81 protein-coding genes and 1 pseudogene (1 of these 82 running past the window's edge) are annotated in these 115,343 nt (G+C 43.3%); 26 read left to right on the forward strand and 56 right to left on the reverse strand.

Annotation, left to right across the window (positions count from 1 at the left end; genetic code table 11):
- Window positions 1–107: 107 nt before the first annotated feature.
- From KTR07_RS02090 to KTR07_RS02130, 9 genes are all read right to left on the reverse strand, one after another.
- The gene (locus KTR07_RS02090; protein WP_008764472.1) at window positions 108–941 is read right to left on the reverse strand and encodes an FkbM family methyltransferase; all 834 of its coding nucleotides are present in this window, start codon (window positions 939–941) and stop codon (window positions 108–110) included.
- 55 nt (window positions 942–996) lie between these two features.
- Entirely contained in the window at window positions 997–2,730 is a 1,734-nt protein-coding gene (locus KTR07_RS02095) for a glycosyltransferase (protein WP_008764473.1), read from the reverse strand.
- Between the two features lie 49 nt (window positions 2,731–2,779).
- A complete protein-coding gene (locus KTR07_RS02100) occupies window positions 2,780–3,613 on the reverse strand; it encodes a glycosyltransferase family 2 protein (protein WP_011109186.1) in 834 nt (277 codons plus the stop codon).
- A complete protein-coding gene (locus KTR07_RS02105; protein ID WP_008759957.1) occupies window positions 3,606–4,832 on the reverse strand; it encodes a glycosyltransferase family 4 protein in 1,227 nt (408 codons plus the stop codon). The genes KTR07_RS02100 and KTR07_RS02105 overlap by 8 nt, the downstream gene beginning before the upstream one ends.
- Window positions 4,829–5,818: a hypothetical protein gene (locus tag KTR07_RS02110; protein WP_008759958.1), complete on the reverse strand. Its 990-nt coding sequence runs from the start codon at window positions 5,816–5,818 to the stop codon at window positions 4,829–4,831. Before KTR07_RS02110 ends, KTR07_RS02105 begins: the two co-directional genes overlap by 4 nt.
- 143 nt (window positions 5,819–5,961) lie before the next feature.
- Entirely contained in the window at window positions 5,962–6,912 is a 951-nt protein-coding gene (locus KTR07_RS02115; protein WP_011109187.1) for a DUF5030 domain-containing protein, read from the reverse strand.
- A gap of 11 nt (window positions 6,913–6,923) precedes the next feature.
- Window positions 6,924–7,469 (reverse strand): JAB-like toxin 1 domain-containing protein, encoded by a 546-nt coding sequence (locus KTR07_RS02120; protein WP_008759960.1) that lies wholly within the window; start codon window positions 7,467–7,469, stop codon window positions 6,924–6,926.
- A 72-nt stretch (window positions 7,470–7,541) separates the two neighbouring features.
- Window positions 7,542–8,321, reverse strand: a complete 780-nt coding sequence (locus KTR07_RS02125) for a hypothetical protein (RefSeq protein WP_011109188.1) — start codon at window positions 8,319–8,321, stop codon at window positions 7,542–7,544.
- Between the two features lie 21 nt (window positions 8,322–8,342).
- Window positions 8,343–9,011 (reverse strand): hypothetical protein, encoded by a 669-nt coding sequence (locus KTR07_RS02130; protein ID WP_008759962.1) that lies wholly within the window; start codon window positions 9,009–9,011, stop codon window positions 8,343–8,345.
- An 80-nt stretch (window positions 9,012–9,091) separates the two neighbouring features.
- Between KTR07_RS02130 and KTR07_RS02135 the strand changes: the two genes are divergently transcribed.
- From KTR07_RS02135 to KTR07_RS02145, 3 genes are all read left to right on the forward strand, one after another.
- Window positions 9,092–11,317 (forward strand): peptidase domain-containing ABC transporter, encoded by a 2,226-nt coding sequence (locus KTR07_RS02135; RefSeq protein ID WP_008759963.1) that lies wholly within the window; start codon window positions 9,092–9,094, stop codon window positions 11,315–11,317.
- Complete coding sequence (locus tag KTR07_RS02140; RefSeq protein ID WP_165938063.1) at window positions 11,271–12,611, forward strand: HlyD family secretion protein; 1,341 nt, start codon at window positions 11,271–11,273, stop codon at window positions 12,609–12,611. The genes KTR07_RS02135 and KTR07_RS02140 overlap by 47 nt, the downstream gene beginning before the upstream one ends.
- A 711-nt stretch (window positions 12,612–13,322) precedes the next feature.
- Entirely contained in the window at window positions 13,323–15,416 is a 2,094-nt protein-coding gene (locus KTR07_RS02145; protein WP_008764484.1) for a BT4734/BF3469 family protein, read from the forward strand.
- A gap of 121 nt (window positions 15,417–15,537) precedes the next feature.
- On the opposite strand, the gene KTR07_RS02150 is transcribed toward KTR07_RS02145, so the two are convergent.
- From KTR07_RS02150 to KTR07_RS02185, 8 genes are all read right to left on the reverse strand, one after another.
- The gene (locus tag KTR07_RS02150; protein ID WP_008764485.1) at window positions 15,538–17,283 is read right to left on the reverse strand and encodes an ATP-binding protein; all 1,746 of its coding nucleotides are present in this window, start codon (window positions 17,281–17,283) and stop codon (window positions 15,538–15,540) included.
- A 93-nt stretch (window positions 17,284–17,376) separates the two neighbouring features.
- Window positions 17,377–18,078: a M48 family metallopeptidase gene (locus KTR07_RS02155; protein ID WP_008764486.1), complete on the reverse strand. Its 702-nt coding sequence runs from the start codon at window positions 18,076–18,078 to the stop codon at window positions 17,377–17,379.
- Between the two features lie 115 nt (window positions 18,079–18,193).
- The gene (locus KTR07_RS02160) at window positions 18,194–20,038 is read right to left on the reverse strand and encodes a BACON domain-containing protein (RefSeq protein ID WP_011109190.1); all 1,845 of its coding nucleotides are present in this window, start codon (window positions 20,036–20,038) and stop codon (window positions 18,194–18,196) included.
- Window positions 20,039–20,047: 9 nt separating this feature from the next.
- Window positions 20,048–21,067: a BT_3044 domain-containing protein gene (locus tag KTR07_RS02165; protein WP_070750183.1), complete on the reverse strand. Its 1,020-nt coding sequence runs from the start codon at window positions 21,065–21,067 to the stop codon at window positions 20,048–20,050.
- Between the two features lie 27 nt (window positions 21,068–21,094).
- Window positions 21,095–23,146: a RagB/SusD family nutrient uptake outer membrane protein gene (locus tag KTR07_RS02170; RefSeq protein WP_008764489.1), complete on the reverse strand. Its 2,052-nt coding sequence runs from the start codon at window positions 23,144–23,146 to the stop codon at window positions 21,095–21,097.
- A gap of 18 nt (window positions 23,147–23,164) precedes the next feature.
- A complete protein-coding gene (locus KTR07_RS02175) occupies window positions 23,165–26,254 on the reverse strand; it encodes a TonB-dependent receptor (protein WP_016268367.1) in 3,090 nt (1,029 codons plus the stop codon).
- A gap of 18 nt (window positions 26,255–26,272) precedes the next feature.
- Window positions 26,273–27,760, reverse strand: a complete 1,488-nt coding sequence (locus KTR07_RS02180) for a hypothetical protein (RefSeq protein WP_008759970.1) — start codon at window positions 27,758–27,760, stop codon at window positions 26,273–26,275.
- Window positions 27,761–28,588: 828 nt separating this feature from the next.
- Window positions 28,589–29,251, reverse strand: a complete 663-nt coding sequence (locus tag KTR07_RS02185) for a Crp/Fnr family transcriptional regulator (RefSeq protein WP_054959787.1) — start codon at window positions 29,249–29,251, stop codon at window positions 28,589–28,591.
- A 135-nt stretch (window positions 29,252–29,386) separates the two neighbouring features.
- Here KTR07_RS02185 and KTR07_RS02190 point away from each other — a divergent pair, with 135 nt between their 5' ends.
- Window positions 29,387–29,986, forward strand: coding sequence for a MarC family protein (locus tag KTR07_RS02190; protein WP_008759972.1), 600 nt, complete (start codon window positions 29,387–29,389; stop codon window positions 29,984–29,986).
- A 7-nt stretch (window positions 29,987–29,993) separates the two neighbouring features.
- On the opposite strand, the gene KTR07_RS02195 is transcribed toward KTR07_RS02190, so the two are convergent.
- Entirely contained in the window at window positions 29,994–30,662 is a 669-nt protein-coding gene (locus KTR07_RS02195) for a rhomboid family intramembrane serine protease (RefSeq protein WP_113748935.1), read from the reverse strand.
- 215 nt (window positions 30,663–30,877) lie between these two features.
- Between KTR07_RS02195 and KTR07_RS02200 the strand changes: the two genes are divergently transcribed.
- From KTR07_RS02200 to KTR07_RS02210, 3 genes are read left to right on the forward strand one after another with little or no spacing between them, the layout of a single operon-like run.
- Window positions 30,878–32,815 carry a glycogen debranching enzyme N-terminal domain-containing protein gene (locus KTR07_RS02200; RefSeq protein ID WP_217315032.1) on the forward strand — a complete coding sequence of 646 codons (1,938 nt, stop codon included), beginning with the start codon at window positions 30,878–30,880 and terminating at the stop codon, window positions 32,813–32,815.
- Window positions 32,816–32,832: 17 nt separating this feature from the next.
- On the forward strand, window positions 32,833–34,107 hold the full coding sequence (locus KTR07_RS02205; RefSeq protein WP_008759975.1) for a glycosyltransferase family 4 protein: 1,275 nt from the start codon (window positions 32,833–32,835) through the stop codon (window positions 34,105–34,107).
- A gap of 13 nt (window positions 34,108–34,120) precedes the next feature.
- Window positions 34,121–35,503: a glycoside hydrolase family 57 protein gene (locus KTR07_RS02210; RefSeq protein ID WP_022471536.1), complete on the forward strand. Its 1,383-nt coding sequence runs from the start codon at window positions 34,121–34,123 to the stop codon at window positions 35,501–35,503.
- 208 nt (window positions 35,504–35,711) lie between these two features.
- On the opposite strand, the gene KTR07_RS02215 is transcribed toward KTR07_RS02210, so the two are convergent.
- Together KTR07_RS02215 and KTR07_RS02220 are read right to left on the reverse strand one after the other, a co-directional pair.
- A complete protein-coding gene (locus tag KTR07_RS02215) occupies window positions 35,712–37,331 on the reverse strand; it encodes a DUF4270 domain-containing protein (RefSeq protein ID WP_055216873.1) in 1,620 nt (539 codons plus the stop codon).
- 19 nt (window positions 37,332–37,350) lie between these two features.
- Entirely contained in the window at window positions 37,351–38,187 is an 837-nt protein-coding gene (locus KTR07_RS02220; RefSeq protein WP_008759978.1) for a glycogen/starch synthase, read from the reverse strand.
- A gap of 142 nt (window positions 38,188–38,329) precedes the next feature.
- On the opposite strand from KTR07_RS02220, the gene panC reads away from it, so the two are divergent.
- Both panC and panD read left to right on the forward strand, forming a co-directional pair.
- Window positions 38,330–39,178, forward strand: a complete 849-nt coding sequence (panC, locus tag KTR07_RS02225; RefSeq protein ID WP_055216874.1) for a pantoate--beta-alanine ligase — start codon at window positions 38,330–38,332, stop codon at window positions 39,176–39,178.
- A 21-nt stretch (window positions 39,179–39,199) separates the two neighbouring features.
- Entirely contained in the window at window positions 39,200–39,553 is a 354-nt protein-coding gene (gene panD, locus KTR07_RS02230) for an aspartate 1-decarboxylase (protein WP_113748732.1), read from the forward strand.
- Window positions 39,554–39,627: 74 nt separating this feature from the next.
- On the opposite strand, the gene KTR07_RS02235 is transcribed toward panD, so the two are convergent.
- From KTR07_RS02235 to KTR07_RS02350, 24 genes are all read right to left on the reverse strand, one after another.
- The gene (locus KTR07_RS02235) at window positions 39,628–41,919 is read right to left on the reverse strand and encodes a bifunctional dihydroorotate dehydrogenase B NAD binding subunit/NADPH-dependent glutamate synthase (protein WP_055216876.1); all 2,292 of its coding nucleotides are present in this window, start codon (window positions 41,917–41,919) and stop codon (window positions 39,628–39,630) included.
- 144 nt (window positions 41,920–42,063) lie between these two features.
- A complete protein-coding gene (gene gluP / locus KTR07_RS02240; RefSeq protein ID WP_055216878.1) occupies window positions 42,064–43,275 on the reverse strand; it encodes a glucose/galactose MFS transporter in 1,212 nt (403 codons plus the stop codon).
- An 82-nt stretch (window positions 43,276–43,357) separates the two neighbouring features.
- Entirely contained in the window at window positions 43,358–44,632 is a 1,275-nt protein-coding gene (gene serS, locus KTR07_RS02245; RefSeq protein ID WP_055216881.1) for a serine--tRNA ligase, read from the reverse strand.
- Window positions 44,633–44,781: 149 nt separating this feature from the next.
- Window positions 44,782–45,051: a 50S ribosomal protein L27 gene (gene rpmA, locus KTR07_RS02250; RefSeq protein ID WP_055216883.1), complete on the reverse strand. Its 270-nt coding sequence runs from the start codon at window positions 45,049–45,051 to the stop codon at window positions 44,782–44,784.
- 21 nt (window positions 45,052–45,072) lie between these two features.
- Window positions 45,073–45,390 (reverse strand): 50S ribosomal protein L21, encoded by a 318-nt coding sequence (gene rplU, locus KTR07_RS02255; protein ID WP_008759984.1) that lies wholly within the window; start codon window positions 45,388–45,390, stop codon window positions 45,073–45,075.
- A 159-nt stretch (window positions 45,391–45,549) separates the two neighbouring features.
- Window positions 45,550–46,191, reverse strand: coding sequence for an HAD-IA family hydrolase (locus tag KTR07_RS02260; RefSeq protein ID WP_113748934.1), 642 nt, complete (start codon window positions 46,189–46,191; stop codon window positions 45,550–45,552).
- Complete coding sequence (locus tag KTR07_RS02265) at window positions 46,191–47,075, reverse strand: TraB/GumN family protein (RefSeq protein WP_113748731.1); 885 nt, start codon at window positions 47,073–47,075, stop codon at window positions 46,191–46,193. Before KTR07_RS02265 ends, KTR07_RS02260 begins: the two co-directional genes overlap by 1 nt.
- Window positions 47,076–47,101: 26 nt before the next feature.
- Entirely contained in the window at window positions 47,102–47,614 is a 513-nt protein-coding gene (locus KTR07_RS02270; RefSeq protein WP_054958844.1) for a C40 family peptidase, read from the reverse strand.
- A gap of 42 nt (window positions 47,615–47,656) precedes the next feature.
- Window positions 47,657–48,361, reverse strand: coding sequence for an ABC transporter ATP-binding protein (locus KTR07_RS02275; protein ID WP_055216889.1), 705 nt, complete (start codon window positions 48,359–48,361; stop codon window positions 47,657–47,659).
- A 50-nt stretch (window positions 48,362–48,411) separates the two neighbouring features.
- Entirely contained in the window at window positions 48,412–49,905 is a 1,494-nt protein-coding gene (locus KTR07_RS02280) for a DUF5687 family protein (protein ID WP_165938062.1), read from the reverse strand.
- Window positions 49,906–49,927: 22 nt separating this feature from the next.
- Complete coding sequence (locus KTR07_RS02285) at window positions 49,928–52,768, reverse strand: pitrilysin family protein (protein WP_113748730.1); 2,841 nt, start codon at window positions 52,766–52,768, stop codon at window positions 49,928–49,930.
- An 82-nt stretch (window positions 52,769–52,850) separates the two neighbouring features.
- Window positions 52,851–53,651, reverse strand: a complete 801-nt coding sequence (gene kdsA / locus KTR07_RS02290; protein WP_113748729.1) for a 3-deoxy-8-phosphooctulonate synthase — start codon at window positions 53,649–53,651, stop codon at window positions 52,851–52,853.
- Window positions 53,652–53,734: 83 nt separating this feature from the next.
- The gene (locus KTR07_RS02295; RefSeq protein ID WP_008759992.1) at window positions 53,735–54,661 is read right to left on the reverse strand and encodes a diacylglycerol kinase family protein; all 927 of its coding nucleotides are present in this window, start codon (window positions 54,659–54,661) and stop codon (window positions 53,735–53,737) included.
- A gap of 80 nt (window positions 54,662–54,741) precedes the next feature.
- Complete coding sequence (miaA, locus tag KTR07_RS02300; RefSeq protein ID WP_008759993.1) at window positions 54,742–55,662, reverse strand: tRNA (adenosine(37)-N6)-dimethylallyltransferase MiaA; 921 nt, start codon at window positions 55,660–55,662, stop codon at window positions 54,742–54,744.
- 139 nt (window positions 55,663–55,801) lie between these two features.
- Window positions 55,802–58,444 (reverse strand): TonB-dependent receptor plug domain-containing protein, encoded by a 2,643-nt coding sequence (locus KTR07_RS02305; protein WP_113748728.1) that lies wholly within the window; start codon window positions 58,442–58,444, stop codon window positions 55,802–55,804.
- An 11-nt stretch (window positions 58,445–58,455) separates the two neighbouring features.
- Window positions 58,456–59,661, reverse strand: coding sequence for an ABC transporter permease (locus KTR07_RS02310; protein ID WP_113748727.1), 1,206 nt, complete (start codon window positions 59,659–59,661; stop codon window positions 58,456–58,458).
- Window positions 59,662–59,706: 45 nt separating this feature from the next.
- Complete coding sequence (locus tag KTR07_RS02315) at window positions 59,707–60,351, reverse strand: ATP-binding cassette domain-containing protein (RefSeq protein ID WP_165938061.1); 645 nt, start codon at window positions 60,349–60,351, stop codon at window positions 59,707–59,709.
- A gap of 16 nt (window positions 60,352–60,367) precedes the next feature.
- Window positions 60,368–61,915 (reverse strand): DUF4836 family protein, encoded by a 1,548-nt coding sequence (locus KTR07_RS02320; RefSeq protein ID WP_113748932.1) that lies wholly within the window; start codon window positions 61,913–61,915, stop codon window positions 60,368–60,370.
- Window positions 61,916–61,936: 21 nt separating this feature from the next.
- On the reverse strand, window positions 61,937–62,635 hold the full coding sequence (locus KTR07_RS02325; RefSeq protein ID WP_113748725.1) for a 16S rRNA (uracil(1498)-N(3))-methyltransferase: 699 nt from the start codon (window positions 62,633–62,635) through the stop codon (window positions 61,937–61,939).
- A gap of 6 nt (window positions 62,636–62,641) precedes the next feature.
- A complete protein-coding gene (locus KTR07_RS02330) occupies window positions 62,642–63,238 on the reverse strand; it encodes a bifunctional nuclease family protein (RefSeq protein WP_113748724.1) in 597 nt (198 codons plus the stop codon).
- A gap of 13 nt (window positions 63,239–63,251) precedes the next feature.
- Window positions 63,252–64,502 carry a nucleoside permease gene (locus KTR07_RS02335; RefSeq protein ID WP_008760003.1) on the reverse strand — a complete coding sequence of 417 codons (1,251 nt, stop codon included), beginning with the start codon at window positions 64,500–64,502 and terminating at the stop codon, window positions 63,252–63,254.
- A gap of 376 nt (window positions 64,503–64,878) precedes the next feature.
- The gene (locus KTR07_RS02340; protein WP_008760004.1) at window positions 64,879–66,057 is read right to left on the reverse strand and encodes a class I SAM-dependent rRNA methyltransferase; all 1,179 of its coding nucleotides are present in this window, start codon (window positions 66,055–66,057) and stop codon (window positions 64,879–64,881) included.
- A 54-nt stretch (window positions 66,058–66,111) separates the two neighbouring features.
- Complete coding sequence (locus KTR07_RS02345; RefSeq protein WP_008760005.1) at window positions 66,112–66,762, reverse strand: 3'-5' exonuclease; 651 nt, start codon at window positions 66,760–66,762, stop codon at window positions 66,112–66,114.
- 6 nt (window positions 66,763–66,768) lie between these two features.
- Entirely contained in the window at window positions 66,769–67,428 is a 660-nt protein-coding gene (locus tag KTR07_RS02350; protein ID WP_008764503.1) for a DUF5063 domain-containing protein, read from the reverse strand.
- Between the two features lie 122 nt (window positions 67,429–67,550).
- On the opposite strand from KTR07_RS02350, the gene KTR07_RS02355 reads away from it, so the two are divergent.
- The 3 genes from KTR07_RS02355 to trxB are packed head-to-tail and all read left to right on the forward strand — an operon-like array spanning window position 67,551 to window position 71,724.
- Complete coding sequence (locus KTR07_RS02355) at window positions 67,551–70,046, forward strand: DNA translocase FtsK (protein WP_048696857.1); 2,496 nt, start codon at window positions 67,551–67,553, stop codon at window positions 70,044–70,046.
- A 19-nt stretch (window positions 70,047–70,065) separates the two neighbouring features.
- Window positions 70,066–70,713, forward strand: a complete 648-nt coding sequence (locus KTR07_RS02360) for a LolA-like putative outer membrane lipoprotein chaperone (protein WP_048696855.1) — start codon at window positions 70,066–70,068, stop codon at window positions 70,711–70,713.
- A 60-nt stretch (window positions 70,714–70,773) separates the two neighbouring features.
- Entirely contained in the window at window positions 70,774–71,724 is a 951-nt protein-coding gene (gene trxB / locus KTR07_RS02365) for a thioredoxin-disulfide reductase (protein ID WP_008760009.1), read from the forward strand.
- 114 nt (window positions 71,725–71,838) lie between these two features.
- On the opposite strand, the gene KTR07_RS02370 is transcribed toward trxB, so the two are convergent.
- The 4 genes and pseudogenes from KTR07_RS02370 to KTR07_RS02385 form a co-directional block, all read right to left on the reverse strand.
- A complete protein-coding gene (locus tag KTR07_RS02370) occupies window positions 71,839–74,268 on the reverse strand; it encodes a beta-N-acetylhexosaminidase (RefSeq protein WP_048696852.1) in 2,430 nt (809 codons plus the stop codon).
- A gap of 157 nt (window positions 74,269–74,425) precedes the next feature.
- Window positions 74,426–75,127: a Crp/Fnr family transcriptional regulator gene (locus KTR07_RS02375; RefSeq protein WP_008760011.1), complete on the reverse strand. Its 702-nt coding sequence runs from the start codon at window positions 75,125–75,127 to the stop codon at window positions 74,426–74,428.
- A gap of 117 nt (window positions 75,128–75,244) precedes the next feature.
- On the reverse strand, window positions 75,245–77,434 hold the full coding sequence (locus KTR07_RS02380) for a glutamine synthetase III (protein WP_022471551.1): 2,190 nt from the start codon (window positions 77,432–77,434) through the stop codon (window positions 75,245–75,247).
- Window positions 77,435–77,616: 182 nt separating this feature from the next.
- Window positions 77,617–77,829: pseudogene (locus KTR07_RS02385) on the reverse strand (hypothetical protein); the annotation flags it as partial.
- 416 nt (window positions 77,830–78,245) lie between these two features.
- On the opposite strand from KTR07_RS02385, the gene KTR07_RS02390 reads away from it, so the two are divergent.
- Both KTR07_RS02390 and KTR07_RS02395 read left to right on the forward strand, forming a co-directional pair.
- Window positions 78,246–80,405: a DUF5686 family protein gene (locus tag KTR07_RS02390; RefSeq protein ID WP_217315191.1), complete on the forward strand. Its 2,160-nt coding sequence runs from the start codon at window positions 78,246–78,248 to the stop codon at window positions 80,403–80,405.
- A gap of 204 nt (window positions 80,406–80,609) precedes the next feature.
- Window positions 80,610–81,743 carry a retron St85 family RNA-directed DNA polymerase gene (locus KTR07_RS02395; protein WP_008764510.1) on the forward strand — a complete coding sequence of 378 codons (1,134 nt, stop codon included), beginning with the start codon at window positions 80,610–80,612 and terminating at the stop codon, window positions 81,741–81,743.
- Between the two features lie 33 nt (window positions 81,744–81,776).
- Here the strand turns inward: KTR07_RS02395 and KTR07_RS02400 are convergent, their stop codons facing one another.
- A complete protein-coding gene (locus tag KTR07_RS02400; protein ID WP_117981135.1) occupies window positions 81,777–87,605 on the reverse strand; it encodes a DUF3320 domain-containing protein in 5,829 nt (1,942 codons plus the stop codon).
- Between the two features lie 168 nt (window positions 87,606–87,773).
- On the opposite strand from KTR07_RS02400, the gene rpsA reads away from it, so the two are divergent.
- The 5 genes from rpsA to KTR07_RS02425 all read left to right on the forward strand — a co-directional run bounded on the left by rpsA (window position 87,774) and on the right by KTR07_RS02425 (window position 92,093).
- On the forward strand, window positions 87,774–89,573 hold the full coding sequence (gene rpsA / locus KTR07_RS02405; RefSeq protein WP_008764512.1) for a 30S ribosomal protein S1: 1,800 nt from the start codon (window positions 87,774–87,776) through the stop codon (window positions 89,571–89,573).
- 104 nt (window positions 89,574–89,677) lie between these two features.
- Window positions 89,678–90,628 (forward strand): ribonuclease Z, encoded by a 951-nt coding sequence (locus KTR07_RS02410; RefSeq protein ID WP_070750176.1) that lies wholly within the window; start codon window positions 89,678–89,680, stop codon window positions 90,626–90,628.
- On the forward strand, window positions 90,615–91,166 hold the full coding sequence (locus KTR07_RS02415) for an RNA polymerase sigma factor (protein ID WP_008760019.1): 552 nt from the start codon (window positions 90,615–90,617) through the stop codon (window positions 91,164–91,166). Before KTR07_RS02410 ends, KTR07_RS02415 begins: the two co-directional genes overlap by 14 nt.
- A gap of 47 nt (window positions 91,167–91,213) precedes the next feature.
- Window positions 91,214–91,600, forward strand: coding sequence for a hypothetical protein (locus tag KTR07_RS02420; protein WP_008764514.1), 387 nt, complete (start codon window positions 91,214–91,216; stop codon window positions 91,598–91,600).
- A 25-nt stretch (window positions 91,601–91,625) separates the two neighbouring features.
- Window positions 91,626–92,093: a hypothetical protein gene (locus tag KTR07_RS02425; RefSeq protein ID WP_008760021.1), complete on the forward strand. Its 468-nt coding sequence runs from the start codon at window positions 91,626–91,628 to the stop codon at window positions 92,091–92,093.
- Window positions 92,094–92,244: 151 nt separating this feature from the next.
- On the opposite strand, the gene mazG is transcribed toward KTR07_RS02425, so the two are convergent.
- Together mazG and KTR07_RS02435 are read right to left on the reverse strand one after the other, a co-directional pair.
- On the reverse strand, window positions 92,245–93,033 hold the full coding sequence (gene mazG / locus KTR07_RS02430; protein ID WP_008764515.1) for a nucleoside triphosphate pyrophosphohydrolase: 789 nt from the start codon (window positions 93,031–93,033) through the stop codon (window positions 92,245–92,247).
- Between the two features lie 104 nt (window positions 93,034–93,137).
- Window positions 93,138–94,205, reverse strand: a complete 1,068-nt coding sequence (locus KTR07_RS02435) for a DUF3810 domain-containing protein (protein WP_117981136.1) — start codon at window positions 94,203–94,205, stop codon at window positions 93,138–93,140.
- 91 nt (window positions 94,206–94,296) lie between these two features.
- Here KTR07_RS02435 and KTR07_RS02440 point away from each other — a divergent pair, with 91 nt between their 5' ends.
- From KTR07_RS02440 to KTR07_RS02450, 3 genes are all read left to right on the forward strand, one after another.
- Window positions 94,297–94,935, forward strand: a complete 639-nt coding sequence (locus KTR07_RS02440) for a hypothetical protein (RefSeq protein WP_008764517.1) — start codon at window positions 94,297–94,299, stop codon at window positions 94,933–94,935.
- A 64-nt stretch (window positions 94,936–94,999) separates the two neighbouring features.
- On the forward strand, window positions 95,000–97,639 hold the full coding sequence (locus KTR07_RS02445) for a valine--tRNA ligase (RefSeq protein WP_008764518.1): 2,640 nt from the start codon (window positions 95,000–95,002) through the stop codon (window positions 97,637–97,639).
- Window positions 97,640–97,755: 116 nt separating this feature from the next.
- Entirely contained in the window at window positions 97,756–99,651 is a 1,896-nt protein-coding gene (locus KTR07_RS02450) for an ATP-binding protein (RefSeq protein ID WP_054958729.1), read from the forward strand.
- A gap of 389 nt (window positions 99,652–100,040) precedes the next feature.
- Here the strand turns inward: KTR07_RS02450 and KTR07_RS02455 are convergent, their stop codons facing one another.
- Entirely contained in the window at window positions 100,041–100,616 is a 576-nt protein-coding gene (locus KTR07_RS02455) for an RNA polymerase sigma-70 factor (protein WP_008760027.1), read from the reverse strand.
- A gap of 129 nt (window positions 100,617–100,745) precedes the next feature.
- Here KTR07_RS02455 and KTR07_RS02460 point away from each other — a divergent pair, with 129 nt between their 5' ends.
- The 4 genes from KTR07_RS02460 to KTR07_RS02475 all read left to right on the forward strand — a co-directional run bounded on the left by KTR07_RS02460 (window position 100,746) and on the right by KTR07_RS02475 (window position 109,831).
- Window positions 100,746–101,774: a FecR family protein gene (locus KTR07_RS02460; RefSeq protein WP_016268342.1), complete on the forward strand. Its 1,029-nt coding sequence runs from the start codon at window positions 100,746–100,748 to the stop codon at window positions 101,772–101,774.
- A gap of 237 nt (window positions 101,775–102,011) precedes the next feature.
- Window positions 102,012–105,470 (forward strand): TonB-dependent receptor, encoded by a 3,459-nt coding sequence (locus KTR07_RS02465; RefSeq protein WP_048696835.1) that lies wholly within the window; start codon window positions 102,012–102,014, stop codon window positions 105,468–105,470.
- Between the two features lie 13 nt (window positions 105,471–105,483).
- Window positions 105,484–107,391, forward strand: coding sequence for a RagB/SusD family nutrient uptake outer membrane protein (locus KTR07_RS02470; protein ID WP_048696882.1), 1,908 nt, complete (start codon window positions 105,484–105,486; stop codon window positions 107,389–107,391).
- A 229-nt stretch (window positions 107,392–107,620) separates the two neighbouring features.
- A complete protein-coding gene (locus KTR07_RS02475) occupies window positions 107,621–109,831 on the forward strand; it encodes an alpha-N-acetylglucosaminidase (RefSeq protein ID WP_055229317.1) in 2,211 nt (736 codons plus the stop codon).
- Window positions 109,832–110,014: 183 nt separating this feature from the next.
- On the opposite strand, the gene KTR07_RS02480 is transcribed toward KTR07_RS02475, so the two are convergent.
- From KTR07_RS02480 to KTR07_RS02495, 4 genes are all read right to left on the reverse strand, one after another.
- Window positions 110,015–110,461: a hypothetical protein gene (locus tag KTR07_RS02480; RefSeq protein WP_008760031.1), complete on the reverse strand. Its 447-nt coding sequence runs from the start codon at window positions 110,459–110,461 to the stop codon at window positions 110,015–110,017.
- Between the two features lie 61 nt (window positions 110,462–110,522).
- Window positions 110,523–111,632, reverse strand: coding sequence for a DUF6340 family protein (locus KTR07_RS02485; protein WP_022471562.1), 1,110 nt, complete (start codon window positions 111,630–111,632; stop codon window positions 110,523–110,525).
- 121 nt (window positions 111,633–111,753) lie between these two features.
- Window positions 111,754–115,074, reverse strand: coding sequence for a preprotein translocase subunit SecA (gene secA / locus KTR07_RS02490; RefSeq protein ID WP_008760033.1), 3,321 nt, complete (start codon window positions 115,072–115,074; stop codon window positions 111,754–111,756).
- Between the two features lie 130 nt (window positions 115,075–115,204).
- On the reverse strand, window positions 115,205–115,343 hold the final stretch of the coding sequence (locus KTR07_RS02495; RefSeq protein WP_008764529.1) for an alkaline phosphatase family protein. 1,436 nt of this gene lie beyond the right edge of the window; only the last 139 of its 1,575 coding nucleotides appear in the window; its start codon lies beyond the right edge, outside the window; it ends in the stop codon at window positions 115,205–115,207.

Below are 115,343 nucleotides of genomic sequence, written 5' to 3' on the forward strand. Positions count from 1 at the left end.
TGTTCGATTTGCTATAGCGATTCTTTTTTATACGGGTACTTTATCGGGGGCTTACATTGCTTGTAGTATTTTCATAGTTCTATTGTTTTTATGTGTAACTATATTTGTTAAAACGTTGCATGCCAATCGCACCAAAAGGTCCATGCCGGTTCGTTCAGTCTCATTTTGTCTTCTCTATGCTTTTTAAGCATTTCCTTTGCTTGAGGGTAATCATACCATTTGCCGGCTAGTTCTTCTCCAAATGGTCCTGAAGAACCGGGGAAGAAATCGGTAAATTTCACTCGTTGATCAGTATCGGAGAGAACTATCAGTTCTTCGGCATACTTACAATTGGTTTCTATTTGTTCGAACCAATTATGTTCAGAATTATTCTTATAAAAACAATTATAGTCGAGTACGGTAAGTGTTCTTTGATCAACTAACTTGAATTTTCTATATCCTAGCTGATATAAAGCATTCAAAGTGTCCAATTCGTGTCCTGCTATATCTTCATCTTCTCCTATGCATTCAGTTTCTACTGATATATATAGAGGTTTCTCACTCACTTTTTCCATCGTTTGCAGTGCAATGATGTCATTTCCTTCTATATCTATTTTACAATAAAAAGGAGTACCGTATTCATGAAACAAATGGTCCAGCCGTTTTGATTTAATCTTCTTTTTAATAGCCTTGCAGCACATTCTTGAAGAAATAGAAACTTTAGTTGAACTCCAAATGGTATTTGGACCGATATAAAAATCGGTGTCTACGTCATTTGTGTCAGAAATCACATAGTTTAGCAACAATAGCTTTCCATTCTCTATGTATTTCTTAAAAATATTCTGCCATTCATTTATTAAATCAGGGTCAGCATCCACAGCAATTACCCGATACCCTTTCAAAAGATAAAAAAGGGTATCTTCTCCTTTATGAAAACCTATATCAAAAATGAGATTTTCCATTAGACTATTTTATTTTGTATAAATAATAAGTTTATCATTGTCATCAATCTTTCTTTTATTTCAGACTTATTGATTTCATGTGTTTATTCGCTCTTGCAAAATGCTCTCTTATTTTACCCTGCTGTTCCATATTACTCTGAGTAACATCCGAGTACCCAAAATCCTTTTGTTCTGAGATAAAAGGATAGATAACCATTATGTTTGTGGCTAGTTTGGATATTACTCCATCGGCTGTGTCAGTATTCTGAAACGAATAATCCAGCATCTTATCAAAAAAACGATTATAAATAACAATGAACTGTGTGCACCAAAACCAGTCAACTTTATAACGATGATATCCTGCAGGGATCGCTTGTCCAAATCCTCCAATACCACCGGAAAGTACTTCCGCTCCTTGTATATAAGCTTCTGTAACTTCTTTGAACAGTAATTTGGGAGAATAATTTTCCGTGAAATAATGGTCGTCTTCGCAAATGACAATGATGTCATCTCCTTTCTCTTTTGCCATTTTTATGATTTTGATCATACTATTCCATAAACCTACTGCACCGATAGGATGGGCCGAAGCCTCTACCCAATTTAACTCGAATTCTTCCTTGTTGTCGAACTCCTTAGTAATATGTTGTTTACGTTCCACTCTTTCTCTCATATTGATAACATAAACCGGAAGATAAAAATCCGGTTGATGCTCGGATGCAAGCTGTTCTATAATCTTATTGCTTTTATCGAGCCATATATCCCAGTTTAAACGTTCTTCAAAATCCTTTCGTGCAGTTTTCCTTAGTTTGGAATATGTTATATGGTTATTGAATATCTCTTCTATTTTATCAGCATATTCCAGCGAAGAAGCATCGATGTTGAACAGAAATCCATTTTCTCGTTCTTTGATAACCTGTGATACACCTCCTACATTAGTGCCTAACGATGGAATACCATAGGCGCATGCTTCGCAGAAAACTATTCCAAAACAATCAAAGCGAGTGGGCAGAATCAGAAAATGCGATCGTGTCAGGATCTCATGGAATTTTAACCTGTCATTGGAGTTTGTTTTGTCGATAAAAGGGTATATTTCAATATTCGGATCATTTGGTAAGGACATTGGAGGTTCACTTCCTACAATAGTAAGCGTACATTGAAATCCCCTTCCTTTTAGATTATGATAAATTTCAAGTACTTTATTTCCACCTTTCATATTCCAATTTCTTCCGATAAATAAGAGGTTACATGGTGCATTTATCGGCGATACGTTATCTGGAATCGGGATGTTCTCTGTGATATTCGCTCCAAATTCAACCACTTCTATGTTCTCGGCATCAGCATTGTAATCCTGCATTGCGCTCTGTTTTGCCCATTCCGAACAATAAATAATTTTATCCACCTTTTGTATAGCGAGTGATTCCAGTTGTTCGGCTAGTTTGGTAAGACTTTTGTCCTGCCAGTTCATGTATTGATTAAACAGATGAAATGTAGTATCTCCAATATAAATAAGTGGTATATCCGAAACGAGATATGCGGCAAAGAAATAATCTCGGCATATAATTACATCATAACATTCCTTTTTCAATAGGTCAGAAAACAATTTACCAAAAAGCAACGCATAATTTTCAGGAAAGAATGTTTCATTGTTTTTGAAATTGGCTTTGTGGAATTCCCAAACCTCAGCAAACACAGTTTCGCCTACCCATATCACCCTATGTTTCTTTTGAAGTGAAGTGTATAGAGAGTAAAGAGTACCTGACCAGTTATTTTGATCATTAGGGTTTGATGAAGATAAAAAAGCGATATTCATGGTTGTTCTAATTCTATCTAAAATAATTTATTAATTTTCAATTGAAAGATTAAACCATTGTATCGCGTTGTATTCTATTAAATAGATTCACAAAAAAACGAAAAATGTCTTCATTAGACATCCATTTATTCTTTTCTAAATTTTCAAAGTCGGATAATAGGCTATTTAATGTTTTATTATTATATATAGAGAGAAGATAGAGAAGAATTTCCTTTCTCAAACGGATAGAACCTAAAGACATTTCCTTTTTCTTCGTTACGGTGACCTGCGTATCACTTCTTCTAAACATTAATAGTTCTTGTGGTTCTACAAATAATATTCCTCCAGCTTTCGCTATATCAAACCACAATTTATAATCTTCCACACAGGGGTAATTTTGATATTCAATATGGTGATTAAGCAGAAACTCTTTTTTAATCATCACACTAGGATGAAGTAGCATGTTGTATTTTAGTAATTCCAACACAGGTTCGTGTATGATTCCATATCCAAGGTGGGAAACATTTCTTTCGTTGCCCTTATCGCTGAAAATCTTAGCCCATGTTCCACAAACTGTAATATCCGGATTTTTTTTCATACGTTTTAATTGAATTCTTAATCGTTCTGTATGCATTATATCATCGGCATCCATGCGTGCAATATAAGAGCCGGAAGCCAACTCTAATCCTTCATTTAAGTTTTGAATAAATTGATGCTCCTTTCTGACTAAACGTATTCTTTTGTCTGTATATCCTTGAATGATTTCTACTGTCCGGTCTGTTGAACCATCATCTATAATAAGAAACTCAAAGTCGGTCAGTGTTTGATTCAAAACACTATCAATAGATTCTTTTATATATCTCTCACCATTTCTGACGGGCATTAGAACTGTTATTTCAGGCATTGTCTTGTTCTATTAATTGTTCATATACATTAATCGTATTCTCTATCATCTTTTCCAGAGTGAATCTTTCTTGGTAGTTCTTGATTGCATTTGTGCTCAGTTTTAGCCTTAAGGCTTCATCATCTATCAAGCGGATGATGGCGTCTGCTAATTTCTCTTCATCTAGCTCTAAACCAAAATCTTCATCAAACACTAAAGGGATTCTCAAAGCGTTTACTTCATCTTCGAACATTTCGGAAAGTGCATCTACATCTGATACGATCATTGGCATACCAAACATGGACATTTCAATAGCCACATAGCTACATTGTTCATGTAAAGAAGGAATGACTCCTATAGTATTTGTTGTATATAGTTCTTTCAGCTCATTAAAAGAAACAGTCCCTAATATGTCAATCTTTAGTTGTTTGTATGCTTTGCGGATATGAGATGACATATATCCGGTACATTGCCCAACTAATTTCAGTTTGCAAAAATACCCTCTACTGGCTACTTTATTTAATGCATTAAGTAAACAAATCACTCCTTTTTCACGACTGATTCTGCCTACGAAAAGGATCTCTGGTGTTCTAGATTTTCTTTCCTGCAAGGTGATTCCCGTATCATCCATACCATTATATATAACAGATATTTTGTCTGGATGGATACCATATGCTGAAATAATGTGTTTCATTGCGGAATAAGAAACACATATAATTCTATCAGATAAAGGATATGCAATCTTTTCTAGTTGATTTTCATTTATTAAATTGAATGTGTTATTCAACCATTGAGAGTACTGTTTCTTAAACAGACTTTCATTATATTCAAGACTTAGTTTCCAAGGAATGATATGTAAATGGGTTAAAATATGTCCGCCTAAAGATAACTTTAAAATATCCGCTAATTTTACTAGTAATAATTCTTGCACATGCCAAATTAATTGTTTCCTGTTTTTAAAATAGGGAGATATTAAGTCGGATACGACGTTAAAATACTTAGTAAGCCAATATATTTCATTTCTCAGAGGCTTGGATTTAGAAGGATATGGGATATTAGCAATTATCCTATCCTCTGTCACTTCAAATTTGGGAAAGATCAGACTGGTATTTAAACAAATAATATGAACTTTAATGCCGTTCATATGTTTCATACCTTCTGTTAACATTTGAATATAGCGTACAACACCGGATGGATTGCCAGTTTCTATTCTGAGGATTACAACATTTTTTTCTATCATTTCAGCATTATATAGTGTCCGGTGGATTTTATATCTTGGAAATTAAGACATTCCATAAGTAACAATTGGGGAATTCCTCCTTTTAGTCTACTTAATGTCAGCCGATTTTCTTTATATAAATAAGATTCTTTATTAAACAAGAGGCTTGACAATTGTTTCTTTAAAGATGTCCATTCACTTTCTTTATTAAGAAGTTGTAATTTATTCAGATTGTAAATAGCATCAATTGATTCTTTTAAGTTTAGGGTTTCCAAAACCATATTTGAAAAGTAGCATTTTATAATCGCATTTGCCAGCTTTATGATATCTTTGCGTTTATGGCACAAACCATATTGCAAAAGATTGACTCCAAATGATATATTAGTACAAACATGTTTATCACTGATTAATTTTTTATGTGTTTGTACTATTATGTCAATTAATGTTTCTCCTCGAATACTTAATTCTTCATAAAGATTATAGAGACAGAGCATTTTCGTAGCATGGTAATAGAACAAATTACGTTCAAACAAACTTTTAGGAATTTGTTTTAGGTAATCATAGAGGTTCTCTATTAAATTGGGAAGTATTTCATCAAAATCAGATTCCTGAATATATGATTTAGAAGCTATTAAAAACGATATAGCGTCGTTTTTAGATACAATATTGTTCATATCTGTTTTTAATTGTTTTATGAATGCTACTATTTCTTTATGTTCTTGACCATATAATTCCAGATAATCAGCTTCAATATATTCTTTTTCAATAAGATGAATAAGAGACCATGCTATTCCCATTTTTCCTTCATTAAATGTATTGCTTTTCATAGGAGAAGCTAGTACCTCTTGCAATAACTCAAAAGCATGTTTTTCAGCTAAAGCATCCTTAAAATAGTGAGAATATTCGAAAAGAATTAAAGAATACCCCATTTTACCAAACATCAGACTAGAGTTGTCTAATGAATATCCATGTAATAATATAAAGTTCACCAAAAAATTATTTTTCATACTTCGTTTATATTAACTCGCTTTAATAGGGAAATCTTCAATATTGAATTGTACTATGGCAGAATGGTTGTAGTCCTTCTTTGTGGCAATTTCAATAAGCAGTGTTCGAAATCAGTGACTTAGTATTGTTTCTTGACTTAATATCAATATTCAAGGTAGTCTTCAATCTTAAACTTTTCATCTTTTACAATAAATTTTAAATATCGACCATATAACATTTTCTTGTCAATGGTTATCAGGGGGCCAAAACTGTTTTCAGGAAACTTCCTTATTTGTTTTTCTAAATAAGATACAATCATTTTCTCGTCGGTAGATAATGTTTTCGGCAATAAGAGGTGTGGAATAATTTGTCCTGTTTTAGGGACTACTTCCAATAGAAATGAATATTCCCTCCCAACATGTTTGCTAAATTCTGTAGGAAAATTTTCATTAATTAGGGGAGAGATTAAAAAATCTATATTCCTTTTAATGTCATCATACCAACATCCGTCTTCGCGTATTAATATCATGCCTCCTTTTTGTGGAAAACAAGAAGATTCAAACTTACCCTCATCTGGAGTTATTTGTTTTTCGTCAGATATCCTACCTTTATGAATGGATATGAGTGAAGCTTTCTTTGATACAACTGTATTAAATAGCTTTCTTGGGCAATGCAAAACGAATAATCTACCAGTGAACCATTTGGCAATTATACCATTATAACCTGCGGGCACATCTTGATACATAGCTGATTCTCTCATTCCATATTTCTCTTTTATTTTTTGTAATTCAAGAGAAGCTTGTTTTAAGGAATCTTTGTTTTGCGGAAATATATCTTCTAAAAATAGATACTTACAGTTTCTGTTTGGGATTCTCCATTGAGCTACACAACAAAATTCTTTCTTTAAAGGTGAAGGATACATAAAAGAAGGCTCATAGAAGTAACCGGGAACATATATTTCGTCATAATCTTGAGGAACACTATTTTTACTATCTTTGAAAAGACTAAACATGTCAGTTAGAGACAGAATCTCATATTTGTCGTCTGCATTATTTTGAGCATAGATTAAACTAGGCAATAAATATATGAAAAGTGATATAATTCTATTTTTCATAATTGTTGTTCTCAATATGGAATATAGGTATCAGTTGGCTCATGATAAATATAAAATTCTTTATATCCAATTTCTTGTAATTTACTCTTTGTTTCATAGTCTGCATCACTTGGATAGTTAGCATATTCACTCTGATGGTTATGATATTTTATATCACATCCACTATACGCCATTGACACTTCTTTTTCTTGATGATTGGTACCTGCGAAAAAATGATAAGTTGAACTATCCACGCACATAGACCATTCTACAGAAGTATTTTGAGTTAAAAAACTATAGATATCTCGATTCTGTTCACTAGTACCTTCAATAACCAATTGACCAGAAGATATTTGAAAAGATGTACCTTTAGGCAATTCCATTGTTGGAGCCCCATCCCATGATCCCATTGATACAAGAACCTCATCTGTATTTGTTTCGTTAGAGTAAAGTACACGCCCATCCACTCCAATTACATATAAAGTACCTCCGATTACTCCTTTTTCTTCATTTTGACTCAATACAGGCATTTCTTTTCGAATTTCATCAATAAGTGCCCTTGTTAATTTTTGTTTCATAAGTGTTTGATTTTAGTTTTGTGATTTCACAAATATAGAAACGATGGGATAAATCCCCATCTTATTTGCATCTTAATTATCAGCGGACTTTTCTTTAGCTTTTAAATGAGGTATTTCGTATTCTTCTATGATTGGTGGATCTATTACTTCAATATAATCTTTAGGCTCTCTATACCAAAATACCTTTTTTAATGATCTTATATATTGACTTAATTTTCTAGCACCTTTGTCATTATAAAAGCAATACAGAGCAATACATCCGCGACGTTTTTTTTGAATAATCATTACTTGGCAATGATTATACTTATTTTCTAAATTTTCCCACATTCTTAAAGGATATGTAATTACAGTATCCGCATTATATGCTTTACGAGCATATTTTAAAGATTTATAAGTGAGAGGAAGGTCGCATAAAGAGGTCACTCTTTCCCCTGTATTTACAAAAAAATCTCCTTTGATTATTTCTAAATGATAAGTATTCACTTCAATCATAAATCCTGTTTTAAAACTAAAGTCAGCATAAATGGAATCTTTATCCCCGCAAAATATGGGAGGCACAGATACGTATGCAATAAAATTACTGTCTTTTGATAGTATACAATTATAATGTCGATTGTAGTCTCTAACTTGTTTTGAAGTAATGCATGTTAATCGATCACCGCCGGGAATATAATGGAATACAAAATCGCTGGACTGATTAAATCGTACTTGGTTTCTATCCAATGCATATCCATCAGATATATATCCACCAGAATTGAATAATTCTTTAGTTTTTTTATCTTCTTGAGAATATACTTTTGATATACTCAAAAGTAATAATGATAACAAGACTAAATCTTGCAGAACTCGCATAGCTTTTTATTAATTGTAGTATTAATTATAGTAACTGTAATCACTGTTAGCAGTACCATTGTAGTCACTAATATTTTCATAATTATAATTCCCGTAATAACTATTACCATAGCCATAACTATCTTCGTAATTACCATAACCAAAATAACCATAGGCATAGCCGTAGCTTTCCTCATGAGCACCAATGGTAGTATCAATGTCGGCTTTTTTTATTCGATATATTGTGGATATATCCGAAATGTCTACTTTTCTTACCTTTTTCCCATCTTCCCCCTCTAGGGTTGGGTCAAAATAAGAGATTTTTCCGTTTTCATCTGGTACTGCAAAGACTATAATAGTATGTCCTGTGCCATCAGGATTTACCATAGTTGCAACTTGATAATAGTCTCTGTTAGAAGTCATTGAACCTGGAACTGTATTACCAAATCCCATAACGCTAAGGACATTTCCAATTAATTCATTGGGAACTCCTCCCATTGCTGTAGGATCAAGACCATAAATATCTTTATAATCATTAGCATAATCTTGCGCAGATCGGGAGGGATCCATATGGTGCATGCAATTGAATAAACAATCCCAACTTGTAGTTCCACCATCTCCACCGTTGCAACATCTCATTTCCATTTCTGTCAGTACTGGCATCTCTTTCCGAATCTCATCAATGAGTGCTCTTGTTAATTTTTGCTTCATAAGTATTAAATTTTATTTGTGTGATTCTGCAAATATAGAAATAAATTTCGCATCTTTGCAAGAAATATAAATCTTTTTTTATGCAAACAAGACAATTCCCCTGGGAGTACCAAATGGATGCAAAAGACTGTGGCCCAGCATGTATCAAAATGATAGCAAAATACTACGGCAAATACTATTCGTTGCAATATTTGAGGGATTTATGTGGGATAACCAGAGAAGGAGTTTCCTTTTTGGATATTAGCTATGCTGCCGAAAAAATAGGGCTAAGAACTGTAGCGGTTAAGGCGACTATGGAGAATCTGACCAACAGGATTCCACTGCCATGTATCATACACTGGGACCAGCACCACTTCATAGTTGTGTATAAAACAAAAAAAGGGAAGATATATGTGTCCGATCCTGCCAAAGGCTTGCTTTCCTATCCGGAAGAGGATTTCAAAGACAGATGGTATAAGGAAGGGGAAGAATTCGGGATGCTGATGGTACTGGAGCCTATGGCAAACTTCAAGCAAATAGAAGCTCATGAACGGATCGAAAGATTCAAAAGTTTCGAAAACCTTCTCAACTATTTTACGCCATATAAAAAAGCATTCGGCATATTGTTCGCTATCATGTTGATAGCCACCGGACTGCAAGCAGTACTTCCGTTTATCTCAAAATCTGTAATAGATATAGGTATATATACTCAGGATATATCTTTCATCTACATGATGCTAATCGGCAATATTGTTCTTTTACTTAGTATAACGCTGTCAAATGTATTAAGAGACTGGGTCTTGCTGCACGTTTCTACCCGTGTCAATATCTCCCTCATATCGGACTATCTGATCAAATTAATGAAATTACCGGTGACTTTCTTCGAAAACAAACTGGTCGGTGATATCCTTCAACGGGCGGGCGATCATGAAAGAATACGCAGCTTTGTGATGAACAACTCCTTGGGGATGTTCTTCTCTATCATTACATTCGTTGTATTCAGCATTATACTGTTGATTTATAATCCTATGATCTTTTTTATTTTTATAGCGGGCAGTGGGATTTATGTAGCATGGATTTTCACCTTTTTGAGCATACGTAAAAAGCTCGACTGGGAGTATTTCGAACTGAATGCCAAGAACCAAAGTTACTGGGTGGAAACCATCGAAAATGTTCAGGAGATTAAAATAAACAATTACGAAGACCTTAAACGCTGGAAATGGGAAGCTATACAGGCAAGGATATACCGGTTGAATCTGAAAGTGCTGAAAATCAATAATGCACAGTCGCTTGGGGCGCAATTTATCAATAGTATGATGAATATTGCCGTCACGTTCTACTGTGCCATCGCCGTTATCAATGGAGATATCACTTTCGGAGTCATGATCTCAACGCAATTTATTATAGGGATGCTGAACGGACCTGTGGCACAGTTAGTCAGTTTTATACAATCTGCCCAGTATGCTAAAATCAGCTTTATGCGTATCAATGAAATTCATCAGCTGAAAGATGAAGACGATTCTTCGCCTGTGATAAGCAACAGTCTGAGTTTGCCTGTAGACAAAAGTTTATATCTGAAGAACGTATCATTTCAGTATTCGAGAAATGCTCCGCTGGTTTTGAAAAACATCACCTTGCAGATTCCTAAAGGAAAAGTGACCGCTATTGTCGGAGACAGCGGATGCGGCAAATCTACTTTACTCAAACTGTTGTTGCGTCTATACATGCCTTCTTACGGAGAAATCTGTATGGGAGATATGAACGTGAATAATATCAGTCTTCGCAATTGGCGTGCTAAATGCGGCTGCGTGATGCAGGACGGGAAATTGTTTAATGACACCATACAGAACAATATTGTACTGGATGATGCCAATATTGATTATGAGGCATTGCAGAAGGCTGTTGAAGTAGCCAATATCAGCCACGAGATAGAAGCTATGCCGCAGGGATACCAGACAATGATCGGAGAAATGGGCAGAGGTTTGAGTGGAGGGCAACGGCAGCGTGTACTGATAGCAAGAGCGCTCTACAAGGATCCGGACTATCTGTTTCTGGACGAAGCTACCAATGCACTTGATACGATTAATGAGCAAAAGATAGTAAGGGCATTAAATAACGTTTTCAAAAACAGGACAGTCATTGTGGTAGCTCATCGGCTAAGTACGATTCGCAGGGCAGACCAAATCATCGTATTAAAAGCGGGAATGATCATAGAGACAGGCAATCATCAAAGCCTGATGACAAACAAACAGTATTATTACAACTTAATTCAAAGCCAATATGAACCGGAAACAAACACCTTCTCCACAGAAGAAAGCGCAGACTAAATCATCCGGAAGAAGCGAAGAACTGGATGAGATTATTGACCGGATGCCCATGGCTTTCGGAAAATGGGTGGCACTGGCGGTCATTGTATTTGCAGCATTATTTCTATTGTTCGGATGGATTATCAAATACCCGGATATGGTGACCGGGCAAATTAAAATTAATGCGCAGAACCCGACCGTAAGGCTTGTTGCCAACAGTACGGGTAACTTGCTGCTTCTTTCGCACAAAGCACAGGAGGAAGTGAAGAAGGGGGAATATATAGCTGTCGTGCAAAATCCTGCTTCTACAGAGGATGTACGGAAGATTGCAGATTTAATAGATCGGGTAGATTTCGAAGGTACTCATCTGCTCATCCTCAAAGATACATTTCCCGACAAAGTGTATTTGGGAGAAATCAACCCCCAATACTATGCCTTTCTTGCAGCTCTGAAAGCTCAATGTGACTATCTGCAGCAGAATGTCTACGAAAAACAAAGGGAGAATATCACAACGGGCATTGAATGGAAAAAGAAGATTGTCCAAGAAGCGGAGGACTCGCGGAAAGCTGCAAAAGACAGAATGGAGGTAGCCCGGAAATGGCTTAAACGCTATGTCTCTCTTGATCAGCAGGAAATAGCGACTTATGAATATGAGACCGATCAGATTAAAAATAATTACCTGACAACGGTACAGGAGGTACAAAACATAAATAGGGAGATTGCCTCGACCCGTATGCAAATCACAGAAGCATACCATCGGCTGGAGCAACTGGAAGTGGAACAACTAGAAAAAGAACGGGAACTGAAAGTGGAACTTTTGTCCACTCATCAGAACCTGATAGCAAATATGGCCGCATGGGAACAGAAATATGTTTTCAAAGCTCCTTTTGATGGAAAAGTAGAGTTCCTGAAATTTATTTCAGATGGTCAATTCGTGCAGGCAGGAGAAGCGGTATTTGGAGTGATACCCAAGGAAAACCATATATATGGTCAGGTGTTGCTTCCGGCCAATGGAGCCGGAAAGGTAAAAGAAAACAGTAAAGTCGTTATTAAGTTAGAGAACTATCCCTACATGGAGTATGGATATATAGAAGGATATGTATCTTCTATCTCTTTGGTCACCCAAACACAGAAAACAGGAGAAAAGACCATTGAAACATATTTGATTAACGTTGAATTGCCCAATGGATTAACAACTAATTATGAAGAGACTCTCGACTTTAAATATGAGTTGGGAGGAACCGCCGATATTATTGTAAAAGACAGACGGTTGATAGAACGCCTGTTTGATAATTTAAGATATCGGACTAAATAAACTCCATACCCAAATTTACGCTCCATAGGAATTCAACACGACTTTTGCCCTCACGCTCTAACAGTCTGTCTGTATCCCTTTATTCATCGTGGTTTCGGGTGTGGTAGCAAGTGTGGTGGCAAGTATGAGAGCAAACGGTTGCTCTCACTCAGTTTCGTCGAATTATATGTTGTTTTTTGCTGCTATTATTTGATTTACAGAGTATTAATGTCTGAAGTGTCAACTATTAACGATTGGCATTTCAGCCATTAATAACTGAGAAATCAGGTGTTAATAGCTGATAACTCACGCATTATTGACCGATATATGATTGAATGCTTCCTGAAAGATCAGGTTGATTGAAACATTTCATGCGGTCAAATCAATCCAATCATATAAGTCAAGCGCCAGTTTCCTGCTTGGGAAACTGGCATTCCCTTATAAGGGAACGGCAGTTCCAAGGCAGGAAACGAGCGTCTCCGATATAGGGAACGCTCGTTTCCAAAATAAGAAATTAAAGGAAACTGTAAGCCATTCAGATACAATGATATAGGGAAATCTTGGTAAGAAATGAAACATATACGTGTGATTGATGTCGTATTTTATTATAAGGTTAATGCAAGCAAAAAGTCTGTTTTAAACATTGGAAAAGTTTGTATGCCGTAATATAATATCGTACCTTTACAGGAATTAAGCGATAAACAATATTGGTAGATAAACAGACAAAAAAGAATGAAAATAACTTTAATCAGACAAGACAGCGGGAGTGGAAAAGAAGCTCTAAGCATATGCGAAGCAGGTACATTATTCAACAAAATGAAAACGGAGACAAAATCGGGACACATTACGGCTTTGCGAAACCTGATACCGATGCTGGAAGGTACGTACAGCCAGTACGAACATATAGACAAACTGCCATATATCTATTCTGCCGTAGAATGTACCCGCACTAAAGAAGGCGAACGAAAAATGAAACAATATAACGGACTGGTGCAGTTGGAAGTGAACCGGCTGGCAGGCCCGTCCGAAATGGAATATGTGAAACGGCAGGCGGCACTCTTGCCTCAGACTTTCGCCGCATTCTGTGGTTCCAGTGGCCGTAGCGTGAAGATATGGGTGCGTTTTGCCCTGCCGGATGACAGAGGACTGCCCGAAAAAGAAGCGGAAGCGGAATTATTTCATGCTCATGCCTACTGGCTGGCGGTAAAGTGCTACCAGCCGATGCTTCCTTATGATATTAATCTGCAAGCACCGGTGCTGACACAGAAGTGTCGCATGACACTGGACGAATCTCCATATTACAATCCCGATGCAGTGCCGTTCTGTCTGGAACAACCGCTCGCTATGCCCGGTGAAGAAACTTTCCGGCAGCGCAAGCAGGGTGAAAAGAATCTGTTGTTGCGATTGAAACCGGGATATGAGTCTGCAAAAACTTTCACGAAGATTTATGAAGCGGCGTTGAACAGGGCATTTCAGGAAATGGAAGACTGGAAGCGTGGAGATGATTTGCAACCTTTGCTTGTACACCTTGCCGAGCATTGTTTCAAAGCGGGTATCCCCGAAGAAGAAGCGGTCCGGCAGACACTCATTCATTACTATCGGGAAGAGGATGAGCGAATCATACGCTCGACGATTCATAATCTTTATCAGGAATGTAAGGGTTTTGGCAAGAAAAACAGTATCGGAAGGGAGCAGGAGACGGCTTTTCTGCTGGAAGAATTTATGAACCGTCGTTATGAATTTCGTTATAACACCGTGTTAGATGATCTGGAATACCGCCAGCGTGATTCCATCCACTTTTACTTTAAGCCCGTGGACAAACGTGTGCGCAACAGTATCTCTATCTGTGCCTTGAAAGAAGGCATCAATGCCTGGGATCGTGATGTAGACCGTTTTCTGAATTCGGAATATGTTCCTTTGCACAATCCTGTAGAAGAATATCTTTATGATGTCGGCCGTTGGGACGGGAAAGACCGTATCCGTGCATTGGCAGGATTGGTTCCTTGTACGAATCCGTACTGGCAGGAGTTGTTTTATCGTTGGTTTCTGAGCATGGTGGCGCATTGGAGAGGGGTGGATCGGCAGCATGGAAACAGTACGTCACCTTTGCTTGTCGGTCCGCAAGGGTATCGTAAGTCAACGTTTTGCCGGATTATTCTGCCGCCTGAGTTGCGTTTCGGCTATACGGACAGTATCGATTTCAAGAGTAAGCAGGAAGCGGAGCGTTATTTAGGACGTTTTTTTCTGATCAACATTGATGAGTTTGATCAGATCAATGTCAGCCAGCAGGGGTTTCTGAAGCATTTGTTGCAAAAGCCTGTTGCTAACTTGCGCAAGCCTCATGGCAATACTATTCGTGAAATGCGTCGTTATGCTTCCTTTATCGGCACCAGCAATCAGAAAGATTTGCTTGCCGATCCCAGTGGCAGCCGTCGTTTTATCTGTATTGAGGTGATAGCTCCTATCAAAACCAATGCTACCATCAATTACAAACAGCTTTATGCTCAGGCGATGGAAGCCATTTATAAGGGTGAGCGTTACTGGCTGGATGATGAGGATGAAAAGATTTTGAAGCAGACGAACCGTGAATTTGAGCAGGCGAGCCCGTTGGAACAGTTGTTCCATTGTTATCTCCGTCCGGCGGAAGAAGAGGAGGGAGGCGAATGGATGACGTCCATGCAGATTCTGAATTATTTGCAGACGAAGACACGGGACAGGTTGGCTATCAATAAGGTAGCTGTGTTCGGCCGTGCGCTTCAGAAGCTGAATATTCCCTGCCGGAAGTCCGGTAAGGGGACACTTTATCATTTGCTGAAAATAGAATAATTGGTAGTAACGTGAGGGCAAACGGTTGCTCTCACGCTGCTACCATTGGATCTCTAATCGCTGTAACTCCGATGAATAGGGGGATTGAGGCGAAAATGAGAGCGTGAGGGCAAAAGTGCTGTCATTTTATATGTGGTTGAATTACTTCTTCCATTCGTTGGAGTTCCCAGCCACGGAATTGCATCACAATGCAATGTAACTTTGTATTCTGTATCAATTGGCGAACTTTCGGTGCGGCTGCATATCCCTTTATCTGCTCAACGGCTTCTTCCCATTGGATTTCGGCTTTCGCATCGGAATCTTTTTCTGAAAGGTATTTTAGCTCTATGATGTAGCTATGATTCACTTCATAATGCAGTAGGTCCGGCATAAGGAACAGGTCACAGTAACCGTGATTCAGTTCCACTTCCGGGGCAGTCAGGTAATAAGCATTTACGCTCAGGTAGGCAGTAAAGAATCCTTGAATATTCCGTTCGCCTTCAATCGCACTACGTACTGAGGAGTTTTCCTTGTAGGCATGAGCGATGAACTCTAAAGATTTTTGCCAGTGACCGTCGAATGCCATGTCATCAAATAAATCTCTTAAGCCATTCAAGTCAATATGCCGTTTCTCTTGATATTCCTCTAACAGAAAATCGTAATACTGCTTGCGTACATTATTGTTGGGAATACCCAGTATCAGGCGGACTCCTCGTGTACCGGTAATGGTCAGCATGCCATAATAAAAGAGCAGGCTGGGAAAGATTTCCGGATTGGCTATTTCGCTGGCGGGGAAGGTTGTCACTAAGTTGGTGATGACTTCTCCTTCTTCGGTGATTTTGCGCAACACACCTTTACGATTTCCGTCGAGCTTGTCCAATCGGATCAGTTTTTTCATTTTATTGTAATCCGTGCGGGTATTAGGGTCAATCATTTGTTCGGGAGATTTCCCCAACGTTATGTAATGACGCAGATAATAAAGTACCATGTCGCAGTTGAACATCTTCGGATCACGTTCCAGACTTTCTTTGGCAAAGCAATAATTGTCATACCACGGTTTTATTTCCCGAATCAGTGCATCTATGTCTGTATCTGCCGGCAGTTGTCCGGCGTCTTTATAGTACTGAAACATGGTCCGCACATCTGTCTCACTGAATCCCAGCATCATATTGAATTGGAAATCGGTGCTGATGTTCCAGCCGATATTGAATCCGCTGGTGAGATCATCCAATGTAACGGGGCTGACACCTGTCATGAAGATGCGTTCGAACATTCCTTTAAACTTTTTGAAAATCTCCCGGTAGAATCCGCTGGCGTGAGTCAGGGCATGATAGATTTCATTACCTTGTTCGTTCAGAACCACGTTGGTGAAGTTGTCATATTCGTCAATAATCAGATAGAGATGGGAACCATTGTTGCGGGCTTTTCGATCCAGAAAATTCAGCTTATTGGTGGAACCTTCCAGTTGCTTCATTTCTAATGCAAATCCCGGATAATAGTATGGTTCATAAATGGATGCGAAGTCATCCAATCCACCGCAGCAATAATCGTCAAAGTTCTGTGCCAATGTACCGTCGATTCCGCCTATGCGTGAGAAATCAAGAAAAAGTATCTGAAAAGTTCCCTGTAGGGGAGTTGGCTGACTGCCTATCCACAAATTACCAAAGCGTTTCTGAAACTTTTCTTTTTGCGAAATATCATAATAGGTGCGAAGCATGCTCAGGAAGATACTTTTGCCGAAACGCCGGGGGCGGATAAAGAATAGACTGTTGGGCTGCTGTTCCAGCAGAGGCAGATACATGGTCTTATCTACATAATATTGATTCTGCTCTACCACTTCCACGAAATTGGAAACTCCATATGGGATTCTTTTCACATCTTCTATCATATTTCCTGTTATTTTAGTTCATTGCTCACGGAATAAGACAAAAGTAATCTATTCCGGCTGAAAGAACAAAGAAAAGGGGAGGAAAGTTGGAACTTAGTCTTTATTCACAGTCGCCTCAACCAGACTATCCATATCAAAATCAATATTATAATCCTTTTCTATTTTAATCCTTCTTATTTGATTGACCAATGAATGCGGTTTCACCCTTCGGGTCATCTCTATTTCCAGCAACCTTTCGGGAAAGCGTTTACGGATTTCATCTATATTTCTCATGAAAAGTGAATCTTTATTTTCGTAGAGAGAATTGGCAGCTTCTGCCAGAATAAAAGCTCCCAAGCTGTCGGGATATTGTTTTAGTACTGCTTGAAGGAAGACCTTGCTTTTTCCAAAACTTTCGTGAGCTTCAGCGTGCATATCTTTGGCAGCTTGAAGTAGTCCCAGTTGGAACAGATACTCACCGGTAATTGCGTTTTTCTCCATAGCAAGTGTTTGTATGTATAGGGCGGAGTCCAGTTCTCCCATTTCAGATAAAAGTTTGGCTTTCATGCCGTAATAGTCGGGATTTAAACTGTCGATTGCCAAAGCTTTGTCCAGAAAGCGGATGCATTTTCGGGTGGAGTCTACATCGCAAGAAGATTCCATTAATGTCATTGCTTGCCGGTAGAGGCTGTCTGCCTGAAGATTGATACAATGAGGAGTGATGTCTACTTTAGACTCTTGCTGGGAATGGCAACCTGTAGCTGCAATAATCATTGGCAAGATAGTTAATAAGAGGCTTAATTTCTTGGGTTTCATATTCATAATTCTTATCATCCAATTTTATAAAAAAGTAAGACTGGCGAAGAACTCGATAAGAAAATGTGTCTAATCTGATCTTATTTTGTTCTTCGTCAGTCTTTTCTTGTTTTACTTAAATGCCTAGCTGTTCTCTTGCCCAGGCTTCATCATGTCTTATTCTGTAAAGGTATATTTCGGACATATTCCACCATGCACTGCCTGCGACAGTATAATCCAATGGATCTTTGTCACGGCGAGCCGTAGGAGTAAATCGGATATAGTTGTAAGCTTGCTTTCCACTCACATTGTTTTTAGCTGTGGCATGGCCACCGTTTGTTGTCGGCAGATTGAATTCTTCATTACCCATACTTTCAAAGAACTCACCGTTCATACTTCCATATATTGTTGCGGCTTTTACGTCACCTCCGTTATTCACTCCGCTTTGACGTGCATCATATTCAAAACAAAGGTCCTTTAATGGCTTGTTCAGTTTGATCTGGACATAATGTGCTTCTGTTGTAACAGGAGCATTCCACTTGGTATGATAATAAGTATTCACCTTCCCGTCAATCAATGCCGGTAAACCGCCTCCGTCTCCGACATGATTAGCATTGTCGGAAAGCATATCGATAGTAAGAGTAACACGTTCCATTTCGGAAGCTTCGCCGGAAATGCCTGTTATTGTTACCGGACTATCTGTCTCCATACCAGTCGGACCATAGGTGTTGATAGTAAATGAGTATTCACCTGCACATTGGTAAGTATCATCTATGATATAGGATGTTGTCTTATAGTCATTTATTAAGATCTCTTTATTTTCTTTCGTGACTTTATCGTAATAGGTAATCTTTATCTTGTTGAAGTCTACATCTTCAGGTATCTCCCATTGCAGCTGAATACTTCCGGCTCCCGGAGTAGCAGTAGCATTGATCACATTTAAAGGAGGTGTCGCGATAAATCCGGCCTGTTTTACTGTGACTACGAACTGACTTGGTACTTTGTCGGTGCTATTGGTACTCTTGAAGGTTATCTTTCCTTCACGAGGTTGATTCTCAACTTCAGTGTTGGCTTTAATGATAAAGCTTTCGGAGACATCACGCAGTGCTCTTGAAGCGGGTAATGATACTGGAGTGATCCAGGATTGGGCGGATTCTTCGACTTCATAGGTATATGACACTTCACCGGCAGGAGAATTTACTTTGAAAGGAATAGTGATTGTTTCTCCCATTGCTTTCACTTCATAGATCTTCTTGTCTTCATCGATTTCGACTATATAACCTCTGGGTTGTTGCTTTATCAGGAAAGAAGCTGTATAGCTGTAATTCTGGGAAGACTGGAGGATAATCGTACAATAACGTACGTCAGTCTCGGTGCTTTTATCCAGCGTAAATTTCAGTTCCTGTTTGTTTACGTCTTCCGCTGCACGCGTCTTTGCATCAAATGTGGCAGGTTGCTCTGCCAGACGTATCCAGTTGCAAGTGTCTGGTATAATGATATTATCCAGATTCAGGTTGGTCGCTACAGGAATTGTCAATGTTTCTCTTTCTGCATCTATTATTTCTACATATCCTTCCTGTTGTAGCTTGTCACCTATAAGGATGGCCGGTTCTTTACCAAACTGCGAGACAGTGATGGAATAGCTTTGATGACCATAGGCTACAGTGATTTCTGCCCGGCGTTGTTTGTATATATTGTTTGCACTGGCAGATACGACTACTTTGCCCTCGTGTTGTACTACCTTGCACCATTCTGCATTGGACTGGGCACTCCATCTGTCGAGTGGTACATTGGTCTGCACTTCAATTTCATGTTCTCCTCCCAGAAGTGGGAAAGTGATAGGTGCCTGACTTTTATCAGGAACTACGAGCGTTTCTACTTTAAACTCGGTTTCGTAATCGGGCGAACAAGAGATAAGTCCGGAAGCAATTCCGAATATGCTTGCGAGCCCGATGATTAATATATTTTTTTTCATACTCATTTGATTTGATTACAAGTTATCTACTCTTGGGTTAAATTCATATCGTAGTTTGGCTTTCACTTCCCGGTAAGGGGCGGTGGATTCCAGGCGATATTTATAATGCAGACGGAACTCTTTGTAATAAGTGGCACGTCCGTCGGGAGTACGGATAGCGTTTAACAGGAATGTGTTGTCGTAATCATCGATTGGGGTAAGTTGTACTACATCGACCGGATCCACTTCCACATCATTAACTCTGTCATGCGCTCTGATGGTAAGTTCTCTGGCCTGAGGATTCTCCGGTTGCTGCTCGCCAATTTCCAGAATGATACTCTTAGATACAATTCTGCTTCTTGCTGTCTTATAATCGCCAAGATCTTCATCACCTGCCATCATGCGTACCGAATTGGCACCGATCGGGAATACTTGATTGGCATTTGTCGGTCTACGGACTTCGGGACTACCACTGGGGTTAGGAATTACAATCGTACTGCTTGTATAATTGTAGTAGGTAGAAGTCTTTGTCGTTGCGTAATAGTTTTCTTTATAGATACGCAATAATACATGACTTTTATCCGGATTATAATTAGGTGTTTTTTTCGGATCTATCTTGTAATCCAGAAAATAAATAGAATCCGGTGAAATCCTTTCCAGATTTTTCAGATAGATCGGAAACATTACTTTGGAAGTGCCTGCCTGAATATCCAGTTCCTTATTGGGAAAATCATAGCATTCATCGGGAAGCAGTTTGGCAAATTTTTCTTTTTCTATATCAAAGTTGGATTTGTTGTATGCTTTCAGCAAAGAGTCCGATTCCAGAAGAGCTACATGGTGTGTGTTAGGGCTTATTTGTGAGCCGCTAACCGTGGCAACCAGATAGATCGTATCTTTTTCTTGTCCTACATTAGCCACCTGCCGGTCGTAGATCAGACTCGAATTACTGAGTAAGCCTACTTCGTTCCGGTATTGTTCCTGGTCGAAATCGTATTCATTGCAAGCACTCAATACACCTATAAGGGTGCAGAGCATTATATTAAATTTCTTTTTCATATTCAGTCTGTTATTCATGTTTTGATATTATCTGTCCCATCCGAAATTCTGGTCGGCATTGGGAACCTTCAGCAATTCATCATGGCGGATCGGTAAGAATACCATTTTAGGCAGTGCAATGCGGTCTCGCACATTTTGTGTATTGATCGTCACAATATTCCAGAATCCTTCATTACCGTTGGCATTTGTACGGTCTTTTGTCACATCCAGTCCCCGCCAGTTGGAGCTGTTGGCATCTTCGTCCAGATAGGTTCCCCACCTGCGCGTATCGAAATATCGGTATCCTTCGTTAAAGAGCTCTACCTGACGTTCATTACGGATGATTTTTTCAAAATTGTCTGCTTCTGCCATGTCGTTGGCATCTACTCCCGGCAAGCCGACGCGATAACGTATCATGTTGAAATATTTAGCCATTTCTGCCGGATCACGGCTAACGGTTTCCTCAATAAGTGTACCTGTATTGTCGGATACTTCTACGGTCACTGTACCTTCTACACGGTTCAATGCTTCTACATATTCCAGTAGCACTTCACCATAACGAATGATAGGGAACGGTTTAGGGCTGGTGACGAATGCGCCTTTTACACTCCCTTTGCCGTTAGCCCATGAGTCGTCCGGATGAATGTATTTGACGGGAACATAACCGCTGACACTGTAGTCGTTTACGTTATTTCCGGCACCGGCAATTCCGGCATTGGTATCATCGTGAGAATACCAGAATTGCTGATTGACGTAGGAGGCGTCGGTAGAAGCTGAACTCATCGGCCAGTAGCGACCCGGAAAACCTATCGAGGCATAGAAGCGTGCCGAACGATTGGCGTACATCATAGGTACGTTTTCCCTTAGTAGGTATGTCCCCAGTTTTTTGGATTCGCCGGTGAGTCTGCTGAAGTCCGGTTCATATGGATATTCTGCCGATGAATTATGAATAGTCCGCCCATCTGCCATCAGATAGCAATCAATTACCCTCTGCGGCACAGACATTGAACCCCATCCGCCAAACTTGACAGGGAATGAGTGATGGGTATAGTTAGTGACGTTACTGGATTCCATCGCCCAGATGAATTCTTTATTAGTCTGTATGATACCTTCTCCTGTGAACATGTCGGAGTAAGAGTGATAAGGATCGATATTGCCTGCTCCGTCAGGGAAGTTAGCAGTAGGGACATTGGAGGCCAGAGGATATGGGTTCTGGGCATCTGCTTCCACTGTATGTAGCTCGTATCCCATTTTGGTCAGCTGTTTGGCGGCAGCTGCTGCAACGGCCCAGCGTCTCGGGTTATACTCTTGATTGACATAGTAGGCTCCGTCGCTTTTACGTTTCCAGGTCCCGAAACATTTACGGGCTGCAGCTCCGCCATTGAAAAGCGGTGAAGCCTGGAAGAGGCGCAAACGGGCGATGAGTGCCATGGCTGCTCCTTTGGTCGGACGTTGATAATAGTTGACGCTTTGCTCATCCGCTGAATAGATGCCTTGAGTTGCCAGTCGGAATTCATCGCATATATAATCTACAGACTCATCATAGGTAGCCCGTTCGCGATTATAATATTCGGCAGGTTCGGAGGTGCTCAGTTCTTCATCGCCCACGATAATCAACGGTCCCCAGTTCATCAAAAGATGATAATAAGCGTACCCACGCATAAAGTGAACATATCCGATATAACGTCTTCTGTCCATTTCGTTCATATCAGGTACATTGTAGACTTCTTTGAGCATTTTGTTACATCTTGCTACAATGACATACATGTCGTACCATTGGTTTTGGATAGGCAGATTTCTGCTGTTGATGGTACCTACGGAAAATTGTAGTCCCCAAAATTCATTTGTCTGATATTTAAGTGTTATTTCGTCCGAAGCAGATTCCCCCGGATTCCAGGAATTTCCCCAGATAGCCCCTGCGTCGGGAAAACCTTTCGGAGTGTTCCAGAGATAACCTTCAGCATTTTTCTTGCTGTGAAAGATGGAGTCTTCTTTGAAAGTAGCTTCGAAGTATGGGTCTACATCCAGAAAATTGCAGGAACTGAGTAGTAGTGTACTTCCTACTGTTGCTCCCAATATTATTTTGAATAACTTTTTCATGAGTGTTCTATATTATTTTTAGAATTTAAGATAAACCTGGAACGTGTAAGTTGCCGGTATCGGATAAGCGGCCCCGTTTGCAGATGCCTGTTCCGGATCAAAATACTTCACTTTGTCGATAGTAAAAAGGTTGTTGGCAACAAACTCCAGATCGACAGAAGATAGTCCTGTCTTTTTTATCCATGGAGTCTTCAGGTTGTACTTCAGACTGAGTTCCTGAAAGCGCAGGAAAGAACCGTTCCGTTTCCAGAAAGAGGAAAGCTGGGAGTTGTTCGTATTACCTCCGTAGGAGAGACGTGGGAATTCTGCATGGGGATTTTCCGTAGCGGTGGTGCCTGAATACCATGCGGGCGTCCATCTGTTCTTGGGATTGTTGGCCAGCTTGATAACGTTGCCGAGTTCTCCGTTATAGAAGGGAATCCATCCTGCGTCATTACCGAGTCCCGAACGGTAGTAGTCTACTTTTGCCGAACCTTTGAAAAGGAAGCTGAGGGTTAAGTCTTTCCAATGAAAATCGGCTCCGAACCCATACATTACCCGGGGGAGTTGGTTGGAATAGGACAAAGGTACTTTGTCATCGTCATTGATAATACCGTCTCCATTTACGTCACGATATTTGATATCTCCCGGACGAATGCGGCCGAATCCGCTTTGGTCGGCACTTGTGTTGATTTCTTCTTTACTGGAGAAGAGACCTTCTGCAATATATCCGCGAAGGATGTTAAAGGGTTTTCCGGTTACACTCAGATAATCATAAGGTAACTTGTTTTCTTCATAGTAATCAATAATATTCTGAGAGAAAGTGTAATTGCCGCGTACAGTGAAGCTCATGTCTTTATTGATCTGGTGGAAGAATTCGAAGTTTCCGTCAGAACCATAGCTATGCATTTTTCCTACATTTGATTTCGGGACGGTAACCATACCTACAAACTTAGGCAGCGTCACACGATCCTGGAAGATGTGATCACGTGTATCGCGGAAAAAGTCAACAGTGACAGAGAGCTTGTCGTGGAAGAACTTGGCATCGATACCAAAGTTGAGTTTCTTTGCTACTTCCCATTGAAGGTTGTCGGCTCCTTTCACAGTTTCTGTAATACCCCGTTCACGATATCCCCAGTAAGAGGCGGCATTGTCATTGATTAATGTCAAATAAGGGAACCGGTCACCACTGATCTGGTCATTACCTACCTGACCGTAGGAGCCGCGGAACTTGAGGAAGCTTAACCAGGGAATGGCCTCATTGACCCAGTTATAGGATGTCGGTACCCAGCCTACAGCAATGGAAGGGAAGAAACCGAATCTTTTTCCTTTTTCGAATTGCGCAGAACCTGTATAACCGAAGTTTGCATCAATGAAATAGCAATTGTTATAGCCATAGGAAACACGTCCTGATAAGTTTTGACGTCGTTGAGGAATGGCATTAATACCCATTGCGTCATAGTCCCATTGGGTGTTATGAACATCTTCCATGTAATATAAAGCCAATGCTCCTAGTGAGTGCAAACCAAATGTACGGTCCCAGTTGGCTTTGGCTTCCATGTAGTATTTTCTGTATCTGTTGTTATTTTGTGTATATTTCATGTTCTCTTTGGCAGTACGCAATGTTTTGATGAGTACCCCTTGTGAACTTCTTCCTGTAGCGCGGTAGAGGTCAGGCCATATGTAACGTCCTTCATTGAAATAATTGATATTTTCGCTCATCGCTTGTACCGACGCTGTCATTCCTTTCAGGAATCCTCCGAATTCCTGTTCAAGTTTGAGTGTAAGCATATTACGCTGAGTTTCATCTTGCGTGTATCCGGTGTTATTTAGCATGACATACGGAGAAGCAAGGTCATGTTTTCCATAAGAAGGGAAGGTACCGTCTGAATAGGTTTTAGGAAACATCAGTGGAGTTAGCTGACGGACTGCTGACCATACCGTATTCGTGTTTTGTCCACCCGGGCTGGTATAGTTGGAAATATATCCGTCCAGACCAAAATAAACTTTGGTTGTTTTGGTCAGATTCATGTCAATATTGGCACGATAGGTTATTTTTTTATATGACAAAGGCTTTTTGAACAGGTTGTCTTCCTGCCGGTAGGCCGCTCCTTCATCCTGATACCCTAATGAAAGATAATATCTGGCTATGTCGCCTCCTCCTTGTGCATTGATGTAATAATTCTGCTGGATAGATGTGCGTTTCATTATTTCATCTATCCAGTTAACATCCGGGTAGAGGTCTTTATCCAAATTGTATTTTATCAGATCCAGTTCCAGACGGGAGTAAAGGTCGTCTTCACCCGACATGGCACGTGCCTCATTGGCAAGGAGAGCGTAGTCATAAGCTCCCAGGTATTCGGGCAGACGTTTGATGTGCGATACTTTTAATGTTGCTCGTCCTGTGATGGTAAGTTTGCCTGTTTCTCCACGTTTAGTGGTAACCAAGACCACGCCATTGGCACCTCGGGTACCATACACTGCGGTGGCGGAGGCGTCTTTCAGGATACTGAACGATTTTACATCATCAGGATCAATGTCTTCAAGGCGGCCTTCGATACCGTCAATCAGCACTAATGCACCGGAGCTGGCTCCGAAAGTACTGATACCACGAATCCAGAAGTTGGAGATGTTTTTTCCCGGTTCGCCCGAACTCTGCATGGTGATGACACCAGCCAACCGTCCGCCGATCATGTTGTTGAGGGAAGTACCGGGAGTACTGAGCTGGGCTACATCAATGGTACTGATTGCACCTACTACTGATATCTTTTTTTGTGAAGTCATACCTGTGACCACTACTTCGTCAAGCTTGGTGTCATCTTCTTCCAATGTAACTTTGAGTGTCATTTCATCTTTAGTCACCAGTTTCTCGATAGATTTCATTCCAATAGCCTGAATGACTAATATTTGGTTGGCATCTACTTTGATACTGAATTTACCATCCATATCTGCTGAGGTTCCCACTCCCGGTGCATTCTTAACATAAATGGTAGTACCCGGTAGCGGTTCACCGGTTTTGTCTATTACAACCCCCGCTACAGTAAACTGTTTTTTCTTATTGTCTTGACTGTAACTCGTCAGCGGTATAAGCGCCATGATCAGTACAATCAGTAGAAAATTATTTCTCATATTGTATTTTGTATAAGGTTATTCAATGGATAATTTACGAATCACTTTGTTCTGTGTGTCGGCTACATATACAATAGTTCCATCACTGTTGACTGCTACTCCGCAAGGGAAGTGGAATTTGGCAATTTCCGGACCTCCATCCTTATAACCTTCCGCTCCCGGCAGACCGATAGGTGTGGTTACGGCTGCTCTTTCTTTCGGCATAGTAGTATCTATTACGCGGATGCAGGAATTACCACTGTCAGCAATGTACATTTTTCCGTCGTCGGTGAAACAAATCTGGCGCGGGTGTCTGAATTTGGCGTTCTTCAGCAAGCCGTCTTCCCAGCCCTTCCCGTTCATAACTCCTTCGTAGATTGCTTTTCCTGCGTATGATTCTCCGTTATAAGTGTCTTTATCTTCCGGAGTGATCTTGGATACGTCCACTCTCCAAATCTGGTGAAAATCTGCAAGAGATACATAGAGTACGTTTTCTTCTCCTTTAATAGGGCTGAATGCGATATAGGAGTCACTTCCTGCTTTGCCGCCGTCGCCTGTTGCTACATTAGATATTTTTTTTAGCAAAATTTCTGCTGTACGGTTTTTAGGATTGATTCGAACCAATTGCCCTTTCCACATGACCGTATAGATCATATGATCCAGCTTGTTGATTACAAAGCAATGCTTCCAGTTGTTTTCGTCTACGGTGCTGAGTTCTTCTGATTTCAAGACTGTTCTATATCGGGGAACATAATTTAGAAGTTTTTGCATATCATAATATTTCATGCCGGCATCATCCGGAATGTAAACAGCTTCAGCATCTTTTTCATCAGAATAAGCCGGTGCATTAATATATGCAGTTCCATATTTTAATACAATGGAAGAATTGCTGGCGATGGAAATCATTGAAATGTTTCCGTTTACGCCTTCACCTTTTTCATTACGGCAGGTTGTGTTTGGTTGTTTGTCTTTTCCACTGTCTCCTTTACGGTCTACCACAAATATATTGTCTTCACCGTCTATACAGAGATAGAAAGGAGAGGAGAAAGTACATGTGGCAAGGTCACCACCAACGGTGTTTATATTATTGTCCGGTGATGCAAGTCCTGCTACCGTACTAACACTGGTTTGTGTCTTGTATAGGAATTGGTCTGGTGCTTTGCCTATGTATTCTTGACCGTCGGGTGTTCTTCTTTCTACAAGAATATTCATCTCTCTTTTGAAGGTGAGTCCTTTGGGAACAAATGCATAGATTCTGCTACCGTTACTGCTGACTAATCCGGCAGGATGTCTGATCCCGTCTACATCTTCAAAATAGACTTTCATGCCAGTGGTGTCTGTACCGAAGTTGCGGCCTTCGATGATCATCGGAGTGGCTATACCTCCGGAATCAGGATAAAATTCTGTAATCTCAATAGGCTGGTTTGGGTTGAACCCGCTGCTTCCATTGATGTCGTCATCTGAACAGGAAGCTAACCACGCGAAAGCTGTAATGAACAGCGTCCAATAAACTCTTCTTTTTCGCATTGTTTTTCTGTGATAAAAGGTTAATAATTAGATTGGTTAAAAAAAAGTGATAGGGAAACCTACTCTTGTGTGTCTACTATGTGGGTAGAACTAGGGTATGCATACAAGGGGTATACGTTTGTTTTTGTATGTATGAGTAAGTTTGAAAATATATGGGTGTGTTTGACTGCTATTATTCATCTTCTTAAATTGGGGGTATTGAAGTTGATAATGAACTCAGAATACATATCATACCTATTCTGATCTGTGCTGAAATAAAAGTAAAAAATGAGATCAAATTCTCCGGTTTTGAAAGGCGGAGGGCTGTTGCTAAGAGTTTTCATAAATGTTAATTTAAGGTTATAATCATATTGATTAATTGGGGCTAAGTCGTAATAGGACTTGGTATGTATGTGTATAAGTGTCTTATATATAATTGATTAATTGGTTGATGGATGCTTGGGATGACAATTTATGAACTATATAGTAGAATTGAGATTCTAAAAAAAAGGTGTTTGTTGATAATTAAAATAAAAAAGATATTGTATTTTTCGATTTTATTAATAACTTTACACCGTCTTAGAATAGTACATGTACTTAATAACCTTTGAATAGCCTATGGAAACAGTAGAAAATATACTTTGGGGTATAAAAATACCAAGTCCTATTACGACTTCTTCAAAATTATTCAATTTGGCATAAGGTCTCTATTGCTCTCCAGAATGAAAAGTAATGCAATTAATTTAAATAATTAGGTCGATTTTTCCTTTGAAAATAATTAGAAGACTGTTCTTTTGACTTTTTTCTACCTTATATATATTAGATTGTTCTACCCAAACTGTCAATCTCTTAAAGTAGTTTTTGAGCATCCGGAATCAGAATCTCTTTTCTGTGCAACTCGATTAAACCATTATCCTGTAGTTCATTCAGTGTTTTAGAAATATTTAATCGAGTATCATCCAGACAACGCGCCAAATCGTCCATCTTTACTTTGAAAGTCTTTTCCCCTTGCGGTTTTTCGCAATGTGACAGAAAGAAACGGATAATTTTGCTTTTTAAATCCAGCGTGGGTTCATCCCATAAACGGGAATAGAGATTTTGCGCCCGGTTGCTGACGATATTCATATAGTTGAGGCGGAAGATGTCATATTTGAACAGATCACTGAGTACGAATGCTTTGCTGATACAAACAGTATGCACTTCCGTATGTGCCACATAAGAAGAAGCATAGTTGGTATTCATACCGAATAAAGACTGAGGTTCTATCAGATAGGGAGCTTCGATTTGTTCGATGACCGTATAAATGTTTTCTTTTGCATTGGTGACAATAGAAATCTCACCTTTCAACAGAAAACAAAGTTGGGTACAGGGATTACCACTCTTTATGATGGTTTCCCCAGCTTTATGTTTGATAAAGTGCAGCTTGACTTTATCCAGAATACTAGTGAAATCTTCATGACAAAGCCCCTGAAATAAAGGTAATTGGAGCAAAGTATCGAACATTGTTTCCATACGTTGTAATCTCTTATTAATCGTACAAATTTACTCATAATACAACACTGCTATCCACATATCCCCTTTCTTTTTGTTTTTTTTATTGTTTGAATGCATAAAAATAGAGTATATTTGCAAAAAAAAGGAGGAATTATGTTCACGGGTTTTAATTGGCAGCAAATGATCAGTGCGTTTATCGTACTTTTTGCAGTAATAGATATTATCGGCTCTATACCTATTATTATTAACCTGAAGGAAAAGGGGAAAGATGTGAATGCAACAAAGGCTACTGTCATCTCCTTTGCCTTACTGATAGGCTTCTTCTACGCGGGTGATATGATGCTGAAACTTTTTCATGTAGATATCGAATCATTCGCCGTGGCGGGCGCATTCGTTATTTTTCTTATGTCTCTGGAAATGATTCTGGATATAGAAATCTTCAAAAATCAGGGGCCGATAAAGGAAGCGACACTCGTTCCGCTTGTCTTCCCGCTGCTGGCAGGGGCCGGAGCTTTTACTACGCTTCTTTCGCTTCGTGCCGAATATGCCAGTGTTAACATAATCATTGCCTTGATACTGAATATGCTATGGGTCTACTTTGTAGTAAGCATGACCGGACGTGTGGAACGTTTCCTCGGAAAAGGGGGAATCTACATCATCCGTAAGTTTTTCGGTATCATCCTGCTCGCTATCTCAGTAAGGTTGTTTACTGCTAATATCACTTTATTGATTGAGGCATTGCATAAGTCGTAACCGGGATTTATGAGGTAATATCCGTAGAGTCGGTTGTATTGTGATCGTTGATATCTTCTTCCGGAGATTCTTCTTCTTCATCCGTTTCGTCCGCAAAAGGTTCTGGTCGTTGAGGCCCGTGGTTCAAGAAACCGAATGCACAGAGTGTTCCCATGATACCCCCGCTGAGATGTCCTTCCCACGACATATTGGCGGGAGAGAAGTAGGGGAACATATGCCAGATGATTCCTCCATACAAAAAGGTGACAAGCAGTGAGATGGCAATCAGAGGAACATATTTCCGCAGGATACCACTGAAAAAAAGAAAGAAGGCAAGTCCGTAAATCAGTCCGCTGGCACCGATGTGCCATCCCGGTTTGCCGATAATGAAGGTCAGCAGTCCGGCTCCGATCCAGATGATCATAAAAATACGTCCGGCTATCCCCCTGTAGAAATAGAACAAGCACCACGATAAAAAAAATAGCGGCAACGTATTGGCCAGCAAATGGCTGAACCCGCTGTGTATCAGCGGATGAGTCAGAATACCCGTTATTCCTCGCTTTTCCAGAGGGTATATCCCCATGTGAGAGAAGTCCCAGCCCATGCCGACTTCAACGATCTTTAGCAGAAATAGGATAAAAATTAGGAACAACGGCACCGCTGTAGCCAGCATGATACGCTGAATATCTCGCTTCATTACTTTCCTTTCTTTAGATATTTTACGCAATACTACGAATATTTGCACAAAAACTGAAAATAAAAAGCCTTTTTATTTTTGTTTTTATCTAGAATTTGTACATTTGGGCATTATACCTATATATACAATGCTCAGGCTGGTATATATACAGAACAGCAATAGATATATATAAGGAATATAGTGACCAATAATTAACCTTTAAATAATGCACAACTATGAGTTATTTACGATTTGACAAGACCCTCATGACGAATCTGGAAGAAAGTCTCCAAAGGGAGATTCTCCGGACGAACAAAGCAGGAGCTTATCATTGTACAACGATTGTTGATTGTAACACACGCAAATATCACGGACTGTTGGTAATTCCTGTTCCCAATATCGACGATGAAAATCATGTGCTGCTATCTTCTCTTGATGAAACGGTAATTCAACATGGTGCTGAGTTTAACTTGGGGTTGCATAAATATCAGGGAAACAACTTTAGTCCGAATGGACATAAGTATATCCGTGAATTCGATTGTGAGCATATCCCGGCGACAACTTACCGTGTTGGAGGAGTAGTGTTACGCAAAGAAAAAATCTTTGTACATAATGAAAACAGAATCCTGATTCGTTATACTTTGTTGGACGCACACTCGGCGACGACGTTGCGCTTCCGACCGTTCCTCGCTTTCCGGAGCGTACGAGAGTACACTCACGAGAATGCGCAGGCAAGCCGCGATTATCAACTTGTGGAAAATGGTATCAAGACTTGTATGTATCCCGGTTATCCGGAACTGTTCATGCAGTTGAACAAGGCTTGTGAGTTCCATTTCCAGCCCGACTGGTATCGTGGATTCGAATATCCGAAAGAACAAGAGCGAGGCTACGACTTCAATGAAGACCTATATGTTCCGGGATATTTTGAAGTGGATATAAAGAAAGGAGAAAGCATCGTTTTTTCTGCGGGTACTTCCGAAGTGACTCCGCGCAGACTGAAGCAGACGTTCGAAGCCGAAGTGGCTGACCGTACGCCTCGCGATAGCTTCTATCACTGTCTGAAAAACTCAGCCCATCAGTTCCATAATCAGCAGGAGGGAGAACATTATATCCTTGCCGGTTATCCGTGGTTCAAGTGCCGTGCTCGCGATATGTTTATATCCTTGCCGGGACTGACACTTGCGCTGGACGAGGTGGATCAGTTTGAAGATGTGATGAAGACAGCGGAAAAAGCGATTCGAAGCTTCATCAATGATGAGCCGGCAGGATACAAGATTTACGAGATGGAACATCCGGATGTACTGCTTTGGGCCGTATGGGCTTTGCAACAGTATGCCAAGGAGACCTCCCGCGAACAATGCCGTCAGAAATATGGCGAACTGCTGAAAGATATCATCGAATTTATCCGTCAGCGGAAACATGAGAACCTCTTCCTGCATGAAAACGGATTGCTTTATGCCAATGGCACCGATAAGGCGATTACGTGGATGAACTCCACCGTAAACGGACATCCGGTGATTCCCCGTACGGGATATATCGTAGAGTTTAATGCTTTGTGGTATAATGCGCTTCGTTTCGTTGCCGATCTGGTTCGTGAAGATGGAAACGTTCTTCTGGCCGATGCGCTTGACGTACAGGCGGAAGTGACGGGAAAATCATTTATCGAAGTGTTCCGCAACGAATATGGATATTTACTTGACTATGTAGACGGAAATATGATGGACTGGAGCGTACGCCCCAACATGATATTTGCCGTAGCATTCGATTATTCTCCATTGGACCGGGCGCAAAAGAAGCAAGTGCTCGACATCGCAACCAAAGAGTTGCTCACCCCCAAGGGACTCCGTACCTTGAGCCCGAAGAGCGGGGGCTATAACCCTAACTATGTTGGTCCTCAGATACAGCGTGACTACGCTTACCACCAAGGCACAGCCTGGCCTTGGCTGATGGGATTCTATATGGAAGCCTATCTGCGAATTTATAAGATGAGTGGTCTGTCGTTCATTGAACGCCAGCTTATTGGTCTCGAAGATGAACTGACAATTCATTGTATCAGTTCGTTGCCTGAACTTTTCGATGGTAATCCGCCTTTTAAAGGACGCGGAGCTGTATCGTTTGCCATGAATGTCGCCGAAGTACTGCGTATTCTAAAGCTACTGTCTAAGTATTATTAAAAAGAGGAGGAACGAAAATGAAAGTTTTAATGTTTGGATGGGAGTTCCCCCCGCATATCTTAGGAGGGTTAGGGACTGCCAGTTATGGTCTGACAAAAGGAATGTCTCAGCAGGATGATCTGGAGATTACATTCTGTATTCCCAAACCATGGGGAGACGAAGATCAGAGCTTTTTGAGAATTATCGGCATGAACAGCACGCCGGTAGTGTGGAAAAATGTCGGTTGGGACTATGTGAAAGGACGCGTAGGCAGTTATATGGACCCGCAATTATTCTATGACTTGCGCGATCATATCTATGCCGACTTCAACTATCTCAATACGAATGATCTGGGATGCATCGAGTTCTCCGGACGTTATCCGGACAACCTGCACGAAGAGATCAATAACTATTCGATCGTTGCCGGGGTGGTAGCACGTCAGCAGGAGTTTGATATCATTCATTCTCATGACTGGCTGACTTATCCGGCAGGGATACATGCCAAGCAAGTATCTGGTAAGCCATTGGTGATCCATGTGCATGCTACTGATTTCGACCGTAGTCGCGGCAATGTCAATCCGACAGTGTATGCCATTGAGAAGAATGGTATGGACAATGCCGACCACATCATGTGTGTGAGCGAACTGACCCGTCAGACTGTGATCCATAAGTATTTTCAGGACCCGAAGAAGGTGTCTACTGTGCATAATGCCGTTTCTCCTTTGTCACAAGAGATACAGGATATTGTTCCTCAAAAGAATCCGAGCGAAAAGGTCGTTACTTTCCTGGGACGTATTACCATGCAGAAAGGACCGGAATACTTTGTAGAGGCTGCAGCAATGGTATTGCACCGTACGCGCAATGTCCGTTTCGTAATGGCCGGTAGTGGTGATATGATGGATCAGATGATTCGTCTGGTAGCCGAACGCGGTATTGCGGACCGTTTCCATTTCCCCGGTTTTATGAAGGGAAAGCAGGTGTACGAAGTGCTGAAAGCCAGTGATGTATACATTATGCCTTCTGTATCTGAGCCATTCGGTATCTCTCCGTTGGAGGCTATGCAATGTAGTGTACCTTCCATTATATCCAAGCAATCCGGCTGTGCCGAAATTTTGGATAAATGTATTAAAACGGACTACTGGGATATTCACGCTATGGCGGATGCCATTTATTCTATCTGTACTTACCCGGCTATGTACGAGTACCTGAAAGAAGAGGGTAAGAAAGAAGTGGATGAGATTAAATGGGAGAACGTGGGATATAAAGTTCGCGGTATCTATGATGAGGTTATTAAAAATTATGGTAAACAATAAAATGATATAGACTATGAGAACGATCTGTCTTTATTTCGAAATACATCAGATTATACACTTGAAACGCTACCGTTTTTTCGATATCGGCACCGATCATTATTACTATGATGACTATGCAAATGAAACCGGTATGAATGAGGTTGCCGAACGATCTTATATACCTGCTCTCAGCACGTTGATCGAGATGGTGAAAAACTCGGGAGGAGCTTTCAAAGTGGCGCTTTCTATTTCCGGTGTGGCATTGGAGCAACTTGAAATTCATGCTCCGGCGGTGATTGACTTGCTGCATCAGTTGAATGATACCGGTTGTTGTGAGTTCCTTTGCGAACCTTATTCACACGGCTTGTCATCTTTGGCTAACGAAGACTGCTTCCGTGAAGAAGTGCTTCGCCAGCGTGATAAAATGAAACAGATGTTTGGCAAAGAACCGAAGGTGTTCCGCAATTCCAGCTTGATTTATTCGGATGAAATAGGTGGACTGGTAGCTTCTATGGGCTTTAAGGGAATGCTGACGGAAGGTGCAAAACATGTATTGGGATGGAAGAGCCCGCACTATGTATATCACTGCAATCAGGCTCCGAGTCTCAAATTGCTGTTGAGAGACTTTAAACTTTCTGATGATATAGGATTGCGTTTCTCCAATTCGGAATGGCCGGAATATCCATTATTTGCTGATAAGTATATTAACTGGATTGATGCGTTGCCACAAGAAGAGCAAGTGATTAATATCTTTATGGAATTAAGTGCATTGGGTATGGCTCAGCCGCTTTCTTCCAATATCCTGGAATTCCTGAAAGCATTGCCCGAATGTGCTAAATCAAAGGGTATCACGTTCTCTACTCCAACAGAGATTGTATCTAAATTGAAATCTGTATCTCAACTGGATGTTCCTTATCCAATGTCATGGGTGGACGAAGAAAGAGATACAAGCAGTTGGCTGGGTAATATCCTGCAGCGTGAGGCTTTCAACAAGTTGTATAGCGTAGCAGAACGTGTTCATCTGTGTGACGACCGTCGTATCAAGCAGGACTGGGATTATCTGCAAGCCAGCAATAACTTCCGTTTCATGACTACCAAGAATACAGGTATCTGGCTGAATCGTGGTATCTATGACTCTCCTTACGATGCCTTTACTAACTACATGAATATCTTGGGCGACTTTATCAAACGAGTAGATTCACTGTATCCTGTTGATGTAGATAATGAAGAGCTTAACTCTCTGCTGACTACTATTAAGAATCAGGGTGAGGAGATAGCCGAACTGCAAAAGGAAGTAACCAAATGGCAGGCAAAAGCTGAAAAAGGAGCTGCAAAAGCTCCCAAGAAAGTCGCTGCGAAAAAAGAACCAGTAGCTAAAGCTACTCGCAAGAAAGCTACTGCAAAGAAAGAAGAATAAGATAATAATAAATTAACTGGTTGTAACCGTGGGGAGATGGGAATCACCTCACGGTTGTTTTTTATATTGCGATGTTATATTGGAATGTTATATAGGAATGGGATTGTCCGAAAAGGGCTTGTTTGCTATTAATTCCAGTGACAGGTACATATAAAATAAACAGCGCGAATTACCGAAGTAACCCGCGCTGTTTATTTTATATATCTTTTTAGTTTGACTTAGTTGTTAATCCGAAGTCTGTAGAAATAACTTCAAGTTTCAACTTGTAATTCTCACCACCTGGATTTTCTCCAGCTTCTCCACCTTTCAGACGTACATAACCAGGTTTTAAGTCATGTTGTATTCTAATAATATTAGCCTGACCGGTTGTAGTGTTTGAAGAGTCATAAGTCACAAGTACAGGTATAAGTACTACCTTATTCCAATCTGGATTTTTTTGTAACCAGTCAGCTTCATTCCATTCACTACCCTTTGCTTTCTTAGCCTCTTCCTTTTCTGCAATGCAGGCATTTACCAATTTGGTGATGTTGCTGAATACATATTGATTTGTACTACTTGTATGTGAAGTTAGATAAGAAGATACACCATCGCTCAACTTATTGTCTTTAAAGAAGCTATCCTGGAATTTCTTGCGTACAAGCATTACAGTAGATGGTATAGACATGCCAAACTTCTTGTCACTTGATTGATTGTAATTAGTGAATGTCAGTTTTACTGCATTTAAGGTATCGCCAGTTAATTCGTTCTCTATGTCAGAAATTGGTAATGTAGCTTCAGTGAATATACCTGCCGGACTTTTTAAATAAGTACAGGTTTTTTCATTTATTCTTTCATTAATGGCTTGTTCGTCATTACTTAATTGATTAGCCTGAATAATTTCTCTGGTAGAAGCAAATTGACGCCAAGTATAATAGGTTGAATCGTTAACTCCATCTTGCTTTTTTAATTTAATGCCTGTGATGGAATCTGTAGCATAACATTTGTATACTACTCTCATTTGTACTTGATCTACATAAAGTACTGTTCCGTCACCATAATCGCTTTTTACGTAAATCCCTGGAAAGGCTTTTCCAAATAACTGATTATTAAATTTTTTTCCAGCTGCTCTTGATGCTTCTAGAATATTTTTGCCCACTTCTTTAGCTCTGTCTTCTTTAAAAGCAACGTGAATATAGGGTACGTATGTACTTGAATTACGGTCTTCTTCAGATAGGGAGTAGTCTACGGCTGTATAAGCTTTTGTTCCTAAAAGATTCTGGCTATCATAGAATTCTTCAGGAATAATATTTGTATAATACGCATTATCTGTGTTTAGTGTTTCTTTATTATCTCCACCTAATTCATAAACACTCAATCTACAAGCAGTCAGTGAGTCACCGAAATAGTTATCATACAATAAGAAAAGTTCGGTAGTACGTATGTTGCCAATAGGATTACCTTGGTCATCCTTAATGATTTCAATCGTTTCGTCATCTTCATTAGTTATAACCATTTTTCCTGTAGCTGAGATAACTTTACCGCTAGCATCTTTCTTTTCTGTATATACTTCAGGAAAAGTTAAGCCATCCGGACAATTCAGTTGAGCAAGGAAGCCTGCCTGATAAGTACCGAATGTTTCATCAGTGAACTTTCCAACATATCCGATGTTGGTTTTGGCATAGATCTTTCCAGTAGGAATTGATTTAGTAGTTACATCAAACGTGGATAACTTTCCTTTGATATTTTGGTCATTGCCCGGGAACATTCCTAATCCCAGTCCGCCTGTATTATCATCGCATCCGAAAAATGTGATTGCCAGTAAAGCTATCAAGGCATATTTTGCTTTCATGATTGTCGTATCTAGATTTTTATTCTTCTTCTTTATTTGTAGTGGTTTCCCATACCTGATCGTAGAATTCGTTGCAAGCGTTTGCGTAGTTTTCCGGATCCTGATAATCAAGTACCAGTTTGCCTGATTGACGGGCGTACTCAATGATTGATTCGTCTACCTTTGCGCTGTTTTGTATGATTCCGTCAGAATAATCAACGGCAAGTTTACAAAGTGCCGCATAGTCTACCGGTTCCTTCAAACCAGCCAAATCCTTCTTGGTGATGCCTTTCAACATCAGTTTGGTTGCAAAATCTTCACTGAGCGTATTCTTGAAATCATCTTCATATACCGAGAATACAACTTTAGCATCACGGAACGAGGGTTCGTCCTTGTAGGCCTTCTTAATATAAAGAGGAGCCAATGCCGTCATCCATCCATGACAGTGGATGACGTCGGGACACCAGCGAAGTTTCTTCACTGTTTCCAGCACACCGCGTGCATAAAAGATAGCACGACTGTCGTTGTCATCGTATTCCACACCATTTTCATCCGCTGTCTGCAAGCGATTCTGGAAATAATCATCATTATCGATGAAATATACCTGCATACGTGCGGATTGAATAGAAGCAACTTTTATAATAAGGGGGTGATCAGTATCGTCGATGATCAGGTTCATACCGGAGAGGCGAATTACTTCATGCAGTTGATTTCTGCGTTCGTTAATGTTTCCCCATTTAGGCATAAATGTCCTGATTTCACGGCCTTTTTCTTGTATTGCCTGTGGAAGGTTTCTACCTATATTGGCCATTTCGGATTCTGAAACGTAAGGTGTAATCTCTTGAGTAATAAATAAAACTTTATTCGCCTTTGTCATAATAACAATAGTTCACTATAATATTCTGCAAAGATAGCAAAAAAAAGGAACTTTAAATACCATATTCTTTCTTTATGTGGCAAATATTAGTTTATTTTGCAGAGTTTTTGCAAACGACCAAAACATAAACCAATTAACAAAAATGAAAGTAATACACACTATCAAGGACTTACAGGCCGAATTGACGGCACTGAGAGCCCAGGGTAAGAAGGTAGGACTGGTACCCACAATGGGTGCTTTACATGCAGGACACGCATCACTGGTAAAGCGCAGCGTAAGTGAGAATGGTGTAACAGTAGTGAGTGTTTTTGTAAATCCCACTCAGTTTAACGATAAAAACGATTTAGCAAAGTATCCGCGTACACTGGATGCTGACTGCCGCTTGTTGGAAGATTGCGGTGCAGCATTTGCCTTTGCTCCTTCAGTAGAAGAGATGTATCCGCAGCCGGATACGCGTGAATTCAGCTATGCTCCGTTGGATACGGTGATGGAAGGGGCTTTCCGTCCGGGGCATTTCAACGGAGTTTGCCAGATTGTCAGCAAGTTGTTTGACGCGGTGCAACCGGATCGTGCTTATTTCGGAGAGAAAGATTTCCAGCAACTGGCGATTATTCGGGAGATGGTTCGTCAGATGGATTATAAACTGGAAATTGTAGGTTGTCCTATCGTTCGTGAGGAAGACGGACTAGCTCTGAGCAGTCGGAATAAACGTTTATCGGCACAAGAACGTGAAAATGCTTTAAATATTTCTCAGACATTATTTAAAAGTCGTACCTTTGCAGCATCTCACACAGTGAGTGAGACGCAGAAGATGGTAGAAGAGGCGATAGAGGCTGCTCCGGGATTGCGTTTGGAGTATTTTGAAATCGTTGATGGAAACACGCTGCAAAAGGTAAGCAGTTGGGAGGATTCTCAGTATGTAGTAGGCTGTATCACAGTGTTCTGCGGAGAGGTCAGACTGATTGATAATATCAAGTATAAAGAAATCTAAATTAAAAAAAGACGAAACCTTATGATGATTGAAGTGTTGAAGTCGAAAATTCATTGTGCACGTGTCACAGAGGCAAACTTGAACTACATGGGTAGTATCACGATTGACGAAGACCTGCTGGATGCTGCCAACATGATTCCGGGAGAAAAAGTGTACATCGCTGATAACAACAATGGCGAACGCTTTGAAACCTACATTATCAAAGGTGAACGCGGTTCCGGTAAGATTTGTCTGAACGGTGCTGCCGCCCGCAAGGTGCAACCGGATGATATTGTGATTATCATGTCGTACGCATTGATGGATTTTGAGGAAGCGAAGTCGTTTAAACCGACCGTGATTTTCCCGGACCCTGCGACGAATAGCGTACTGAAGTAAGAAGTATCTTGTGATAAGAAAGCCCCGTTTGCATTCAGCAGACGGGGCTTTCTGTTATAATAAGGTGGTCCTTTTTACTTGCTTTGCAGTTGTTCATTCATGGCAGCAGCGGCTTTACGGCCATCTCCCATGGCAAGGATTACGGTAGCTCCGCCACGCACAATGTCTCCGCCGGCATAGATCATCGGAATAGATGATTCCATATTGTCATCTACGGCAATGGTTCCTTTGCGTCCTAATTCCAGTCCTTTAATGGAACTCGGAACAATCGGGTTCGGAGATACACCGACACTGACGATGGCCAGATCGATATCGATTGTTTCCGTAGCTCCCGGAATGGCTACAGGGCTGCGACGTCCGGAAGCATCCGGCTCTCCTAATTCCATCTTCTGGAGAATGACCTGTTTCACGCAACCTTGTTCGTCGGCAATATATTCAATCGGATTGTGCAATGTCAGGAATTCGACTCCTTCTTCTTTGGCATGCTTCACTTCCTCGATACGTGCAGGCATTTCTTCTTCCGAACGGCGGTAGATGATCATAGCACGTTCAGCACCCAGGCGTTTGGCTGTACGGACAGAGTCCATAGCAGTATTACCACCACCGATGACAGCCACATTCTTGCCGAAAGCTACCGGAGTGTCAGAGTCTTCGCTCGCAGCATCCATTAGGTTGACACGGGTGAGGTATTCGTTGGAAGACATGATATTGATCGAGTTTTCGCCCGGTATATTCATAAAGTTAGGCAGACCGGCACCGGAAGCGACAAATATTCCTTTAAAACCTTCTTCCTTCAAATCTTCCACACTGATTGTTTTTCCTACGATACAGTCTTTGATGAAAGTAACGCCCATTTGAACGAGATTGTCTATTTCTACATCTACAATCTTGTTTGGCAGACGGAATTCCGGAATACCATATTTTAATACACCACCGATTTCGTGGAGTGCCTCGAATACTGTTACATCATAACCGTATTTTGCCATATCACCTGCGAATGATAATCCGGCAGGACCCGAACCGATCACCGCTACTTTGATGCCGTTCTTTTCGGCAATGACAGGTACTGAAATCTGTCCGCTTTCACGTTCGAAGTCGGCAGCGAAGCGTTCCAGATAACCGATAGCTACCGGTTTTTCATTCATCTTCAAGTGTATACATTTAGATTCACATTGCTTTTCCTGTGGGCAGACACGGCCGCATACAGCCGGAAGCGCACTTGTCTCTTTCAGTGTTTTGGCTGCTTCGAGGAATTCGCCACGCTCGATGTTCTTAATGAAGCGCGGAATGTCGATACCTACCGGACACCCTTCCATACATCCAGGGTTAGCACAGTCCAGACAACGCTTGGCTTCTGTAACTGCTTGCTCGGCGGTCAGACCCTGGTTTACTTCTTCCTTGCGGCTATGTGAACGGTATTCGGCATCAAGTTCGTTCATCTCGACACGTGGAATAGCTGTACGTTCTTTCGGTTTCATCGATTTGCGCAGTTCCTGTCTCCAGGCTGCGTTGCGGCTTTTCTCATCTATCTCTTTCGTTGCTTCACATTCGGGCTGGAGTTTGTTCATCTCTTCACGCTCAATCTTTTTGAACGCACCCATACGTTTCAACATTTCATCAAAGTCCACCTGATGACCGTCGAATTCGGGACCGTCGACACAAACGAACTTCGTTTTTCCTCCTACCGTGATACGGCAAGCACCACACATACCGGTTCCGTCTACCATGATGGTATTTAATGAAACGTCGGTAGGAATCTCATATTTCTTTGTCAGCAGACAAACGAACTTCATCATGATAGCAGGGCCGATGGCGAAGCATTTATCCACCTTTTCACGTTTGATGACTTCTTCCACGCCTTCAGTTACCAGACCTTTACGCCCGTAAGAGCCGTCGTCTGTCATGATAATCACCTCATCGGAGCTTTCGCGCATTTCTTTTTCCAGAATGATAAGGTCTTTGTTACGTCCTGCCAATACAGTGATCACTTTATTTCCGGCAGCTTTCAAAGCCTGCACGATAGGAAGCATCGGAGCAACACCTACACCACCACCAGCACAAACAACTGTTCCGAAATTCTCAATATGAGTAGCTTGTCCGAGCGGACCTACTACGTCAGTGATATAATCACCTTCGTTCAATTCACAAAGACGGGTAGAGGAGAGCCCGACTTCCTGTATCACCAGAGTGATGGTGCCTTTCTTCAAATCAGAACCGGCAATCGTCAGAGGCATACGTTCTCCCTTGTCGCCTACACGTACAATGACGAAGTGTCCGGCTTTGCGGGATTTAGCAATTAAAGGAGCTTCAATTTCAAGTTTAAACACTTTCTCAGAAAAGCGTTCTTTGCTAATGATTTTGTTCATTATCTAATTAATTTGTTGGTATTATTACGTAACTGCTATCAGAATGTTATAAATTTCGGCAAAGATACGGCTTATTTACGAAATATAAAAAGAAAAGTCACTCTTTTGATGAGTGACTTTCCATATCCATGTGAATATCTTTATTTATTTCGTTCTGATTTTATATCCGGCTACCCCATAATATAGAATAAACAGGAAGCAGGGAAGGCAAATCCAATATGCTTTCTGAATATCGGAAATGTCTTTCAGATAGCCGAATAAGGTAGGAATAACAGCACCGCCTGCCATTGCCATGATCAGAAGAGATGAACCGGATTTGGTGAACTTTCCTAAATCTGCCATAGCCAAAGGCCACAGGGCAGGCCACATTAAAGAACATCCCAATGCCATAAATGAGATGAAATAGATGGATATATCAGCAGGTGTAAGTACTACCAGTACGGAACCGATGATAGCCAGAACCGAACAAATCTTCAGTGCTGTAGCCTGGCTCATATATTTAGGGATGAAGATGATGCCGCAGATGTAACCGATCACAATGCCTATCGGAGCAATCCAGGCATACATTGCTGCATTTTCCAAATGAAGGCTGGTGGCATAATCTACTAATGTACCCAGTGATACGGTTTCTACACCTACATATAAGAAGAGGGCAAGACAGCCTAATAATAAATGCGGGAATTGCCAGATGGAAGTTTTCTTTGCAGCGTAAGGACAGGCTTCGGCTGCCTCTTCGCTGTCATCTTCGCCGACGGCTTTGACTTCCGGTAGGGGAGCCATGTATGCGATAATACCTAGTGCGATGAATGCGGCGATAATAACGTAGAACGGCAGAAACAGGTCAGCTACCGTAATGTCGGTCACTTCTTTTCCGATAAGGAAAGCCAGGAATAAAGGTGGAATCGGCCATGCGAGTTTATTGCATATACCCATAATGCTGATACGTTTGGCGGCGCTGTCTATCGGTCCCAGAATCGTGATATACGGGTTTACGGCAGCTTGCAGATAAGCGTTGGCAGTTCCGCTGATAAAGGAAGCCAATAAAAACAGAGGAAAACTTTCATAGCTTGCCGATGGTATGAAAAGTCCGAAGGCTATGGCAAACATAAGGAATGACAGAACCATCGTCCGTTTGTATCCGATCTTTTTAATCGTAAGTCCTGCCGGATAACCAAAAATAAGAAACGGGATGAAAGTGGCAGCGATAATCAGATATGATTCCGCCGAACTGATTTCCAGCGATCCCTTCAATACGGGGACTAATACTGAGTTGATACCAAGGGCGAAGCCCAGTGAAAAGAACATGACGCCAATGAATGCCAATGGCAATGCAAAACTTTTTGTGTTTTTTGTCATGGGGGTAAATGTGTTAAAGGTTAATAAAGGAAACTCCTGTAAGGGGCAGAGATGTCTCATTCTTACAGGAGTAGAAAGTTTCTTAGTCTATCATTTCGAAACCGCAGTATGGAACCAATGCTTTAGGAATTCTAATTCCTTCGGGGGTTTGATTGTTTTCCAATAAAGCGGCGACGATACGTGGTAGTGCCAGTGCTGATCCATTTAATGTATGGCAGAGTTCTGTTTTCTTTTCTGCGCTACGGTAACGGCATTTTAGTCGGTTGGCCTGGTAAGTGTCAAAGTTGGATACGGAACTTACTTCCAGCCAGCGTTTCTGTGCTTCGGAGTATACTTCGAAGTCGAAACAAAGTGCAGCGGTAAAGCTCATATCACCACCACACAGGCGGAGTATGCGGTATGGAAGTTCCAGTTTCTGCAACAGGCCTTCTACGTGGTCAAGCATTTGCTGGTGAGATTCTTTGGAATGTTCCGGTTTGTCGATACGTACCAATTCTACTTTGGAGAATTCATGCAGGCGGTTCAGGCCGCGTACGTCTTTACCATAAGAACCGGCTTCGCGACGGAAACATTGTGTGTATGCGCAGTTCATGATCGGCAACTGCTTCTCTTCCAGGATAACATCACGGTAGATGTTAGTGACAGGTACTTCGGCTGTCGGGATCAGGTAGAGATCATCTACTTCGCAATGATACATCTGTCCTTCTTTGTCGGGAAGCTGTCCTGTGCCATAACCGGAAGCGGCATTGACTACTGTCGGCGGCATGATTTCTGTGTATCCGGATTTGCGTGCTTCGTCCAGGAAGAAGTTGATCAGGGCACGTTGCAGTTGGGCACCTTTTCCTTTGTATACGGGGAAACCTGCACCTGTAATCTTTACACCAAGATCGAAATCGATTAAATCGTATTTTTTAGCCAGTTCCCAGTGAGGCAGTGCATCTTTGGGAAGTTCTGTTTCCATGCCTCCCATCTTTTCTACGACATTGTCTTCGGCACCTACGCCTTCGGGTACGCTGTCATAAGGAATGTTAGGGATCGTATAAAGTACATTCTGCATGTCTGTAGCAGCCTGTGTCATGGTAGCGTCCAGTGCTTTGTTGCTTTCTTTCAGTTCGGCAACACGTGCACGTGCAGCTTCGGCTTCTTCTTTCTTTCCTTCTTTCATCAGCTGACCGATCGTGCGGGAAAGTGAATTAACCTCTGCCAGGTTCTTATCTAATAGGTTTTGCGTAGTACGTCTCTTGTCGTTGAGGGCGATGACTTCGTCAATCGTCTCTTTTGCATTCTTGAAATGCTTCTTTTCCAGTCCGCGGAGCACCGCCTCTGTATTTTCTGTAATTTGTTTAATGGTAAGCATATCTATACTTTTTATGAACTTTCTTTATTAAGGCTACAAAGATAAAGAAAAAACGAATAAGCGAGCAATGAAAATCTGCATAAAAAAAGAAAGGAGATGCAATCGTTTGGATTACATCTCCTTTTCTTGAATATTTTCAGTTGTGCAGGTTATGCTTCTGTTGCTTCAGCAGGGATGATAGAAACATATCTTCTGTCTTCTCTACCTACTTTAAAGCTAACTGTACCATCTACTAAAGCGAAAAGAGTGTGGTCTTTACCCATTCCGATGTTTTCACCCGGGTGGAATTCAGTACCTCTTTGACGAATGATAATATTACCTGCTTTGCAAGCTTCGCCACCAAATATCTTAACGCCTAATCTTTTGCTATGTGATTCGCGGCCGTTCTTAGAACTACCGACACCTTTTTTATGTGCCATTTCTTCTTACTTTTTAAATGATTAAGCTACTACTTCTGTGATTGTTAACTCTGTGAACTGCTGACGGTGACCGTTCAGTTTTCTGTAACCTTTTCTTCTTTTCTTGTGGAATACAAGCACTTTGTCACCTTTAACCAAGTTTGAAATAACCTGGCAAACAACTTTAGCACCCTCTACAGTCGGAGCACCTACAGTTACGTTTCCGTCTTTGTCTACCAAAAGAACTTTTTCAAATTCTACAGTTGAACCGTTTTCTGCACCTTCAATGTGGTGAACGAACAGTTTCTGACCAGCTTCTGCTTTAAATTGCTGACCGTTAATTTCTACAATTGCGTACATCTTATATATAATGTATAAGTTAGCTCCGGCGGGTGGTCTTTAATCACTTAAAGAGCTCTTTGTCGAACCCGTTGCGGAATAATCGGGCACAAAAGTACTTCTTTTATTTGTTTCAGACAAATATTTCCTTTATTTTTTTGCTGTTGTAGCAGAAGATAATCAGATATATAGCAAACCGGATAAGTTCTCCATAATAAACCGGTGCGGATATGCTCTGAGTTCGTCAACAGTAGTCATTCCATTAAGGACACCTGCAAAATCTACTCCCGCATTTTGTGCTGTTTCGGCATCTACAGTACTGTCTCCGATGTATAAGGTTTCTTGCGGAGTACTGCCCAGGTGTTCGAGAGCGAATTTTACTCCTTCCGGTGAAGGCTTGGCAGTTTGTACATCTTCTCCGCCTACCACTATGTCGAGAAAGTTTTCCGGCAGATACTCATCCAGAAAACTAAGTATACGGAAACGGTATTTAGTAGAGATAATGCCGATGCGGGCACCTCGCTCTTTTAGTTCTTTCAGAGTAGAGAGTGTATCAGGAAAAAGGCGGGTATTCACGTTCATGTGAACATCCGCTTCCTGTCTGTACTCTTGTCGAAAAGCGGTGAGCTGTTCCCAGTCGGTGACTCCGGTCAGTATGCTGAAAGATTCTTCCAGTGTTTTACCAATGGTACGTTTGATCGCTTCGTCGGTGACATTCGTATATTGGTGACGATTAAGTACATTTCTGAAACAAGTAACGATACCCCGTGATGAATCGGCTAGTGTATAGTCGAAATCGAATAAATAAGTTTTATAATTCATCATTTTACTGCTTCTACTGTATATCCCTGTTTTTTCAGTAAATTTAATAAGCCTTTATCACCCGGCAGGTGCAAAGCGCCGACTGCAACAAAGGTAGGAGCGGCTTTCATGATAGCCGCTAGTTTCTGTACCCATGTTTTATTGCGGTCGTAAATTAGGGCGTTTTCTTCTGCGGGAAGTGCATCACATTGATTTCCTTTGCGCTCTTCGTTGATTTTCAGCATGGTTTCCAAATCCTGTTTCATATAGGCATCTGTCAGTCTTTTGAGGCTTTCCACCTCTTTGTCGATGTTATTGAGGGTACACATGAGCAGTTGGGCCTGACGTTGCAGGGAAATTCCATTGTATAGCAGGTTAAACTGGAAATCCGGAGTTTCCAGTCCATCCACTCTTTTCCCTTTCTGCGTTGCCTGAGTCTGGAAATAAGTATCGAGCTGTTCTTGTGGATTATAGTTTCCGATGTGCTTGATGTACGCCACTACTGCTATGTTGTTCAGTAAGAAAGCCGGTTTGATTTTGGGTGCCATGTTGAGGTCCATCATCAGGTTCTCCTTGCAGAATTTATTAGCGGTTTCGTAATCTTCCGGTGAGAGGAGGGTAGTCAGAGTCGTATCGCTTTCGATCATCATCATTTTCTGCATCTTCTGGATGGTGGCCGGAGACTGGATATCCGACATTTTCAGTTCTCCATATACCTGTTGTGTTTCATCCATCGCTTTCTGTAGTCCGGCGATGCCGTCTTTGACACTCAACGGAGCGAGATGGTGAGTCCCCATAATGTATGAAGGGCTGCTAAGTCCGTTACCAGATACTTTCCATAAAAGCTGTGCGTTTGCGCTTAAAGCTACGCAGATAAATATGACTGCTCCAATAAACGATTTCATGATTCTATATGTTTTTAAGTTGATAATCAGCGAATTCTTCCTCCGGATATCCAGTGTCTGGTGTAATAGTCTTCGCTCAGTCGACTGACAATCACTCCTTTGCTGGTACTGGCATGAATGAATTTCCCATTTTTGAGATAGATACCTACGTGAGCTACCTTTTTTCGGGAACGGCTACTGCTGAAGAATACCAGATCGCCTTCTCGCAAATTCCGTTTGGCGACTTTGGTACTTTCTTTTCTCAGGTCTTCGGTATTTCGCGGAACCTGAGTACGGTATACTTTCCGGTATATCTGGTAGGTGAGTCCCGAACAGTCGGTACCGCGTTTTGAATCGCCGCCTCCACGATAAGGAACACCAATCCATTCGGCCGATTCCAGATAGAGCTTGTGGTTATCTTCCATATTGATGTCCACGCCCAGCAGGATGGAGGCGCGTGCCAGTGCCTGGTAATCCAGACGGGGAGCAGACGTGCGGCAGGAACTAAGGATAAGGATCAGTCCTGTCAGTATGAAGATTAGTTTGAAGTTCACTCTCATCGGCTATCTTTCTTTTCGTATATCGTAAAATTATAAGTAACTTTATTCTTCTACATTGAAGTAGTCTTCCAGTTCTTTTTCAGCAGAATTATTCTCATTCATAATATCCCGGATGATGACGCCATTCTCCAGCAGGGCAATACGCGGACATACATCTATCGTATGATTCAGATTGTGGCTGGAAATGATTACAGTTGCATTATGCTCTTCGCTATACTTTTTGAGCATATGTTTGATAATGGATTGCGAACTGGGATCGAGGAAATTGAACGGTTCGTCGAGTATCAGCAACTGAGGATAATGAAGCATAGCGGAGATGATGCCGATTTTCTGTTTATTACCGGCTGAGTAGTTACGGATCAGTTTCTTTTGTCCGATCACTTCTCCGCTCATCAGACGTTCGAACGGCAGAAGGCGTTCGTCCACCTCTTCTTTTTTCAGTCCGTACATTTTCCCGATAAAGTAGAAATACTCTTCCGGGGTAAGGTAGTCTATCAGAAATCCATCGTCAATGAAAGCACCTGTGAAGTTTTTCCAGTCTTCACTTTGACTGACGTCAATGTCATTGATGACAACATTCCCATTATCCGCTTTCAGTAAGTCGAGCATCAACCGGAAAAGTGTTGTTTTACCGGCACCGTTGTTTCCTACCAATCCGAGCATATCGCCTTGATTGATTTCATAGTGATCTATGTTTACGGCTATCTTTTCGCCGAATTTCTTTTGAAGATTATTGATGCTTATCATTGTCTTGGTATTTTTATCGTAAATGACTAATCGGTTCAATCGTAAATCTCTTATTGGCGGCTGTCTCTGAAGCCTTCCATATTCTCGTATCTCCGTTTCATGAAACGATTATAGACGTTTCTGATCCAAAGCGGAGAAGTCAGTGTGAATCCAAGCCCGATGGCGAGCAGGATAGAGTAGGCGACCGTTTCACCCAGAAATGCATTCAACACAGAATACAGGATCAATGGGATACCGAAAGCTCCGAAGTTGACAACCATTTGTATGGCACTGTTGGTCTGGCGGCTTGTCACTTTCTCGTTCAGTGCTACGGTCTGCTTATTGTAAACAGCCAGTTGGAAGAAACAAAAATAGATAAAACCGGTGGTATAGAAGAACCAGGCAAAGATACCCAGTAAGGGAACTTTATCCATTATAATGGCGGGAATCATCAAGACAAATGGGACGATCTCGCCGATAGTATAGATATAATATTTTGCTTTCAGCAGACTCATGATGGATTCTTTGCGGGACATTAGTCCGTCAATGTAATTGCCTTCGAAAGACATGAGCTGCGAAAGGATGATCATGCCGAATACGGCAAAGTTGTAAACACAGATAAAGGTAGTCATGGTGCTCGTGTCATAGAGGCTTGAAAAGCTAAGTATGCAGGAGAAGGCGATGACTACAAGGAGAACATTGCGCAATGCACCTTTGCAACGCCGGTTGCGCAAAAGCATTTTTAATTCCAACCGCATATATTCACCAACTTCTCCGTATCGCTCGAAGAATTTGTATTCTGAAACATGCTTGATGCGGGTGTCATCTACTTTTGCCAATTCAGCGTAGATGAGGCCGGACATGATTTTGCGGTTAATCAGCCATAAAATGGCTATGACAAGGATGGTACCGAGGAAACAGAGAATATTCCCGTTGATATATCCGTCTCCCAGGTCCATAAAGAAGTAGAACAGGGGACTGTCTTCGGGAATAAAGGCAAGGCAGCCCAGCCCACCGTAGAAAGCGACAGGGAGCAGCACCCACCAAATACGTTCATTGATTAGTGTGCGACATAACAGGTACCAGTAATTGTTGGCAACGATCAAAAGCCAGATTCCTATGAGATAGGTGAGTACACCTGAAATACCGAAATATTTGGTAATGGTAATGAAGGAAAAGGGGACGAACATAAACAACCAGAACAGGTTGAACAGACTAAGTCCCGAACGGATAAGCAGGAAATCGATGATCCGATTTCGTTTAACCGGCAACAGGAGGTAAGGTTTTACCTCCTGCGTCGGTGTTTTTTGGAACGGAATACGCAAGAGGAAGTCAAGTGCCAGAATAAATATCAGGGCAACGGCATTCATTACATGATATGGTTCCCGGTTGGGAACCATATCTGCAAAACCGAATGCAAACGTTGTACCGAAGAATATCAGGTATCCTGCCCAGAAAGCAACCCCGATATATCCGAATATTTTGGCAACTTTGTTCTTTTCATACATCGGATGCCGTTTGGAGGCGAGCCGTCCATGTTTGCGTAATTCGTTAAATATCATCATACTGTTGGTATGCTATAAAAGTTTATTTAGCTTCTTCTTCAGGTACGGTCATGATGACTTGGATTTCGTTGTTCTGTTTCATCAGCTTGGCAAGGAATTCCTGTACATCTTTTGCTGTGATGCTGTTGACCAACGTTTCATAGTCTTTTGTATAATCAATACCTGTGTAGAAATACTCATCCAGATTGCCCAGCCAGTAGCCGTTTTCCTTTTGAGCGTCTTTGTATTTTTTCAGCATATACTCTTTGATCTTCTGCATGTGTTCGGCAGACGGACCTTCTTTGGCCATTTTTTCCAACTGTTCGATGACGATGCCCGACAGTTTGTCTTTCTTGGCCGGATCGGTCTGGAATACAATCTGAAGCACGAGTTGTTCTTTCGGATATTTGGTGAGGCTTCCGCTGCAGCTTACGCCATAAGTACCGCCTTCTTTTTCACGGATTTCTGCGGTGTAAACCATATCCAATGCCTGATCGAGGATGCTGAGAGTAAGGTTGTTGCGTAAATCATATTTGCAAGTACCGTTGAACAGGAACATGATGGTTGCCATCGGTGTTTCTTGTTTCTTGGCAAACTCGTTCTTGTATTGACCCTTACGGATTTCCATCTTCGTATCTTTGAAAGTCTCTTTGCGATTGATAGATGGCAGACCACCCAGATATTTGGCGATCATCGGTTTCATTTTCTCAACATCAATGTTTCCTACAAAGTAGAATGTAAAGTCGCTCGCATCTTTGAAACGGTCTTTGTACATTTCCATTACACGGTCATAGTCGATCTTGTCCACCATGTTTTCTTTCATGCTGAAAGAACGTGGGTGATTGCCATACAATGCATAAGAGACTGTATCACTGAATGCGGTCATCGGATTAGCGTCAGCATTTTGCAATTCGGCTTTCATGCGGTTCTTGTATGATTCGAATGCTTCGTTGTCTTTGCGGGGAGCAGTGAAAGTCAGATAAGTCAGCTGCATCATTGTTTCAAAGTCCTTCGGAGAACAACTGCCGGAAACCGTTTCTGTTGTCGCGCTCACACCGGCTCCTACAGAAGCACGTTTGCCTGCAAGTGCTTTACTCAGGTCTACTTTGCTGAAGTTACCGATACCACCAACCATTGCTACGCTGTTGATTTGAGAGATATTCAGAATCTCTTTGTCGGGGAACTGGCTGCTACCACCAAGGCTGGTACCTTTCATCAGAATCTGGTCAGCTTTGTAGTCAGTTGTTTTGATATATACTTTCACACCGTTGGACAGAACAAGTTTTGTTGTTCCGTAAATATCTCCGGTTTTTTCAGAAACTATCTTTCCGCCTTTCGGCTCTTCTTTCAGCAATGGTTCGTTAGAAACCTTGTCTTCGTAAGGCTTCAGATCGAAAGATTTCATTTGTTTCAGCAAAGCAGCGATTTCTTCTTTCGTCGGGTATTTTACACCTTCCTTCTCCGGACCTGCCAACAGTACTACCTGATTGTTGTCAGTGATCAGCTGTTGCATCACTTGATTGATAGCCGCTACCGGAATGTTCGGAGCCAGCTGATTCATCATAGCGTATTCGTATTCAATGCCCGGCATCGGTTCGTTGTCAAGGAAGTTGCTGATGTATTCGTTGACATAAGTGTCGTTTTTCATCTTTTCGCGTTCATTGTAAGCAGATTCTACGCGTTGAAGATAGTTGGCACGGGCACGGTCATATTCAGTTTCGGTGAATCCGAAGCGGCGTGCGCGTTCAGTTTCTTCGAGAATCGTTTTCATGGCCAGTTCGATACCATCGATTTTGCTGCTGGCGTCTACTCCGAAAGCATTTTTGGTCTTGGCTACGAAGAAGTCGCCATAACCTGCACTTGCACCTGTAAAAGGAGGATTCGCTTGCTGACGGATTTCTGCCAAACGGCTGTTCAGCATTGTAACTCCCATGCTAATCATGTATTGAATGCCGTAATAGTTGATTGTATTCTTCAGCGAATCCGGGAAGGCTTCGCTCTTGAAGAAGAAGCTGATGGAAGGAGTTTCGATTTCTTTGTCCGTACCGATGAAGATTTGCGGTTCCTGATTGTTTGCTACCGGATAGTAGATACGTTCAGCCGGATTCACCGGAGCTTTTACGTCTGCAAATACCTTTTTCAGCTTTGCTTCCATTTCATCTACATTGATGTCGCCGACAATCATGATACCTTGCAGGTCCGGACGGTACCATTTCGCATAGTAGTCACGGATGTCCTGATAAGGGAAATTGTTGATTACATGGAGGCTTCCGATTGGCATACAGTCTGCATATTTGGAATCCGGATACATGACAGGCAGGGCATTGGTCATGATGCGCTGCATACCACTGTTGCGGCTTCTCCATTCTTCACGGATCACACCACGTTCTTTGTCGATTTCCTTGTCGGCAAGGTTGATGGCGCTTGACCAGTCATGCAGGATCAGCAGACAAGAGTCTACTACACTGACGTTGTCGGTAGGTACGTTGCTGATTCGGTATACTGTTTTGTCGATACTGGTGTATGCATTCAGGTTTGTTCCGAACTTGATACCTTTAGTCTCACACCAAGGCACGATGCCCAGTCCGGTTTCATCACCCGGGAAGTTTTTTGTTCCGTTGAAAGCCATGTGTTCAAGGAAGTGAGCCAGACCGCGCTGTTGCGGTTCTTCAAGGATGGAACCCACTTTCTGTGCAATGTGAAATTCGACGCGTTTTTCTGGGAGTGCGTTGTGTCGGATGTAATAAGTAAGCCCGTTGTCAAGTTTACCTATGCGGACATTTTTGTCCACGGGCAATGTTTGCATAGGTTGTGCAAGCACGAGTTGGAAGTTGCAGCATATAAAGAGAACTGCAATAAAAAATCCACGTAATAAATGTTTCATGTTCTATTTAGTTTATAAAAAAGTTGTCTGAAATATCTGTCGTATTCTTTTGTGTATAATCACAAACGGGCAGAAAAAAGAGTTATTTGATAGCTTCCCGTATTCTGACTAATTTCGTTAATAGTCCTTCCAGAAGGTCCAGCTTCAACATGTTTGCTCCGTCGCTCTTGGCTACGGCGGGGTTTTCGTGTGTTTCGATAAAGATACCGTCGGCTCCTACGGCGATGCCGGCTTTGGCTACGGTTTCGATCAGTTGGGGCATACCACCGGTCACTCCGCTGGTCTGGTTGGGTTGCTGCAATGAATGGGTGACATCCAGTATGACCGGATAACCGAACGTTTGCATTTCAGGAATCCCCCGGTAGTCTACTACAAGGTCCTGATAACCGAAGGTTGTTCCGCGTTCGGTCAGCATCACGTTCTTGTTGCCTGCTTCCACCACTTTGTCAGCGGCAAACTGCATGGCGAGCGGAGAGAGGAACTGTCCTTTCTTGATGTTAATCGTCTTGCCCGTTTTTGCAGCGGCAACCAGCAAATCCGTTTGACGGCAAAGGAAAGCCGGAATCTGGAGAATGTCTACGTATTCGGCAGCCATCTCAGCCTCGTTGGCCGAATGGATATCCGTCACTGTGGGGACTCCGAAAGTATCATGTACCTTTTTCAGCACTTTGAGTGCCTTCTCGTCACCGATACCTGTGAATGAATCAAGACGCGAACGGTTTGCCTTGCGGTAAGAACCTTTGAATACATAAGGAATCTGTAATTTTTCAGTGATTCCGACCACGCGCTCAGCGATGCGCATTGCCATCTCTTCACCTTCTATTACACATGGACCGGCCAGCAGAAAGAAATTACCAGCAGGATTGTTCTTAAGTTCGATCATTTTATTAATTACAAGTTACTAATTACTTATTTATAGTTTCATGAGTGAGGGGCTGCTTTTCGTTAGAAGCCCGGTTCTATCGGCTAATTCGGAATGATTAAAGTAGTCTTTTCTGATAATACACCTATCTCCAACGGGAAATGTCTTGCCAGCAAACGACCGTCCAAATCGACGGAAGCATTTTGTGCGCGGAGCACTTTCACTTTTCTTGTCCGATAGCTTTTCACCATCTTATGGTTCAGGATTCTTCCCTGAATCAGCATCCACAATCCCGAAATGATTTGCAGGAATTCCGGACGGTAGATGACGGATACATCCAGCCAGCCGTTGTATGGTACGGCACTCGGAGTCTGTCCCCAGCCCCAGGCGCTTCCTACACATACGGTCATGATGCGCCCGCGGATGTGCTCGTCATTGATACGAAGGTGCATCCGGTATAGTTTGCGTTCGAATATCAGCGAGAAGAGGGCGGCGACGTACGACAGGAATTTCACCCCCCAGAAGCGTTTGGTCTGGTCGGTGATTTTCACAATCCTTGCGCCTAGGCCGATGTTGACTGCGTTGAGGAAATAACGGCGTTGGTGTTCCTTGCCGTCGTAGAAGTTGCAAAAGCCTACGTCTATTTTCTTGAGACGGTGGTTGATGATACAGTCTACGGCAGGTTTGTATTCGGTACTGAGTCCCCAGTATTTGGCAAAGTCATTTCCGATACCGTTCGGGATCATGCCGAGGGCGATGTTCTCTTTGTCTTCGGCATCAGAGAGCATGATACCGTTGATGGCATCGTTCAGCGCACCGTCGCCACCTACGATGACAATGGTGCGATAGCCGTTGTTCGCCAGAATTTTGGCAAGACGTTCTACCGAACCGAAACCTTCGGATTGTACATAGTCATAGTTGACACCTTTGCTGTCCATGTACTCCTTGATTTCTTTCCATCGTTTCTGTACCTTTCGGGTACCTGCTTTGGGGTTGTAGATCACTCCCCATTTTCCAGGTTCTACACTCATAACCGTATTTCTATCCTAACTGTATTAACAATCGCATTCTTTATCTTTCACAGACCATTCGTAAATGACTGGCAAAGATACTAATTCCCTCGCAGTTTTTCTATCACAAAGGCTATCTTTTCTTCCATAGGCAGCTCTGCACTGACCCAGTGGATGGTAAATCCCCGACGTTCCATGCCGCGGAACCAAGTCATCTGACGTTTGGCGAACTGATGGATGGCCGTCTCCAGCTCAGTGAACATCTCTTCGTAAGTCAGTTTGCCTATGACGTATAACGTCAGGAATTTGTATTCCAGTCCGTAATAAATCAAGTCGTCCGGTGAAATACCTTGTTCTGTCAATCGCCTTACTTCGTCCACCATTCCTTCGTCCAACCGTTGTTTCAACCGTCGGGTAATCTTTTCGCGACGCAGTTCCCGATCGATATCTACTCCGATGATGAGGCTGTTCAATTTCGGAAACTCCCGTTCGGGAACCGGATGCACGGCATAATACTCCTCAATTTCTATCGCACGGATCGCACGTTTCACGGTATCCACATCCGTAGAGTTGTGCAATGTTTTATATTGCTTCAGGATTTCGGTCAGTTCTTCGAGAGAGTGATTAGCCAGACGGGCACGTAACTCCGGATTTTCCGGTACCGGCATCAGCTTATAGCCTTTCAGTACCGATTCCAGATACATACCTGTCCCTCCACATAAAACGGGCAGACAGCCTTTTTGTTTGATGGATTCGTAAGAAATCAGGAAATCTCGCTGATATTCGAAAACATTGTATTTATATCCGGGATCGGCGATATCAATCAAGTGATAAGGAATTGGATGTCCGTCGACTGTATAATCTGCCAAGTCCTTGCCCGTACCGAGGTCCATTCCCCGATAGATCTGACGAGAGTCGGCACTGATAATTTCTGTATTCAGTTCATGGGCTAATGCTGCAGCAAAAGGAGTTTTCCCTGAGGCTGTTGGCCCTAATATGGTGATTAAATCATAGTCCGGCATAGCTTTATTCTTTAATGACGGCAAAAATACAAAATAATTTTGACTCAATGGGTTGTTCGGATGTTTTTATCTGATTATTTAATAGGAAGCAGAACTCAAATTTGAACTACACAAAAGTTTGAAGAAGCATTGAGAAAAGCTACTTATTAATGGTCTGTAGGATGCGACATACCTTTCCATTCTTGTCCACGCCCTCGATAATGATATCTTCGGGAGCTGTGCTGTCTGGTGTATAGTATTCGATGGTCGCTTTGCCTTCGGCGTCTAACCGTAATTCCGGATTCCAGTAAACGGTACTCCGGAAGTCCGAACGCTGAGCGTTCTTCTTCTCGGGAGTATCATAAGTGGGGTGATAGAATTCTACGGACTCACTGTATCCCAGCGGCGTATAAGTGATAATTCCCTGCGCTGGTCTGGCCGGAAGATTTCTAGGGTCTTTCAGAGTGATGACAACGGCACCTCCGGAAGCACGGGGACCCAGTATGACGGCATCTGCTCCTCGAAGCAAACTGATACTGGACATATCACTGACTTGGATATCCTTCAAAATATCGGAAGCATCTTCATACACAATATCATCGATAACAATGATTGCCGGTTCGGAATTGTTGCGGATATGTATCTCACTTCCGTTCGTGATCGTAACGCTGGGTAGTCTGCTGGCTGCATCAAAAGCTGTCTGACCGTATCCTTGCAGTCTGTCTTCTTCTACAGTATAGGTGTTGATACCTCCCGTATAGATACTTTTTGAACTCGGACGTTCCCGCTTCGCTGTAACTGTCACTTCTTTCAGATTGTACACACGCATTCCCCCTTCCATGTAATACTGGTCACGGGTATTCATCAGATAATCTTCCATAAAGGTAGCTGCTCCGTTCAAATAAGGGGCTTTATGCGTAGCGACCGGGTACTGGGGAGGGTCCATAAGAATATCTACACCGGCAAATCCTTTCTTGGTGCGTGCCTGAACAAGGAATGTCGTGCTGTCTCTGAATGAGGTATTGACGATGAACTGGCCTTTCTCGTCTGTCTCGGTGGTGGCTATGATATTGTATTTGGGAGCCAGTACACAGATGGGACCTTTCTTTACGTTTGCTCCGAAGAATCCCATGATTCGTCCGCTGATGGTTTGTCCTTTTTCTATATAATTTGTGAAATTCAGCGAAGGAGTGCGGAGAACATTTTCCATTTTATGCCTGCGCCAGCCATGTGTCATCATCAGATAGTCGATGGAACGGAGCGTCCGGGCGTCCTGATTCAGAAAATAGTATGCGGGGTCTTCCACATATCCTTTCAGATCCGAAGTCAGCAGGAGATTGGACAGGATATTGTCGGCGAGAGAGTCGGGCTGAATACTTTTCCGGTCGGTGATGCTGACAGAGAAGGTTCCTTCTACCGGGTTACCTTCGTTGTCTTTGGCAGCAATCTGCAAAGATACCTTCTCTCTTTTTCCATACGTCGGTTGGTCTGCAGTGATTTGCCATTGATTCGGCTTATGATCCGGAACGAAAATCAACCGTTCGCTAAGTGCATTTCCTTGTTCATCAATCAGCATGAAGTGAGTGATCCCTTCCGTAAACAGGCTGTCATTCATCTTTCCGAAAGTTCTTTTCGGATTGATGGGTTGTAAAATGGCCAGTTTGCCACGGGTATGTGCAAGCAGGAATAGTTTCTGAGGCCATTCGGTTGCTTCTGTCTTTTGGATTTCGTAGCGAATCTCCTGTTTATAGTGCGACATGGCGATGGAGATTCCTTTCGGTTCTATGGCAGGAAGGTCAAATCGCTTGGTAATACTGTCATTGGTTCTTACCGTAACATAATAAGTCTCATTATCGACAGGATTCATCGTAAAGATACCCATACCGTTGTGTTCCGACCGGAAATTGGTAAGCGTGTCTCCTTTGGAGTTGAACAAGAAACCTTCGACTTCTTTAGAAAAACCGTCTGCTCCCTGTGCTTTGAAAGCGACATTCTGATGGGGAATGCTGAGCAGGGCACCGCCTTCGGGGAAAAACTTCACATCGAAATCATTGGTAAATACAGGAAGATGGAAAGTCCGTTTGTAGGTATATTGCGGATCGTCAAATTCTACTTCTATTCTGCGCGCTGCCGGAGATTTTAAATCGGGCAGGGAAATGGAGATCCAGCCGTTTTCGTCCGTCTTTTTTTTGCCTTTGTTTTTTATCTTACCATTCTCAAGGTACAGGTATTTGATCGTTGTATTTTCGAAAACAGCCTGTACGTTGCTTGTAAATTTGATTTTGGCAGTGTAATGTGTATCGTCTTCTTGCTGATACTCAATGCTCGAAACGATGGTATTGTCGATAGAGTTTCCTATCTTGATATTGCGCGAAAAGAAAAAGTCGGGGTCTTCATTCAGCATCCAGTTGCTGTACCCCCGCAGGTAGTAATCGCCTGCCGGAAGGGTGGCAGGGAGGGTGAAGGCGTTGTGGAATCCGAGAGAATCTCTGCGGATTTTCTTTCGTTCCACAATGGAGTCGGAACGGTTGATCAGTTCCGTAATGATAAAATTACTTTGTGAGTTGTCCTGATGGGTGGTGGCGTTCACCAGATAGCCTTTGAACCATATCTTTTCTCCGGCTCCATAGAAAGGCTTGTCCAGATGGAGGTACAACTTTTCTTTAGGAATTCTTTCCATCAGACTGAAGTTAGCTATAATCGTATCTTGCATGGTCTGTGCAGATAGCGATGAGAAATATAGAAGGACTCCCAAGAGTACTGTAATACTTCTTTTACTTTGAAGAGTAGTGGTGTTTTTCATATATTGTGTTTTTAATTTTTATGCATCCAGATAGAAAGAACTTTTCGCTTCACAGCCAGTATATTAATGACTGATACGATGAGGAATAAAAGAATACCCATACTGACAGCTGCCCATAACGAACCGGTTTCCAGTTGCGGGAAGAGGAGTCTGATACTCTCTATGTAATAGCTGCGCAGCCAGCATACCAATCCGACAGATAAAATCAGTACGATGATGTTCAGTCCTACGGTCAGTATCTGATAAGGCAGCGCCACTCTGTTGGGGCTGTAGCCTATCAGAAGCAGGCTTTCGAGTTTGGTTGTATTCTTTTGGAGCAGTAAGAATATACTGAGCATCAGGATATAGAATGACAGGATACTGATGAATAAACCTACTCCCAGCACAATGCCTACGATAAGGCGAAGGAAATAAGTAGTCTTTCCGGCATCCAGTTTCCCGTCTTCCGTCTCGTAGCCTTTCTTTTGAAAATAGCTGGCAATCGAAGAGTCGGCGGGATTGCTGACCTCGATGATCAGTCGGGCAGGTTGTGCCTCCGCGTCGGGGGCGAAGTTCTTGTTTGCCCAGTTCATGAAAGACTGCGGAACGAGAATCGTATTCAGACGGTTGGAAAAACCGACGATGTTTCCCTTGTATTGTTCTACCCGTCCGTTGCCCCGCATCATGATGTCCATCTGAATAAGTCCCATCAATCCTTCTGATAACTTAGGCAGACTGCGGCTTTGAGCAAAACCGAAGTTATACAGATTCAGATAATTGCGTGGGATGATGATGGGGATGGTATGTGTTTCTTCGTCAAAGTGCCATTTGTCGAGTTTGATATCTACAAATTCATCGGGAACTGACTCGAAGAACATATCCGTAGAGAGATGAATACCTGCTTCCTGCATTCCTAATCCTGCTGAAACTTTGAATTGAGAAGGGGTGAAAGCTCCTATTGTTTTGGTAAACGACTGTTTTTTCAGATCGGCGATGTCATCGGGAGAGAACGTATTGCTTTTTCCGGCAAAAGACCCGAGCGCACTGATTTTCTTGGTTGCTATGATGAAGTCTTTTTTCATAAAGCTGTCTCCTTCGGTGAATACGGGGATGACATCTTTATAAAACTGTACGCTGAGCAATACAATCATCATGCCGAATAAGTTGGCTAAAAAGAAACCGGCTAACTGACCGATACTGATATGTTGGCGGAGAAGTTTCCAGACAAGGGTATTCATTATGTTGTATTTTTATATTTTTAGGCGCGGATGACGCTGATTCTGTTATAGTTGGAGCACCTTCTTGTATGGCAGTTCGATATGTTTGCCAATGGACGTGGCGATGACTCCGGCACCTTGTTTCCCGGCTTCGTCGATGATGATTTCTCCCATGATGCGGCTGTTTTCATCATCCAGATGGCTGATAGGTTCATCCAGAAACAGGAAGTCGAACGGCTGGCAGAATGCACGGATAAAAGCAACCCGTTGTTGTTGGCCGAAAGAAAGTTTTCCGGCTTTCACGTTCAGCTTATCTGAGATACCCAGCTTTTCGAACAATGCAAGAATCTCTTTTTTCTTTTTGTGTCCGGTAAGGTTATTCTTCAGTTGTACGTTTTCTAGCGCTGTGAGTTCGGTGAAGATACGCAAGTCTTGAAAAAGCATACTCAGTGAATGCTTTCTCAGGTCTACCCATTGCTTCACGGAATATGCTTTGATATTGGTTTCATCGAAATTGATAATTCCTTGATAGTCGTTGCGATAGCCGTAAAGATAGCTGCACAACGATGATTTTCCGGTGCCTGAGGCGGCTTCTATCAGATACATTTCTCCTTTTCGGAAGATAAGGTCCTGATGCCATACATCAGAGGTCACCGAATTACGGTCAGCAAACACTTGGGGAAGTGTTTGCTGTAAGTGAATACTATTCATGCCGTTCATTTACGAATTACATGCCGGCGAATTGCTTGGCAAAATCTACGATTTGTTTGAGGGCATTGACATCTTTGTCTTTCAGGCAAAGGTCTGTTTCGCTTGTTTCTCCTTCCGAACTTACGGATAAATAAGAAACTTTGGAAGCGAGATCAGAATAAGTCTTGAACTCCTTGCCTCCGAAACCTACCAGCATCTTTACGACCGGTAAATCCAGTATGGCTTCAGCATTGATGGCCATAAATACGGTCTTGCCTTTCATATCTGCTGCGTAAGGAGCGTCTTTGATCGATTTGTCAACCGCTTTGCCAATGCTCTTGTAGAGCAGTTCGTCATTGGTGGCGTACATCTGGTTGTCCTTGATGCCGAAAAATATATTCATGCCTCTTGTTTTGTAGACATACTCGTCTTTGCCCAGTTCCATGATGTCTTCTCCTTTTCTCATGCCCAGTGCCTGTTTGTTCTTGTAAAGAGCTTCAAGAGCATTTCCATTCTTTACATCGGCATAAGCAAGGAAAGTAGGGGCGCTGTTCATGGTTACATTGATCAGTCCGGCAGAGATATCGCCGTTGAATGAGCTGAACAGTTCTTTTACTTCATCCGCTTTGGCGATAGACACGGTGCTGCGGAATTCTTTATTCTCACTCAGCAGATTGTAAAGTCCGTCTCCTTTTACGCCCATATTGATGAACATCAGCGTAGATGCCGGAAAGTATTTCACGAATGTGCCGTTTGTCTTTCCGAATGATTCCATTTGTTTTTTCAGAAGCGCTTTGACGGCGTCGTTCTCCGTGTAGTTTTCTGTTTTAAGGGCGATCTTGCCTTTTTCGAAGTTCAGTTCACCTAGGATGGTAATGTCTTCCGGTTTGATTTCAGCGGGAAGTCCCATGCTAATCTGGCTTCTGTAAGTAGAAGGGATTGCTGACATGGAGGCGAAGAAGTTGATATCACTCTTTTGCTTGGCTATTTTCTGGAAAGCTCCGGATTTCGCAATGCTGTTGTCGGCCGTCTGTTTCATCAGTTTGGTGATGGCTTCTTTGGCTGCTTCTGTCTGAGAAGTTCTGCTGGCAGAGATAATGATTGCAGTGGTTTCATTGAAAGCAAGCAAGTTGCCGCTCAGGGTAGTAAAGCTATATCCGTCCGCTTCGCTAACCGGCTGGCAGATTTGTTCTTTTGCCATCACATCAAGGGAGGCGTGCAAGTCATCTTCATTGCTGACTTTGGCAACGAATGCACCACCGGAAATCTGCGGAGAGCTAAAGATATAGATCGGCGCTTCCGGATCCAGACCGGATGCTCCCGGGTTGTTGATCACCTTCTCCAACTGTTGGAAAGTGGCGGCATTCATCCCACTCTTCATTGCTTCCAGCAGTTTCTGTTTAGCAGCTTCATTCTCTTTGTCATTCATTCCGGCTTTGTTGGCCAGTGATTTCAAATCAATAGAGGCAACAGCCGTAGCGTCTGCCGGTATTACGTTCGTATATTCCGTTTGTTTGGAACATGCTGCCAGAAACACAATCAGTACTGCCAGTACCGAGAGCCGTGAGATCATTTTCTTTGCCATACTCATACTATTTAAAAGTTATTATTGATTCAATAAGTTCATTGTGTGGCAAGCCACGAGTGCCGCTGTCTCTGTCCGAAGCCGTGATTTACCCAGGCTGATGGGAGTGAATCCGCGTTCGATGGCTTTCTTCACTTCCTCTTCGCTGAAGTCTCCTTCGGGACCGATCAGAACGAGAGCATCTTCTCCGGCTTTCAACACATTTTTCAGCTGAGGCTTTTCACCTTCGTAACAGTGAGCAATAAATTTCTGTCCTTGAAACTCTTGTGCGATGAACTTGTCGAAGTCCGTCATTTCGTTGAGTTTCGGCAGGCGAGCCTTAAGAGATTGCTTGATGGCTGATATCAGAATCTTTTCGATCCGTTCGGCTTTAATCACCTTGCGTTCGGAAAAACGGCAGTTGAGAAAAGTCAGTTCGTCAAATCCGATTTCCGTAGCTTTCTCGGCAAACCATTCATTGCGGTCCATATTTTTGGTCGGCGCCATGGCAATGTGCAGATGACACGGCCAGAGCGGTTCCTGAAAGATTGTTTCTTTGATGGCTACAAGGCAACGCTTGTTGGTTGCAACCGTGATTTCTGCTTTATAGAAATGTCCCTTACCGTCCGTAAGAGTGATTTCGTCTCCGATACCCAACCGCAGGACGCGGGTACAGTGTTGTGCTTCCTCTTCCGGAAGTTCGTTGTTTTTCTGTATATCGGGAGTATAAAATACGTGCATAATTGGTTACTGGTTTTGATTTCTTGAATTGATCCGGTCGCGTATCTTGGCAGCCAGTTCGTAATTCTCGTCTTTGATTGCTTGCTCCAATGCTTCTTCGAGTGACATCGAAGTAACGTTGCGAGGCAGATCCCGTTTCTTTTCGTCTTCCGATTCTTCATCAGACTCTTCAGGATGTCTTCTTTCCTCGTTCGATATCCGAAGGCATTCCTGTTCCAGAATGGATTCATAAATGAGGATCGGACATTCAGCACGGATTGCCATACCGACAGCATCCGAGGTACGTGTATCGATACGTATAATTTCTTCGTCTTTTTTAAGGTAAATGTAGGAATAGAAAATACCGTCCTTCGCCTTGTAGATCAATACGCGGAGCAAACTAGCTCCTAATACGCCGATAATGGTCATGAACAGGTCGTGTGTCAGAGGGCGGGGAGTTTTGACCCCCTTCATATACAGGGCGGTTGCCTGAGCTTCAGCGGGACCTATGATGATAGGCAGTTGCCGTTCACCGTTCACTTCACCCAACAGTAGGGCAAAAGCGCCTACTTGCGCTTGGCTATTTGTGATATTTAAAACTTGTAATTCTACTTTTTTGTCCATTGTTCTTTTTTACTTAATTTACTTTATTCTCTCGTTGGTGTTTGTACTTGAATACCAGAGCAAACAGGATGCCGATCACCAGTGCATACGCCGCAAAGATAAACCAGATGTCCGGCCATTCACGGCTCACTAGTTTGCCATCAGCATATACTGAGAATGCGTCTACGACAGCACCGCTGGCATATCCTCCGATGATGGCACCCAACCCGTTGGTCATCATAAAGAACAACCCCTGGGCACTGGCACGGATGGAGGAACTGGTTTCTTGTTCAACAAACAACGAACCTGAAATGTTGAAGAAGTCGAACGCCATACCATACACGATCATGGAAAGAATCAGCATCCACAGACCGGAACCCGGATCTCCGAAGCCAAACAGCCCGAACCGGAATACCCAGGCGAACATACTGATCAGCATCACTTGCTTGATGCCGAAATGTCTCAGGAAGAATGGTATAGCGAGAATAAATAATGTTTCAGACATTTGAGAAATAGACAGCAGGATCACCGAATGTTTTACTCCGAAAGAATCTGCAAACTCCGGAATACTGGCGAAGCTCCCGAGGAAAAGGTCACCATACGTGTTGGTGATCTGCAATGCTGCTCCTAAAAGCATGGAGAACAGGAAGAAAATAGCCATTTTCTTTCTTTTGAATAATACGAATGCATCCAGTCCGAAGGAAGAAAGTAATGTTTTCTTTTCTGTCTTGGCCGGTTTGCATGCCGGCAGGGTGAAAGAGTATAAACCCAGCAAGAGTGCGGATGCACCGCCTACATAAAGTTGTGCGCTGGAATTCTTGAATCCGGTAAGGTCTACTGCCCACATGGCGCAGATAAAACCAATCGTTCCCCATACACGGATAGGAGGGAAGTCCTTGATCAGGTCGCATTTATATTGTTCCAGTGCATTGTATGAAACGGTATTGGCCAGTGACAGGGTAGGCATATATACCAATAAATTGAGTAGCATAGCCCAATACATCTGGTCATAATTCGTAACGGTAGAGGCATAGAAAAGACAAGCTGCCCCTGCGATGTGGCAAAGTCCGTATAAACGTTCGGCATTGAACCATTTATCGGCGATAATACCAATGATGCCGGGCATGACTAAAGAGGCAATACCCATGGTGGCGAAGATGGCACCGATCTGTCCTCCTTCGAAGTGGAGTTCTCTGCCCATGTAACCCCCTAGTGAAATTAACCATGACCCCCATACAAAGAATTGCAGGAAGTTCATAATGATCAAACGAACTTTTATACTCATGACTTTTCTAATTTGTGTTTCTCTTTTTACGTTAATAATAGATGCAAATATAATATTTTCGTTGATTGGGTGGACAAGTTAATCGATAAAAAGGGGATAAAAAAGCCATAAATGCGAAGAATAGTGAAGAATTACTGTTAAAAAGAGGGTGGATAGGCATATAAAAAAAGAAGGCTATCTATCCCAGACAGCCAATCTTTATTAACCTTAAATCTAATACCATGAAAAACACAGTGCAAATATAAAGGGTTTTATGTTATAGAACATAATGATTTGCCGAAAAACTTCTATTTGTTAACTCTAATTAACTTTGAAACTATTATTTTTCTTTTATTCACCCCTTGTTTATGCAAGTTCATGGTGTTTATGACATATATTACTCTACATAGAGTACCAGCCCTTTCAGGTATTCTCCTTCGGGATGGTATATATTTACCGGGTGGTCGGCAGGCTGGGTTAGTTGGTGTAGGATACGTACACTACGTCCTGACATAGCAGCAGCGGTAAACACAGCTGTGCGGAAATTATCCTTGGTTACCACCTGAGAGCAGGAGAAAGTAAACAGGATGCCGCCCGGTTTGATCTTTTCGAATGCTTTGGCATTCAGTTTCCGGTAACCTTGCAAGGCATTCCGCAAAGCATCCTTATGCTTGGCAAATGCAGGCGGGTCGAGGATTATCAAATCGTATTGGTCGCCCATGCGGTCAAGGTATTTGAAAGCATCTTCGGCGAAAGCTTCGTGACGCGCATCGCCGGGGAAATTCAGTTCTACGTTTTTGTTAGTCAGATCGATTGCTTTGGCAGAACTGTCAACGGAATGTACCAGCTTTGCACCTCCACGCATAGCGTAGAAGGAGAAACCGCCGGTGTAGCAGAACATATTCAGTACCGAACGGTCTTTAGAATAATGCTCCAGCAGTGAACGGTTTTCGCGTTGGTCTACGAAGAATCCTGTCTTTTGGCCTTTCAGCCAGTCTACATGGAACTTCAGGCCGTATTCCCGTGCGATATTATCGCTGCTTCCTCCTTTAAGGAAACCGTTTTCGGGAAAAAGATCTGCCTTAAAAGGCAGTGTAGTCTCCGATTTATAATAGATATTTTCGATCTTGTCACCCATTACTTCCGACAGGGCTTCGGCGATAGTCATGCGGTCTACATGCATTCCTGCGGAGTGCGCCTGCATGACGGCAGTCCGGGCATAAATGTCAATGACCAGCCCAGGCAGATTGTCTCCCTCACCGTGTACAAGACGGTAGGTGTCATTGGTGGGATTGACTGCGATACCGATTCCACAACGCATATCATAGGCAATTTGCAGTTTACGTTTCCAGAAATCGTGGTCGATGGGTTCCTGACGGAAAGAGAGCACACGTACGGCGATACTTCCGATCTGGAAATGTCCTTCGGCTATAAATTCCTTCTTCGAAGTGTATACTTCTACAACTTCACCTTCTTCGGGTTCTCCATCGAAACGAGCGATTGCTCCGGAGAAAATCCAGGGATGAAATCTTTTTAAAGACTCTTCTTTGCCGGGTTTGAGGTATACTTTATGCATGTTGTTTAAAATGCTATTTTATCAGTTATTAATTAGTCTTTTATCGGTCATTTGTCAGCGATTGGCGGGAGCATTTGCGTCAACCTCTTCTTCTACAGGGAGGCTTTCGACCTCGTAGTTGCCGGTTCGTTTCAGTTCCTGCAACAGGTTGTAGATGTTGAGGCAAGCCCAGGCATCGGTAGCGGCATATTGTTTCTGTCCGTCGCTCAGTACGTCCGCTTCCCAGTTGGACAGCCGTTGTGATTTGGAAATCTTTTCTTTGAACAGGATTGCATAAATCTTTTGCAGACTTTTGTCCTGTATGCCGAACTGGCGTACATAGTCTTGCAGTTCGATGCAGCTCTGTTGGGTAAAAGGTGCACGTTTGTGCAGCATCATAAAGTCGTCTTTGAGCGACAGTCCTACTTTGATAACAGCCGGATTTTCCAGCAGGTCGACCAAAGGTTGGGTGAGTCCGGTCATATTGAGGCGGAACAGGAAACAGCATTCGTCTGAAGAAATCTGCAGAAGTGCTACTTTATGACTTTGTCCTTTGGTGAAGGATGGGCGCGTTTCGCTATCGATACCCAGTATCGGCTGAGATTGCAGGTAAGCTACTGCTTTTTCTGTTTCCGCTTCCGACTGGATCACATGGATTCGTCCCGGAAATACAGTTTTCGGGAGTTCCTTTAGTTCGTCTTTATTTATACTTCTTCTTACTATCATTTTTGTTTATTCGTCATTACGACAATGGCAACCGTCCTCATGACAATGACATTCGTCGTCGTGGCAGTGACAACCGTCTTCTTCACAACAATAGTCGTCATCGCTTAGTTCGTTATTCTCTTCCTCGTTGTCTTCTTCGTCATTCTCATTCTGCTGGTTATACTTCACATCGTGAAGGGCACGCAGAGTGTTTACCAACTTCTGTCCCCACAGCAGACCGAAGTTTTCCTGACAGATGGCCAGCGAGTCGTTCATGGTTTCGTTCAGTCCCAGCTGGAAAACGAAAATAAAATCTTTGATATCCTGATAGATATCTGCCAAATCTTCCGAGATGGACTTCTTGATAGGCTGGTCACTGTACACCATATCCTGTACGAAAACGTCCAGATAATCATCCTTTTCACCCATCAGCCCTGCCAGATTGATGCGCAGAATCTCGTAGATTTCCTCTGTTACATACGTTTCGGGTGCCTCGTCTCCAATCGTTTCACACTTCGGAAGCAAGGATGCTTTGAGATAGAGCAGGGGAAGTATTTTTAAGGACGTGTCGACAAAAGCTTTGCGCTTCATGTGTTCAGCACGTTCGAGGAATGCGCAAAATTCGGCGGCTACCGTTACGAACTCGATCACATTCTTTTCAAATATCGTTTGGCTTTCTTTTTCCATAATCAGATTGATTTGAATCGCAAAGGTAAGAAAAAGGATTGAATGAGAGTACTGCTCGTTATTTTTTTATTATTTTTGCGGCTTATAATACGGATTCCAATTTATTTAAAGAATAAAGACTCATGGCAAAAAAGAAAATAGATAAGGAGGCTGAACGCACTCCGTCTTCTCCTGGAAGGATTGTATCAATTTTTAAGAATGAAACCGTTCATTTTGTGATCGGATTGATGCTGGTAATCTTTTCTGTTTATCTTTTGTTGGCTTTTTCTTCCTTCTTCTTTACGGGGGCAGCCGACCAAAGTATTATCGACAGCGGCAACTCGGCAGACCTTGCGGCGGTTAATAACAATGTAAAAAACTATGCTGGATCTCGCGGAGCACAGTTGGCTAGTTATCTGATAAATGACTGTTTTGGAATATCTTCTTTCTTTATCCTTGTCTTTTTGGCGGTGGCAGGATTGAAGCTGATGCGGGTGCGCATTGTCCGTCTGTGGAAATGGTTTATCGGTTGTACATTATTATTGATTTGGTTCTCCGTATTCTTCGGTTTCGCTTTGATGGATCATTATCAGGATTCTTTCATTTATCTGGGAGGTATGCACGGTTACAATGTAAGCCGCTGGCTGGTTTCGCAGGTGGGAGTTCCCGGAGTATGGATGATCCTGCTGATAACGGCAGTCTGTTTCTTTATCTACATAAGTGCACGGACGATAATCTGGTTGCGCAAACTTTTTGCTCTGAGTTTCCTCAAACGTCAGAAGAAAGAAGAGGAAAAAGAGACAGCAGAAGAAGGAACACAGGAGTTCACGACCTCGCAACCGCAGGAAGTGGAGTTTAATCTGAAACGTACTTATAAGCAAACACCTCCTCCTGCTCCCGTGATGGATATACAGGCAGAAGAACCGAAAGAAGAATCTCCGGTCAACACACCGGAACCGGACGACGAACTTCCTTCTGCTGATGAGGCGGAAGGGGTGACTATGGTCTTTGAACCGACCGTAAGCGATGTGGTTCCTCCTGCTGCTCAGGATGAATTGCCGGGTGAGGATGAACCCGGGTTCCAGGTAGAGACAGCTACGTCCGAAGAAGAATATCAGGGTCCGGAGCAAGAACCTTATAATCCGATGAAGGATCTGGAAAATTACCGTTTCCCGACAATCGACTTGATGAAGCATTTTGAGAATGACGATCCGACGATTGACATGGACGAGCAGAATGCGAATAAAGACCGTATCATTAATACATTGCGCAGCTTTGGCATTGAAATCAGTACGATCAAAGCTACGGTAGGTCCTACGGTGACTCTTTATGAAATTACCCCTGAACAGGGTGTGCGTATCTCGAAGATCCGGGGCCTGGAGGATGATATCGCCCTGAGTTTGTCAGCGGATGGTATCCGTATTATTGCTCCGATACCGGGTAAGGGAACCATCGGTATTGAAGTTCCGAATAAGAATCCGAAGATTGTATCCGGTCAGAGCGTGATTGGAAGTAAGAAGTTCCAGGAGTCCAAGTTTGACTTACCGATTGTACTGGGTAAGACGATCACGAACGAAGTGTTCATGTTCGACCTTTGCAAGATGCCGCACGTGTTGGTGGCAGGTGCTACCGGGCAGGGTAAGTCTGTCGGCTTGAATGCAATCATTACTTCCTTATTATATAAGAAGCATCCGGCTGAATTGAAATTTGTACTGGTTGACCCGAAGAAGGTGGAGTTCAGCATTTACTCCGTCATTGAAAACCATTTTCTGGCCAAACTTCCCGACGGAGGCGAACCGATTATTACGGACGTGACCAAGGTAGTGCAAACGCTGAATTCTGTTTGTGTGGAAATGGATACACGCTATGACCTCTTGAAGATGGCTCATGTACGTAATGTCAAGGAGTATAATGAGAAGTTTATCAACCGCCGCCTCAATCCGGAGAAAGGACATAAGTTTATGCCGTATATTGTGGTGGTAATCGACGAGTTCGGAGATTTGATCATGACTGCCGGTAAGGAAGTGGAACTTCCTATTGCCCGTATTGCGCAGTTGGCACGTGCGGTCGGTATTCACATGATTATCGCTACGCAGCGTCCGACAACGAATATCATTACAGGTACGATCAAGGCGAACTTCCCGGCACGTATTGCGTTCCGTGTATCTGCTATGATGGACTCCCGTACGATTCTTGACCGTCCGGGGGCAAACCGCCTGATTGGTAAGGGAGATATGCTCTTCCTGCAAGGTGCTGATCCGGTACGTGTGCAGTGTGCCTTTATCGATACGCCGGAAGTGGAGGAAATCACGAAGTTTATTGCCCGTCAGCAGAGTTATCCAACTCCGTTCTTCCTGCCCGAGTATGTGAGCGAAGACAGCGGTAGTGAAGTGGGCGACATTGATATGGGACGTCTCGACCCGTTATTTGAAGATGCGGCACGCTTGGTGGTCATCCATCAGCAAGGTTCCACTTCGTTAATTCAACGTAAATTTGCTATTGGTTACAATCGTGCCGGACGTATCATGGATCAGCTTGAAAAGGCGGGAATCGTCGGACCCACACAGGGAAGCAAGGCTCGTGATGTACTCTGCATCGACGATAATGATCTTGAAATGCGTTTGAACAATTTACAATAACAGATCGTTTATTAATCAAATGAGAAAATACATTTTTAGTGTTTTAATAGCTTTACTGTCACTGCCTGTGATTGCTCAACAACAGCAGTCGCAGGCTAAAGTTGTTCTGGAGAAGACAGCCGAAGCATTTAAGAAGGCAGGTGGTGTAAGGGCTGATTTTACCTTGAAGGCTGTCAATGACGGTCATCTGGAAGGACGTGAGAATGGTATCATCCAGTTGAAAGGCGAGAAGTTTATGCTGAAGACCTCCGAGACAACCACTTGGTTTGACGGGAAAACACAGTGGAGTTACATGGTGAGAAATGATGAAGTGAATGTCAGCAATCCTACTCAGGAAGAGTTGCAGCAAATCAATCCGTATACCTTTCTTTATATGTATCAGAAAGGATTCTCTTATAAGCTGGGAACTGTGAAGGTATATCAGGGTAAAGCTGTTTGGGAAGTGATTCTGACTGCTAATGATAAAAAGCAAGAGTTGGAAAGTATTACGCTTTATGTGACAAAGAGTACGTATGAACCGGTTTACATTCAGCTTCAGCAACGTGGTCAGAAAACGCGTAATGAGATTACCGTGACAGCTTATCAGATCGGACTGGATTATGCGGATCATGTTTTCACTTTCGACCGGAAGGCATACCCCACTGCGGAAGTGATAGACTTACGATAGGATGTTCTTTTGAGTAAGAGATGAGATAGTTGGAATATAAAACAATAATATAACAATAAAATGGCAGAAATAGAAAAAGTAAAATGCCTGATTATAGGCTCAGGGCCTGCCGGATATACGGCAGCGATCTATGCAGGACGTGCTAACCTTTGTCCGGTGCTTTATGAAGGATTGCAACCCGGTGGTCAGTTGACGACTACTACGGATGTGGAGAACTTCCCCGGTTATCCGGAAGGAATCAGTGGTCCGCAGTTGATGGAAGATTTGCGTGCGCAAGCCAGCCGTTTCGGAACAGACGTCCGTTTCGGTATTGCTACAGCGGCAGATTTGAGCAAAGCTCCTTATAAAATAACGATTGACGGTGATAAGGTGATTGAAACGGAAGCATTGATCATTTCTACCGGTGCTACGGCCAAATACCTGGGACTGGAAGACGAAAAGAAATACGCCGGAATGGGAGTTAGCGCTTGTGCTACTTGTGACGGTTTCTTCTACCGGAAGAAAGTCGTTGCAGTGGTGGGCGGTGGAGATACAGCCTGTGAGGAAGCGATCTATCTGGCTGGTCTGGCATCCAAAGTATATCTGGTGGTTCGCAAACCTTACCTGCGTGCATCGAAGATTATGCAGGAGCGTGTGCAGAAGCATGAGAAGATTGAAGTTCTTTTTGAACACAATGTAGTCGGCTTGTTTGGCGACAACGGCGTAGAAGGTATGAATGTCGTGAAGCGTTGGGGCGAATCGGACGAAGAACGTTACAGCCTGCCGATCGACGGCTTCTTCCTGGCTATCGGTCACAAACCGAATTCGGATATCTTCAAGGAGTATATCGATACTGACGAAGTGGGTTACATTATTACAGATGGTGACAGCCCCCGTACGAAAATTCCCGGAGTATTCGCAGCGGGAGATGTGGCTGATCCGCATTATCGTCAGGCTATTACAGCAGCGGGAAGTGGCTGTAAGGCTGCTATCGAAGCGGAACGTTATCTCTCTGCAAAGGGAATTATTTAAAGATGAAGTAAGGCGGAATGCTTTGCATGGAATAAATAAGAACTGAATCGATAAAAAAACGGTGGACATGAGCAACAAGCTGAATGTCCACCGTTTTTTGTTATCTCACAGGCATTAATATGCTTCGATTTCGTCTATCCACAATTCGGCAGGAATGACTTCCGGGCCGTTGTTCTTTTCGAAATTGACGCCATTACGCAAGGTACCGCCATTCTTGATTTTTACTTTCAGGAAAGTGGCTTGTGTCGGTTCGAATTCGATAGAGTCGGTGAATGCGATTCTTCCCGTTTCCGGACAATCATGCTTCAAGGCCTTTTCGGCTATCTGAGTATATTGCTGACCGTCGGCAGATACTTCTACGGCAACTCCTCCGGCGGGGAGCATTCTCATGGCAGGATTAAACAAGGAGCCGAAGACCACTTTTCTTACTTCCGTCGGTTTGTCCAGATGGACGATGAATTCCAGGTCTTTACCTTCTACGATTGCGAAACTGGACCACGGAGTGTAAGAAGCATTGTTACCTCTCTTTCCATTTGTCAGACCAAAAGTTGTTTTGTCAGCTCCCAGTACATCATTGTCGCCGAAAATATCCCCTGTCCATCCCATTGTATAATTGACGGTAAATGGTTTTCCCGCCAGCAGATTGCCATACAATGGCTTGTTGGTGACTTTGCCCAGTATCTTGCCGTCTTTGAAGGCGGCAGCTTTCAGGTCGATATTTCCTTCAAGTGCGAAAGGCTGTTCATATAGCGTAGAACCGTAAGTCGGTTCGCTGCCGTCTGTGGTGTATCTGATTTCCGCATTCGGGTAGAATGTTTCCAGCAATACCATCAACGGACCGTTTTCATCCGCATGAGTATTGATGTTTACGTCGAAGAAGTTGAGGCAGGGTTTGGTATCCATGACTTCCAGGCGCTCAAATTCCGTAACCATGCGTTCGCAGAAACTCTTCCAGTTTTTGTTGGCATCCAGCGTCCATCCCGTTTCCGCGATTGCCATTGCACGTGGGAAGGCCTGATAATCTACCCGGTCGGAAGTTTTCATATATTCTCTCCAGAGGTTGCCTTGCATACCGATAATATGCTTTTTCACTAGTTCATCGGCATCATCCGGAACAGGATTGTAGCTATAAGTCTTCTTCAGCGTTGTGTATCCGCCGATGGTAGTCGGGGCGATTTCCGGATCTTCCTGATAGAAGTCCAGATAAGCATAAGGCATGGGAGCCATGATTGCGTTGTGTCCTGCTTTAGCTGCATTCAATCCGCCTTCAACGCCACGCCATGATAAGACAGTAGCGTTCGGAGCCAGACCGCCTTCCAAAATCTCGTCCCAGCCGATGATATTGCGTCCTTTGCCGTTCAGGTATTTTTCCATGCGGGTAACGAAGTAACTTTGCAGTTTATCTTCCTTGCTATGCTTCATTCCGTCCACTTTGCTGGGAGTCACGTCATCCTTCAAGCCTAACTGACGAATCAACTGCTGACAGAAAGCACTGTTCTTCCAAGCTGTTTTGGGGCATTCGTCCCCTCCGATATGAATGTATTCGCTGGGAAATAATTCGACTACCTCATCCATGACTCCTTCAAAGAACTTGAAAGTGGTCTCGCTCGGGCAGAATACCTGTTCGAATACGCCCCACGTAGGTGATACTTTATATGTCTGTGTAGAATCACAAGACAATTCGGGGTAAGCAGCCAGAGCCGCCAATGCATGCCCCGGCATTTCTATTTCGGGGATTACATTGATATATTTGCTTGCAGCATAAGCTACTACTTCTTTTATCTGTTCCTGTGTGTAATATCCTCCGTGTTCTATTCCGTCGAATACTTGCGGATAGTTCACATAATAATAATCTACCAGCGTCTTTTCACGTTTGGAACCTATCTCTGTCAGTTTCGGATATTTCTTGATTTCGATTCTCCATCCCTGATCGTCCGTCAGATGCCAGTGGAAAACGTTCATCTTGTTCATTGCCAACAGGTCGATAAACTTGTAGATATACTCTATCGGGGCGTAATGGCGGCAAACGTCCAGCATCAGTCCGCGATGTACAAAGCGGGGAGCGTCTTCGATCTCTACAGCCGGAACAGACCAGTCGGCTTTCTTCTTCAGTTCTTTTCCGTAAACAGCGGGAGGAAGAAGTTGATAAATAGTCTGTACACCATAGAAAAATCCGTTCGGCTGGGAAGCTGTAACTGTAATAAGGGTAGGGGTGACAGACAGTTTGTAGCCTTCTTTAGGCATACCTTCTTGTAGTACGAAACTGATAGCAGGCTTTCCATCCACGCTTTCGGCTTCTTTCAGAGAGATTCCGGCAGTCTGTTTCAGTTGTTCGGCAAAGCCGTCGGCTACCTTTTTAACTTCCGGAGCATCGGACGGAACTACCAGCCGGACTTTGTTACTCAGTTCGAAGCGGCCTTCTTTGGGAACAAGCTGGTTGGGTTGCGGAACGATATTGTACTCGTTCGTCACTTCTTTTGGCTTCTGACAACTGGGGGTAATCATAAGTAAGGACAAAAGAAGAAGGGAAATACTTTTCTTCATGGTCTGAAATTGTGTTAAGTTATTAATATATTGACAGGACAAATGTACTTGTTTAATTGATAAGTTCCAATAGTATAGAAATAAAAAAGCCGATGTGACGAACATCGGCTTCCAGTTAAAGTTTCAGATCACTTTTTATGATCGTATAAGGTCTGTATTATCCTATCTTGCTTATTTTCTTGAGTTTTTCTTCTTCAATGATTTTGATCTTTCTTCCGTCGATGGTGATCAGGCGTTCCGTAGCGAACTGTGATAAGGTACGGATGGCGTTCGAGGTGGTCATGTTCGACAGATTTGCCAGGTCTTCACGGGAAAGATAAATACTCAATGTCGACCCGTCTTCTTCCAGACCGTAGCTTTCTTTGAGGAAAATTAGCGATTCTGCCAGACGTCCGCGGATATGTTTCTGTGTCAGGCTGACGGTACGTTCGTCGGAAATGCCGAGATCGATAGAAAGCTGGCGGATGAAGAACATGGCTAAATCATTGTTTTGAGCAATAAGCGTGGTAATGGCAGTCATGGGGATGAGACAGATAACAGAAGGTTCAAAAGCAGCGGCAGCAGTTACGAAGTCTTCCTTTGCGAAGTATGCACGGTACGCAAAGTATTCCCGCTGTTTAATCATGCGGATAATCTGACTTCTACCTCCTACACCATCTTTGAAGATTTTGACCTTGCCGGTAATGAGACACATCAAATGAGAGGGAGTCTCCCCTTCGCAGTAGATGGTTTCGTTTTTTTTGTAGGTCTGTATTGTATAATTGTTCATCAGAAACTCCCTTTGTTCGTTATTCAAAGGAGCTAACAAATCGGATAATGGTTCCGAAATATCGATGTCTGACATGTTCATTTTTACCATGGGTGCTACAAAACTGTGTTATACAGCACAAAAGTAGAAAGAAAAAATGAGAAAATGAACGAATCTATAAAAAGATTGCACAAAAGCAGGTTCTTTCGTGCAATCTTCAGGAGCTTTTTATTTGGTGAACAAGAGTTCCCTGTACTTGGGTAGCGGCCATATTTCGTCGTCTACCTCCATCTCCAGATGATCGATATGATCGCGGATTTTATCAAGATAAGGACGTACTTTTTCTTCGTATTCGAATGCTCTCTCTTTGTAGTTGTCTTTGTGATTGGCAACTTTTCGGGCTTCGGTCATTTCGCGTACCAATACTTTGATGGAAGTCACTCGGTGTGAGATTTCGCGAATCAGCTCTTTGCGGTCGGCGCTCAATACTTCGTATTCTTCGGGAGAGAAGATTTCTTTCATTTTGCAAAGATTCTCCAATAGCCGGTTCTGGTAGGTGACAGCCGTCGGCACGATGTGGTTGATGGCAAGGTCGCCCAATACGCGTCCCTCGATCTGTACCTTCATGGTGTATTTTTCCAGTTCTACTTCGAGACGGCTGTTCAGTTCGGTTTCGTTGAAGATGCGCTCACCGATCAGTACCGATTTCGACTGGTTGTCTACGTAGTGCATCAGTGCTTCCGGCACGTGGCAGATGTTGGTCAGTCCGCGGCGGGCAGCTTCCTGTCTCCATTCTTCTGAGTAACCGTCGCCTTCAAAGCGGATGGCTTCGGAAGCGATGATGGTTTCTTTCAGCAGGCGGAAGATAGCTTCGTCTTTGCCCACTCCTTCTTCCATCAGTTTCTCCACAGATGCGCGGAATTCGTTCAACTGGTTGGCCATGGCGGCGTTGATGGCGATCATGGCGGCGGCACAGTTGGAAGAAGAACCGGCGGCACGGAACTCAAAGCGGTTTCCGGTGAAGGCGAAAGGAGAAGTACGGTTGCGGTCGGTGGTATCGAGCAAGATTTCCGGGATACGTCCGATTCCCAGTTTCAGCGTAGTCTTTTCTTCCGGTGTCATCTTTTCGTTTCCTACTTGGCGTACGATTTCGTCGAGGGTTGCCGAGAGTTGTGAACCGAGGAAGCAGGAGAGGATGGCGGGAGGAGCTTCGTTCGCTCCCAGGCGGTAGCTGTTGCTGGCACTCATGATGGAGGCACGCAGCAGGTCCTGGTTCTTGTATACCATCATCAGTACGTTTACCAGGAAAGTAAGGAACAGCATATTGCCTTTCGGGTTCTTTCCGGGGGCAAACAGGTTGATGCCGGTGTCGGTGCACAGCGACCAGTTATTGTGTTTGCCGGAGCCGTTAACGCTGCTATATGGTTTTTCGTGCAGCAATACATTGAAGTGATGCTTGCGTGCGATACGCTTCATCAAGTCCATGACAAGCTGGTTGTGGTCGTTTGCCAGGTTGCAGTTTTCGAAGATGGGAGCCAGCTCGAACTGGTTGGGAGCTACTTCGTTGTGACGGGTCTTGGCAGGGATGCCCAGTTTGTGACATTCGATTTCGAGTTCCTTCATAAATGCGGTGACACGTGGAGGAATGGAGCCGAAATAGTGGTCTTCCAACTGTTGGTCTTTGGCGGAAGAGTGTCCCATCAAGGTACGTCCGGTCAGACAAAGGTCGGGACGTGCATTATATAAGGAGGAGTCTACGAGGAAATATTCCTGTTCCCATCCTAAGTTGGTAAAGACGCGTGTTACGTTCTTGTCGAATAGCTGGCAAACATCCGTGGCAGCTTTGTCTACGGCGGCAAGTGCTTTCAGAAGCGGAGTCTTGTAATCCAGCGCTTCGCCTGTGTAAGAGATAAAAATCGTAGGGATACAGAGCGTGGTATCTACTACGAATGCCGGAGAAGAAACGTCCCATGCGGTATATCCGCGAGCTTCGAATGTATTACGGATACCGCCATTGGGGAAAGAAGAAGCGTCCGGTTCTTGCTGAATCAGCAGTTTTCCGGAGAATCGTTCAATGACTCCGCCGTCTTCGCCGAATTCGATAAAGCCGTCATGCTTTTCGGCGGTTCCGTCTGTCAGAGGCTGAAACCAGTGTGTGTAGTGGGTGACGTTGAGCGACTTGGCCCAGCTCTTCATGCCGTTGGCAATCAGGTCGGCTATTTCACGGCTGATCGGTGTACCTTTTTCGATTGCATCGGTAACAGCCTTATAGGCTTCCTTCGGAAGATACTCCTGCATCTTCTTGCGGTCGAATACGTGGCTACCATAATAATCAGAGAGTTTGTTGGAAGGGGCAGTAACTTCCAGCGGCTTCCGGTTGGAAAGTTCTTGTAATGCGTAAAATCTCATTTTTGACATAAATCGTCTTCTTTTTATCGGTTGATGGCGCAAAAATATATGTTTTTTCTGAAAGTACCCCTATTTTAAAGGGGGTATTTTCGGAAAATGATATATTTTTCTGAAGAATACCCCCTCCTTATAGGATTGATTCGTCTCTGAATCACCTTTTGTCCATCACGGCACTTTTTGATTATAACCGATTAAGAGATGGATTCCAGTATTTCCTGCTGTCCGTCCTTGTTTTTCTGTCGGTCGATTTCTGCAGCCATCTGTTTGACTAGTATTTCTACCTGCATATAATGCTTGTTTATGTTTCTGTATAGCAGCTTCATTGTAGTACTGTCCATAGCCATTTGGGTGAGGAACTGTAAATGTTTTCCCATCGAGGCGTTCATTTGCATATGCGTTTTTTTATCCTATACTAAATTTAGTCCCGGCTTGTGCAATAAATAATACTTTGGAGTGCATAAATTAATTCGTCCGCCTATAGCCGGATGCAAGTTTGCCTATAGTCGACGTTGCGTTTGCCTATAGGCGGACGAAACGTTGCCTATAGCCGGACGAATTAATTCATGCACTCGAAGATATTATTTTTTATAGAGAAAATGTTTATTGTATTCTACTGTAATGATTGAAGAAATTGGGAAGTGGATTTAATAAGTAGAAAAATGTCCATGAAAACTGATATGATGCGTGGCATTGAGAAAGGATTTTCCTTGCTAACGCTTTTTTGCAGCTTAATTCCCTTGCTTTTCGATATTCTTTTTTATATTTGCCTACAATAAACAAGGAGATACGACGATTGAAATATAAGATATTGATAGGATGTATGTTGTGCTTGTTCTCTTTTATTCCGAAGGGGGCAGCCAATCTTGTTCTTAATCCTTATACAAGTCAGGAGATATCTGCTGATTCCATCATTGAGCGTGTCATGACTTTTGCTCCCTCTTATGAAAGTATAGTGAGCGACTATCGCGCGAACCTATATATAAAGGGTAAGATGAATATTCAGAAGAAGAATTTTATCCTCCGGTACGTTCCTTCGATGTTTCGCTTGCAGAAGGGGGTACGTGAATACTTGCTCGAAACGTATAGTGACCTGCATTATACAGCTCCCAATATCTATGACCAGAAAGTTAAGGCATCACAAGGCACTGTGAGAGGAAACAGGGGACTGCCGGGATTACTTGAATATTTTAGTGTCAATATCTACTCATCTTCTCTTCTGAATGACGAACGCTTGCTGTCTCCGCTTGCCAAGAACGGGCAGAAATACTACAAATACCGGATAGACAGTGTGATGGGCGATCCCAATAATCTCGACTACCGGATACGTTTCATTCCCCGTACCAAGAGCGACCAGTTGGTGGGTGGCTATATGATTGTCAGCAGCAATGTATGGAGCGTGCGTGAAATCCGTTTTTCGGGACGGTCGGAACTGATTACGTTTACTTGCTGGATCAAGATGGGGGAAGTAGGAAAGAAAGATGAATTTCTCCCGATACGTTATGACGTGGAGGCCCTTTTTAAGTTCCTGGGCAATAAGGTGGACGGCAATTATACCGCCTCGCTGGACTATAAATCGATAGAACTGAAAGAAAGAAAGGTTCGGAAGAAAGAGAAGAAAAAGTATAATCTGTCGGAATCATTCTCCTTGCAGTGCGATACGAATGCCTATAAAACAGATGCGTCCACGTTCGGCGTGCTACGCCCCATCCCTTTGAGTGAAGGAGAAAAGCAACTTTACAAAGATTATACATACAGGCGGGATACCGTGTCGGTGCAACAGAAAACCAAGAGTCAGGCTTTCTGGGGAACGATGGGCGACCTGATGTTGGAAGATTATAAATTCAATCTGTCCAATATCGGAAGTGTCCGCTTCTCGCCGTTTATCAATCCGCTTTTGTTCAGTTATAGCGGAAGCAACGGATTATCATACCGACAGGATTTCCGTTACAACCGGATTTTCAGAGGCGACAAGTGGCTCCGCATCGTACCCAAACTGGGTTATAACTTTACACGGAAAGAGTTCTACTGGTCGCTGAATGCCGACTTTGAGTACTGGCCGCAGAAACGGGGCTTTTTCCGGTTGAGTGTGGGTAATGGTAACCGTATCTATAGCAGCAAGATGCTGGACGAACTGAAAGCGATGCCGGACAGTATCTTTAATTTCGACCTCATCCATCTGGATTATTTCAAGGACTTGTATTTCAACTTCCGTCATAGTTTTGAAATTACCAACGGACTGGATATCAGCCTCGGTTTCTCGGCACACAAGAGAACAGCTGTCGAGAAATCCCGTTTTGTGATTACGGGTGACTATCCGATGCCTCCGCCGGAATTTATGGAACGCTTCAGAAATACCTATATCAGCTTTGCCCCGCGCATCCGGGTGGAATGGACTCCAGCGCTTTATTATTATATGAACGGAAAGCGTAAGATCAATCTCCGCTCTGACTATCCGACATTTTCGGTGGACTATGAACGGGGAATAGAAGGAGTATTTAAAAGTACTGGAGAATATGAACGGATAGAATTCGACCTTCAACATAAGATTCAGCTGGGGCTGATGCGAAATATTTATTATCGTTTCGGCTTCGGGGCGTTTACCAATCAGGATGAACTGTACTTTGTGGACTTTGCCAATTTTGCCCGTCATAATCTGCCGGTAGGGTGGAATGATGAAATCGGTGGTGTGTTTCAGGTGCTCGACGGACGTTGGTACAACTCCTCCCGCCGCTATGTACGCGGACATTTCACTTACGAGGCTCCTTTCCTTATTCTCCGGCATTTGATGAAATATACCCGCTATGTGCAGAACGAACGTCTTTATATCAGTGCGCTCTCTATGCCGCATCTCCAGCCATATCTGGAAGTGGGTTATGGTATCGGTACGCATGTCTTTGATGTGGGAGTATTCGTCAGCAGTGAGAACTGGAAGTTCAGCGGGATCGGATGTAAATTTACTTTCGAGTTGTTTAACCGATAGTTTTTCTTCATAACAGTTGCATAATGTATAGAAAATACATATCTTTGTGAGGAAGAGGATGAGGAAAAATTTAGCAGAAAAGAGGTGTAGTCGCCTCGCAGGCACAGGTATTTTCCTGGAAAATAAATCTCTGGTATAAATACCTCTATTTATTTTAGTAAAATCTCATCCTCTTCTTCTCCTTTTTATATATGTAACAACAAGATGGACGGAATTTTAATTACGATACTTATTGTTACCGGTTTTCTGATTTATAAATTGATTTCTTCGAGCCGGAAACAGGAAGGATATAAGAGATGGAAAGCAACAGGCAGCGGTAATACTACTAACGAAGAGACTTCCAAAAACAAATGGGAACATGGAGCCTGGCTCAGGCATGCTTTAGGAGTAGTCACTCCTAAAATGAGAACATGTCCTGTATTTGATGAAGAGGCGGTGGTGTGGTGTGCCAATCTGTTGGGAATAGAGGTGATGAGGTTGAAAGAGATACTGCAGGATGTCTCTTCGCATTATCGGGAGTTCTGGATCAGAAAGCGGAGAGGAGGATACCGTATGATCTCTGCTCCGGACAAGGAACTGAAAGCCATTCAGGATACTATTTATCATCGTATATTACTGTCTGTAAATGTGCATCCTGCCGCTACGGGATTCCGGCGTCAGCATTCCATCGTCGATAACGTCCGTCCTCATCTGGGAAAACGCTGTGTCTTGAAGACGGATATCCATGATTTCTTTATTTCCATACGTAGTCCGAGGGTGAAAAAGACTTTCGAAAAGATCGGCTATCCGAAGAATATATCGAAAGTGCTGGGCGAGTTGTGTTGTATGCGTCGGCATTTGCCGCAAGGAGCGTCTACCAGTCCGGTACTGAGTAACATCATCGCTTATGAGATGGACCGGAAACTGGCGGTGATGGCGGAAGAATTCGGGCTGACTTATAGTCGTTATGCCGACGACCTCACCTTTTCGGGCGATGTCTTTCCGAAAGAGGAGGTGCTTGCCCGGGTCAAGGAAATCATCAGGGAAGAGAAGTTTGAACCGAATCATCAGAAAACTCGTTTTCTGAATGAGAATGACAGGAAGATAATCACGGGCGTATCCGTCAGCTCCGGTGTGAAGCTGACCATTCCTAAAGCCCGAAAGAGAGAGATTCGCAAGAATGTCTATTTCATTTTGACAAAGGGGCTGGCGGAACATCAACGCAGAATCGGCTCCCATGATCCTGCCTATCTGAAACGGTTGATAGGGTCGCTTTGTTATTGGCGTTCCATAGAACCGGATAATACGTATGTAGCTGATTCTATTGCTGCTCTGAAACGTTTGCAGAAGGGGTATTGACGGGTGGCGGCTGTTTGTGTCTGCCTTACCGTGTTAATCGATGATCGTTGCCCTTCCGTTTTCAACTTTGGCATAATTCCTTTTTACCGCTTCCTGAATCCCTCTGAGCATGGATGCTTCGATGTTTGACCCCATGTGTGTGAAGCCGAATACTTGTGCGCATGCTTTTGCCAAATCGGGTAAAGGCAGGCTGATGGAATTGATTAATATTTGTTGGATGGCATTGGCTATTTCTTCGGGTGGCAGATCCGCTGCATCTCGGTCGGAATCGGGACGGTACTCTGAATAAGAACGGTATTGCGCTTCATCTTTCCAGCAGAAGATAAGCCCGTCATGTTCTATGCGGTAAAGATGTAATGTGTCGAATATTATTTCCAATTGAGCATCTATTCGTGGTCCTACACGGTTGACTCCCCATTCGGATATGATTTTCTTTCCAAGTAAGGTTTTGCTGATCGGGGCTTCATTTTCTATTATCTTTTGGACTTGGGAGACAATAATAGGATTATTTCTTTTAGCGAAGATGTCGTCGGCAGCGTACAGGAACGGACGTATTTTAGTACTATTATAATTTTGTACGGAGATAAAGGAAAAGTTTGTGTATGCGCATGCAGATTTTAGCTGCATCGGCGTTTCCTGCACATTCTTTTCTCTTTTTTCTTGTTCCTTTTTTACTATAACCGGTTTCTCCGCTTTCATATCCTGAGCAATCGCTGCTTGTATAGACGCCATCACTTCATCCGGCTTTTCCCACCAGTCCATCGTCCATATACGGCAGATATTCCATCCCAGTGCTTTGAGTACATTGTTTTGAACAATTTCCCGGTCACGGACAGTCTTGGTACGTCTGTAGTTCTTTCCGTCACAGATAATACCTAATTGGTAGTTGGACGGGGTTTGAGTATCGACAATGCCAATATCGATCTTATATCCGGAACAGCCTATATCAGTATGTACGGTATATCCCGAAGAACGTAACTTGTCGGCAATAATCTTTTCGATAGAAGTTTCTTCTTCCGAGGTCCGAATATTAGTCGAGGTATTCAGTATGCGCTTGGTTCCTTTCTCCGCATATTCAAGGAAGCGTTTCAGCCCGGCTACTCCGATAGAAGAAGTTCGGTTCAGATCAATCATGTCCGATCTCAGCGTAGAAAAGATGATCATTTCGTATCGGGCACGGGAGACGGCTACGTTTAACCGTCTTTCACCTCCCGCACGGTTCAACGGACCGAAGTTCATGCTGACGCGCCCTTCGGCATCGGGACCATAGCCGACGGAGAACAGTATCACATCCCGTTCGTCTCCTTGCACATTTTCAAGGTTCTTGATGAACAGGGGTTCTTCACATTCCAGCGCAAAGGTTTCCAGTTCAGGATGAAAGGCGAAGAGATCGGATAGCAAATCTTCTATCAACGCCTGCTGAACCACGTTGAAAGTAACTACCCCCATACTTTTTCTCCTTAATTTTTCGCTCCTCAGCCTTCTCGCTATTTCGTCTACTATGGCTTGCGCTTCCGCTTGGTTCTGACGGGATTTTCCTTTGTCATAATAACCGTCTACGGCGACCATTCTGACTTTCGATTCAATATTGTCCGGTGACGGGAAAGTCATCAGCTTATTATCGTAATATTCGGAGTTACTGAAAGTGATAAGACTTTCGTGTTTGCTTCGGTAATGCCACAGCAGGTATTTGGAAGGGATAGAGAGAGCGAGGCAATCGTCAAGGATACTTTCCAGATCTTCTATCTCGATGTTGTCTTCGTCAATGGTATTAACGGAGAAGAAGCTGGTAGGCGGCATCTGTTTGGGGTCGCCTACGATAACTACATTCTTGCCTCGGGCGATGGCACCTACCGCTTCGTAAGTCGGCATCTGTGAAGCTTCGTCGAAGACGATCAAGTCAAATTTCTCTGCATCGGCATCGATATATTGGGCAACCGATATAGGACTCATCAACATACACGGACACATACGGGACAGCAGGATAGGTATTTGATCGAATAGCTTGCGGATGGATATTCCGCGTGCATTATTGCGTATATTCTTTTGTAATATTCCGACTTCTGAACTTTGAATGGCTTCGTGGGTGAAGGACGGAATGTTGGAAGCCAGTCTGGCGAACAGTTCCTTTTTGGTAATGTCCTCGAAGTTGGCGGATACCTGCTTGTATTTGGTTATAATATCATTGAATATCTTGCCGTTGAATAATTCCAGCGTCGGTTCTTTGGCGATGATATAGTGAATAACGGCTTGGTAGAAACTCTTGCGGAAGCTGCTGGTGAGTAAATCCGTAGGAATATTCTTTTCCTTATATTCTTCTGCGATAAATCCGAGACCCAACTCGTTCAGTTTGTTGTAGGATTGAAGCCATTGATACCAGTCTTTGAGTTTGTCCAGATTTTCTTTCCATATTCCGGCTTGCTGTAGGGCGATGCCGATCCAGTCGGCGGAGTTTGTATAAAGCGTCTCTACGGTTATGCCCAGAGTGGTGGAAAGCCGTTGCTCGGTTGCCGTAAGCGTGTCGACCAGCTGATACAATTCATTCAGAGAATGAGAATGGATATCTCTGAATGTCCGGATACCTTCTGTCAGTTGTAACGCTAAGTTCTGTTTGATTCGGGATGTTTTCGCCACATCTTTTGAATAACTCAGTAACAGGGAATGAAGCGAAGATACCTCATGGATGATCTGATCGATGATGGGCCACTCTTCATCTCTTCCGAATCTTCCGAATAAAGAAGGCAGCTTGGCGGTGTATCTGTCTGTAAAATCAAGCTCTTCCTGATACCGGATGACCTGATGGAGCAAAGGCTGGACTGTCTCTGGCTTTACCGGTTGCAGAGCGTAAGGACGAATCACCTTTTTTATTTTTCTTTGTCCGAAATATCGTGGGAGAAACCATTGGGCGGATACCCGATTCCATTCGGCCAGCATGGGGCCGGCGTTTATCTTCAGTACCTCTTTGGTGAATCCGTTTTCTATTTCTGCTTTGATTTCATCGCGTTTCCTGCCGTGTTCCGTCACTTTCCGGTACTCTTCCAGCGTTTCATTTAATAAAGGAGTGGTCAGCAGTTCGGGCGTCAGTTCCGGAATATCGAGTATTTTTCGGATAATGGCGCTGATTATATTGAAATCCTTGCGGGTGGGATGAATGTCCGTATTTTCCAGTAAAGCGGAAAAGACAGGCAGTTTCGATTGTATGGCAGTCAATAAGCCAATGAAAGTGGCGAGCGTTTGTAAGGCTTCCTCTTTGATGGCGGACGAATATTCCCGAATGAAAATCCCTGTCAATGGGTGAAGATGCGGGTGGCCGCAAGCATTGGCGGTACTGACCAAAGATTCGATGGCATCTTCCCAATGTGAGAATCGATCCTTGTCCAGATTGTCCAGATAAGATGACGGGATATCGAAGCAGGGGTCAACGTCTGTTGACTGGTAGTGGATGATCGCATCATAGAGGGAAAGTCCGAAAGGATATTCCTTGTGTAACGCTTCGATGTATTTATTTAGTTTCGTTCGTAATTTCAGCAGGCGTTCGGCTTCCTTCCTGAACTCTTCGGGAGGAGTTCGTCTGATGATTTCGGTTGTCTCCTTTAGTTGCGAGATGACAGTGGATTTCTTTGTCTTGTTGGAGTGAATTTCCAGACAGAACGGGGCAAGTCCTATCGCCGCCAGTCTGTTTTGGACGACGGAGAGGGCTGCCATCTTCTCGGCAACAAATAAGACTCGTTTACCTTTATAAAGCGCGTTGGCGATGATGTTCGTTATCGTTTGGGACTTTCCGGTTCCCGGAGGGCCGTGTAGGATAAAAGTCTTGTCGTGCACCGCCTCATAAATCGCTTCCAGCTGAGATGAATCGGCAATGATGGGCAGCACAATATCTGCCGGAGATAACTGTCTGTCCATGTAGGCGGCATCCACTTCTTCCGTAATCGCGTCCCATTCGATCTTTCCGTTGATGAGGCTGGAGACAATCTTGTTTTGAGTCAGTTTGGGAGCATTGTTGTGGATGTCGTTCCACATGATAAACTTGTTGAAGGAGAAGATACCTAAAATAGCCTGTTCCTCCACATCCCATTTACGCTGATTCTTGATGCAGTGCCGGATGATGGAGTAAATCAGTTTTACGTTGACTCCGCTTTCGTCCGTCGGAAGCGGATCAAGTCCCGGTACGGAAATGCCGAAGTTCTGACGAAGCATTTCCAATAAGGTGATATTCATCATCGTTTCTTCTTCCCGCGAACGAATCACATACCCCTTGGCGGCTGACTTGCGGATGATTTCGACCGGCAGCAGCACTATCGGTGCATAACGGGGACGCTCGCTGGAAGGTGTTTCGTACCATTTCAGAAGTCCGAGGGCCAGATAAAGTGTGTTCGCTCCGTTCTCTTCGATAGAAGTACGGGACGAACGGTACAGGTGAGTCAGTGCTTTGCCTAAATCATTCTCCGGCAAGTAAAAACGTAACCTTTTCTGTGAAAGCTCCGAATTAACAAAGTCGGCTATCGGATCCGATTCCGGTATGGAAGAATAAATGCCAAACTCCATCGCCGGATTCTCCCATTCGGCGGGACGGTGGAGGATACGAAACTCATCTCCTTCCGCCAAGGCGTCTTCCAGACAGGCAAGGTTTGCCGGAATCAGCTGAAGAGTATTCTTTGTAATCCGGATGTTCAGCAAGTTGTTGCGCAGACTCAAATCCAGCAGTCTTCTCTCCCAAAGCAACTGTTTGGTGAGGGCTGTCTGAGTTTCGCTGCCCGACAAATCATATGGATTCACGCTTTGCGGAGTGGCGTGCGTGGTATTTCTGTTTATATCCTCATCTTCCTTTATTTCCCATACTTGTCCGTTCAGTACGCGCTGCGGGATCGGGCGGACTCCCGAATGCCTGGCCCTTCTGACGTCGATGGCGAGGATGAAACTGCCCGGATCGCTCAGTTTGCCGTTCGCGCTTTTCACGGCGTTGTCGAAGTCGGCATTATGTCCCATATTCATGCAGGTGGTTTCTACCAGCGTGATGTCGTAGATTCCTTCGGCAGTTCGTTTGGTCAGCAAGGATACATCGTCGATGGCAGGGTCCGGAAAGGTTTCCGGCACCAGCCAGCCGCCTGCGAAAGCATGCCCTTTGGTGATGACGATGAGGGCATTCAGTCCGATGGATTCGAGGCAGGAAGCATAAAGCAGTGCCATATCCAGACAGGTTCCGAGCTTTTGTGCCAGTACGGAATCTGTCAGACGGACACGCTGCCCGTGCTCTTCGAAGCTGGCGGGAATGGTGCTGTAAATAATTTGCTGTTCGGTGAGGGCGGTGTAGATGGCTGCCATCTGCTTTCTCACACGGTCCGGATTGCGGCTTTGGTATTCGTCCAGTGACGGAGTACCGGTCCACTGTTCCAGAATCGCGGCGGCTCTCTTGATAATAGGAGTGAGCACGGCATGATTGGGGGTGATGAACGCTGCCAGCATCTCGGGGAATATATTGATTCCGCCCCATTGGTCGTATGCCAGAATGTCGATGGGGTAGGTCCGGGTAAAGATCGTTTCCGCCTCGGAGCGGATTTCTATTTTCAGGCTTCCCGACATACGCTCGGTCAGCTGGGCGAAATAATTGGCGGACAAGACCAGGCTGAACGATTGCAGACACACGGAATCATTGGCGGGAATCGCTTCCACCATCACAGGAGTGATACTGCCGAAGTCGGGCTCGGCCGTGATTTGTACCTGAATGTTTCTGAAGGGTTCGGACGTCATGTTTTCAATCGAAAGCTGATGGATGACCGATACTTTGTTTTGCTGCATCGCGAAATTAATAAGTGGCAGATAATCAAACTGCACCCTGATTTTGTCCAATGTTCCGTTCATGTTGAAAGTCGTATAATATTAGATTTGCAATATTACAAAAAATACGGATATTACCATCTTTTCTTTGGGTATTCTTTTGTCGGTCAAGAAAATATTCCTACCTTTGCGCCCGATTTATAGATAATATAATGTCTTATTCAATTAAAGTATTAAACAATTTATTTATTAATGGAAAACTTAAAGAACGTAGCTCCTATTGAAGACTTCAACTGGGATGCTTATGAAAACGGCGAAGCTGTAACAAGCGCAAGCCACGAAGAACTAGAAAAAGCTTACGACGGTACGCTTAACAAAGTGAACGACCGTGAGGTTGTTGACGGAACCGTAATCGCAATGAACAAGCGTGAAGTAGTTGTGAACATCGGTTACAAATCAGACGGTATCATTCCTTTGAATGAGTTCCGTTACAATCCGGACCTGAAGGTAGGTGATACTGTAGAAGTATACATCGAAAACCAGGAAGACAAAAAAGGACAACTCGTTCTGTCACACAGAAAAGCCCGCGCTACTCGTTCTTGGGATCGCGTTAACGCTGCTCTGGAAAATGAAGAAATTATCAAGGGATTCATCAAGTGCCGCACAAAGGGTGGTATGATCGTAGACGTATTCGGAATCGAAGCATTCTTGCCGGGTTCTCAGATCGACGTTAAACCGATCCGTGACTATGATGTATTCGTTGGCAAAACAATGGAATTCAAAGTGGTTAAGATCAACCAGGAATTCAAAAACGTTGTTGTATCTCACAAGGCTCTTATCGAAGCTGAACTGGAACAACAGAAGAAAGAAATTATCGGCAAGCTCGAAAAAGGACAGGTTCTTGAAGGAACTGTTAAGAATATCACCTCTTACGGTGTGTTCATCGACTTGGGTGGCGTAGACGGTTTGATCCACATCACAGACCTTTCTTGGGGCCGCGTTAGCGATCCGAAAGAAGTGGTTGAACTGGATCAGAAGCTCAACGTTGTTATCCTTGACTTCGATGACGAAAAGAAACGTATCGCTCTTGGCTTGAAGCAACTGACTCCGCACCCATGGGATGCTCTTGACACTGACTTGAAGGTAGGTGACAAGGTGAAAGGTAAAGTGGTTGTGATGGCTGACTACGGCGCATTCATCGAAATCGCTACAGGCGTAGAAGGTCTGATCCACGTATCAGAAATGTCTTGGAGCCAGCACCTGCGTTCTGCTCAGGACTTCATGAAGGTGGGCGACGAAGTAGAAGCTGTAGTTCTGACTTTGGACCGCGAAGAACGTAAGATGTCTTTGGGTATCAAACAGCTGAAACAAGATCCATGGGAAACTATCGAAGAGAAGTATCCTGTAGGTTCCAAGCATACTGCAAAAGTACGTAACTTCACTAACTTCGGTGTATTCGTAGAAATCGAAGAAGGTGTTGACGGCTTGATCCACATCTCTGACCTTTCTTGGACTAAGAAAGTGAAACACCCGTCAGAATTTACTCAGATTGGTGCTGACATCGAAGTTCAGGTATTGGAAATCGACAAAGAAAACCGTCGTTTGAGCCTTGGTCACAAGCAACTCGAAGAAAATCCTTGGGATGTATTCGAAACAGTATTCACTGTAGGTTCTGTACACGAAGGTACTATCATCGAAATGTTGGATAAGGGTGCTGTTGTAGCTCTTCCTTACGGTGTAGAAGGTTTCGCAACTCCGAAACACCTTGTAAAAGAAGACGGTTCACAAGCTCAGTTGGATGAGAAACTTGAATTCAAAGTGATCGAGTTCAACAAGGACGCTAAGAGAATCATCCTGTCTCACAGCCGTATCTTCGAAGATGTAGCTAAGGCTGAAGAAAGAGCAGAAAAGAAAGCTGCTTCCGGTGCTAAGAAGTCTTCTAACAACAAGAGAGAAGATGCTCCGATGATCCAGAACCAGGCTGCTTCAACTACGCTGGGCGACATCGACGCTTTGGCTGCTTTGAAAGAACAGTTGGAAGGAAAGAAATAATCGTTATTTCTATATAATGGAAAAGCGCTCCGGTTATCGGGGCGCTTTTTTTGTTTTGCCATGATAGCGCAAATACCAAAAAACTTGTGTACATTTGTGCCGCTATGGAGAAATTCGAACTACATATACTTGGATGCGGTTCTGCTTTGCCCACCACTCGCCATTTTGCGACATCGCAGGTTGTGAACTTGCGTGAAAAGCTTTTTATGATTGACTGTGGGGAAGGAGCGCAGATGCAGTTGCGTCGTTCCCGCTTGAAGTTTTCCCGCTTGAATCATATCTTTATTTCCCATCTTCATGGCGATCATTGCTTTGGACTGTTAGGACTGATTTCTACCTTCGGTCTGTTGGGACGAACAGCAGACTTGCATATCCATTCACCCAAAGGACTGGAAGAACTGTTTGCTCCCTTACTTTCTTTCTTTTGCAAAACGCTGGCCTATAAAGTCTTTTTCCATGAATTTGAGACGAAGGAGCCGACGCTGATCTATGACGACCGCTCGGTGGCTGTGACCACCATTCCTCTGAGACACCGTATTCCTTGCTGTGGTTTTCTTTTTGAAGAAAAGCAGCGTCCCAATCATATCATCAGAGATATGGTGGATTTCTATAAAGTACCCGTCTACGAACTGAACCGGATCAAGAACGGAGCGGATTTTGTAACTCCCGAAGGAGAAGTCATTCCGAATCATCGTCTGACCCGTCCTTCTGCCCCTGCACGAAAATATGCTTATTGCTCCGACACGATCTACCGACCTGAGATCGTGGAGCAGATAAAGGGGGTAGACCTCCTTTTCCACGAAGCCACCTTTGCTCAGACCGAACAGGTGCGGGCAAAGGAAACTCATCATACAACTGCTGCACAGGCCGCACAGATTGCTTTGAATGCTGAAGTGAAACAATTGGTTATCGGACATTTCTCCGCCCGCTATGAGGACGAGTCTGTATTGTTGAATGAAGCAGCGGCTATCTTCCCCCAAACGGTTTTGGCAAGAGAGAATATGTGCATAACCATAAATAACTATACAGATACGAGAGACTATGACCCCTTATAACGAACGTGAGGTTCTGAAACTCCTTCAGGAGGAGAGTACACAGCGGAAAGGATTTGAGTTGATTGTGGCGCAATACAGCGAGCAGTTATACTGGCAGATCCGCCGGATGGTACTGTCGCATGAAGATGCGAACGACCTTCTGCAAAACACCTTCATCAAGGCATGGACAAATATTGACTATTTCCGTGCCGAGGCGAAGCTGTCTACGTGGCTCTACCGTATTGCGCTGAATGAATGTCTTACTTTTCTGAACAGGCAGCGTGCTACAACGACGGTGGCTATCGACGATCCCGAAGCGGCGATTGTGCAGAAACTGGAGAGTGACCCCTACTATTCGGGTGATCAGGTGCAGATGCTATTGCAGAAAGCATTGCTCACCTTGCCCGAAAAACAACGAATGGTGTTCAACCTGAAGTATTATCAGGAAATGAAGTACGAAGAGATGTCAGAAATCTTTGGAACTTCAGTCGGAGCGTTGAAAGCCTCCTATCACCATGCGGTGAAGAAAATAGAGAAGTTTTTGGAAGAAGTAGATTAAACCTTTTAAAGCAGATATCGTCTAATCAAAAGAGAGGAGAAAAACGTATGAAAGAAGAAGATACCCTATTGAAGAAAATCGGAAAGGAGCATTCCTTCAAAGTGCCCGACGGTTACTTTGAAAATCTGACTTCAGAGGTGATGAACAAACTTCCTGAAAAAGAGAAAGTCGCTTTCAAGGAAGAGCATGTTTCGACATGGACGAGATTGAAACCATTATTCTATATGGCGGCTATGTTTGTAGGAGCTGCCCTGATTATCCGGGTAGCGTCATCAGACCATAAACCGGTGGCAGATGATATAGCGGTGACAGTAACGGCTATGGAAGCGGATACGGAACAGGTATCCGATGAGATGATTGATGTTGCGTTAGACCGTGCGATGTTGGATGATTATTCGTTATACGTCTATCTGAGTGACGCGAGTGTAGAATGATTTATTAAACAGATTGAATAAGAAAATGAAGAAACTAATCGCTTTAGTCGTTTTGTTATGTGGCTTTATGCCTGTTCTTTGGGCTGCCGATGGATGTGACCAGCATTTGTCCCGTGAGGAATTCCGGAATAAACAGAAAGCGTTTATTATTGAGCAGGCCGGATTGACCAAAGAAGAGGCTGCCAAATTCTTCCCGGTTTATTTTGAACTGCAGGAGAAGAAGAAGAAACTGAACGATGAATCGTGGAGTTTAATGCGTCAAGGTAAAGACGACAAAACAACAGAAGCCCAGTACGAAGAAATTGTAGCAAAGGTATGTGACAACCGTATCGCTGCCGACCGTCTTGATAAGTCTTATCTGGACCGGTTTAAAAAGATACTTTCCAACAAGAAGATATTCCTTGTTCAACGTGCGGAGATGCGTTTCCATCGGGAAATGCTGAAAGGCATGAACCGCAAGGACGGAGGAAATGATCCGAAAAGGAAGAAATAAAACGGAGGCTCTGTTTGGATGAAACGGACGTTCTGTCAGAGTAAATCAGAGGCTCTATTCTATGCGGATAGAGCCTCTGATTTTTGTTTCCGGATGAATTGTTAGCTTACCTTTGTTGTTTTAATCCGTTCTATCATGAAGGCGAATGGCGTTACAGTCCTTTTTTCTTAGCTTCGTTCCAAATAGCGTCCATCTCCTCAAGAGACATATCTTTGAGGTTTTTCCCTTCTTTAATCGTATGTTCCTCCAGGTAGTTGAAACGGCGGATGAACTTTTGATTGGTTAGTTCCAAAGCATTGTCCGGATTGATTTTGTAGAGGCGTGCCGCATTGATGAGGCTGAACATGACGTCACCGAATTCGGCTTCTGCTTTCTCTTTGTCCATGTTGGCTACCTCTGCTTGGAATTCTCCGATTTCTTCTTTTACCTTATCCCATACCTGTTCCCGTTCTTCCCAGTCGAAGCCTACATTGCGGGCTTTGTCCTGAATGCGGTAAGCCTTGATGAGTGAAGGGAGTGCAGCGGGAACACCGCTTAATACACTTTTGTTTCCGTCTTTTTCTTTTAGTTTCAGCTGTTCCCAGTTTTCGGATACCTGTCCGGCAGTCTCAGCCTTTACTTCTCCGAATACGTGAGGATGGCGGAAAATCAGTTTGTCGCACAACTTGTCACAGACATCTTTGATGTCGAAGTCTCCTGTCTCCGAACCGATCTTTGCATAGAACGCTACGTGCAGCAACACATCTCCCAACTCCTTGCAAATATCTTTTTTGTCATCCCTCATCAAGGCATCACAAAGCTCGTAAGTCTCTTCTATAGTGTTGGGGCGCAGACTTTCATTCGTCTGCTTGCGGTCCCACGGACATTTGACCCGAAGCTCGTCGAGGATGTCCAGAAAGCGGCCGAAGGCTTCCATCTGTTCTTCTCTTGTATGTATCATTCCTTTGATTTTTTTATAAATAATGTTGCAAAGATAATGCTTCCTTGTCTTTTATAGCCTTAATCGGTACGAAAACAAAAGCAAGGGCGCTAATAAAAGTCTTTTTATTGGTCTGACGTGTTTTTCGCTTTCCATACTTGATACGAAATCAACAGCCCGATCACTTCCGAATAGTTTTTTCTTCCGCTTTCTATTTTGTTTCCTTTTAGATAAAGGTCGTATATCCAGTCCTGAACATCACCGATCAAAGGACTGTATTTAGCCATCCAGTATTCCTGATTCTTTTTCGCCAGTTCTATAATCTCCGGTCGGATACGGTTGATTATATTGGCATATTCTTTTTCACTCAGCAGCCGTCGGGCATTCCCCAGTACATGATTCAGAATTGAGAAATACCCGCTGAAACGGATTCCTTTTATTTGTGAACGGGTACAAACCTGATAAGCATAGAAATTGGCCTCTGCCTCGCTCGAAATTCCCAGCAGATGAGCCAGTTCGTGAGTGTACGTTGCCGGATAGTTGATGGGGAGTAAGTCTCCGTTTAAGGTGAACTCGCAGAAGAAAGGCCCCATGCTTCCCGTCACTCCGACCATTGATATGAATGGGGTGAAAACCATCGTCTTTACCCGTGGATTGGGAAATGGCGGGCGGTGCACTCCCAAGCTGTCGCTTAATTGATTGTAAAGTTTGACAGCTTCGTCACGTACCTGTTCCTCGTGGATTCCTTTTACGGGAACAAACGAACTGTTCAGTGAGTCGATATAGTCATCCACAAACTCTTGAAAAATCTCCGGTGTATAGGCCGTATAAGGAATATGTGTGCGCTGGTAAAAGTTTGGTTGCGAATAGTTTAATCCCCAGGCGAGGTAGAACCATACGTAAACCCATAACAGATATTCTCCGTCACGCAGCAGAATCCTCTTCCACGGCAGTTTCTTGCGGATACGGGCATAAAAAGGATAAACGATGACTCCCGTGATACTCCCGAAAATAAATAGATCCCCTATGGCAAAAGGGAATAAGTTGGAGAAGAATGACAAAACGCGGGAGATGACAGGATAAACGGTTTGTGAATACAGGTTTCCCAACGCGGGAATCGACTGTGTCATCCATACCAGAAGCAGCAGTACTCCCAGGAGTATATATCTAATTATCAGTTTCCGTTTCATCATCCGTTCAGATTTTAGTCAACAAAAATATGCATTAAATAAACGTCACGCGAAAAAATACCTCTATATTTGCAAAAAAACTGTTAAACGAAAGATGGCTACCGTAGAAGAAATTGAAAAGTATTGCCGGAATTGCGTGTCACGTGATTTCGTGAATGGGAAAGGGCTTGTTTGCAAACGTACTAGAGAGCTTCCTGACTTTGACGAAGAATGCGAAAACTTCGAGAAGGATGAAGAACTGTTGAAGATGGCTCCTCCCAAGCCCGACGACTTTCCGGTGTCAATGACGGAAGAAGAACTTCTCGCCGAAGAAAATCTTCCCAAAGGAGTGCTGTATGCATCCGTCGCGTGTATCTTGGGGGCGGTGGCATGGAGTCTTATCTCCGTATCTACAGGTCTTCAGATGGGATATATGGCTATCGGAGTCGGATTTCTGGTCGGTTTCGCCATGCGGCAGGGGAAGGGGATACGTCCCGTCTTCGGTCTTCTTGGGGCAGCACTGGCATTGATCAGTTGTGTGCTGGGTGATTTCTTATCCATCATCGGCTTTGCTGCCAAGGATTATGATATGACCTTTTTCGAAGTGCTGGCGGGAGTCGATTATGGTGAAATCTTTTCTGTCATGGTGAAGAATGTGGTGTCGATGTCCGCCTTATTTTATGGAATTGCTGTTTATGAGGGATATAAATTATCTTTCCGGGCACAGAAACATCCTGTGGGTGGTAAGATTTGAATTAAAATTATTAATTTTGCAGCCGTTATTTTTTGAATATACATTATCATATACATAAAGAAACATGGAATTAGCAAGTAAGTACAATCCCGCTGACGTGGAGGGAAAGTGGTACCAGTATTGGCTGGAACACCGTTTATTCAGTTCGAAACCCGATGGTCGTGAACCTTACACCATCGTCATTCCGCCTCCGAACGTCACCGGTGTGTTGCACATGGGACACATGCTTAATAATACCATTCAGGATATTTTGGTTCGTCGTGCCCGTATGGAAGGCAAGAATGCCTGCTGGGTGCCGGGAACTGACCACGCTTCCATCGCTACCGAAGCAAAAGTTGTAAACAAACTCGCTGCCCAGGGCATCAAGAAGACAGACCTGACACGTGATGAGTTCCTGAAACATGCCTGGGACTGGACAGAAGAGCACGGAGGCATTATCCTGAAGCAGCTCCGCAAACTGGGTGCATCCTGTGACTGGGACCGTACCGCCTTCACTATGGACGAGGAACGCAGCGAAAGCGTATTGAAAGTATTTGTAGACCTGTACAACAAAGGATTGATTTACCGTGGTGTCCGCATGGTAAACTGGGACCCGAAAGCGTTGACTGCCCTTTCCGACGAAGAAGTGATCTACAAGGAAGAGCACGGAAAACTGTTCTATCTTCGCTATAAGGTGGAAGGTGATCCGGAAGGCCGCTATGCAGTAGTAGCAACGACCCGCCCCGAAACAATCATGGGCGATACGGCAATGTGTATCAACCCCAATGACCCCAAGAACGCATGGCTGAAAGGAAAGAAAGTCATCGTTCCGTTGGTAAACCGTGTTATCCCTGTCATCGAGGACGATTATGTGGACATTGAGTTCGGTACCGGTTGTCTGAAAGTAACTCCGGCCCACGACGTAAATGACTATATGTTGGGTGAAAAGTATAATCTGCCCAGCATCGACATCTTCAACGATAACGGGACCTTGAGCGAAGCTGCCGGATTGTATATCGGTATGGATCGTTTCGACGTCCGCAAGCAGATAGAGAAAGACCTCGATGCTGCCGGATTGCTCGAAAAGACAGAAGCCTACACAAATAAAGTAGGTTACTCGGAACGTACCAATGTAGTGATCGAACCGAAATTGTCTATGCAGTGGTTCCTCAAAATGCAGCATTTTGCCGATATGGCATTGCCTCCGGTAATGAACGATGAGTTGAAATTCTATCCTGCCAAATATAAGAATACATACCGCCACTGGATGGAGAACATCAAAGACTGGTGTATCAGCCGCCAGTTGTGGTGGGGACATCGTATTCCTGCTTACTTCCTGCCGGAAGGTGGCTATGTGGTAGCCGTCACTCCCGAAGAAGCGCTGGCAAAAGCCAAAGAGAAAACAGGAAACGCCGCTTTGACGATGGATGACCTTCGTCAGGACGAGGACTGTTTGGATACTTGGTTCTCTTCCTGGTTGTGGCCTATCTCCCTGTTTGACGGAATCAATCATCCGGGTAACGAGGAAATCAGCTATTACTATCCCACCAGCGACCTGGTGACCGGACCGGATATCATCTTCTTCTGGGTGGCACGTATGATCATGGCGGGTTACGAATATGAAGGAAAGATGCCGTTCAAGAACGTTTACTTTACAGGGATCGTTCGCGACAAGCTGGGACGTAAGATGTCCAAGTCACTCGGCAACTCACCCGACCCGCTTGAACTGATCGACAAATATGGTGCCGACGGTGTCCGTATGGGAATGATGCTGGCAGCTCCCGCCGGAAACGATATTCTTTTCGACGACGCGCTCTGCGAACAGGGACGTAACTTCTGCAGCAAGATATGGAACGCTTTCCGTCTGATCAAGGGCTGGACGGTTGACGATAATATTCAGGCTCCGGATGCTGCTAAACTGGCTGTCCACTGGTTTGAATCCAAGCAGAACGAAGTAGCTGCCGAAGTAGCGGACTTGTTCAGCAAATACCGTCTGAGCGAAGCATTGATGGCTGTTTATAAATTATTCTGGGATGAATTCTCTTCCTGGTATCTGGAAATGATTAAACCGGCTTACGGACAGGGAATTGACCGTACCACTTATAGCGCTACTCTCTGCTTCCTCGATAACCTGTTGCATCTGCTTCATCCGTTTATGCCGTTCATCACAGAAGAATTGTGGCAACAGATGTACGAACGTAATGCGGAAGAAGGAGAAAGTCTGATGGTAAGTGCATTGAGCATGGATACTTATGTAGACACCGCATTCGTTGCACAGTTTGAAGTGGTCAAGGGAGTTATCAGTAATATCCGCAGCATCCGTCTGCAAAAGAACATAGCTCAGAAAGAACCGCTTGACTTGCAGGTGCTGGGCGAAAATCCGGTTGCAGAGTTCAATGCGGTGATCCAGAAGATGTGTAACCTTTCTTCCATTACAGTGGTAGAGAGCAAGGCGGAAGGCGCTTCTTCCTTCATGGTAGGAACTACCGAATACGCTGTGCCATTGGGCAACATGATTGATGTAGAAGCCGAAATCGCCCGTATGGAAGCTGAACTGAAACATAAGGAAGGATTCCTGCAAGGCGTATTGAAGAAACTCAGCAATGAGAAATTTGTCAATAACGCCCCCGCAGCCGTTCTCGAAATGGAACGTAAGAAGCAGGCCGATGCGGAAAGTATCATCAGCTCTTTGAAAGAAAGCATCGCAGCTTTAAAAAAGGCATAATGAACTGATACATAAAAATATGTAATGGAGAGGCATCCCGATAGATTTGGGATGCCTTTCTTTTTAAAAGATAAAAATAATACTATCTTTGCTTCCACTTTTAATCACACAGCAAAATGAAACAATTACTGCGAATATGCTTAACAGGTGCGTTCTTTCTTCTTTTCGAAGGACTCCTTTCCCCTATGTTGGCAGATAATGGGAAATCAGATAAAGAAATATTAGTTTTGAATTCTATTAACTTCAACCTTCCCTGGGCCAGAAACTTCTATTGGTATGTGCACGATGTTCTTCAGGAACAGGGAATAACTGCCAGAGCGGAATCATTGTCTGTCCCGGCCTTGCAGGATACGATGGAGGTAAATGCAGTCATCGAGCATCTGCGTCAGAAATATCCGCTTCCTCCTGCCGCTATTGTGATAATTGGTGATCCGGGCTGGATTGTCTGTCGTCCTTTATTTGATGACCTATGGAAAGATGTTCCAGTGATCATAACGAACTCCCGTGACCGCCTGCCTGCTACCTTGGATATTCTGCTCTCTCATGCCTCGTTGAATGAGACCAACAGCGTCCCCGCCCAAGAGTGGAGAAAAGGCTACAACCTGACTACCCTGAAACAGCATTACTATGTGAAGGAAACCGTTGAACTGATCTATAGCCTGATACCTGATATGGATCGCCTGGCATTTATCTCGGACGATCGCTACATCAGTGAAGAAACCCGCGGAGACGTGAAAGAAGCTGTTGAAAAGCATTTTCCAAACCTGCCTTTAGAATTGCTTTCTACCACTCACTTGTCAACAGAAATGCTTCTGGACACCTTGCGCAGCTATAAAGCAAACACCGGAATTATTTATTATTCCTGGTTTGAGTCGCATAATAAAGAAGATAATAATTATCTTTTTGATCATATTCAGGAGATTATCACCAATTTTACGTCCTCTCCCTTGTTCCTGCTTTCTTCCGAAGACCTGTCCAATAATACTTTTGCAGGAGGCTATTACGTTTCTGCAGAATCATTCGGCGATTCCTTACTTGAAATTATTGACCGTGTGTTGCATGGAGAACAGGCGGAGGACATTTCCGAAAGTATAGGAGGGAAGGCGAGTGCCTACCTCTGTTATCCGGTGCTGGAATCCTACAATATTCCCTATCACCTTTATCCTGAACGAGCTGTTTATGTCAACGAACCTAAAAGTATATTTCATCAATACTGTGTTGAAATCCTTTCCTGTTCCATTTTCCTTCTTATTTTGATAGCAGCGATCGCCTATTATATACGTATTCTTCGCAAGGCATACACTCGTCTGAGTGAGGCAATGGAAAAGGCGGAGCAGGCGAATCAGTTGAAATCCGCCTTTCTGGCTAATATGAGTCATGAAATCCGCACTCCGTTGAATGCGATTGTCGGCTTCTCGAATATGTTGCCGGATATAGAAGATCGTAAGGAGATGCGCGAATATGCAGACATCATCGAAACAAATACCGACTTGCTTCTTCAACTGATCAATGATATTCTGGACATGTCCAAGATCGAAGCCGGCACTTTTGACTTCTGTCCGTCATTGATAGATGTCAACCAGACGATGGAAGAAATCGAACAGAGTATGAGGCTTCGCTTGAAAAAAGAAACTGTCACTCTTACTTTTACCGAACGTCTGCCGGAATGTACCCTTTATACAGATAAGAATCGTTTGATACAACTGATTTCCAATTTTGTCATCAATGCTATTAAATTTACTCAGACAGGTTCTATCAGAATGGGATATCGTCTGAAGGATGCCGATACAATTTGCTTTTATGTCTCGGATACAGGCTGCGGCATGTCAGAAGAGCAATGCAAGCATGTATTCGAAAGGTTTGTGAAATACAATCCTTTTGTTCAGGGAACAGGTTTGGGACTTTCCATTTGTCAGATGATTATCGATCGCTTAGGAGGGACGATTGGAGTTGAATCAGAGGAAAACAAAGGTTCTACTTTCTGGTTTACGCTGCCTTATCGGCAAGAATAGGATTGTATCTGTCTTCTTATCCTTTATGATTGTTTGTTTTATGTATTGCAGACTTCCAAGACTTTGGTCAGCTTATTACGATGAGACAATATTCTCACCACAATGAGAAAAAATTCTCAATGCAATGAGAAAAGATTCTCACTGCGATGAGAAAAAGTTCTCACTGTGGTGAGAAATAATTCTCATCATGATGAGAATGGTTGAGAATTTATGATCTGTATCAGCTTGTACTATAGATAAATACAGATTTACTATTTTCTGTTTTATAGCTTTAATTGATAGAGCAAAAAAGAACTTTACCTAAAAAGAGACCGTTTTTCTCTATTTAGTTGAAGGATGGTATAGATTTAATAGGTACGAATCCAATTTATTGGAAGGAGTCACTTATATTAAGGAAACAGTAAAGGAAGCAGCAATGGCAGATAATCTTTTAAATCGATGCGTAATTGTTTGAGTGCTTGCTGAATACGATAATCTACAGTCTTTGGAGACACTTCCAATGTTTCTGCAATTTCTTTGTAGCTCATATCCCGGAAACGATGCATAACAAATGCTTGCCGATAACTTTCCGGTAATGCAGTAACCGCCTCTTCAATACGCTTGGTTAGCTCTTTAATTTGATAGAAGTCCATATCCTGTATCATCTCTTGCATTTCTTCATAGAAACGCGTATCAGCACGTTTGATGGCATCAATGTGTGCAAGCTTATTTAAAGCCTTGTGATGTACCATTTTAAAGAGATAAGAACTTAATGATGATTCAATAATTAGGTTTTCCCGGTTTTCCCATATCCATAGAAGGGAGTCTTGCACAATTTCTTCTGCATCGTGAAAGTCAACATATTTATGACCATAGGCACATAGCACTGCATAGTATTGCCTGAATAGCATTTCAAAGGCTTTTAGGCCTCCACGCTGTATTTCAGATAATTGAGGGTCATTCCTCTTTATGCGTAGTTCCTTCATTTATTAAATTCTAATTTGCTGCAAATATAGCTTTTTTATAATAAAATAAAGATTTTCTGAAAAAAATAAGGTTTTCGTTTAGGAATGTCATGGTTTGGTCTTGTCATATAATAAAAGGTAGAATAAAGGATGAAAGAATTAGATAATAATAGAATAGAAGAATTGCTTCCTCGTTATTGTGAGGGGAGATTGAGCGAGGGGGAACGTCTGGAAGTGGAAGCGTGGATAGATGAGTCGGAGGAGAATAAACGAGTTGCTACTCAGACTTTTGCCCTTTATTTGGCTGTGGACACGGTTCAGGTAATGAAGAAAGTTGATACGGAGAAAGCTTTACTGAAAGTAAAGGGAAAAATGTCGGACCGTGAAGTGAGAAGGATAGTGTGGTGGGAGTGGGCACAACGTGCTGCTGCAATTCTATTTATTCCGCTTCTTACCTTATTTATATGGCAGAATTGGAAAGGGGATACTGGTGAGGTAGCGGAGATGATGGAAGTTAAGACTAGTCCTGGAATGACCACTTCGTTGACATTACCCGATGGTACAATTGTTTATTTGAATTCGGAATCTTCTTTGTCTTATCCTTCTCGCTTTAATGGAGATTTCCGTAGAGTGACGTTAAGTGGTGAAGCATACTTTGAAGTGGCCAAAGATCCGGAAAAGAAATTTATCCTTTCTACTACACATCAATCACAGATAGAAGTATTGGGTACATGTTTCAATGTGGAAGCATATGAACAGAATACAGAGGTTATTACAACTTTGATTGAAGGAAAAGTAGATTTTATGTTCGAGAAAGACGCTGGGGTGAAACATGTGTTCTTATCTCCAAGAGAGAAGCTGGTGTATGATTCGGAGACTGATAAAGTCCACCTTTATAAAACTTCGGGAAAATCAGAATTGGCTTGGAAAGATGGAGAAGTTGTTCTTGATAATACACCTTTGGAAGAAGCATTATGGATGCTGGAAAAAAGATATAGTGTGAAATTTGTTATTAAGAACGAAAAACTGAAGAATAGTTCGTTTACGGGAACCTTTACAAATCAACGTTTGGAGAAGATTCTGGAATATTTTAAAGTATCCTCTAAAATACGTTGGCAACATATCAATGATGATAAGGATGGAAGTGACAGAAAAAAAGAGATAATAGAAATTTATTGATTAACCTTTAACAATTTAGTAGTATGAAAGCAAAACCCACTTAGAAAAAAGTATGGGAAGATTTTGGCAGATCTCCCCATACTAAAATGAATCAATTGAAAATGCTTGTTGGCAGACAAGCATAGTTAACTCATTTTCAACTTAAATCAATACAAAATTATGCAAAACAATTTTAGCATCCAAGTTTTAAGGGTGGTAAAGTCTTTTTGGCTAACCTCGAAAAAAATCCCACGTACTATGAGACTGGTTATTTTATTCTTATTTTGTTTTGTCGGATTAACTAATGCGACAGATAGTTATGCCCAATCTGCAAAGGTTACGATGAATGTACGTAATCAGACAGTTGAGGATGTATTAAGAGCGATAGAGAAGCAAACAGAATTTAGTTTCTTCTACAACAATGCTCATATAAATTTGAAACGGTTGGTGACAATCTCCGCTAACCGTAATGATATCTTTAAAGTTCTTGACGAAGTATTTAAAAATACGAATGTAGAATATAAGGTAATAGATAAAAAGATCATTCTGTCCACGGAGTTGGCATCTGTCGAACAGGCGCATCAGGAAAAGGTAAAAGTAAGCGGACGAGTTGTGGATGCGGCAGGTGAACCGGTAATCGGTGCCAGTGTGATAGAAAAAGGCTCCTCCAATGGCACGATCACTGATATGGACGGTAATTTTATCCTGAATGTCGGTTCAAAAGACGCCATTCTTGAAATTTCTTATATTGGTTATCAAGGACAGTCCCTGAAAGTAACTCCGGGAAAGACGCTGTCGGTAGTATTGAAAGAAGACACACAGAGTCTGGACGAAGTGGTAGTAGTTGGTTTTGGCGTACAGAAGAAAGCGAACCTGACCGGCGCGGTATCTCAGGTAAAGATGGATGATGTACTGGGGAGTCGTCCTGTTGTAAATGCCATGAGTGCTTTGCAGGGTGCGATGCCGGGACTTCAGATTACTCCTAATAATGATGCTGCCGGTCCGGGACAGAGCAAATCATTCAATATTCGTGGTACGACTTCCATCAATGGCGGTGGTCCGTTGGTGTTGATAGATAATGTTCCGGGGGATATCGATATGTTGAATCCCGAAGATATCGAAAGTGTTTCTGTGTTGAAAGATGCTGCTTCGGCCGCTATCTATGGTGCGCGTGCCGCTTTCGGTGTAATACTTGTGACTACAAAGAAGGCGAAGAAAGGCGACGGGTTTCATGTCAATTATAATAATAATTTTGGTTTCCAGAGTTCTATCAATCGTCCGGAACAGGCTGACGGGCTGGAGTGGATGCAGGCTTACCTGGACGGCGAGTTCAATGCCGGTAAATACTACACCGGGCAAGATATCAAAACATGGATGAACTACCTGACCGAATATCGTAAGAATCCGGGTAAATTCCAGACTACCGGAGACGGGGTATATGTAGACCCGGAAACAGGATTGAATTATTATCTGAATGAGAAAGACCTGTATGCCAATATGCTTGATGATTACGGTTTTCTGCAAGCACATAATGTGTCATTGAGTGGTGGTACTGATAAGCTGGCTTATCGTCTGTCCCTTGGTTATAATAGCGAGCAAGGTATTTTGATCACCGATAAAGACCGCTACAAACGTTTGTCGGGTAGTGCCTATATTTCTGCCGAAATCACCTCGTGGCTGACTCAGTCTGTAGATATACGCTATGCTCAGAGTGACAAGAATATGCCTGTGACTTCGGATAAGACCGGATTGTATGATATGCGTTTGCCGGTTGTATATCCCGAAGGCTCCCTGACTTTGCCTGACGGCACCAGCCTGATGACGAATACGCCTTCCAACGTTTTGAGAATGGCAACGGATAACAATACAATCAGAGACAATGCCCGTATCCTGTCAAAAACGGTATTGAAACCATTGAAAGGGCTTGAAGTGGCATTTGAATATACATTTGACAAGACATGGAGTAATCAGAATGTGAATAAGGCTTCCATTGATTATACAACGGTTGAGCTGGCAAAAATACAGACTGCCACTACTTCTTCTCTGGAGACGACTCACCAAAGTACTGATTATAATGCCATCAACCTGTATGCTAATTATAGATATTCATGGAATGATACGCATAACTTGTCATTAATGGGCGGCTTCAACCAGGAATCCAGTGACTGGAAGAAATTGTATACTTATTCTTATGATATGATTAACGAGAAGTATCCGTCACATAGTACGGCTACCGGTGAGAATAAGGTTATTACAGACGATCATCGTGTGTATACTGTGCGTGGCGCTTTCTATCGTATTAATTATGATTATAAAGGCAAATATCTGTTTGAGACCAATGGTCGTTATGACGGCTCGTCTAAATTCCCGAAGAAAAATCGTTTCGGTTTCTTCCCTTCTGTATCTGTGGGTTGGAACATTGCCCGCGAGAACTTTATGAAACCGGTTGCAGGTGACTGGCTAAGCGATCTGAAACTTCGCGGAACCTGGGGACAAATAGGTAATCAAGGCATTGATCCTTATAAATTCGTTCCGACCATGTCGCAAGTGGAAAAGAAGGATGTGGCGTGGCTGGTGAATGGAGCGAAGCCGCTGACTTTGAATGCTCCGGGACTGGTCAGTGATAGTTTTACTTGGGAAACGGTAGAAACATTGGACTTTGGTTTTGATATAACTGCCTTGAACGGACGTCTGCAAAGTACTTTCGACTGGTATCGGCGTGATACGAAAGATATGCTTGCTCCGGGAGCTGAGCTGCCGTCAGTAGTAGGTGCTTCCGCACCTTTGCAGAATACCGCCGACTTGCGTACGAAAGGCTGGGAATTGTCATTGACCTGGAGAGATAGAATCGGTGCATGGGGCTATAATGTAGGCTTCAATCTTTATGACTCTAAAACAGTCGTTACCAAATACCATAATGAATCCAAGATTATCCTGAAAAGTGATGGCACGAATAATTATTATGAAGGATATGAAATCGGTTCTATCTGGGGTTATGTAACGGATGGTTACTATACAGCCGATGACTTTGAAGATACAAATACCTGGAAACTGAAAGAAGGAGTGGTGACAGTGGATGGAGTAAGTCCGCGTCCCGGCGACATCAAGTACCAGAATTTGCGCGATGATGGATCGAGTACGAATCGCATTGATACGGGAGACGGAACCTTTGACAATCCGGGAGACCGCAAGATAATCGGTAATAACTCTTTGCGTTTGCAGTATGGTATAAATCTGGGAGTCAATTACAAAGGATTTGATCTGAGTGTTTTGCTGCAAGGAGTAGGTAAGCGTGATGTATGGATCAGTGATGCACGCCGCTGGCCGTTTAATTCCGGACAGTTTGGTTCACTCTTTAAAGACCAGCTGGATTATTGGAAACCGGTAGATTCTGCCAATGGCGACTGGACGGCAGCCAATCCGAATGCGGAATACTTCCGTATTTACGGGCAAGGAAACAATTCCAGTTACAATACACGTGCGCAAACGAAGTATTTGATGAATGGCTCTTATCTGCGTGTCAAGAATGTGACTTTGAGTTATAATTTCCCGAAGAGCTGGTTGGCACCTATTACATTAACGAGTTTGAAAGCGTTCGTAAGTTGTGAGAACCTTCACACATTTACTAAGCTGATGAAGGGTTATGACCCGGAACGCCTGTCTTGGGGATATCCTTTCTATCGTACGATTTCTTTTGGTTTTAATGTTACTCTTTAATTTTGAATTGGTTATGAAAAAAATAATATATACTATGCTTGCGGCAGCAGCTATCGGATTTACTTCATGCAACGATAGTTTTATGGAACGCTATCCGGATACTTCGTTGACGGAGCAGACAGTGTTCAGTAATTATAATACTTTCAAGACCTATGCCTGGGGATTGTACGGAGTATTTACAAATACTAATATCCTGCGTATTCCCGGTACAAACGGAGCCTATGCCAGTGCCACATCCTATACAAGCGATATTTATGCAGGTTATCTGATGCGTCGTCAGGGTGACGGTAATCCGTATGCTTTTCAGAATGTATCCAGTTCGTCATCAGGCAATGGATGGGCATTCAGCTTTATCTATCGGGTCAATGTCATGTTGGCAAATATCGATCACTCAGGGATGACGGATGCGGACAAGGAGCATTGGCGTTCGGTAGGATATTTTTTCCGTGCCTATTATTATTCAGAACTGATAGCTCGTTTTGGCGATGTGCCTTGGGTAGATCGTGTACTGGGTGATTCGGATAAGGAAATAGCATATGGTCCCCGTACACCTCGCAAAGAAGTTGCCGATCATGTATTGAACGATTTGATATATGCTGAAGAGCATATAAAAGAAGAAGGTGACGGTGAAAATACGATCAATGTGCATGTTGTCCGTGCTCTTCTTTCCCGTTTCTGCCTTTTTGAAGGTACATGGCGTAAATATCATGCTTTGGGGGACGAAGATAAGTACTTTGATGCTTGTATCACTTATTCCAAGAAACTGATGGATTCTTATCCCGAACTGAACAGTGATTGGGGAGAGATGCTGACATCTGACCTGAAAGGAATGAAAGGCATCATTCTGTATAAGGAATATGTAGAAAAAGAACTGACTAATTATGTACTGACTCATGTTGAACGGACATCCACCCATAATGTGGAAATGCCGCAACACATCATCGATATGTATCTTTGTAAAGATGGTAAAACGATTCATAACAGCTCGGAATATGAATGGTCGCAGGACGGGGATAATAGTATGAATGCTACTTTCCGCAATCGTGACCTTCGTCTGCTGGAGACTGTAGCTCCCCCTTATAAGGTGATCCCAAGTGCCGATAATACCAGTTGGGAGTATACTTCTGATCCCAAGGACCGTGAGTTTATGGATATCATGGGCATTACCCGTTACACAGGTTTCGGGGGCGGAAATGGGGAAGCCGGTAAACATAAAGTGTTCCCATTGATGAACTGGTCTGCTGCTATATTGAAAGGAATGCCTCACTTCTTCACCAACAATGGCGGACAAGGTTTCCTCGTAGCCCGTAGCGGTAACTATGTGTACAGATACTATAATGTATGGGACAATTCGAAAGAGAATGAAGGGACCTCAGATGTACCTTTGTTCAAGATTGATGAAGTGATGTTGAATTATGCTGAGGCTAAATTTGAAAAAGGTGGTACAGGTGCCGAGGGCTTCAATCAGACTGTTGCTGATCTTACTATCAATAAGTTACGCGATCGGGTGGGAGTTGCCCATATGAAAGTGGCCGAGATAAATGCCGGATTTGATCCGAAGCGCGACCAGACCGTAGACCCTGTATTGTGGGAGATTCGTCGCGAGCGCATAGTAGAATTGATGGGTGAAGGATTTGGATTCTACGATGTGCGCCGCTGGAAAAAGGCACCTTGGTTTATCAATAAGATACAGTATGGTCAATGGGCTACTAAAGAGCAGATTGGCGATTCCGGACAGTTTGTTGATCTTGAAAAAGGATACGCTGATACAACAGGAAAGAAAGAAGGTTTTATCTATATGTATAATGATCCTTTGGTAGCAGGTAAAGGTTGGTTAGATAAGTATTATTTGTATCAGGTGCCTACTAATGAAATCGCATTAAACCCAGAACTGGCCCCCAATAATCCGGGATGGGAGTAATAATTAACTGAAACACAAATTGAAAGAAGATGTGCAAATAACTGTTTGACACATCTTCTTTCTTTATTAGAGCCAATGCTATATCTTTCCGACTCTTCATATATTGGAGGTTATTTAATGTGTATCAGTATAAAAGAACTACATTTTATTTTCAGTAATCGGAAATTTGAAATATATTTAGGGGCTCAAACGCTCAAACACATTTGATGACCCTTAAAAAATAATGACTATGAACATGCGTCTTCTATTACTTTTATTATTTGGTTCTGTTGTTATGTATACAAGTTGCCAGTCCACGTCTGCTCTAATCGATTCATTGGCAGCACGTGTGACGGAGAATACGTCGAAAGGTCAAATCCTTTTCCGGTTGGTTACTGATGAAGCCGATCCGGCAAAGGACTACTTTGAGATAGACTCCAAGGATGGCAAAGTACTGATAACCGGAAACTCCGATCTTTCACTGGCTACGGGCTTGAATTGGTACCTGAAATACGTGGCAGGTATTCATCTTTCGTGGAATAATCCCTCGCAGAAATTGCCGGAAGTACTGCCTCTGCCTCAAAAGAAAATCCGACAGGCGACGGCTATGAAGAATCGATATTACCTGAATTACTGTACCTATTCCTACTCCATGGCTTTCTGGGACTGGGAACGCTGGGAGAAAGAAATAGACTGGATGGCGATGCACGGCATCAATATGCCTTTGAGTATAACAGGGATGGAGGTTGTCTGGTATAATCTGCTGAAACGTATCGGATATACGACGGAGGAGATCAATGAGTTTATTTCCGGTCCTGCCTTTATGGCATGGTGGCAGATGAATAATCTGGAAGGATGGGGTGGACCGAATCCCGACAGTTGGTATCGGCAACAGGAAGCACTGCAAAAGAAGATCATTGCCCGAATGAGGGAGCTGGGCATTGAACCGGTATTCCCCGGATATGCAGGAATGGTCCCCCGTAATATCGGCGAGAAACTGGGGTATCAGATTGCCGATCCCGGTAAATGGTGCGGTTTTCCTCGTCCGGCCTTTCTTTCTACGGAAGATGAACATTTCGATTCATTTGCTGCCATGTATTATGAGGAGTTGGAGAAACTGTACGGAAAAGCAAAGTATTACAGTATGGACCCCTTTCACGAAGGAGGAAATACGGAAGGAGTAGACTTGGCAAAGGCGGGAACTTCTATTATGGGTGCTATGAAGAAAGCGAATCCGGAGGCTGTGTGGGTGATGCAGGCATGGCAGGCGAATCCGCGGGAAGCGATGGTCAACACACTCGATTCCAGTGATTTGCTGGTACTGGATTTGTATAGTGAGAAACTTCCGCAATGGGGTGATCCGGAGTCGATGTGGTATCGGGAGAAAGGTTTCGGCAAGCATGACTGGCTCTATTGTATGTTGCTTAACTTTGGCGGTAATGTCGGTCTGCACGGACGGATGGAGCAACTGGTGAATGGATATTATAACGCCTGTGCACATGTCAACGGGAAAACCTTGCGGGGGGTAGGAGCTACTCCGGAAGGAATCGAGAATAATCCGGTGATGTTTGAATTGCTGTATGAGCTTCCTTGGCGGGAAGAACGTTTTTCACCGGATGAATGGCTGCAAACGTATCTGAAAGCGCGGTATGGAAATGATTTGTCACCGGAAGTAGCGGAAGCATGGCGTGCGCTGGAACATACAGTTTACAATGCTCCGAAGAATTATCAGGGAGAAGGGACAGTCGAATCCTTGTTGTGCGCCCGTCCGGGATTTCATCTGGACAGAACGTCGACATGGGGATATGCCAAGTTATTCTATTCACCTGATTCAACGGCAAAGGCAGCCCGCTTGTTACTTTCTGTTGCAGATCAGTACAAGGGAAATAATAACTTTGAATATGATTTGGTGGACGTGGTGCGTCAGAGTCTGGCAGATAAGGGGAATGTGCTGCTTGAAGAAATTTCTCAGAGTTATGATCGGAAAGATAGGGATAGCTTCGGGAAACAGACACAACAGTTTCTGGAGTTAATATTAGCTCAGGACAGTTTGCTGTCCACCCGAAAGGAGTTCTCGGCGTCTTCATGGCTGAATGCCGCACGTTCTTTGGGAACCACGGAAGAAGAAAAGAAACTTTACGAATGGAATGCTTCTGCGCTGATCACGGTTTGGGGAGACAGTATAGCTGCCAATCAGGGAGGTCTGCATGATTATTCCCATCGGGAGTGGAGCGGGATTTTGAAAGACTTGTATTATCAACGTTGGAAAACTTTCTTTGAGCAGAAACAACGGGAGTTGGACGGCAAACTTGGTGAATCAGCGGAAGAACCGATTAATTTCTATGGCATGGAGAAAGCATGGGCGGAGAAAAACAAAACAGCTGATTCATCAGATCATAAGTTACAAAATGTAATTGAAACGGCAAAATCTGTTTATCGGACAGCGATTGAAGCAAAGTAATTTATCTACCTACACTGCTCCGGCTTTTTAGTCAGCGCTGATAGGGAAACTTGGGTTTGTACGAATCATATAAAACGAAAAAAGAATAATCGGAAGTAAAAGGTATTCCCCTGTTTACTTCCGATTATTCTTTTTATAAATGATAATTGCTTCAGCAAGGCCATGCCGGGCAATCGAACATCTTTATTTCTCCAACAAATTTTTCAGAAACTCGTCCAGTTCTTTATCCAGTCCTTTCAGCAGTTCGTCATCCACAAGCAATGTATCGTCATCTATCAGCAACAATTCTGCAACTGTTTCCTTATCTTCATCTACCAGTACGAATGAATAAGGCTTTAATATTGTTACTTTATCGAAGTCTCCTGCATCTTTCATTCTGCAAAGGATACTTTTCAAGTTGGGCTCTACATTTTCCATGAAATCATCTCCATCGTAAGTTGCCCACTCTTCAATCATTACATTAGCCAATTCCTCGTCATCGTCGTTATAAATAGTGAGTTGTCCCGATGTTTGGTCCGGTTGTAAATGAATATCTGTTACGGCTGTCTGGTCGCAGCCACATACATATTTGCCGGCTGCCTTTTGGATAGCCGATTCGATGGTAGACAGAGATTGTTGGCTCAGTTTCATAGGTTCTTCCTTTTTGTTACCTCAAAGGTATAAAAAAAATAATAATCAATGCATGATTTCCTTAAAAATCATCATTAAATCGCTCCATTTGCATTTTTAGCTTGGGCAATTGACTGTTACGTTCCTTTAATTCATTTGCATAAAGGGTTGTAAGGTAGTAATTCGGTATATCGTCAATGGTGGCGTACGCCGCATTTTCGGGAATGTTTTTCTTATCTACTTTTTGGGCAAGTTGCTGTGCTTTGACTGCCCATTCTTCTGCTTTTGCCAAGCTGTCCTTCATCTCATAATAAACAGCGATATTGAGGGCAGCTTTCATCTTTTTCTTTTCCTTCTTGGTTCCGTTGTACACTTGTTCCCAAAGTTCGAAAGCTCTGTCCCATGAATTTTCACGGACAAAGATTGCCGCGTCACGCATCTGTACGGAGCCACCGGTGTACAAGTATCGTTTGCCTGTTTTCCAGAAAGGGAGTAACTGTTTGACAGGGATAGTCCCTGCAAATTCAGAAGCTTCCCGTAACATCTGTGCATCAGGTATCATGTGTGCAAATGTTTCTGTTACCGATCCTCCGTATTCTTCCCAAAAGATACTGTCGGTGGGGTGTAGCGTAGTCATCGGTTTGCTGCGCGAGGGCAGGTATACCTTCACCGTCGGGTAGGCTTTTACATCCACTGTCCCCAGGTAGCAGTTAAAATCACGGATATAACGAACCGTTTTGGTCGCTTTGAATTGCAGGTTTTCCATTGCGATGATACAGTCCACTCCCAAGTCTGATGTCAGCTGTTGGACTTCCTCCTGACTCAGTGTACTTTCACGAGGAAACTTGTCATTGGCCCGTAAAGCGGAATCACAGATCACCACTACATCAAAATAGTTCTGATGCGCGATTTCTTCCGCCAGCGATTCAGCTGCAATCTTAACATTACCATTGGCATACGCTGTGGCGTGGCTTATTTCGGGTACGTTTTCTTTCGGCTTTTCGGTCTGTGTGATCAGCTTGTTATCCGGTTCGGTGCTGGTGTTATTCACGATAGCCACTTTACGGAGTTGAGAAGGGAAAGTCATATCTCCGGGCTGCATATAGTCAATAGAAATCTGCTCCAGGCTCTGACAGCTGCCGAGTGCCAACAGTAGCAGAGAAACAAATGCCAGTGAATAGAATTTTGCCATAGTCTTGATATCTTTAGTAGTTTAAGCAAAAGTACTATTTTGGATGAATAAAAGAAAGCCTCAAACAGTTTTTAACCGTTTGAGGCTTTCTTTTAGATTATAATCTTACATCGGACTGCTGTTAAGCATTCTGTCCGTGGCAGTTTTTATATTTCTTACCGCTTCCGCATGGGCAAGGATCATTGCGTCCTACCGTCTTTTCCGCACGGATCGGTTCGCGTTTTTGTTGCTCGCGAGTATCCTGACTGGCAGCAGCCTGCTGGTTCGGATCACTGAGGTCTTGTTTCTGTTCACGATACTTGCTCATATCCTGACGTTGCTCGGGAGCAGCCTGGCGTACTTCTACGCGGCGTGGCTGTTGTTCGTCTGCCGGAGCTTCCTGTACAGGGATCTGTCCGCGCATCAGAATGGAGATAGTCTGGTTATTGATCTTGTTCACCATAGCGTCAAACAGTGTTACGGATTCCAGTTTGTAGATCAACAGCGGGTCTTTCTGTTCGTAGCTTGCGTTCTGAACAGAGTGTTTCAACTCATCCAGCTCACGCAGGTTTTCTTTCCATGCTTCGTCGATAACGTGCAGCAGGATAGACTTTTCGAAAGCTTTCACCACCTCCTTTGATTCGGACTCGTAAGCCGCTTTCAGATTACAGGAGATGTTATACATCCGTTTTCCGTCTGTGATAGGAATCAGAATGTTTTCGTACATATGTCCCTGGTTTTCGTATACTTGTTTGATGACCGGATTAGCGATTTGTGCCAGGCGTTCCGTTTTGCGTTTGAAGTTTTCCATGGCAATGTTGAATGTCTTTTCTGCCAATGTGTCCTTCTTTTCATTACGGAATTCTTCTTCGGTGAACGGAGTTTCCATAGCCAATGTCTGGAGCAGTTCCATCTGACAGCCTTCGTAGTCATTGTTCTCGATCGCATTCGCGCAACGGTCCCAGATCATATTAACGATATCCATACCGATACGTTCACCCATCAGGGCGTGGCGGCGTTTGGTATAAACAACAGTACGTTGCTTGTTCATCACGTCGTCATATTCCAACAGACGTTTACGGATACCGAAGTTGTTTTCTTCCACCTTCTTCTGTGCACGCTCGATAGAGTTGGAGATCATCTTGTGCTCGATCATTTCGCCTTCCTGGAAACCGAGTTTGTCCATTACACTGGCAATACGGTCGGAAGAGAACAGACGCATCAAGTCATCTTCCAGTGACACGAAGAATACAGAAGAACCCGGGTCACCCTGACGTCCTGCACGACCACGCAACTGGCGGTCTACACGACGGGATTCGTGACGTTCCGTACCGATGATGGCCAAACCGCCTGCGGCTTTTACTTCCGGGCTCAGCTTGATGTCGGTACCACGACCTGCCATATTGGTAGCGATGGTCACTGCACAGCTGAAACCGGCTTTTGCAACAATTTCAGCTTCTTTCTGGTGCAACTTCGCATTCAGTACGCTATGTTCGATCTTACGCATGGTAAGCATTTTGCTCAGCATTTCGGAGATTTCTACCGAAGTCGTACCTACCAGTACCGGACGTCCTGCCTGCACTAGTTTTTCGATTTCTTCGATAACGGCTTTATACTTTTCGCGTTTGGTTTTGTAAACGCGGTCGTTCATATCCTTCCTTGCGATCGGGCGGTTAGTCGGGATAACGACTACATCCAATTTGTAGATGTCCCAAAGTTCGCCTGCTTCCGTTTCGGCAGTACCGGTCATACCGGACAGCTTGTGATACATACGGAAGTAGTTCTGCAAAGTGATCGTTGCGAATGTCTGCGTTGCGGCTTCTACTTTCACACGTTCTTTCGCTTCGATAGCCTGGTGCAATCCGTCGGAGTAGCGGCGGCCTTCCATGATACGTCCGGTCTGCTCGTCTACAATCTTCACCTGTCCGTCGATCACAACATATTCGTCATCTTTCTCGAACATGGTGTAAGCCTTCAGCAACTGGTTGATGGTGTGTACGCGCTCCGATTTGATGGCGTAGTTAGTCAGCAGCTCATCTTTCTTTTCCAGCAGTTGTTCGTTGGTCAGGTTTTGATTTTCCAGTTCGGAGAGTTGTGCGGCGATATCCGGCAGCACGAACAATGTCGGGTCTTCGGAGTTACCGGTGATCAGGTCGATACCTTTATCTGTGAGGTCTACGCTGTTCAGTTTTTCTTCGATGACGAAGTACAACGGTTCGGTCACTTCGTGCATACGCTTGTTGTTCTGCTCCATGTAGATTTCTTCGGTCTTCAGCATGCCGGCTTTGATACCCTGTTCACTGAGGAACTTGATCAATGCCTTATTCTTCGGAAGACACTTGTGGCTACGATAAAGGGCAAGGAATCCTTCTTCCACTTCCTTCTTGTCGTTGGAGGCAATCAGTCGTTTGGCTTCGGAAAGGTATTTGGTTGCCAATACTTTTTGAGCTTCTACCAGACGTTCTACCAGCGGACGGAGCTGTTCGAACAGTTGGTCGTCGCCCTTCGGCACCGGACCGGAAATAATCAGCGGAGTACGGGCATCGTCAATCAATACCGAGTCAACCTCATCGACGATGGCGTAGTTGTGCTGGCGTTGAACAAGGTCTTTCGGGCTGATAGCCATGTTGTCACGCAGGTAGTCGAAACCGAATTCATTGTTGGTACCGAACGTGATGTCGGCAAGGTATGCCTGACGACGGGCGTCGGAGTTCGGCTGATGGCGGTCGATGCAATCTACGCTCAAACCGTGGAACATATAAAGCGGGCCCATCCATTCGGAGTCACGTTTGGCAAGGTAGTCGTTCACGGTTACTACATGCACACCGTTTCCGGTCAGCGCGTTCAGGAATACCGGAAGGGTAGCAACGAGAGTTTTACCTTCACCGGTTGCCATTTCCGCAATCTTACCTTTGTGCAGAACGACACCACCGAACAGCTGAACGTCGTAATGAATCATGTTCCATACCGTATCATTGCCGCCGGCATTCCAGTGGTTCTGGTAGATGGCCTTGTCGCCTTCAATGCGTACAAAGTCTTTGGTGGCAGCCAGATGGCGGTCGAATTCAGTCGCGGTTACTACGATTTCTTCGTTTTCCGTAAATCGTTTGGCAGTTGCTTTGACGATAGAGAAAGCTACGGGCAATACTTCTTCCAGTGCTTTCTCGTATTTTTCGAGAATTTCTTTCTCTATCTTATCTATTTGTGCAAAGACTTCTTCGCGGTCTTCCAGTTCGGTGCTTTCGATGCTCGCTTTAAGTTCTTCCACTTTAGCGCGTTCGTCAGTAGCCGATTCGCGGATGTATTTTTTGAGTTCTTCCGTTTTGGCACGGAGGGCATCGTTGTCCAGTGCTTCAATCTCCGGGTAGGCAGCTTTGATCTTTTCTACCCAGGGTTTGATTTCTTTCATGTCTCGTGTGGATTTGTTTCCGAAAATCGAGCTTAAAAATTCATTAAATCCCATGTTGTATTATTTAGTTTATTATTATTTCTTGATTGTCTGCACGGTGCTTTTTCCATATATAAATCCGCGCAAAGTTACATTAAAATGCTGATTTATTTATGTTTTTCGCATGGTTTTTGTGAGGAATCTTTTACCGAAGATCGGTAATAGGAGCCGAAGAAGAAGCATTGGGAGCCCGTATGCGCATGAAATGAGCCAGTGTAGGCGCAATATGGTCGATTGTTACAGGTGTCTGAATGATGGCCGGTTTCACGGAGTGACCCATGAAG

It is taken from the genome of Bacteroides sp. MSK.20.82 (assembly GCF_019052485.1).
GTDB lineage: Bacteria > Bacteroidota > Bacteroidia > Bacteroidales > Bacteroidaceae > Bacteroides > Bacteroides thetaiotaomicron.

Coding starts and splice junctions, on each gene's coding strand:
- KTR07_RS02090 (WP_008764472.1), bottom strand. CDS start 941: ATGGAAAATCTCATTTTTGATATAGGTTTTCATAAAGGAGAAGATACC.
- KTR07_RS02095 (WP_008764473.1), bottom strand. CDS start 2,730: ATGAATATCGCTTTTTTATCTTCATCAAACCCTAATGATCAAAATAAC.
- KTR07_RS02100 (WP_011109186.1), bottom strand. CDS start 3,613: ATGCCTGAAATAACAGTTCTAATGCCCGTCAGAAATGGTGAGAGATAT.
- KTR07_RS02105 (WP_008759957.1), bottom strand. CDS start 4,832: ATGATAGAAAAAAATGTTGTAATCCTCAGAATAGAAACTGGCAATCCA.
- KTR07_RS02110 (WP_008759958.1), bottom strand. CDS start 5,818: ATGAAAAATAATTTTTTGGTGAACTTTATATTATTACATGGATATTCA.
- KTR07_RS02115 (WP_011109187.1), bottom strand. CDS start 6,912: ATGAAAAATAGAATTATATCACTTTTCATATATTTATTGCCTAGTTTA.
- KTR07_RS02120 (WP_008759960.1), bottom strand. CDS start 7,469: ATGAAACAAAAATTAACAAGGGCACTTATTGATGAAATTCGAAAAGAA.
- KTR07_RS02125 (WP_011109188.1), bottom strand. CDS start 8,321: ATGCGAGTTCTGCAAGATTTAGTCTTGTTATCATTATTACTTTTGAGT.
- KTR07_RS02130 (WP_008759962.1), bottom strand. CDS start 9,011: ATGAAGCAAAAATTAACAAGAGCACTCATTGATGAGATTCGGAAAGAG.
- KTR07_RS02135 (WP_008759963.1), top strand. CDS start 9,092: ATGCAAACAAGACAATTCCCCTGGGAGTACCAAATGGATGCAAAAGAC.
- KTR07_RS02140 (WP_165938063.1), top strand. CDS start 11,271: ATGAACCGGAAACAAACACCTTCTCCACAGAAGAAAGCGCAGACTAAA.
- KTR07_RS02145 (WP_008764484.1), top strand. CDS start 13,323: ATGAAAATAACTTTAATCAGACAAGACAGCGGGAGTGGAAAAGAAGCT.
- KTR07_RS02150 (WP_008764485.1), bottom strand. CDS start 17,283: ATGATAGAAGATGTGAAAAGAATCCCATATGGAGTTTCCAATTTCGTG.
- KTR07_RS02155 (WP_008764486.1), bottom strand. CDS start 18,078: ATGAAACCCAAGAAATTAAGCCTCTTATTAACTATCTTGCCAATGATT.
- KTR07_RS02160 (WP_011109190.1), bottom strand. CDS start 20,038: ATGAGTATGAAAAAAAATATATTAATCATCGGGCTCGCAAGCATATTC.
- KTR07_RS02165 (WP_070750183.1), bottom strand. CDS start 21,067: ATGAAAAAGAAATTTAATATAATGCTCTGCACCCTTATAGGTGTATTG.
- KTR07_RS02170 (WP_008764489.1), bottom strand. CDS start 23,146: ATGAAAAAGTTATTCAAAATAATATTGGGAGCAACAGTAGGAAGTACA.
- KTR07_RS02175 (WP_016268367.1), bottom strand. CDS start 26,254: ATGAGAAATAATTTTCTACTGATTGTACTGATCATGGCGCTTATACCG.
- KTR07_RS02180 (WP_008759970.1), bottom strand. CDS start 27,760: ATGCGAAAAAGAAGAGTTTATTGGACGCTGTTCATTACAGCTTTCGCG.
- KTR07_RS02185 (WP_054959787.1), bottom strand. CDS start 29,251: ATGGAAACAATGTTCGATACTTTGCTCCAATTACCTTTATTTCAGGGG.
- KTR07_RS02190 (WP_008759972.1), top strand. CDS start 29,387: ATGTTCACGGGTTTTAATTGGCAGCAAATGATCAGTGCGTTTATCGTA.
- KTR07_RS02195 (WP_113748935.1), bottom strand. CDS start 30,662: ATGAAGCGAGATATTCAGCGTATCATGCTGGCTACAGCGGTGCCGTTG.
- KTR07_RS02200 (WP_217315032.1), top strand. CDS start 30,878: ATGAGTTATTTACGATTTGACAAGACCCTCATGACGAATCTGGAAGAA.
- KTR07_RS02205 (WP_008759975.1), top strand. CDS start 32,833: ATGAAAGTTTTAATGTTTGGATGGGAGTTCCCCCCGCATATCTTAGGA.
- KTR07_RS02210 (WP_022471536.1), top strand. CDS start 34,121: ATGAGAACGATCTGTCTTTATTTCGAAATACATCAGATTATACACTTG.
- KTR07_RS02215 (WP_055216873.1), bottom strand. CDS start 37,331: ATGAAAGCAAAATATGCCTTGATAGCTTTACTGGCAATCACATTTTTC.
- KTR07_RS02220 (WP_008759978.1), bottom strand. CDS start 38,187: ATGACAAAGGCGAATAAAGTTTTATTTATTACTCAAGAGATTACACCT.
- panC (WP_055216874.1), top strand. CDS start 38,330: ATGAAAGTAATACACACTATCAAGGACTTACAGGCCGAATTGACGGCA.
- panD (WP_113748732.1), top strand. CDS start 39,200: ATGATGATTGAAGTGTTGAAGTCGAAAATTCATTGTGCACGTGTCACA.
- KTR07_RS02235 (WP_055216876.1), bottom strand. CDS start 41,919: ATGAACAAAATCATTAGCAAAGAACGCTTTTCTGAGAAAGTGTTTAAA.
- gluP (WP_055216878.1), bottom strand. CDS start 43,275: ATGACAAAAAACACAAAAAGTTTTGCATTGCCATTGGCATTCATTGGC.
- serS (WP_055216881.1), bottom strand. CDS start 44,632: ATGCTTACCATTAAACAAATTACAGAAAATACAGAGGCGGTGCTCCGC.
- rpmA (WP_055216883.1), bottom strand. CDS start 45,051: ATGGCACATAAAAAAGGTGTCGGTAGTTCTAAGAACGGCCGCGAATCA.
- rplU (WP_008759984.1), bottom strand. CDS start 45,390: ATGTACGCAATTGTAGAAATTAACGGTCAGCAATTTAAAGCAGAAGCT.
- KTR07_RS02260 (WP_113748934.1), bottom strand. CDS start 46,191: ATGAATTATAAAACTTATTTATTCGATTTCGACTATACACTAGCCGAT.
- KTR07_RS02265 (WP_113748731.1), bottom strand. CDS start 47,075: ATGAAATCGTTTATTGGAGCAGTCATATTTATCTGCGTAGCTTTAAGC.
- KTR07_RS02270 (WP_054958844.1), bottom strand. CDS start 47,614: ATGAGAGTGAACTTCAAACTAATCTTCATACTGACAGGACTGATCCTT.
- KTR07_RS02275 (WP_055216889.1), bottom strand. CDS start 48,361: ATGATAAGCATCAATAATCTTCAAAAGAAATTCGGCGAAAAGATAGCC.
- KTR07_RS02280 (WP_165938062.1), bottom strand. CDS start 49,905: ATGATGATATTTAACGAATTACGCAAACATGGACGGCTCGCCTCCAAA.
- KTR07_RS02285 (WP_113748730.1), bottom strand. CDS start 52,768: ATGAAACATTTATTACGTGGATTTTTTATTGCAGTTCTCTTTATATGC.
- kdsA (WP_113748729.1), bottom strand. CDS start 53,651: ATGATCGAACTTAAGAACAATCCTGCTGGTAATTTCTTTCTGCTGGCC.
- KTR07_RS02295 (WP_008759992.1), bottom strand. CDS start 54,661: ATGAGTGTAGAACCTGGAAAATGGGGAGTGATCTACAACCCCAAAGCA.
- miaA (WP_008759993.1), bottom strand. CDS start 55,662: ATGCCGGACTATGATTTAATCACCATATTAGGGCCAACAGCCTCAGGG.
- KTR07_RS02305 (WP_113748728.1), bottom strand. CDS start 58,444: ATGAAAAACACCACTACTCTTCAAAGTAAAAGAAGTATTACAGTACTC.
- KTR07_RS02310 (WP_113748727.1), bottom strand. CDS start 59,661: ATGAATACCCTTGTCTGGAAACTTCTCCGCCAACATATCAGTATCGGT.
- KTR07_RS02315 (WP_165938061.1), bottom strand. CDS start 60,351: ATGAATAGTATTCACTTACAGCAAACACTTCCCCAAGTGTTTGCTGAC.
- KTR07_RS02320 (WP_113748932.1), bottom strand. CDS start 61,915: ATGGCAAAGAAAATGATCTCACGGCTCTCGGTACTGGCAGTACTGATT.
- KTR07_RS02325 (WP_113748725.1), bottom strand. CDS start 62,635: ATGCACGTATTTTATACTCCCGATATACAGAAAAACAACGAACTTCCG.
- KTR07_RS02330 (WP_113748724.1), bottom strand. CDS start 63,238: ATGGACAAAAAAGTAGAATTACAAGTTTTAAATATCACAAATAGCCAA.
- KTR07_RS02335 (WP_008760003.1), bottom strand. CDS start 64,502: ATGAGTATAAAAGTTCGTTTGATCATTATGAACTTCCTGCAATTCTTT.
- KTR07_RS02340 (WP_008760004.1), bottom strand. CDS start 66,057: ATGCATAAAGTATACCTCAAACCCGGCAAAGAAGAGTCTTTAAAAAGA.
- KTR07_RS02345 (WP_008760005.1), bottom strand. CDS start 66,762: ATGATAGTAAGAAGAAGTATAAATAAAGACGAACTAAAGGAACTCCCG.
- KTR07_RS02350 (WP_008764503.1), bottom strand. CDS start 67,428: ATGGAAAAAGAAAGCCAAACGATATTTGAAAAGAATGTGATCGAGTTC.
- KTR07_RS02355 (WP_048696857.1), top strand. CDS start 67,551: ATGGCAAAAAAGAAAATAGATAAGGAGGCTGAACGCACTCCGTCTTCT.
- KTR07_RS02360 (WP_048696855.1), top strand. CDS start 70,066: ATGAGAAAATACATTTTTAGTGTTTTAATAGCTTTACTGTCACTGCCT.
- trxB (WP_008760009.1), top strand. CDS start 70,774: ATGGCAGAAATAGAAAAAGTAAAATGCCTGATTATAGGCTCAGGGCCT.
- KTR07_RS02370 (WP_048696852.1), bottom strand. CDS start 74,268: ATGAAGAAAAGTATTTCCCTTCTTCTTTTGTCCTTACTTATGATTACC.
- KTR07_RS02375 (WP_008760011.1), bottom strand. CDS start 75,127: ATGGTAAAAATGAACATGTCAGACATCGATATTTCGGAACCATTATCC.
- KTR07_RS02380 (WP_022471551.1), bottom strand. CDS start 77,434: ATGTCAAAAATGAGATTTTACGCATTACAAGAACTTTCCAACCGGAAG.
- KTR07_RS02390 (WP_217315191.1), top strand. CDS start 78,246: ATGTTGTGCTTGTTCTCTTTTATTCCGAAGGGGGCAGCCAATCTTGTT.
- KTR07_RS02395 (WP_008764510.1), top strand. CDS start 80,610: ATGGACGGAATTTTAATTACGATACTTATTGTTACCGGTTTTCTGATT.
- KTR07_RS02400 (WP_117981135.1), bottom strand. CDS start 87,605: ATGAACGGAACATTGGACAAAATCAGGGTGCAGTTTGATTATCTGCCA.
- rpsA (WP_008764512.1), top strand. CDS start 87,774: ATGGAAAACTTAAAGAACGTAGCTCCTATTGAAGACTTCAACTGGGAT.
- KTR07_RS02410 (WP_070750176.1), top strand. CDS start 89,678: ATGGAGAAATTCGAACTACATATACTTGGATGCGGTTCTGCTTTGCCC.
- KTR07_RS02415 (WP_008760019.1), top strand. CDS start 90,615: ATGACCCCTTATAACGAACGTGAGGTTCTGAAACTCCTTCAGGAGGAG.
- KTR07_RS02420 (WP_008764514.1), top strand. CDS start 91,214: ATGAAAGAAGAAGATACCCTATTGAAGAAAATCGGAAAGGAGCATTCC.
- KTR07_RS02425 (WP_008760021.1), top strand. CDS start 91,626: ATGAAGAAACTAATCGCTTTAGTCGTTTTGTTATGTGGCTTTATGCCT.
- mazG (WP_008764515.1), bottom strand. CDS start 93,033: ATGATACATACAAGAGAAGAACAGATGGAAGCCTTCGGCCGCTTTCTG.
- KTR07_RS02435 (WP_117981136.1), bottom strand. CDS start 94,205: ATGATGAAACGGAAACTGATAATTAGATATATACTCCTGGGAGTACTG.
- KTR07_RS02440 (WP_008764517.1), top strand. CDS start 94,297: ATGGCTACCGTAGAAGAAATTGAAAAGTATTGCCGGAATTGCGTGTCA.
- KTR07_RS02445 (WP_008764518.1), top strand. CDS start 95,000: ATGGAATTAGCAAGTAAGTACAATCCCGCTGACGTGGAGGGAAAGTGG.
- KTR07_RS02450 (WP_054958729.1), top strand. CDS start 97,756: ATGAAACAATTACTGCGAATATGCTTAACAGGTGCGTTCTTTCTTCTT.
- KTR07_RS02455 (WP_008760027.1), bottom strand. CDS start 100,616: ATGAAGGAACTACGCATAAAGAGGAATGACCCTCAATTATCTGAAATA.
- KTR07_RS02460 (WP_016268342.1), top strand. CDS start 100,746: ATGAAAGAATTAGATAATAATAGAATAGAAGAATTGCTTCCTCGTTAT.
- KTR07_RS02465 (WP_048696835.1), top strand. CDS start 102,012: ATGAGACTGGTTATTTTATTCTTATTTTGTTTTGTCGGATTAACTAAT.
- KTR07_RS02470 (WP_048696882.1), top strand. CDS start 105,484: ATGAAAAAAATAATATATACTATGCTTGCGGCAGCAGCTATCGGATTT.
- KTR07_RS02475 (WP_055229317.1), top strand. CDS start 107,621: ATGAACATGCGTCTTCTATTACTTTTATTATTTGGTTCTGTTGTTATG.
- KTR07_RS02480 (WP_008760031.1), bottom strand. CDS start 110,461: ATGAAACTGAGCCAACAATCTCTGTCTACCATCGAATCGGCTATCCAA.
- KTR07_RS02485 (WP_022471562.1), bottom strand. CDS start 111,632: ATGGCAAAATTCTATTCACTGGCATTTGTTTCTCTGCTACTGTTGGCA.
- secA (WP_008760033.1), bottom strand. CDS start 115,074: ATGGGATTTAATGAATTTTTAAGCTCGATTTTCGGAAACAAATCCACA.